Raw genomic sequence first — 111,842 nt, forward strand, 5'->3', positions numbered from 1 at the left:
AGGTGGAGTTTCGCGGCATCATCGCCACGGCGCCCGGCACCAACGGAATCGACTTCGTATCGCGCTTTTTTGGCCCCCGCGTGGGCGTGCCCGAAGACCCGGTAACCGGCTCGGCCCATACCACGCTGGTGCCCTACTGGGCCGAGCAGCTGGGTAAAACCAGCCTTCGCGCCCGCCAGGTATCGGCCCGCGGTGGCGAGCTGTGGTGCGAGCTGCGCGGCGAGCGGGTGCTGATGAGCGGCCACGCCGTCACCTACCTCAAGGGTGAAATAGAGCTGGGGGAGCTAAACTGATGGCCAAATTGCTGCGCTACGGCATTGCGGCCGTGTGGCTGGCCAACGGCCTGCTGTGCAAAGTGCTGCACCTGGTGCCCCGGCACGAGGCCATCGTGGCCCGCATCCTGGGGCCGGCCTATGCCGGCCCGCTCACCCGGCTCATCGGGATGGCCGAAATCGGGCTGGGCTTGTGGGTGCTGACCGGCCGCCGGCCACGCCCCACGGCCGCGCTGCAAATCGGGCTGGTACTGACGATGAACGCGCTGGAGCTCTGGCTGGCCCCCGACCTACTGCTCTGGGGCCCGCTGAACTTCGCGTTTGCCCTGCTGTTCGCGCTGGTGGTTTTTTGGTGGGGGCGGCTGGAGGGGGAAGTGCGAAGTGAGCACAGAGAAGTGAGAGTTGGAAAAAAGAACCTCATTCTGAGCGCAGTCGAAGAATCTCCACCGCTTCGTTGCAACAATTCAGACGAAGCGGTAGAGATTCTTCGACTGCGCTCAGAATGACGTCCTTTCCCTAATTCCTAACCGTATGCTCGCGCACCATCCATTTGCCGTTGCCGCCCAGATCAGCCGCACTACCGTGCTGACGTATGCCGTGCCTGTGGCCGAGTTGCGGGCGCTGGTGCCGGCGTGCCTCCAGCTCGATACGCTGGATGATACGTGGGGCTTTGTGGCCGTGGCGCTGGTACAAACGCGGCAGCTGCGACCCAAGGGTATGCCGGCGTTTCTGGGGCAGGACTTTTTCCTGATTGGCTACCGTGTATTCGTGCGCTACACCACGGCGGCCGGCAAACGGCTGCGCGGGCTCTATATCCTGCGTTCCGAAACTGATAAGCGCCGGATGCAGTGGTTGGGTAACCTGTTCACCGGCTACCACTACCGCACCATCGACATCGTGTACCAGGCTACCGCCAACGGCCTGCGGTTTGCTTCCGAAAAAGCCCGGCTGCGTGTTCAGGTAGAGCTGCCGGCCGGGGGCGAGGCCGAATTGCCGGTCGGTTCGCCGTTTGAAAGCTGGGCCAAGGCGCGGCGGTTTGCCGGGCCGCTGCCCTTCACGTTTTCGGTTGATGAGGCCGGCCAGCAGATGATCATTGTGGAGGGCGTGCGCGAAGACTGGCACCCGCAGTCGGTGCGGGTGCTGGAGGCGCAGGTGGGCCTGCTCGACGAGCTGGGCCTGCCGGGCACGCAACTGGCCAGCGCCTTTACCATGACCAACATTCCGTACAGCTGGAAAAAGGGCCGCGCCGAGCCCTTGCCCGCATGAGCACCGCGGCCACCAGTCCCGAAAACAAGCGCGGGCCGCTGCTGGGCGTGGGCAACATCGTGCGTTTTAATTGGCCCTTTTATGCCCTGGCGGCCAGCGGGGCACTGCTGCTGGGTGCTGCCGCGGTGTGGGGCCCGCCCGCCACCCGGCCCTACGCCGGGCTGGCGCTGCTGGCTGTGCTGCTGCCCGCCACGCTTTCGCTGCTGGCCTCCTGGTACGTGTACGATTGTTCGGCGCTTTACCGCTTTTCCTGGCTGCCGGCCCCGGCCACGCCCTTGCACCGCATCCTCAACATTCATGCGGGCTTCGACGAAACCAGCGCCCTGCTGTGGGTCCGGTTTCCAACGGCCGAGCTACGGATATTCGACTTCTACGACCCGCAGCTGCATACCGAGGCTTCCATCCGGCGGGCGCGGGCGGCCGTGGCCCCTTACCCCGGCACCGTGGCAGTGCAGCCCCTGGCTTTACCGCTGCCCCACGCGGCTATCGACCAGGTGTTTGCGCTGCTGGCGGCCCACGAAATCCGCGACCCGGCGCAGCGGGTGGCATTTCTGGCGGAGCTGAAGCGGGTGCTGGTACCCGGGGGCCGGGCCGTGGTGGTGGAACATCTGCGCGACCCGGCGAATTTTCTGGCTTATACCATCGGATTCCTGCATTTTTACTCCCGCGCCACCTGGCTCGAAGCTTTCCAGGCGGCCGGGCTACGGCTCGAGCAGGAAATCAAGATCACGCCGTTCGTATCAGCCTTTATTCTGGCCGACAATTCTAGAGATAATGGAGCTGATGCCGCTGGAAACGCACCTTAAACTGATCGGGGCCCTGCTAACACCCCTGGCCCTGCTGCACGCTGGTTTTCCGCGTTACTTCAACTGGGCCACCGAGTTCCGGGCCATCAGCCTCATCAACCGGCAGATGATGTACGTGCATACCCTGTTTATTGCCCTGCTGGTACTGCTGATGGGCCTGCTGTGCCTGGGCTACGCGCCGGAGCTGGTGCATTCGCGCCTGGGCCAGGTAGTGTGCCTGGGGCTGGGCCTGTTCTGGCTGGCGCGGCTGGTGGTGCAGTTCGTGGGCTACTCGGCCGAACTGTGGCGGGGCAAGCGCTTCGAAACCACCGTGCACGTGCTGTTCGTGCTGTTCTGGGCCTACCTGAGCGTGGTGTTCCTGGCCGTGTACTGGCTGGGCGACAGTAGCTGATGTAGCCTGCGCCTACTTCAGTACCTCGCGCCCGAAGCCGCCGCGCTCAATAACCTGTTCTATAAAAAGCGCCTTGCCCGGCACCCGCAGCAGCGCCTGATGCAGCTCCTCGGGTACGCCGGTGTAGCACACCAGCCCGCCGTGGCGGTACTCGATTTCCAGCGTTTGCGTGGCCGGGTCGTAGCCCACGGCTTTCAGGGAAGTAGAACGAATGGGGCGACGTTGCATATCCAAGGAAGATTTTACACAGTGAAGAGAGTACGAACTAAGTTGACAAACTGCTTTTTCCCCTTCTATATCTATGCACAGTTATATAAACTCAGGAGGCTTCGTCTTGCTTTTGCTATTCGTTGGTTGCCAGACAGATGATACGTTACCGCAAAAAGAGCAGCGGTTAGTTTACGATTATCGGATTGATGTGGAGGAAACTGCCATGTCGATGCCACAAAGAATACTAAGCGTTCAAACCGGCAGGTCTATCTCGGCATTCTATAGCTATAGAGCATCAGCTTACCTTTTCATCTATTCGAAAATTTATCCGGTAGGACCACAACAAGCAGACTCATTTCGAAGCATACGTCGCGTACCTCAAGACACGCTAACAATCGTTTTAACTCGTCCTCAAACGGATACCATTTATAGCTTGGCCCAACGGATATTCGCGCTTCCACAGCAAGCAGTATTACGTGATAGTCTGCATCCGCCGGTCTTTTCCCAACTACACGACACAGACCCGTATCTTAGCATTAAGCTACGCCTCAATCCCTATCGTGGGCCTGCTTACGAATGTACAGGCTACAGAGAAGAAAATGGCGCTAGCTACAATCTGCATGATTATCTATTGACGCTGCAGCGGAGACACCTAAAATTGCATTAAAGCCGCTATTCTGTTCATAGGTACTCTGAAATATGCCTACGCCGCCGGCTTCTTGCGGGCTGCCGCTACCTTCTTGCCAGCCACCGGGGCGGCCAGCTTGGCGGGGTTGTCGGCCAGGAACTTGCCCCAGCTTTTGCCACCAGCTTTCACGTTGTTGCCCTTTTGGTAGTGGTGGCAGAGGGCCACGCCCAGCGCATCGGTGGCGTCGAGGAATTTGCTGGCTTCGGCGATGGGGGGCAGCGTGAGGGTCTGGCGTAGCATGTGGGCCACTTGCTCCTTGGTGGCGCTGCCCGAGCCGGTTACGGCCTGCTTTACCTTGGTGGGCGCATACTCCACGTACGGAATCTGGCGGGAGAGACAGGCGGCAATGGCCATGCCCTGGGCCCGGCCCAGCTTGAGCATACTCTGCACATTCACGCCAAAAAACGGCGCCTCAATGGCCAGCTCATCGGGCAGGTACTCGTCAATCAGCTCCAGCATCCGCTCGAAAATGCGCTTGAGCTTGAGGGCGTGGTTGGTGCCCAGCTTCTGCATGTCAATCACGTCGTAGCAGAGCACTGTCACCTTCTGGCCCCGCACCTCAATCACGGCGTAGCCCATGATGGACGTGCCGGGGTCGACGCCCATAATCACCTTGGGCAGCAGTTCAGAAGAAGAAGCGAGGGGAAGAATCATGGTTTTGTTAAGCTGCAAGCCTCAAGCTATAGGCTGCAAGCTTTAAATTTGGTAGCCTTTTCGGGGTATTGGGACTGAGCAAAGGGAATAAAGTCGATGCTCTGAAGAAGCTACACCAGGCTTACAGCTTGAAGCTTGCGGCTCTGATAAGCTAACTTGCCGAAATTACGCAACCTGCCGTCATTTTGCCCGCCTCGCCGTCCCAAAGCTACGCCCAAAGCCCCGAACCCCGCATGCCAACCCGCCCTGCTCCGGCACGGGGCGGCGGCTGGGTGGTGGCGGCTAAGCTGGGCATTACGCTGCTTACGTTGGGTTTGCTCTGGCACTCGCTGGTCGATAATGAGGCCACGGCCGCCGCGTGGCGGGGGCTGCTGGCGCGCAGTCTGGGCGGGCAGGGGCGTGGCCCGGTGTTGCTGGCGTTGCTGCTGGTGCCGCTCAACTGGGGCCTCGAAAGCTGGAAATGGTGGCGGCTGGCCCGGCACCTGGAGCCCGTCTCGTTCCGGCGCAGCTTCCGGGCGGTGCTGGTGGGCCTCACGCTGGGCTTCGTCACACCCAACCGCATGGGCGACTACGCCGGCCGCATCATGGAGCTGAAAAGCCGCCGGCTCGATGCGTTGGGAGCTGTGTTTCTGGGGCGCTACTGCCAGCTGGTGGCCACGGTGGCGGCCGGTACGCTGGGCTTGCTCTACTTTGGGCTGCGCTTCTACCTGAACGGCTACCCGGCCGCGCAAATCGGGCTGGTGGTGCTCACGCTGGCAATCAATCTGGCGGTGCTGCTGCCACTCTACCACTCCGAGCTGCTGGTGGCGGCCGTGCGGGCCATTAAGCCGTTGCGGCGCTTCAGCCGCTATCTGGCCGTAATGCCCACCTACCCGGCCCGGCTACTGACCGATGTGCTGCTGATTTCGGGGCTGCGCTACTTGGTATTTGGGGCACAGTTTGGGCTGCTGCTGCTGGCCTACGGGGTGCAGACGGCCGTGGGCCCGGCGGCGGCGGCCGTGGCGGGCACCTTCCTGCTCAAGTCGCTGGTGCCCTCGCTCAATGCGCTGGCCGATGTGGGCGTGCGCGAACTGTCGGCCACCCATTTGTTCGGGCTGCTGGGCCAGCCGCCGCTGCCGGTGCTCAGCGCCAGCCTGAGCTTATGGGTACTCAATATTGCCGTGCCCAGCGCTGTGGGGCTGATATTCGTGCTGCGCCTGAAAGTGCTGCGCAAGCGCCAGGCCACCACGACTAGTGAGGCGGCTCCAGTTTCGGCAGCAGCGCCTGCCACTGCCGAAACTACCCCCACCGCATGAGCAGCGCCTGGAGCCTGTTGCTGCTGGCGTTTCCGGCGCTATACGCGGAGCAGCTGCTGCGTCTGCGCCGCGCCTGGCAGCAGCTGCCGCAACCCGAGTTGCCGCCGCTGCCCGCCGCCGCCGATTCGGTTGCCGCGCCCGCGCCCGCTGCCGTGCCGCGTTTCTCGGTGCTCGTGGCCGCCCGCAACGAGGCCGCCAACCTGCCGCAGTTACTCGCCGATCTGGCCCGCCAGCGCCTGCCGGCCCACGAGTTCGAGGTCATCATTGCCGACGACCACTCGACCGACGACACGGCTGCGCTGCTGGCAGCCGCCGCCACAACGGCCGCTTTTCGACTGCAAATGGTGCGGCTGGCCGAAGTGCCGGGGGCGGGAGTCGGCAAGAAAGCGGCGCTACAGGCAGCCCTGCAGCACGCCCGCGCCCCCTGGATAGTGTGCACCGATGCCGACTGCCGCGTGGGCCCCGACTGGCTGCGGACCTACGCCGCGCTGCTCGATGGGGCCGGGCCAGCGGTGAACTTCGTGAGTGGTCCGGTGCTGCTGACGGGGCCGGATACCCTGCTGCAGCGCCTGTCGGGGCTGGAGTTTGCGGGGCTGGTGGGCACGGGAGGGGCCGGCATTGCGGCCGGCACGCCCACCATGTGCAACGGGGCCAACCTGGCCTACCGCCGCCGCGCCTTTGCGGCCGTGGCCGGCTACGCGGGCAACGCCCACCTGCCCAGCGGCGACGACGAATTCCTGCTCCATAAGCTGCACGCGGCGTTTCCGGGCAGCATTCGGTTTCTGAAACACCCGGCCGCGCTGGTGCGCACGGCCGGGCCGCCCACGCTCTCGGCGCTGTTGCGGCAGCGGGTGCGCTGGGCCAGCAAGTGGCGGCACTACCGGCACCTGCCCTCGCAGCGGCTGGCAGTGCTGGTGCTGCTGGCCAATTTGGCCCCAATGGCCGGGCTGGTGGCCTCGGTCTGGCAGCCCGCGCTGCTGCCCGGGGCCGTAGCCGGCCTGGGCCTCAAGCTGGCCGCCGACTGCTGGTTTCTGGCCCCGGTACTGGGCTTCCTGGGCCGCCGCCGCTGGCTGGCCTACGCGCCGCTGCTGCAGCTGGCCTACGCACCCTACGCGTTGCTGGTGGGCCTGGCGGGCCTGCGCGGCGGCTACGAGTGGAAGGGTAGGAGGGCCGGGTAGAAGCGGGGCGCTATCTGAAGGTCATCAAACCCTAAAAGATGCTTGCTATTGCGGCGTTTGACGACGTACTTTCTGCGGTGTTCCAACCTCTCTGTCAAGATGAATAAGAACCTGCCGGAAATCATGATGCCGGCCAGCCTGGCGGTGGTGGCTTTGTTGATTTGCGGGCTGCTATTGACCGCTACTGGGGTGCTGGACGAATATCTTCCTACTTCTGCTAGCCAAATAGAACAGCCAGGGGGCTGTGCAGTAGTTGATATGCCTTCCTCGCTCAATCGGGTTGCGTTTGACACCTTACATCTGCCAGTTGGTAAGCGAAGGGCGATTCTGGCTGGTGAGTTCCTGTTCAAAGGCAACTGTGCCCAGTGCCACGGCATTGTTGATGTGGTAGTCGGCCCCGCGCTGGCCGGGGTGCGCAAGCGGCGGCCGGAAAAGTGGCTGCACGCCTGGGTGAAGAACTCGAGCAAGCTGATAGCCAGCGGCGACGAGTATGCCGTAAAAGTCTACGAGCAGTACCAGAAGCAGCAGATGCCGAGCTTTCAACTTTCCAACGAGGAAATCAGCCAGATTTTCGACTACCTGCAAGCTGTGGAAAAACAAGGTGCTATGGTAGCGGCCAATTGAACAGTTCTGCGAACCTCCGCGCATCCCTCTGCGTGTCGCTGCCAAAAACCCCGGCCGAACATCTACCTTTGCCTGCTCACAATCTGCCCTTCCTGCCGTGACCGACGCCGAATTTGATGTTCTCGACGAGTTGTACTTCGTCACGCCCTTCGCCGAGCTGCTGAAAAAAACCGGCCTGCCGCGCCCCGAGCTCGTGGACACCCTGCGCCGGCTGATGGACGTGGGCTACGTGCGCAGCTTCTGGCCCGACCCCGACACCGAGCTGGCCTACGAGGAAAGCTCGTTTGGGGCCTTGGTGGGCGACTGCCAGTTTCTGGCTTCCAAAGAGGGCCTGCTGCAACACAACACCCGCTGATGCCTGCCGTTGCCGCTGCTGCTCCGGTTGCCGCGCCGGCCGTGGCCCGCTCGCCGGGCTACTACGTCCGCCAGCGCCTGCTGCGCAATCTGCCGGCCATGCTTGGGCTGGGCTTCATTGTGCTCTGTACGCTGGTGGCCGTGTTGGGCTACTGGGTGCTGCCCGACAACTCGCCCTCGGCCAACAACGGCCTAGTACAGCTGCAAAAAGAAGCCCCCGGTTTCCCGGCCACCATCCTGCGCCTGCCCCGGCCCGCTGCGGTGCGCGACGCGGCCGACAACCTGCTACGCACCTGGTGGCAGGGCCGGACGCCACGCTTCCGCGAGGTGGCCATTGGCGGCTACCAGATTGTGGGCGACTCGCTCATCACCCAGCCCTACCAGAACCACTCGGCCCTGGCCGACCAGCGCCAGGCCTACGCCCTGAGTGCTGTGGCCGGCCGCAGCGGTTCGGCCGCCGAGCTGGCCCCGTTGGCCCGCCGCAATATCATCGAAAGAATGTACTGGCTGGGCACCGACAAGGCCGGCCGCGACGAGCTGAGCCGGCTGCTGCTGGGCACCCGCATCAGCCTGGGAATTGGGCTGGTGGCGGTGCTGATTTCGGTGCTGCTGGGCATGCTGGTGGGCGCCGTGGCCGGCTACGTGGGCGGCTGGCTCGACTCGCTGCTGCTGGGCCTGATGACGGTGGTGTGGAGCATTCCGGGAATTATGCTGGTGATTGCCATTTCGCTGGCCCTCGACAGCAAGGGCGTCTGGACCTCGTTTGTGGCCGTGGGCCTGACGATGTGGGTGGATGTGGCCCGCGTGGTGCGCGGGCAGATGCTGAGTTTGCGCTCGGCTACTTTCGTGGAGGCCGGCCGGGTGCTGGGCCTGCCCCAGCGCCGCCTGATTGCCCACCACTTGCTGCCCAACATGACCGGCCCGCTGATTGTGCTGGCCACAAGTAATTTTGCAGCGGCCATTCTGCTCGAAGCTGGCCTGAGTTTCTTAGGTTTGGGCGTGCAGCCGCCAGCCCCGTCGTGGGGCCTGATGGTAAACGAGGGGTTCCAGCTGCTGGGCACCCGTGCCGGCCTGTGGCTCACGCTGCTGCCCGGCCTGGCCATTAGCCTGCTGGTGCTCAGCTTCAACCTGCTCGGCAACGGCCTGCGCGACGCTTACGACCCCAAAACGCCACTTTAATCAATGAGTGAATGAGTGACTCGGTGAATGAGTGTTGTCATTACGACGTTCGATTATCTCACCGAGTCACTCATTCACCGAGTCACTCATTCGCCCTATGCCCAATACTACACCAGAGAAGAAATTATTCCTGAAAGAGCGGGAGCTGGGGGCGCTGCTGGAAATCACCCAGGCCATCAACCAGGACCATTCCGAGGCCGCGCTCTACCGGATATTTCAGTTTACGCTGCTGGGCCAGCTTAATATCCGGCGGCTGGTGCTTTATGTGAAGGAAGATCGGGAGTGGGCCTGCATGGCCTGTTTTGGCACCGGGCTGGCCGATTTTCGGAACGTGGAGCTGCCCTCGGCCATTACGGACACCTGCACCAGCGTGCCCTGCCGGCTGGGCGAGATGCTGGGGCTGAGTCCGGAGTGGGAAAACCTCGAAGTTGCCATTCCGGTGGTGCAGAACGGGTATGTGCTGGCCTACGTATTTACCGGCAACGTGCACGACGACTACGCCGGCGAGGAGGCTACCAAGTTCCTGCAAACGCTGAGTAATATTCTGGTGGGGGCCATCGAAAACCGACGGCTGGCGCGGCAGCGGGTGGCCTCGGCGGCTATGCGCAAGGAAATCGAAATTGCCCGCGAGGTGCAAACCATGCTGTTTCCGCAGCGGCTGCCCAACGATGCCGCCGTAGCCGTGCACGCCAGCTACGTGCCCCACACCGCCGTGGGCGGCGACTACTACGACGTGGTGGAGCTGGAAGACAACCGGGTGTTGCTGTGCGTGGCCGACGTGTCGGGCAAGGGCGTGGCGGCCTCGCTGCTCATGTCCAACTTTCAGGCCGGCCTGCGCACGCTCATGCGCCAGCAGGTCGATTTGGCCACGGTGGTGCACGAGCTGAATCACCTCATTTTTCGCAACGCCGGCGGCGACAAGTTCATCACCGTGTTTTTCGGCCTCTACGACCGCACTACCCGCGAGCTGCACTACGTGAATGCCGGCCACAACGACCCGCTGCTGCTGCTCGACAGCGGGGCCGCCAGCCAGCCGCTCAAAGAAGGCACCATCATGCTGGGCGTGATGGAGGAGCTGCCCATGCTGAACGTGGGCCACCTCGTGGTGCCGCCCCACAGCCTGCTGCTCACCTACACCGATGGCCTGACCGAAGTGTTCGACGCCAACCAGAACGAGTTTGGCGAGGAGGGCGTGCTGCGGGTACTGCGCCAGAACCGCTACGCCCCGCTGGCCACCGTGCACGCCGAGCTACTGCGCGAAATCACCGCCTTCGACCAGGCCGGCACCGGCTTCGCCGACGACGTAACGATTCTGAGCTGCCGGTTTAAGTAGGGAAGTGTTGGGTTAAAGAGAGGAACGTAATTCTGAGCGAAAGCGCAGCCGCAGTCGAAGAATCTCGCGTGTCAAAATATTTCCTGACGACAGGATTAGTATTGCACGCGAGATTCTTCGACTGCGGCTGCGCCTTCGCTCAGAATGACGTTCCGTGTTTCTAACCTCTTACCTCATCATTCACCCCTTCCTGTCGCACCCAGGTGCCCAGCCGCACCAGCATGGCCAGGTTGATAAAGAAGAACGAGCCGATTTTGTCTACTTCCACCAGCTCGTTGAGTAGCAGGTGGAACACGATGATAACGAAGCTCAGGCCGCAGGCCAGCAGAACGGCGCGGTACTCCGAGCCGGGCGCGGTGCGGTGGTAGAGCGTTTCGATGGTGATAAGCGTGGCCCCGACCAGGGTGATGAACAGCAGCATGCCGGGGAAGCCCTGCTCGGCCAGCAGGAGCAGAAAGTAGTTGTGGGTGGTTGATTTTTCGGGGTTGTCGCTCACGTAGGTGCGGAAGCTGCGCACCGTGTAGCGCTTGTATTCGGGGTAAAACGTGTTGGGGCCGCTGCCCACCAGGGGCTTGTCGGCGGCCATGCGGGCCGCCGCCACCCAGCGGTACACCCGCTCCATGCCCGATACGTCTTCCAGCTTGTAAGTGGCCTCCAAGTGCTTCTCGAAGTTCTCGCCGTTGAACACGGTTTTCTCGAAGTTGGGAGCATAGAGCAGGTAATTGTTCTGGCTCATGAAGTACCCGGCCCCGGCCAGCGCCGCCACCAGTACGCCCGCCAGCAGCAGGCGCGTCTGGCGCAGCCGCACCACCACGTAAAACAGGCCCGCCACCGGCAGGCTCAGCACCGAGGCCCGGGTATAGGAGAGCACCAGGCCCACCAGCAGCAGCCCCAGCGCCGCGCCCCACACCAGCCGCTCTACGCCCTGCCGGCTGCGCCAGCGGTAAAAAATGAAGGGCAGCAGCAGGGCCAGCACCGTGGCATAAATGACGTGGTTGCGGTAGAAATTGTGCACGGCCCACTGCGTCTCGTCAAACGCGAAGCCCCGGCTGGCCTGATTCAGCAGGATAACGACCACCGTAAAAGCAGCCCCGGCCGTGTAGAGCGTTGTTATCCGCCACAGGTCGGTGGGGCGGCGCAGCAGCAGCAGCGTGCCCAGCACGAAGGGCGTCAGGTACCAGCCCTTGGCCAGCAGATACTTGATCGACTTGGTGCTGTCGACCGAGAAAAAGGCCGATACCACCGACCACAGCAGCATAAGGCCCAGAATGATGAGCAGCGGATGCGTGAGTTCGCGCACGGGCAGCCGGTGGCGGCGCATGAGCAGGCTGGCTCCCACGCAGCCGCTGAGCACGAGCATGAGCGGCTCGGAGGGCACATCGAGGCTGAGGCTGCCGCTGAGGGAAATTTCGCGCGAGAAGGGCAGCGTCAGGAAAAACAGCCAGTATACCAGCCGCCAGTCTATCAGCAGCACCAGTAGGCCCACGCCGGCCAAAGCCGGCAGTAGCGGCAGGGGCGAGGCCAGCAGCCCCGCCACCGTCCCGCCCAGCAGCAGCAGCCCCATCAGGCCCGCAAACAGCCGTTGGGCCGGATCCTGGGGCAGCCAGCGGCTCAGTAGGGCCCGCGCCGCGCCGCTCACGAGCCGGCCCCGGTAGCTTGCCCAAACCGGCGCCGGGAGCCACGGCGGCTCCGCTTGTACAGCTCCAGCAGCGTAATAAGCACTATCGAGATGGCCAGCGTCACGACCACCGAGCCCACCACAATCAGCCAGCGCACGGGCTTGCTTTTACGGGTGGCCGGGTAGGCTTTCTGCACAATGTAGAGCGACGAAATCTTGGCGCGCAGCGTCAGGTCGGCCGTTTCGTAGTCGCCGCGGGCTTTCACCAGTCGGCCCTGCAAGTCGGTAAGCCGGGCCACAAACAGGCCCATCGAGTCGGTGCCCTGCACGTAGCGCTCCAGGTTGATGGTGTTGGTGCCGCCAGCCCCGGTAAGGCCCTGCAGCGCCCGGCGGGCGCCGGCAGCCTGGTTGGCGTTGCCGCTGCCTTCGGCCTGGCGCAGCTTGCTTTCCAGCGTGATGATTTCGCGGGCCATGTAGCGGCCCTGCTGCTCGAGGCCGTAGATGCCGTAGCGGCGGCGCGCCTGCACCAACTGCTGACGGCTCTGCTCAAACTCGCTCTGCAGGAACTCGAAGCGCAGCTTGTACAGGCCCAGCACACTGCGGCGGTTTTCCAGCGTAAGCTGCTGGTTGATGGAGTCGATAACCTGCACCAGCCGGTTGGCCAGCCGGGCGGCCAGCTCCTTGTCTTTGTCTTCGAAAGTCAGCTCGATGGCGTCGCGCTCGTTGTGCACAATGCTCAGGTTGGAGCTGAACTCGTAGAGCACGGCATTTTCGACCGCGTCGGTGCCCGGCTCGCCGGCCTTATAGTGCTTGTACAGGCCGAACTCCCGGATCAGCTGCTCGGCTACCGGCTGCGACTGACCAATGGTGATGATGCGGTCCAGGTCTTCCGAGCGCCCGCCCAGCTCTAGCTTACCGCCGTCCACGAGGCGGTCGGGGTCGGTGCTTTCGGGGTTGGTGGGGAAGAAAACGGCCGTCGAGCGGTAGATGTTGGGCAGCAGCAGGGCCACCACTACGCTTAGCACGGCCGCCGCTACCACGGCGGCCAGCACCAGTTTTTTCCACCGATTGATAACGGGCCACAGGCCCAGCAGCGAATAAGAAGATTCCGACATAAAAAACAGCAGGCCGCGCCCCCGGAAAGTGAAGGCAAAGAGGGCTGACGGCGGGCAAAGATAGCGGAAAAAGGCCGCCACCAACTTGCTGCGGTGCCGTGCGAAGCCCACCGGCTTTTGTGTAGTTTTACGCCCCACTGCCTCGCGCCCGGGGCCGGTTGCGGCAAACGGGCGGCCTGTTTTCTTCCCGTTTAGCTCCTTTCGCGCATCAAACGCTTCTTCGGCAATATCGGCTTTGTGGTGCTGCTCAACCTGCTGGTAAAGCCCGGTTGGGTGGTGCTCGAAAACGTGGTGCAGGACCGCATCGGCCACGAGCTGTTCGGCACGTTTACGGCCGTGCTCACGCTGGCCACCATCGTGGCCGCCGTGTCGGATCTGGGCATTACCCAACTCAGCACCAAGCGCCTGGCCGCTTCGGCCAGCTACTTCACCGACTTCTTCCCCACGCTGCTGCCGCTGCGGGCCGGGCTGGGTATCAGCTTTATGGGCCTTACGGTGGGCCTGGGCTGGGTGCTGGGCTACCGCGACCATTGGCTGGTGCTGCTCGGGCTCACGGCGGCCGGGCTGCTGTTTACGCAGTACACCCAGTTTTTAAGGGGCGTGCTGCAGGCCCACCAGCGCTTCAATACCGATGCCGTGCTCTCGGTGCTGGAGCGGGTGCTGCTGCTGGGCCTGGTGCTGGGACTGCTGCCGCTGGGCCTCACGCTCGACCGGTACGTGGCCGTGCGGGTGGTGGCGGGGCTGTTTACGCTGCTGCTGCTGGCGGGCCTCATTCGTCGGCTCTATGGGCGGGTGGTGATGCGCCTGCGCCCGCGCTGGCGGCAGGCCCGGCAGCTGCTGCTGGAAAGCCTGCCGCTAGCCTTCATTACGCTGGTGTACGGCCTCAATGAGCGGATCGACATGCTGATGCTGGAGCGGCTGGTGTCGGCCAGCGAGGCCAGCTACTACGCCGCCGCCTACCGCTGGGTTGATGCCGTGATGATGTACCTGTGGACGGTACTGCCGCTGTTTTTTGCCCGTTTCGCCCGCGCTACCGGCCAGCGCGCCGAGCAGCAGGAGCTGCTCTGGTTCGGGCAGCGGGTGGTAACGGTGCCGCTGCTGCTGGTGGTGGCCTTCGGGCTGTTTCGGGGCGAGCTGCTGTTCTTTCAGTTTGGCAACAGCAGCGCGGCCGAAATAGCGCGCATGACGCAGTGCCTGCAAATCCTGTTTCTCAACGTGCTGGTCCATGCCTTCTTCGCCATCTACAGCACGCTGCTCACCAGCACCGACCACGAAAAACCGGTTTCCTGGCTTGTAACGGCCAGCATTGCGCTCAACGTGGGCCTCAATTTCCTGTTGATGCCGCGCTACGGGGCGCTGGCCGGCGCGGCCAACACCACCCTGTGCGCCGTGTTTGTGTCGGTGGGCTACGTGTGGCTGGTGCCGCGGCGCACCGGGGTGGCCTTGCCGCTGCGCATGCTGGGGCGGCTGGCGCTGGCCTTTGGCGGGCTGTGCGCCGGTTGGTACGGGCTGCGCACCTACGCCGGGCTGCCCTGGTGGCTGGAAACGGCCCTGGCCGCCGCGCTGCTGCTGGCGCTGGTGTTCGCGCTGGGCGTGGTGCGGGTAGCCGAGGTGCGGGCCGCGTTGCAACAAAAAGGGCAGGAGCCCGGCATAGGTGCGTAAGCAACCAACCGCCAGCCCAACTGCGGTCCAGCTGGCCCGTTAACTAACTGCTGCTGCGCAGTTGCCAGTAGCGCGAACTTTGTAGTTCGCGTTCTTGCGCCGTTCAACTGGCTTCCACGGCGCGGAAACGCGAACTACAAAGTTCGCGCTACTGGCAACCGCGCAACAGTCACTAACCACTCTCACTACTCACTGCCGTGCACATTGCCGTCAACGTCCGCTTCCTGCTGCCCGGCGACAAGCTGGAGGGCATTGGGCGGTTTACGCTCGAAACCCTGCGCGAGCTGGTGCGGCAGCACCCGGAGCACACCTTTCATTTTCTGTTCGACAGGCCTTTTGATGCGCGGTATGTGCTGGGGCCCAACGTGGTGCCGCACGTGCTGAAGCCCCCGGCCCGGCACGTACTGCTGTGGCTGGCCTGGTTCGAGGTAGCGGTGGCCCGCTGGCTGGCCCGCCACCGCCCGGCCGTGTTGCTGAGTCCCGACGGCTACACCACGCTGCGCACCCGCGTGCCCCGCGTGACGGTGCTGCACGACCTAGCGTTCGAGCACTTCCCGCAGGACGTAGACCGCCTTTCGCTGGCCTACTACCGCTACTTCACGCCGCGTTTCGCCCGGGCCTCGGCGCGGCTGGTAGCCGTGTCGGAAGCCACCAAGCAAGACGTGGTGGCCCGCTACAACATCGCGCCCGACCGCATCAGCGTGGTGTACAACGCCGTTGATGCGCGTTTTCAGCCCCAGCCCGAAGCCGTGCGTCAGGCTACCCGCGAGCGGTACACGGCCGGCCACCCGTACTACCTGTTTGTGGGCGCGCTGCAGCCGCGCAAAAACCTGCAGAGTCTGTTGCGGGCCTTCGATGCGTTTAAAACGGCTACCGGCTCGGCGGCCCGGCTGCTGGTAGTGGGCCGTACGGCCTGGAAAGCCGGGCCCATTTTCGAGGTGTACCAGGGACTGCGCCACCGCGCCGCCGTGCACCTGACGGGCCGCGTAACTGATGAGGAGCTGGTGCAGCTGTACGCCGCGGCCCGCGCCACCTGCTACGTGCCTTACTTCGAGGGTTTCGGCATTCCCGTTATCGAGGCCCAGGCCTGTGGCTCGCCCGTCATCACGTCCGATTGCAGCTCGCTGCCCGAAGTAGCCGGCCCCGGCGGCGCCTGCCTCGTCGACCCCTACTCGGTCGGCTCCATTACCGGCGGGCTGGCGCGCGTGGAGGAATCGGAGGCGTATCGGCAGCAGCTGATAGCCGCCGGTTTCCGCAACGGGCAGCGGTTTTCGTGGGCCGAAAGCGCCCGGCGGCTGTGGCAGGAAATCGAGCGGGCGGCGGATGGGCGGTGATTTGGTGGTTTGGCGAGCGGGCAAAGATACTGTCATCCTGAGCGGAGCGAAGGACCTTATCACGTTCAAGCAACTACAACGTGATAAGGTCCTTCGCTCCGCTCAGGATGACAGTATCTTTGCCCGCTCATCAAATCACCCCATCACCCAACCAAAACCAACGTGCACTTACACCGAATGCCGGGGCTGGTGCGGCGGCTGTTTCCGGAGTGTATCTGGGAAATGCCCGCCACTGACCCGCCTACGCTTTACCTGACCTTCGACGACGGCCCCATTCCGGAGCAGACGCCCTTTGTGCTGGAGCAGCTGGCGCGCTATGATGCTCGGGCTACGTTTTTCTGCGTGGGCGAAAACCTGGCGCGCCACCCCGATGTGGCCCGGCAGGTGCTGGCCGCCGGCCACCGCCTGGGCAACCACACCCACCGCCACCTTAGCGGCTGGCGCCACCCGCGCCCCGAGTACCTGGCCGACGTGGCCCGCTGCCAGCACCTGCTCGATGCGCTGCAGCCCGCCACCGTTGCCCCCGAGGCCCGGCCGCTGCTGCGCCCGCCCTACGGCCGCATTACCCGGCCCCTGGCCCAGGCGCTGCACCCCCGCCACCAGCTCATCATGTGGGACCTGCTCAGCTGCGACTACGACCCCGACTACGCCCCCGAGGCCTGCCTGCGGGCCAGCATCCGTCTCACCCGCCCCGGCAGCATCGTCGTGTTTCACGACAGCCAGAAAGCCGCCCGCAACCTGCGCTACGTGCTGCCCCGCTACCTCGATTACTGCGCCGAAGCCGGCTACCAGTTTGCGGCGCTGTAAGAACGAGTAGGGGGGGAGAACAGAAACGGCTGTCATCCTGACGAAGGAAGGACCTTATTACGTTTGAACGAGTAGTTGCCACGATTACTCAAGCCTGACAAGATCCTTCCTTCGTCAGGATGACAGCCGTTTCCGTTCGCCACCTCTCACCTCTCACCTCTCACCTCTCACTACCCAACATGCTGTTCACCCTGTACTTTATCGGCTGGTTTGCGCTGCTGGCGGTTTCGGCCTGGGTGCTGGGGCGGCGGCGGGCAGGGGCGCCGGCATTGGGGGAGGGGCGGCCGCGGGTAAGTATCCTGGTAGCCGCCCGGGATGAGCAGGCGGCCATTGCGCGCTGCCTGGAGGCCATTCGGGCGCTGGACTACCCGCCGGAGCTGGTGGAGGTGCTGCTGGGCAATGATGGCAGCACCGATGCCACGGCCGCCGTGGCCGAGGCGGCTATGCAGGGCTACGCAGGCACGTTTCGGGTGCTCGATATCCGGGAAAACCGGGGCTCGGCGCGGGGCAAGGCCAACGTGCTGGCCCAGCTGGCGCGGGCCGCTACTACCGACTTCTTCTTCATTACCGATGCCGATATTGCCGTGCCGCCCACCTGGCTGCAGGGGTTGCTGGCCTGGACTGGCCCGAACGTAGGCATCGTAACGGGCCTGACGCTGGTAACGGGGCCGCGGCTGTTTCACCGCTTGCAGGGGCTCGACTGGCTGCTGTCGCTGGGGCTGGTGCAGGTGGTGACGGATCTGGGCCAGCCCGTGACGGCCATGGGCAACAACATGCTCATCACCCGCGAAGCCTATGAGGCCACCGGCGGCTACGAGGCGCTGCCGTTTTCAGTAACCGAAGATTTCGAGCTGTTTAAGGCGGTGCGGGCGCGGGGCTTCGGCTACCGCAACCTGTTCCGGCCCGAGGTGCTGGCCGAGTCGCTGCCGATGTACAGCTGGCGCGGGCTGCTGCACCAGCGACGGCGCTGGATGCGGGGCGTGGAGCAGTTGCCGGGCTGGCTGCAGGGCTGCCTGGCACTATACGGCTCGTTTTACCTGGTGCTGGCGGCCCTGGCCGTGGTGGCGGGGCCAGGAGTGGCGCTGGCCGTGTGGGTGGCCAAATCGGCCATGCAGGGCGTGCTGGCTACCGTGTGTTTCCGCCGCGTGGGCCGCCGGCCGCCGCTGGCGCTGCTGCCGGTATTCGAGCTCTACACGCTGGCCCTGACGGTGAGTCTGGTGCTGTTCCGGCTGCTGCCACTGCACTTCGAGTGGAAGGGCAGGAGCTACCGCTAGGTTTGCGGTAGCAAACAGGCAAGACGGCTGTCATCCTGAGCTGGCGAAGGACCTTATCACGTTTGCACAACCGTAGCAGCAGCTTATTCGAGCGTGATAAGGTCCTTCGCCAGCTCAGGATGACAGTACCTTTGCCATTACCCCATCATCCCGTTACTTCACCCATGACCTTTTCCGATTCCCACGCCCACGTCTATTCTCCCCAGCTTAAACCCGACCAGGACGAAATGCTGCAGCGGGCCTACGAAAGCGGCGTGGAAACCATTTTCATGCCCAACATCGACCACGAAAGCATTGAGGCCATGCTGGAAGTGGAAGCCAAATACCCCACCCAGTGCTTCGCCCAGATGGGCCTGCACCCCTGCCACGTAACGCGCAACCTGGAGCGCGAGCTGTACGAGGTGGAGGACTGGCTGAGCCGCCGGCCCTTCGCGGCGGTGGGGGAGTGCGGCATCGATTTGTACTGGGATAAAACGCTGCTGGCCGAGCAGCAGGAGGCACTGCGGGTGCAGGTGGCGCTGGCCAAAAAGCACCGGCTGCCCCTGGTGCTGCACACCCGCGAAGCCTTCCGCGAAACCGCCGACATCATTACCGCTGCCCAGGACGGGACGTTGCGGGGCGTGTTCCACTGCTTCTCGGGTACGCCGGCCGAGGCCGAGGAAGTTATCCGGCTGGGCTTCCGGCTGGGCATCGGGGGCGTGGCTACCTTCAAGAATGGTGGGCTGGATAAGGTGCTGCCCGGCGTAGGGCTGGAGCACCTGCTGCTCGAAACCGACTGCCCCTACCTGGCCCCCGTGCCGCACCGCGGCAAGCGCAACGAGCCCGCCTACGTGCCCTTGGTAGCTCGCCGCGTGGCCGAGCTGCTGGGCGTGTCAGTGGAGGAAGTAGCTGCCGCCACCACCCGCAATACGCTGGCGCTGTTTGGCGCTGCTGGTGATGGGGGTGAGCAGGTAATGGACGTGAGGAGGTAAGGAGAGGTGATGACCGCCTCTTTGGCCCCCATCACTCGCTCACTGCATCACTTCCTTTCCCCAAAACCAACTCCCTACCTTAGCGGCTCCATCCCAATCTGTTCCTGCCCGTGGCTGCTACTCCCGAAAGCCCCCAGTCTTCCATCCTCGTCATCTACACCGGCGGCACGGCCGGCATGGCCTACAACAAGCGCGGCGAGCTGGTGCCGATGAACTTTGAGCAAATCCGGCGTAAGATGCCTGAGCTGCGCCAGCTGAACATGCTGGTGGAAGTAGTGAACCTGGGCGAGCCGATTGATTCGAGCAACGTAACCACCGCCGACTGGCTGCGCATGGCCGCCCTCATTGCCGAGAAATACGACCAGTACGACGGCTTCGTGGTGCTGCACGGCACCGATACCATGGCCTACTCGGCGGCGGCGCTCAGCTTCCTGCTCGAAAACCTGGGCAAAACGGTGGTGTTTACCGGGGCGCAAGTGCCCGTGGGCGGCATCCGCACCGATGCGCGGCGCAACCTAGTAACGGCGCTGGAAATGGCCGCCGCCCGCCACCCGATGGCCAAAACGGTGCGCGTGCCCGAGGTGTGCCTGTTTTTCAACGATCTGCTGATTCGGGGCAACCGGGCCAAAAAGGTGGAAAGCCAGCAGTACGACGCTTTTCGCAGCGAAAACTACCCGCCCCTGGCCCAGGCCGGCATCGAGCTGGCCTTCCACGACAGGCACATAAGGCTGCTGCCTGCCGGCAAGCTGTGCGTCCACCAGCGCCTCGACGAGCGGGTGGCCCTCATCCGGCTGTTTCCGGGCCTGAGCGAACGGGTGCTGCGGGCCCAGTTGGAGCTCGACGACCTGCGCGGCTGCGTACTCGAAACCTACGGCTCGGGCAACGCGCCCACCACGCCCTGGTTTCTGCAATGTCTGCGCGAAGCCTCCGACCGGGGCGTGGTGCTGTTCAATGTGAGCCAGTGCGAGGAGGGCCGGGTGCTGCAGGGCCGCTACGAAACCAGCGCCTACCTCTCCGACCTCGGCATTGTGGGCGGCGACGATATTACGGTCGAAGCGGCCATTACCAAGCTCATGTTCGTGCTCGGCCTGGACCTGGGGCCGGCCCAGTCCCGCCGCCTGATGGCCCAGGACCTGCGGGGCGAAATAACGCTGCTGTAGCGACGCGTACTCGCGTATCTGCGGCATTCCTGCGCCGTTCCTGCGCCGTTCCAGCGGCGCTATCTGCCCAGCTAAAGCGGCTGGGGCTTGCGTTTCCGGAAAATCGGGTGTTATTTTGCGCCACCAAACCGCATCACCCAGAGAGGTGTCCGAGTGGTTGAAGGAGCACGCCTGGAAAGTGTGTATGGGTGTGAGCTCATCGTGGGTTCGAATCCCATCCTCTCTGCAAAAAGCCCCGTTTCTAAAGCAGAAACGGGGCTTTCGTGTTTTTGGACTATGTCTTTCGGGCCCTTACTCCACCACCAGGCGGCCGGCGTAGGCGCGGTTTTGCGCATCAACAGCCCGCACCAGGTACAGGCCGGGGGCGAGGCCCTGCACCGAAAACGAGGCATCGGGCGCGAGCGTGGCCGTGCGCACGAGGCGGCCCAGCGGGTCGAATACCTGCACGGGTTGGGCGGCGGGCAGGCCAATAAGGCGCACGCGGCTGGTGGCCGGGTTGGGAGCCAGGGCCAGGGCCAGCGGGCGGGCCGAGTTGGTGCCCAGCACAACGCCGCCCAGCAGGGCCACGAAAGTGCCGTTGGGGGCCGGCGCCGTGAGCACCTGCTGGCCGAAGGTGGCCGGCGCACTATACGACCCCACCAGGTTCAGGGAGCCGTTGAAGCCCAGGCCCAGGTAGGAGCCGTAATCGGGGCCGGGGCCGCCGGCCTGCTGGGCCCAGCGGGGCTGGCCGGTGGGCGAGTAGGCCGCTACCAGCACGTCGCGCTGGCCCGCGCTGGTCAGGCGCTGGGTGCCAATGGTGAGGGTTTGCTCGAACGAGCCGGTGACGTAGGCCGCGCCATTCGGCGTCACGGCCACCGATTGCAGCTGGTCGTTGCCGGGGCTGTTCACTGGTTGGGCCCACTGCACTTCGCCGCTCAGGTCGTATTTGAGCAGGTAGCCATCGGTGCCGCTGTTGTTGGGCAGCGTGAACAGGCCGGCCCGCACCGAGCCCAGCGAATGCCCCACCACGTAGAGGTTGCCGGCCGCGTCGGTAGTGGCCTGGGCCGCCTCGTCGCGCTGGGGGCTGCCCAGCTGCCGGGCCCATTCCAGCTGGCCAGTGGCCGTGTAGGCCAGCACGCCCACATCCAGGTTGCCGGCGCTGCTGAGCGTGTTGCCGCCCGGCAGCAGCAGCCGGCTCTCGAAGTGCGGCAGCAGGTACACTCGGGTGCCGCCCGGGGCCACGGCCAGCAGGGGCGCAAAGTTGCTGCCGGAACCGTAGGAGAAGGCGGCCGTCAGGGCTTCTACCTGACCCGTGGCGGCGCTGAGGCGGGCCAGGTACGCGGTGTTGGAAGTAAAATTATCGGGCAGGTTAAGCACCGAACTGCCCAGCACGAAGAAACCGGTCATGATGCCGGTCAGGTACACGTGGCCGCTGGCATCTACGCCAATACCCGAGCCCTCGGAGTAGTTGAGGTCATTGCTCTGCTGCACCCATTGGGCAACGCCGTTGGGCGAGTAGCGGATGCAGAAGGTTTTCGACTGGGTGGTGCCCCGGTCGTTCAGGGCCAGGCCATTGCCCAGATCAACGGCCCCCACAAACTGGCCCGTCACGTAGGCGTTGCCGGCCGCATCAACCGCCACGCCCCGGCCGGCATCCATGCCGGCCGAGCCCAGCTGCCGGACCCAGAGCACATTGCCTTCCTCTGTGTACCTGGCCACGTAACCATCGGAGCTGCCCTTGGCCACGAGCGGGAAGCCCCCCACGCTGGTCGTGCCGGTGAAGGAGCCCACGGCGTAGAAGGTGCCATCGGCCTGGACGGCGCTGACGTGGGCTCCCGCCTGGGTAAGCAGGTTGGGGCCGGCACTTACCGCCCGCACAAAGGTCCAGGCGGGGGGAGGCGTGGTTTGGGCGGCGGCGGTAGTGGCAGCCAGCAGCAGGCCGGTGAGGGCAGAAGCCAGGTAGTGCGTAAGGGTAGCGGTTTGCATGATAGGAAAGAGTGAGGATGGAATATATAGGGAGTGCTTCGGGCTGACATTTACCTCACCCCCCGGCCCCCTCTCCTCGGGGAAAGGGGGTCGGCCCCGGCGGGGTCCCGTGAGGTGCTACCCCGCGTACGACCCGTCGTCGGTTTCGCGCAGGAAGCTGAGGGTGACCAGGGTGGTGAGCAGGGGCTGCACCTTTTCCGGCTTGGTGCGACGGAAACGGGCAGATACTTGGGCAGCACTGACCGACTGGCCCGCCTGTTGTACGGCATCCCGTACTGCATGAATCTACTCGGCTAGTCCGGTGGGCCAAGTTTGGGGCCGGTGGCCGCCGTTGCTTCGGTTAACAGAGTTAGCGCGGCTTGCTGCTAGCGGGCACGCTCCTGTTCGCCCTTGTCACGCCTGTGGCGCTATCGACTTTCTCGGTATTAGCTACTCCACGGCCACACGGCCTGTATACAGCTGGCCTTGCTGGTCTGTGGCACGCAGCGTGTAAAGGCCCGGCGCCAAGTCCAACACCGACACTTGCGCCGCAGTTGAAACTGTGGTTTCGCGCGCCACGCGGCCCACCGCGTCTAGCAATTGAATGCGAGTTCCCACTGGCAACCCAGGAAGGTGTACGAACGCAACTGCAGGGTTAGGATAGAGTGCCTGAAAAGGCAAGTAAGAAGTTTGGGTGGTTGAAACTGTACCGCCCAAACGGGCCAAATAGGACTCGCCATTAGCGGCATTAGTGCTAAGCGTGAAAGGCCCAAACACGCTGGCGTTGGCGAATAAGCCGCGCACCGAAATCCTGCTAGCATTGTCCAAGCCAAGGTAGTACGCGGCATCGGCGCCGGGGCCGCCCGCTTGCTTCACCCACCGCAGTTGGCCCTGTGCTGTGTAGGCTGCTACTACGGCGTCCGTAGCGCCGGTGCTGCTGAGGGTAGTAGTGCTCACCTGTGACGAAGTGCTGAAGCTGCCGGCCACGTAGGGGGCCCCGGTGGCATCGAGGCTCACACTATTCCAGGTGTCATCGGCAGTACCTCCTAAGGCCTCAGCCCATTGTGCAATTCCTTGGGAAGAATACTTGGCCACGTAGCCATCGGCACCGCCTTGGTAGGGCAGGGTAATGGTGCCAACTACATTTGTGCCGCGTGCTGTGCCGCACACATACACATTGCCTGCCGCATCGACGGTGGCGTCGCTAATGGGGTCGTTACCGGTGCTGCCGATTTGCTGCGCCCATTGGAAGCTACCCAACGCAGTGTATTTGGCTACTAGTGCGTCGGTACCACCGCGGCTAGTGAAGGTGAGTCCATTGGGGCATAGCGGTGCGGGCTGAGAAAAACTAATGGTAATGACAGTCTCACCAGCGGGTCCCACAGCAAGGCGAGGCAAGCCGAAACTGCCCCCAAGTGCAGGATATGCAAAAGCCGTGACCAAGGATTGTACCGCTCCTGTGGCCCACGACAGACGGGCCAAAAACACCGGGCGGTACTGGTTGTTGGGCATGCCAAGAGCAACACCACCCAATGTGAATGGTGCGTTGCAGGTGCCTGTTACATATAGGTTGCCTGCTAGGTCAGTGCCGATGCCAAAGCCAGTGCTGTTGCTCCCTGAAGTGCTTTGTTGAGCCCATTCTGGGGTGCCAAGCGGCGAATAGCGCACTACGAACACTTCAGGGGAGGAGGAGGCGTTGCTGAGCGACAAGTTGTTGCCAAGAGCGACGGGACCGTTAAAACGGCCGGTTACGTAGCTGTTGCCAGCGGCATCAAGCGCTACGTCAAAAATCAAGTCGGCGCCGGGCGAGCCTATTTGCCGCACCCATAGGACCGCACCGCCCGGAGAGTATTTCGCTAGGTAACTATCGACATCGCCCACGCTGGTGAGGGTAGTGGTGCCGACGGTGAGGCTTCCGCGCATGGCGCCTATTACATAGTGGTTGCCGGCCCCATCAACGGCCCCAACTCCTGTGTCAAATGTCTCTTGCCCGATGTTGGTGGCATCTTGCCAAGCAGGTGGCGTATTTTGGGCGCGTGTCCCCATGCTGTGGGCAAACAACGCCAACCCAGTGATGACGCGACGAAAAAAGGCAGGTGTAAAAATGCCCATAAGCCAATGATTATGAAGGTTGATTAGGGTTCAGCAAGTTTCTTGCAAGGTAAAGGAGGCTACCCGTACGGTTGTGTTTCGACTACGCTCAGCCGACCATCCAGTTCCCACCGCTACCCCGCATACAGCCCGTCGTCGGTTTCGCGCAGCAGGCTGAGCGTGACCAGCGTGGCGAGCAGGGGCTGCACTTTGGCGGCGGGCGTGCGGCGGAAGCGGGCCGCGACCTGGGCGGCGCTCAGGGGCTGGCCGGCCTGCTGCACCGTGTCGCGCAGGGCCTGCATCTGCTGGGCCAGCTCGGCGGGCCAGGGCTGGGGGCCGGTGGCGGCGGTGGCGGCCGTGGCGCGGGCGGCGGCAGCGGGCAGTGCCAGGGCCGACTGTTGCAGCTCGGGGGCCTGGTAGGCGGGGCGCAGGTACTGCACGTGGCCGAGGCTTTCCTGTTGGGCGCGGGCGTGGTTGAGGGCCACGAGGCGGGCCAGCAGCTCGGGCTCGGGCAGGGCGGCGGGCCAGCCGTAGGCGGCGGCTACGGCCACGTCGAGCTGCTGGTGCAGGCTGAGCACCACCGAGGCCAGGCCCTGCTGGTTGATGAGCTGCTCTTTGGGCGTGGCCAGGGGCTGGCCGGCGCGCAGCTTCTCCACCACGTTGTAGAGGTCGGTGAGGGTGAGGGTGGGGTGCAGGGCCTGCTGGCGCTTGCGGTGGGCGTCGAGCTGTTCGGCCAGCTCCCGGATGCGCGCCTGCTGCTCCGCCGTGGCCTCGGGGAAGGGGAACGGGTCGAAACAACGGGATTTGTTGTAACGGGGCCGGTCCTCTAAAGTACCGCCTGCTGTCAAAGCCCAAACCCTGTGAATTCTGCTAGATAATACGCCAAGATGAAAAGCATCATCAAGCGCAATAGCTACAACCATATTATCTGGTAGAACAGACGCATCCAAGAATTGAAAAAGGCGATGTTTGGCAGTTTCAACTGTGGCAATATATCTAGGTAAGCCTTTTAATGCAGACCTCATACCGGACCTTGCTTCGCCAAAAATCCACCATCTGTCTCGATAACTCGCCCTATTATTCTGGTCTCTTTCTGGCTTTACTGTTTCAGCAACGTGCTGGTAAATAGCTGGAAATTGTTCAAGTACCTCACTTGATGTCAAGCCAAACAGGTCAATTACCATAACGCCACGTGGCCTGTCTGTTAAGTCACGGCCATTTGAATAAGTGCGGATATAAGCTTTAGAAGCTGGGTTGCTTTCCAATCCTAATTCCAAAGCCCGCTCATGAGAAACAATAAAGCCCGCTCCCATAAGTTGAACACCACGACTTGAGAGCCCATCATTCGATTTTAATCCTCCAGCACTATCCATTGCAGCCCCAATCGACAAATCCGGCAGAATACGGCCTTCCTGAGTGTCAAATGTTACATCAGCCGCTTCGTCACCTTCCGCGGCATCTTCGGTTTTGAGCATCCATAATTGACCGGGCAAAGGCGTGGCCGGGGTGCGTTCGGCGACGGTCATGGCAATGCGCACGGCGGCTCCTTCGGCGGCATCCACCCAGGGGTGGTCGGGCACGGCGAAGGTGAGGGTGAGCGGGGCCGGGTCGCCTTCGAGGAAGGGCTGCATGACCCGGCGGTTGAAGGTTTGTTTGAGGCTGTTGGTGGTGATGAAGCCGAAGCGCTCCGCAGCCCCGCGCTGCACGGTGGCGGCGGCGTTGTACCACCAGTACATCACGAGGTCGGCCGAGTCGGGCACCTTGCCTTTGTAGGCTTTGCGCAGGGCTTCGGTGTAGCCGTCGCCGAGGGCGTCGCGCATGCGGGCCGGCCCCACAAACGGCGGGTTGCCCACGATGAAATCGGCCTGGGGCCACTCGGCGGGGCGGGGGTTGGGGTAATCGAGGACGGGGGTGCGGGCGGTTTCGTCGGGCACGGGCTGGCCGGTGGCGGGGTGCGGGCGGGTGGTGCCGTCCCAGCGCGTTACGGGCTGGCCCTGGGCATCGAGGCGGGGCACGGGCGGGTCGTGCTGGAGGGCGGCATCCTGCTGGCGGATGTTCTGGTACTCATCGAGCAGGGGCTCGCGTAGCTCGGAGGGGCCGTAGGTGCGCAGGTGCCATTGCAGGTATCCTATTCGCAGCACCACGTCGGCAATGGCGGCGGCGCGCGGGTTGAGCTCCAGGCCCAGCAGCTGGTGGGGGCTCACGGTGGTACCGCCGCCCAGCTCCAGCAAACCCGTCTGGCCGTAGCTGTTGATGGCGGCCAGCACCTCGCCCTCCAGGCGCTTGAGATGTTCGAGCGTGACGTACAGAAAATTGCCCGAGCCGCAGGCCGGGTCCAATATGCGCAAACTGGTGAGGCGTTGCAGGAAGCGCACCAGCTCGGCGCGGGCGTCCTTGTCCTGGCCTTCGGCGAGGCGGCGGGCGGCGGCGGCCTGGGCGGCGCTCCACTCGCGGCGCAGCGGCTCGAGCACCGTGGGCAGCACCAGCCGCTCCACGTAGCGGCGGGGCGTGTAGTGGGCGCCCAGGCTGTGCCGCTCCCGGGGGTCGAGGGCGCGTTCAAGCAGCGTGCCGAAAATGGCGGGCTCCACCTCCGTCCAGTCGGCCCGGGCCGATTGCAGCAGCAGCTCGGCCTGGGCCGCGCTCAGCGGCAGCGCGTCGGCCGCATGAAACAGCCGGCCGTTGAAGCGGCGCAACCGGGCCTGCAGGTCGGGCGAGAAGCCGCCGGTGTCCATCGTGCGCCAGAGCGTCTGGAGGGCGTCGGGCAGAAACTCCAGCAGCTCGGGGCGGCCGTAGCGGGTAAGCATGCCGGTAAACGACGTTTTGGGAATCAGGCCGGTATCCTCCGAGAACATGGTAAACAGGCAGCGCATCAGGAACTGGGCCACTACCTCGGGCGCGTGCCCGGCCTGCTCCAGCTGCTCGGAAAGCTTGGCCAGCCGCCCGGCCAGCTCGCGCGTTACGCGGGCGGCGCGGCGGCTGGCGTCCAGCTCGCGGGGGGCCAGCCAGATCTGGCGCAGCATGGCCCGGGTGCTGTCGTCGGCCAGGGCCGTCAGCTTGATGCGGAACTTCGTCTGGTCGGGGAAGGGCACAAACGAGTCGCCGACGCCAGCGAAGTTGCTGTACACATCGAGGCAGTAGCCCACGTCGGCCACCAGCACAAACAGGGGCCGGGGCTCGCTCGGGGGCAAAGCACGCACGTAGCCGAGGGCCTGCTGGCGGGCGGCCTGCATCATTTCGGCCCACTTAGGCGAGTTGCGCACGGCGTGACCCTTGCGGCGCTTACTGGGTTCGAGGCCCAGCTCGGCGCGTTCCTGGCGCTGCTGCTGGTTGGGGGTATCGGTACCCTGCTTGGTTTCGAGCACGAAGCAGCCGCGCTTATACAGGTCGATGCGGCCGGTGCTTTTGCGGGGGCCGTCGGCGAAGGTCACGGCCCGTTCGAGCACGTAGTGGTCGTGGGCGGGGTCGTCGGTGGTGGGGTCGGGGCGGGGCACGCCCAGCAGGTCGCAGAGGTCTTGCAGGAACAGGCCGTAGTTGGCCCGTTCGGCGCCGCCGGAGTGCTGCCAGCGGGCTTCAAATTCGGGGTAGGTCACGAGGGCGGTAGGATAACAGGATAATGGGGCGGGGAAGATAGGGCGCCATGCGTTAACCCTACCCCCTAGCCCTCTCTCCCCAAGGAGAGGGGGAGCCAGACGGCACACCTTGCGGGCAACGGGGCGGCCCGTCGGCCCGGGAGAGGGGGAAGGACGGGGGTGGGGTGGACGTTAGCCCAAAAAAAGCCCCCGCCCGGCTCCTTGCAGAACCAGGCGGGGGCTTCCGGAATGGGCGGGTGCGGCTTACTTCTTCGCGCCCGTCAGGCTGGTGGGCATCAGCACGGCATCAACCGACTGCACAATGCCGTTTTCGGCCACGATGTCGGTGTTGACGACAGTGGCCATGTTGCCCTTGGCGTCCTTGATCAGGATAGAATCGCCCTGGCGCATTACGGTGAGGGTTTCGCCCTGCACGGTGGTCAGCGTCTGGCCGTTTTTGAGGTTGGCCGCCAGGTAGGAGCCGGGCACTACGTGGTAGGAAATGAGCAGGGCCAGCTGGCTTTTGCTGGCGGGCAGCAGCAGGTTGTCGAGCGTGCCGGCGGGCAGCTTGTCGAAGGCGGCGTTGGTGGGGGCGAATACGGTGTACTTGGTGGCGCCGCGGGCCTGCTCATCGAGCCCGGCCGCCGACACGGCTTTCATCAGGGTAGTATGGCTGTTGGAGAGCTTCGACATCTGGAGCAGGTTGCCGTTGGCTTTCTGCGTGAGCGGTGCGCCGGTTTGGGCCGAGGCGGCGGTGCTCAAACCAAACGTGAGCAGACCGGCGAGCATAATAGAAAAGAGTGATTTGCTGCGCATAGTTGAGGGTGTTAGATTAAAGTGTTGTTTGGTAATAAGTTACGCGTTTAAGGTAAATGGGGTTGTACGAAATTGGGGCCAGCTGAGGCGCTGGAAGTGGCAGCGCCCGGGCGGTGCAGCGCCTCAGGTACGCGGCTGATTGCTCGCGCCGTTCGGGCAGCTCGATCCAGCTACAGGGCACAAATAGGCGTCTCTGAGTTGCGTAAGAGGCGTTTGGTAAGCGGCCGCCGCTACGCGTTGCTTCACGCTGGCTCAGGGCTTCGGCGGGGCTGGCCGGTTGGTCCATTCGGCCAGCAGCGCGGGCACCTGGGGGCCGTCATCGGTCAGCCAGTACAGGGCCGTTTCGGGGTCGTCGAAGTACTGCGCGTCGAAGCGGATGGCGGGCTTTATCAGGTCGTGCAGCGCATCGATGGCCAGCTGGTGGTAGGTTTGGTGGCTGCCCACAATGAGTACCAGCCGCTCCAGGGGCAGGGCCACGAGGGCCGGCATAAAGTGGGTGCCCAGCCACAACTCATCGTACACCGACAGCAGCGGCACCGTGCGCATATCAATAAGCAGGCGGCGCACGGCGTATCCGCCGGCCAGCCTGAGCAGAGCCGTCACCTCCTGGCGGCGCAGCACCGATTCGGCTCCCATCTGGTACTGCACCCGCAACAGGCCCGAGCCGGGGTCGGTTTGCAGGCAGAAAGAAGGGATATGCTGGTGGAGCATGCGGCGGGAGGGGGCTTGCGGGCAGCCGGCGGGTGGCGTACAAGGCCGCCAGGACAGGGTGCCTGCCCGTAAAGCTGCATTCGGTTCCGGTGGCAAGCTAACTGCCGGGCCTTATTCTGGGCCGACGAACGCAACATAACGGCCAAAGGCAGGTTTTACCGACTGAACCGTTGGTAGCCGCCGCCATTGGGAACACACATCCGGTGGGTTGCGTATGCCAGTACTACCTGCCCGCCCGGCCCGGTGGCGGGCCATTCTTCTACTCCGTTCCTGCTTTATGTCTGCCCCTACTACCCCCGCCCCGCTTAACCCCGACGGCTCGCGCCGCACCTTCATGAAACAGGCCGGCGGCTTTCTGGGGCTGGCCCTGGCTCCGCCCTTTATCAGCCAGGCCGAGCGCCTGACGGCCCTCTCGAAGAAAGTGGAAGGCGTGTCCACCATCAGCCTGAAAGTAAACGGCGCCGTGCGCGCCATCCGGGCCGAACCCCGCGTAACCCTGCTCGACGCGTTGCGCGAGTACCTCGACCTGACGGGCTCGAAGAAGGGCTGCGACCATGGCCAGTGCGGGGCCTGCACCGTACTCGTGGACGGCAAGCGCGTGAACAGCTGCCTCACGCTGGCTGTGATGACCCAGGGCAAGGAAATTACCACCATCGAGGGCCTGGCCAAAGGGGAGGAGCTGCACCCCATGCAGGCCGCCTTCCTCAAGCACGACGGTTTCCAGTGCGGCTACTGCACCCCCGGCCAGATTATGTCGGCCGTGGCCTGCGTGCAGGAGGGCCACGCGGGCTCGGCCGACGAAGTGCGCGAGTGGATGAGCGGCAACCTGTGCCGGTGCAGCGCCTACCCTAACATCACGGCCGCCATTCTGGAAGCGAAAACGCAGATGGGGTAGGGGGCGTTTGGTTTTAGCAGGCAGAGGAACGTCATGCTGAGCGCAGCCGAAGCAGCTCTACCGCTTCGTTGTGCTGCTACTCATTATACAGGATTACTACTGCGGTAGAGATGCTTCGACTGCGCCTCCGGACACTGGCTTGATGCGCCACACGCTCAGCATGACGTTCTCTTTTCCCCTGCTACCCCTGCCAAACTGCCCTCCCTTCATCTAAGCCTCCTCCTAGCCCCAACTCAACCATGAATAACTTCTCCTATATCCAAGCCGATAAAGCCAAGGAAGCCACCACGGCCAAGCGCGACGATAAATCGGCCGCTTTCATTGCCGGGGGCACCACGCTGCTGGACCTGATGAAGCTGAACGTGGAAAACCACGACCAGCTCATCGACGTGAACATGCTGCCCTTCCGGGGCATCGAGATGACCAAGAACGGCCTGCGCATCGGGGCCCTGGAGCGCATGAGCGACGTGGGCGAGCACCCGCTGGTGGTGCAGAACTTCCCGGCCGTGTCGCAGTCGCTGCTGCTGGCGGCCTCGGCCCAGCTGCGCAACATGGCCAGCATTGGGGGCAACGTGCTGCAACGCACCCGCTGCGGCTATTTCCGCGACACGGCGTTTCCCTGCAACAAGCGCGAGCCCGGCACCGGCTGCCCCGCCATCGAGGGCGACAATCGTAACCTGGCCATCCTCGGCACCAGCGACGCCTGCATTGCCACCAGCTACCCCGGCGACCTGTCGGTGGCCCTCGTTGCCCTCGACGCCGTGCTGACCCTGGAAAATGCCAAGGGCAAGCAGCGCGAGGTGCCCATCACGAAGTTCTATCTGCTGCCCGGCAGCACGCCCCAGAAGGAAACCGTGCTCGAAGACGACGAGCTGATTGTGGCCGTGACCATTCCGCAGACCGCGGCGGCCCAGAAATCCATGTACCTGAAAGTGCGCGAGCGGACTTCCTACGCCTACGCGCTGGCCTCGGCCGCGGTGGGGCTGGAGGTGCAGGGAGGCGTTATCCGGGCGGCCAAAGTGGCCTTAGGTGGCGTGGGTGCCCAGCCCTGGCGCTCGCCCGAAGCCGAGAAAATGCTGGTGGGCAAAGCGCCTTCGGAAGCCGTGTTTCGGGCTGCCGCCGAAGCCGCGTTGCGCGGGGCCAAGCCCCGGGAGCACAACGCCTTCAAGGTAGAAATGGCCCAGAATACGCTGGTGCGGGCCTTGAGTGAAGTGGCCGCCTAACTTATTTCTCGCAGAGGTCCGCAGAGGGATGCGCAGAGGTTAACAAGAAAACCTCCTTTTACCTCCGCGCATCCCTCTGCGGACCTCTGCGAGAAAACAACTACTGAATCAAATGGAAACCAACCAGACAAAGAACGCCCCCACCAACGTAGTCGGCAAACCAATGGACCGGGTGGACGGCCCGGCCAAGGTAACCGGCGCGGCCCGCTACTCGGCCGAAATAAGCGTGCCCGGCACGGTGTACGGCGTGCTCAAGACCAGCACCATCGCCAAGGGGCGCATCACCAGCATCGATACCACGCGGGCGGCCAAGGAGCCGGGCATCCTCAACATCTTCACCCACCAGAACCTGCCCAAGCCGGCCAAAACGCCTAAGCAGGTGGAGAAGTGGCGGGCGGCCCAGAGCTACCTGCCCATGCAGGACGACCAAGTGCAGTACGCCGGTCAGCCGGTAGCCCTGGTGGTAGCGGCTACGCTGGAGGCGGCCACCCAGGCGGCGGCCCTCATCCAGGTAACCTACCAGGCCGAGGCGCCCATCGACTCCTTCCACGACCCCAAGGCGGAGCTCTTCGACCCCCAGAAAATTCAGCAGGGCAAGAAAGACAGCCACGTGGTACGCGGCAACCCCCAGCAGGCCTACGACGGAGCCGCCATCAAGCACGAGGCCACCTACGTGCACGCCATCAACCACCACAGCCCCATGGAGCCCGCCGCCACGCTGGCCGTGTGGGAGGGCGCCGATAAGCTGACGGTGTACGAGTCGAGCCAGAACGTGACCATGCATCAGGGCGCGCTGGCCGATCTGCTGGGTATGCCCCGGGAGCAGATCCGGGTCGTGACCAAGTACATCGGCGGCGGCTTCGGCTGCAAGGGCTCGTTCTGGCCCCACACTATCCTGACGGTGCTGGCCGCCAAGGCCGTGAACCGGCCGGTGAAGCTGGTGCTCACGCGCCAGCAGATGTTCACCGGCGTCGGCCACCGCGAAGACCAGGAGCAGACCCTGAAAATGGGCGCCACGGCCGACGGCAAGCTGGTATCATTGGTGCACACCAAGCGCGCCACGACTTCCCCCTGGGACAACTACACCGAGTCGAACGGCAAGATCCTGGACATGCTCTACGCCTGTCCGAACTACTCCACCACCTACGAGCTGGCCCGGGCCAACGTGATGACCTCGGTGTGGATGCGCGCGCCCGGCGAGGCCCCCGGCTCGTTTGCCCTGGAAAGCTCCCTCGATGACGTGGCCAACCAGCTGGGCATCGACCCGCTCGAAATCCGCCTCCGCAACTACGCCGACCACGATTACAGCAACAACAAGCCCTGGAGCAGCAAGAGCCTCAAGCAGTGCTACACCCGCGGAGCCGAGCTCTTCGGTTGGGATAAGCGCAACGCCAAGCCCGGCCAGAACCGCAAGGGCCGCGTGCTGGTGGGCCACGGCATGGCCACGGCCAGCTACCCGGTGCACAGCTCCCAGGGCACGGCCCGGGTCCGCCTCTTCGCCGACGGCCACGCCGTGGTGGAAGCCGGCGCCACCGACCTGGGCACCGGCACCTACACCGTCATGACTCAGGTTTCGGCCGATGCGCTGGGTTTGCCGCCCGAGAAAATACGCTTCGAGCTCGGCGACACCCGCCTGCCCACGGCCCCCGGTTCGGGCGGCTCGGTGGCGGCCGGCACGGTAGCCTCGTCCATTATGGCCGCCGCTGAAGACGTGTGGGACAAAGTGGTGAAGATGGCGGTGGCCGACAAGAAGTCGCCCCTCTACAAAGCCAAGCCTGCTGATGTGAAGGTGGAGCTGGGCCGCATGTTCCTCATCAAAGACCCCAAGAAGGGCGAAACGCTATTGGCCACCCTCGGCCGCAGCGGCCAGCCTGATATTGAGGGCAGCGGCACCGGCAAGTACGGCGCGGGCTACGAGGAGAAGAACTTCGGCCAGAATGGGGCCGACGAGAACAACGACAAGAAGGAAAAGGTATCGGGCGGCCACTCCATGCACTCCTTTGGGGCGCACTTCTGCGAGGTAGAAGTGGACCCCGATCTGGGCACGGTGCGCATCACCCGCTGGGTGGGCGTGCACGGCGTGGGCACGGTGCTCAACCTGAAAACCGCCACCAGCCAGATGACGGGCGGGGCCATCTACGGCATCGGCGCGGCCCTGATGGAGGACACCTTCCGCGACCCTAACTACGCCCGCTACACCAACGCCGACCTGGCCGGCTACCACGTCCCCGTCAACGCCGACATCCCCGATATTAAAGTGGAGTTCGTGCCCGAAACTGACCCCTACATCAACTATCTGGGGGTGAAGGGCATCGGCGAACTGGGCATGGTAGGCGTGGCCGCAGCCGTGGGCAACGCCATCTTCAACGCCACCGGCCGCCGCATGCGCAGCCTCCCCATCACCCCCGATAAGGTGCTGGAGGCCCTGCGCCAGCCGGCGTAAGGCTTACCCCACCCCCCGGCCCCCTCCCCTCCGGGAGAGGGGGAGCCTAACGGTTTCGTTCAACGATTTTGCGTCTGGCTCCCCCTCTCCCGGAGGGGAGGGGGCCGGGGGGTGGGGTGAACACCAGAACGAAAGCTAACAGCTTTATAAATATGACCGAACTCCAACGTCTTCTCATCGCTTACGACGAGCACCGCGCCGCCGGCCGGGCCTGCGCCCTGGCCTCGGTGGTGGACGTGGCCGGCTCGGCCTACCGCCGCCCCGGCGCCCGCATGCTCGTGACCGATGAAGGCCAGCTCACGGGGGCCATCAGCGGGGGCTGCCTTGAGGGCGACGCCCGCCAGCGCGCCCGCCGCGTAATTCAGCAGGGCCGCCCCACGGTGGTTACCTACGACTCCACCGACCCCGACGACGACCTGCAATTCGGGGCCGCCCTGGGCTGCCAGGGCATCGTCCAGATTCTACTCGAACCCCTCGATTTCCAGGACCCCGACAACCCCGTGGAACTGCTGCGCCGCTGGGCCGGGGGCGTGGAAGCGCCCGCCGTCATCGTGACCATATTCGGCACTACCGGGCCTGAATCGGCGGTGCGGGTAGGGGAGCGGCTGCTGCTGCTGGCCGACGGAACCGTGGAAAGTACCCTGCCCGCCCACGCCGACCTGTACAGCCAGCTACTCACCGATGCCCGCGCCGCTTTGGCGGCCGGTCAGCCCGCCACCCGCCACTACCCTGAAAGTGGCAGCGTGGTGCGGGTGAGCCTGGAAATCCTGCGCCCACCCGTGCGCCTGACCGTGTACGGGGCCGGTAATGATGTACAGCCGTTGGTGCGCCTGGCCGCCGGCCTCGGCTGGCGGGTGCGCGTGGTGGATGGTCGTCCGGCCCAGGCCGCCGTGAACCGCTTCCCCGAAGCCGACGAAGTGCGGGTGCTGCCCCTGGCGCAGGTAGGAGCGGAGCCCCACGATGGCAGCTTCGCCCTGCTGATGACCCACAACTACTACTACGACCTGGCCGTGTTGCGCCACCTGCTGCCCGACCCCACTACCACCTACCTCGGGCTGCTGGGGCCGCGCAAGAAGTACGAGCGCCTGCTCGCAGAGCTCACCCAGGACTTCCCCGACGCGGCCCAGCGCTTGCAGGGCCGCATCCACAGCCCCATCGGCCTGAACCTGGGGGCCGAAACGCCGGAGGAAATTGCCCTGTCGGTAGTGGCCGAAATCCAGGCCGTCCTCACCGGCCGCCCCGCCGGCTTCCTCCGCGACTCGCCCCATCCCATCCACCCGCCCCTGCGCTCCGACGGCCCCCTGGTCCCCGAAGGCCGCGTGGACGTTGCGTGTGCGCTGTAGCGCGAGCCTTTGCTTCGCATATCGTAGAACGGCCGGCCCACGAAACAAACTTTCGTAGTCCGGTCGTTTCGTGTAACAAAGCTTATGACCGCCATCCTCCTGCTCGCCGCCGGCGCTTCCTCCCGCCTCGGCCGCCCCAAACAGCTGCTACCCTACCAGGGCCAAACGCTCCTGCGCCGGGCCGCCGAAACCGCCGTAGCCGCCGCGGCCGGCGCGCCGGTAGTCGTGGTGACCGGGGCGCGTCATGAGGAGCTGCTGCCGGATCTGGCGGGCCTAGCGGTGCGAGTGGTGCGGTGCGCAGAGTGGGAGCGGGGCATGGGCGCGTCGCTCAAAACCGGGCTGGCCGCGCTGGACTCCACTGCGCCATCCGCCGTTACCGTGCTACTCTGCGACCAGCCCCACGTAACGCCCGCGCTGTTGCGGCAACTGGCCGCAACGCACGAAGCCACTGGCCAGCCCATCGTGGCCAGTGCCTACGCCGGTACCCGGGGTGTGCCGGTGCTGTTCGGGGCACAAGTGCTGCCCCTGCTGCGCCAGCTGCCCGATTCGGCCGGGGCTGCCGCTCTGCTGAAACAGTACCCGGAGCTGGTCGCTACGGTGCCGTTTGCGGCCGGGGCGGTGGATGTGGATACGGAGGCCCAGTACGCGGCGCTGGTGGCCGGCCGGCCGGGCGTAGAGGCATCTCCTAAGCATTCCTAGCTTTTTTCGAAATACCAGCTTTGCTTGCCTTGTCCGCCACCCTGCCCATTCCGGCAGGGTGGCTCTTTCTGGGGGAGTTCACTACCATGCTCCTCACGCGGCAAATCCTGCCGCCTGCCCCGATGATAAGCCCGCGCAACGACGAAAAGACCCACCCAGGCGGGCAGATCTTTTCGGGGGGAAGTAGGGAAACGGATGCGGCTGGGGCTACCGGCGCGCTAGCGGCGGGCGAAGGGCGGCCTTCAGCTGGGCCTGGCGGCGGGTGGTGGACTGCAACTGGAGGGTATAGCAATACTGCACCGTCCCGATGCTGACCTCCACCCCGTAGGTCCCGTCGGCCAGTTGGCTTAGGTTCAGCTGCTGGCCGCAGGTGGGCTGCCGGCTGTAGGTTTCGTAAAGCAGCTGGTTGCCGGGGTAGCTGACAAAACGCAGGCGGGTGGCCTGCTGGCGGGGATTACTGATGCGCACCAGGTAGCGCAAGGAGTCGATTTGGCTGAGGTTGACGGCCTGGGCTTCGGCCTCTGCGGCCATCCAACGCGGGCGGGCCGTGGCGGAGCGCGACAGCGCCGAGGCGGCGAGCAGGCCGTAACCGAGCAACAGGGCAAGCAGGTTCTTTTTCATGGCTTAAAGGCTAAGGAAGGATGAAAAATGAAACGGGTATGAACTGAGGACTGGGTGAGGGTGGCCGTTTCCCGACACAAAGGTGGCCGTCCGGGCGCGCCCTGCGGGAAACTCAGCGTGTCCATTTCATCATCAAATCGTAAACCTCATTGCCGGAGTGTAACGCCGCGCTGATTCTCTGCGCTGCTTTCGTCGCCGGTGGGGGCTGCGCCGGCGGCATAGCCTGCGGCAGCCGGCCCATCCTGCGGCAACTGCAGCCGTGAAATCCCGTTATCTTGCCCGCACTACTTCCAACCATCCTCCTCATGCCCGAACCTGCCGCCGCCGTTGCCTCGCCCGAAGCCGGCTTCCACAACATTCCCAAGGACGACAAGCGCATCACCCGGGGCTGGACGTTCTACGACTGGGCCAACTCGGTGTACCCGCTGGTGATAACCAGCTCCATCTTCCCGATTTACTGGGGCTCGGTGGTGAAAGACCTCACGGGCACCGACAGCGGCAAAACGCCCGTCGAGTTTCTGGGCGTGCACATTCCGGGTACTTCGCTGCAGAACTATTCGGTGTCGGCGGCCTTCCTCATCATTGCCCTCATCAGCCCGCTGCTCACGGCCCTGGCCGATTATTCGGGCCGGCGGAAGCTGTTTATGCAGGTGTTCTGCTACCTCGGGGCGGCCTCGTGCGCGGGCCTGTATTTCTTCGACGCCAGCACGTTTACCATGGGCGTGTTCATCTTCATCATGGCCACAGTGGGCTTCTCGGGCTCCATTGTGTTCTACAATTCCTACCTGCCCGATATTTCGTCGGAAGAGCAGTTCGACTCGCTCTCGGCCCGGGGCTTCTCCATGGGCTACATCGGCTCGGTGCTGCTGCTGGTTATGTGCTTGGTGCTCATTCAGGGGCCCACGCTGTCGGGCACGCCGCTGTTTGGGCTGGAAGTGGGCGAGGCCACCCGCCTGAGCTTTTTGCTCACGGGCCTGTGGTGGGCCGGCTTCGCCCAGATTCCTTTCGCCACGCTGCCCGCCGACCCCGGCCGCCCCGCCGGGGCCACCAACGACTCGGGCTGGGTGCTCAACGGCTTCCGCGAGCTGGGTAAGGTGTGGGAGGAAACCAAGCACCAGCCCAACCTCAAGCGGTTTCTGCTGGCCTACTTCACCTACAACATGGGCGTGCAGACGGTGATGTACGTGGCCACGCTGTTCGGTTCGGAGGAGCTGAAGCTGGAAACGTCGGCTCTCATCATGACCATTCTGTTGCTGCAGCTGGTGGGCATACTAGGCGCCTGGCTGTTTGCCAAGCTCTCCGAGCGCATTGGCAACACCCGCGCCCTGAGCTGGGCCGTGTTCATCTGGATGCTGATTTGCGTGGCCGGCTACTTTGTGCAGGCCGGCTGGAGCTTCTACGCACTGGCCTCGGTTATCGGCCTCACGATGGGGGCCGTGCAGAGCCTCTCGCGCTCCACCTACTCCAAAATCATCCCCGAAAATACGCCCAACCCGGCCGCCTACTTCAGCTTCTTCGACGTAACCGAGAAGGTGGGCATCGTTATCGGCCTGCTGGTGTTCGGCGGCATCTCGCAAATCATGGGTGGCAACATGCGCTACAGCATCCTGGCCCTCATCGTGTTCTTCATCCTGGGCCTGTATTTCCTGCTTCAGCTGCGCGGCCGCAAGCTCCGCGAAGATTCCGGCACCGCTCCCGACACCTTCCCCGGCCCTCCACCGGCTTCGGTAGCGGCCGGCACACCGCTGTAGGGTAGAGGAGCAAAATACTACTGTCATCCTGAGCATTCCGCGCATCAAGCGGCGACGAAGGACCTTGTACCACCCACCGTGATGTGGTACAAGGTCCTTCGTCGCCGCTTGATGCGCGGAATGCTCAGGATGACAGGAAATTGATAACTCTTTAATTCAACCAGATGCACACGTCCTCTCTCCAACAGAACATCCTCGCCGAACTCGACCACGAGCTGGTGACCACCCGCAAGCTGCTGGCCCTGGTGCCCTTCGAGCAGGCCGATTACCAGCCGCACCCCAAGAGCATGAAGCTGGGCCAACTGGCCGTGCATATCGTGAACTTGCTGGCTTTTAAGCAGCTGTTCGTGCAGCACCCGAGCCGCGACTTTCTCGACCCCAACGGCCCCAAGCCCGGCCCCGCGCCCACAAGCCACGAGGGGCTGCTGGCCCGCTTCGATGAAGCCAGCGCCAGCCTGCGCGCCGCCCTGCAGGAATCCGACGACGAAAAGCTAACGGACGGCTTCCGCCTCCACCGCGGCGAGCAGACGCTGCTGGAAATGCCCAAAGCCACCGCCATCCGCATCATGGGCCTCAACCACAGCATCCACCACCGCGGCCAGCTCAGCGTGTACCTGCGCCTGCTTGATATCCCGCTGCCCGCCATGTACGGCCCCTCGGCAGACGATAAAATCTGGGGATAAGAGAAGGTAGAAACAGCACGTCATTCAGCGCAAAGCGAAGAATCTCGCGTGCTGACGTTGTAATGGTAATCCTAACGAAGGGCTACTATTACAACGTCAGCACGCGAGATTCTTCGCTTCGCTCTGAATGACGTGCTGTTTCTACTTCACCACAAACACCCGCTCGCCCGCAATCCAGGTTTGCTGCACCTTCGCGCCGCGCAATTGCTCATTGGGCATCTTCAGCAAATCGGTTTTCAGCATGACGAAATCGGCCACCATGCCGGGCTTGATCTGGCCTTTCTGCTTTTCCTCGAAGGCGGCGTGGGCGGCCCAGGTGGTCATGCCGCGCAGGGCCTGCTCGCGGGAAATGGCGTTTTCCATCTGGAAGCCGCCGGCGGGGTAGTTCTTGGCATCCTGCCGGGCCACGGCCGAGTGGAAGCCGAAGAGCGGGTTGATGTCCTCGACCGGGAAATCACTGCCCAGGGCCAGCTGGCCGTACTGCCGGAGCAGCTCGGCGTAGGCGTAGGCCGTTTTCAGGCGCTCGGCCCCGAGCCGCTCGCCGGCCCAGTACATGTCGGAGGTGGCGTGGGTGGGCTGCACCGAGGGCACGATGCCGAACTGCCCGAACTTGCCCATATCGGCTGGCGTGACGACCTGGGCGTGCTCGATGCGCCAGCGGCGGTCTTTCTGGCCTTTCAGCGCCTCACCGTAGATGTTGAGGATGATGCGGTTGGCCGAGTCGCCGATGGCGTGGGTGTTCATCTGGAATTTGCTGGCCGCCAGCAGCTTCGCCAGGTCCCGGAATTCCTTTTCGGTGGAGAGCAGGAAGCCCGTTTCCTTGGGCTTGTCGTGGTAGGGCTCTACCAGGCAGGCGCCCCGGGAGCCCAGGGCGCCGTCGGCGTACACCTTGAAGGAGTTGACGGTGAGCCTGTCCTTGAAGATGGGCCCGTTTTTGAGGTAGAAGTCCTTGTTTTCGGTGGTGGGGGCCAGCATGGCGTAGAGGCGCACCTTGAGCTTGCCGGCTGTCTGGAGCTGGTCGAGGCGGTCGACCTGGGCTTTTTCCAAACCGGCGTCGGCCATGCTGGTCAGGCCCACGGCCAGGCACTGCTGCTGGGCCTGGAGCAGCATCGTTTCGGCTTCGGCAGCCGTCGGCTCCGGAATCTTGCCCGACACCAGGTCCACGGCGTTATCAACCAATAGGCCGGTGAGTTTGCCGTTGCTGTCGCGGGTTATGGTGCCGCCGCTGATGGGCGTGCGGGCCGTGATGCCGGCCAGGTCCAGGGCCTTCTGATTGACGAGGGCCGCGTGCCCATCAACCCGGATGATGAAGACCGGCGTGTTCGGGAATAGGGCGTCGAGGGTATCCTTAGTCGGGAATTCCTTGCGGTTCCAGTCGTTCTGGTCCCAGCCCCGGCCCGTGAGCCAAGCCGCCTGGGGGTACTGCTGCCGCTGCTTCTGGAGCTGCTGAATCACTTCGCCCCAGGAATTGGTGCCCACCAAATCGGCGTCGCGCAGGCCCAGGCCGTAGCGGTAGAAGTGGCAGTGCGCGTCGTAGAAGCCCGGGTAAATGAACTGGCCCTGGGCATCGACTTCCTCCTTGGCCGCAAACTTGCCGCGCAGTTCCTCGGCCGTGCCCACGCCCACAAACTTGCCATCCTGCACGGCAAACGCCTGGGCCTGGCTGAAGGCCGAATCCACGGTGTAGACGGTGGCGTTGTACACGAGTAGGTCGACGGGCTGGCGGTTGCCGGCCGAGTTAGACTGGCAGGCACTGAAGCCGGCCGCAAGCAGGGGCAGGGCCAGCAAAGAGCGGAAACGTGGAAGCATAGGGGCGGGAAAGAGTGGTCGGTAGGGTAGAAAATCCGGGAGCAAGATACCAGCGCAAAAAAGAACGTGTCATCCTGAGCGGAGCGAAGGATCTTATCACGCGTAAACAAGCCGTTGTTACGGTCATTCACGCGTGATAAGATCCTTCGCTCCGCTCAGGATGACACGTTCTTTTGACGGTTAAAAAGCCGTGCTAGTCGAAGCGCATGTGCTTTACCGACTCGCCGGAGTTCTTCAACTCCAGCAGCGACTCGATGCCGATTTTCAGGTGGTTTTTCACGTAGTCGGCGGTTACCTTCTTGTCGCTTTCCGACGTCTTCACGCCCTCGGGCGTCATGGGGTTGTCGCTCACCAGCAGCAGGGCGCCGTGGGGAATGCCGTTCACGAAGCCCACGGTGAAGATGGTGGCCGTTTCCATGTCCACAGCCATGGCCCGGATCTGGCGCAGGTATTCTTTGAAGGCTTCATCGTGCTCCCACACGCGGCGGTTGGTGGTGTACACCGTGCCGGTCCAGTAGTCCAGCTCAAATTTCTTGATGACGCTGCTCACGGCGCGCTGCAAACGGAAGGAGGGCAGGGCCGGAATTTCGGCCGGCAGGTAGTCATCAGACGTACCCTCGCCCCGGATAGCGGCGATGGGCAGGATCAGGTCGCCGAGCTTGGTGTTGCTTTTGAGGCCGCCGCACTTGCCCAGAAACAGGGCCGCCTTGGGCTCAATGGCCGACAGCAGGTCCATGACGGTAGCCGCCATCGGGGAGCCCATGCCGAAGTTGATGATGGTGATGCCGCCGGCCGTGGCCGTCTGCATGGGCTTGTCGAGGCCGCGCACTTCGGTGCCGAACTGCTCGGCAAACATAGTTACATAATTCGCGAAGTTGGTGAGCAGAATATACTGCCCGAATTCCTCTAATTCGACTCCGGTATAGCGTGGGAGCCAGTTTTTAACAATGTCAGCTTTCGTTTTCATACAAAAGGGTTCAGGTTGCAAAGGATAAGGTTACACCGAAACCGGCAGCGGCTGGGGGCAGCGGCCGGCTCAATCAACCGGAAAAGGGTAGGTACAAAAAAGCCGTCGGTGCCCGGAACGGGGAAGCGACGGCACGGAATGAAAAGCGGGAGACATGCCCCGGGGCCGTACCTTTGGAGGTGATGCAAGAGTTGAACCTGCCGCCTTTCGAAGCCAAAGTTACACAAAGCGGCGAAAATCTGCTAATCTGGGATGTACTGCGCCGCCGCCACGTTGCGCTCACGCCCGAGGAGTGGGTGCGCCAGCATTTGGTGCATTACCTCATCAACCATCGTGGCTACCCCAAGGGCCTGCTAAGCCTGGAGCGCGGCCACCAGTACAACAAACGCCAGAAACGCACCGATCTGCTGGCCCTCGACGCCACCGGCCAGCCGCTGCTGCTGGTCGAGTGCAAGCGCCCCACGGTGCCCATCACGCCCGCCGTCGCCCACCAGATTGCCACCTACAACCTCACCATCGGCGCGCCCCTGCTGCTGCTCAGCAACGGCCTGGAGCACTACTGCTGGCGCGTGGACGCCATAAACCGCACCAACGAGCGGCTGAACGAAGTGCCATTTTATAGCTGTTAGCTGAGAGCTATTAGCTGATAGCCTCCGTTCGTTCAGCTAACAGCTAACAGCTAACAGCTAACAGCTAACCCCAGTGCCGCCGCCAGCGCATCGATTTCCGCTTCAGTGTTGAAGGAATGCACAATGAGCCGGAGCCGTTCGGTGCCAGCGGGTACGGTAGGCGCCACAATGGCGCGTACATCGAAGCCGGCGGCCTGGGCGGCGGCGGCCACGGCGCGCACGGCGGCGGGGCCGGGGTTTTGGGTGAAGAAAACCGGGTGGATAACGTGGCTGCTGTCCGGTACGTGCAGGCTGGATACAGCGTTGAGCGTGACTTTCAGGTAGTCGGAAAGCCGGAAAAGCTGCTCGCGGGCTGGCTGTAACCCGGGTAGCAGTTCGTAGGCCGCCGCAAGGCCGGCCACTGTGGTCGGGGGTAATGCCGTGGTATAGATGAAGGGCCGGCTGAAGTTGAGCAGGTAGTCGCGCAGCAGGGCCGAGCCAGCCACAGCCGCGCCCTGGCTGCCGAGGGCCTTACCGAAGGTGAGGATGCGGGCAAATACAGCATCCTGCAGCCCCAGCGCCGCCACCAGCCCTTCGCCCCGCAGGCCGTAAAGGCCGTTGGTATGCGCCTCATCGACCACCAGATACAGGCCCAGGCGCTGGCAGAGGGCGGCCAGCTCGGCCAGCGGAGCTACGTCGCCGTCCATCGAGTACAGCGCCTCTACGGCCACGAAAACGGCGCCGGTGGCGCGGGCAGCCTTGCGTTCCAGGTCGGCCAAATCGTGGTGACGGAAGCTCCAGGCAGTGGCCGGCGTGGCCCGGATGCCGTCCTTGACGGAGGCATGGCTGGCCTCGTCGTAGAGAATGGTGTCGCCGCGCCGGGGCACGGCCCCGAAGAAGCCCAGGTTAGCCGCGTAGCCCGAGTTGAACAGCAGCGCCGCCTCGGCCCCGTGGAAGTGGGCTAGGTGGTTTTCGAGCGCCTCAGCAGCGGCCGAGTTACCAGTGAGCAGGCGCGAGCCGGTGCTGCCGGCCGGCAGTTGGGTGGCCGCCTGTACCGCCGCCTGCACCTGCGGGTGCCGGCTCAGGCCCAGGTAGTCGTTGGAGCTAAAATCGGTGAGGCCGGGTGCGGGCGGGGTGGGCAGGCGGCGGCGGGTACCGGCGGTGTCGCGCCGGGCCAACTCGGCGGCCAGGCGCTGGTGCAGGGAAGAAGGCATAGTCGCGCGGCATGCGCAGGAGGACATAAAATTATCCTTCAAACTGTTTGGCCGATAACCACACGCTGCCATCCTGCCCGAAGGTGCGGGCGTTGATAACCAGCCATTCCGAATCTACTTCCACCCGGTCGCCGACGGCGGGCAATACGCCGTGGCGCTGCATCACCAAACTCAGCGCCGACCCAATTTTGTCTTCCAGCTCCGAAATCAGCTCGTGCGCCTCACGTGCCTCATGTTGCTGGCGGATGCTTTCGGCGTACGTGTAGTCGAGGTTGAGGTCGAAGGGAATTTCCATGGGAAGAGTTGAGGAAGAGAAGTCAGGAAGAAAAAAACAGTGTCATGCCGAGCAGGTGGCGCATGGAGCCACCTGCTCGGCATGACACGTTTTGGGGGCTCAATCCAGTGCCTACGCCTCTACCGGCGCCTTGCCGCGGCCCATCAGCACGGCGCCCTCGGGCACATCCTTGAACGACTTACGGGGCTTGAGGCCGAGCAAAGCGAACATCTGCTGATCGGCGTCGAAGTCGGGGTTGGGGGTGGTCAGCAGCTTTTCACCCGAGAAGATGGAGTTGGCACCCGCCAAAAAGCACAGGGCCTGCTCGGTAACGGGCATTTCCTGGCGGCCGGCCGAGAGGCGCACCATCGTATTCGGCATTAGGATGCGGGCCGTGGCAATCATGCGCAGCATCTCCCAAACGCTCACGCGGGGCTGCTCGGCCAGGGGGGTACCTTCCACGGGTACCAGCGCGTTTACCGGCACACTTTCGGGGTGAGCAACCAGCGTGGCCAGCGTATGCAGCATGGCTATGCGGTCTTCGTCGGTTTCGCCGAGGCCGATAATGCCGCCCGAGCACACCGAAATACCCGCTTTGCGCACGTGCTCCAGCGTGTTCAGCCGGTCGTCATAGGTGCGCGTCGTGATGATGTCGTCGTACTTCTCGCGGCTGGTGTCGAGGTTGTGGTTGTAGGCGTAGAGGCCGGCCGCTTTCAGGCGCTCGGCCTGGTACTCGTTCAGCATGCCCAGGGTGCAGCACACTTCCAACCCGAGGCCGTTTACCTGCTCCACCATGCCCAGCACGCGGTCAAAGTCGCGGTTGTCGCGGATTTCGCGCCAGGCCGCGCCCATGCAGAAGCGGGTGGAGCCGGCGTCGCGGGCGCGCTGGGCCGAGGCTAGTACCTCGGCGTCGGGCAGCAACTTGTGGGCCTGCACGCCCGTGTGGTAGCGGGCGGCCTGGGGGCAGTAGGCGCAGTCTTCGGGGCAGCCGCCGGTTTTCACGCTCAGCAGCGTGCATACCTGCACTTCGCCGGTGGCCTGGGTTTGGGCGTGGATGGCGGCAGCCTGGGTGACGAGTTCCAGCACGGGCTGGTTATAGAGGGCGGTTACTTCGGCAAGGGTCCAGTCGGTGCGGATCATTTTTGAGCTATTAGCGGGTAGCTGATGGCTGTTGGCTTTGGGTGGCGTTGCTGTCAGGGAGTGAGCTAACAGAAAATGGCCAACGGCCAACAGCTTTACTTGTGGGCCGCAAGATACTCAGCGGGGCCAGAGTATCCGCGCTTAGCAGCGGTTGGAGGCAGCCTGAGGGGCGTAGAGACGCAATATTTTGCGTCTCGCCGTTGAATAGGCGTGCGAAACGGTCAATATCAGCAACGATGAGACTTCAACTAGTGCGTCTCTACGCCCTGCTAACGGTCTCAGCAAGCATCTTAAAACAGATTTCAGGAATTATCTGGTTGGCTGAGAAACAGCGAGCGAGTACCCCGAAGCGGGGCTTCAGAATACTCGCTCAAACAAGGGCGTATGTAAGCAGCGGGCTGCTTACTCGGCGTTATAGCGATTCTCCGCAACTGGAGTGTCGCTGCTGCCTTTGTTGTCACGGGTGTTTTTCTGCACGGCAATGGCCGCGAACAAACTCAGCAGAAACGACATACCGTAGAACCCTTTTTCGCTCAGAGTGAGCGTGGCGTTCCACAGACCCACCGTGAGCAAGGCAATGGAGAGGATGGTGGAGAACCAGCTCAGGCCGTAGTAAATGTTGGTTACCGGAATCCCATCGAGTTGGTCGCGTACCGATTTCTGAAGCGAAATGGCCGAAAACAGTCCGTACATAAGGATAGTGAAGTAGTAGCCTTTCTCATTGAGCAGCATCTGCGCATTCCAGAGGCCGACGATGAAGGCGCCCATCCCGGCGAGCAGGGCAAACCACGAGGCGGCCACAAAGGCATTGGAGGTTTTGGCGAGGGGAGCGTTCATGGCAATTGGCGGTAAAAGAGGTGGAGAGAGCACAGCCGGCGGTAACCCGTCCGACATTCCAAACATACGCGGCCTTTCCAGGCCGGTAGCCCCAAGGTTCCGTCATTTCAGACTTTGGCAAGACCGCTTTGTGGAGATGCTGGAAACCAGTGCCTAGCGCGTGAAAAAGGTAATGCAGCGTACAAAGCTAGATTTCATCTGATAGTCCGCTGTATTTCAGCCTGCCTGATAGATCAATAATCCGACTTTTAAAAAGGAGTTTTTAGGTGTAACCAAGCGCGTTGTTGATGTGGATGCGGCCACATATTGGCCGGACTGGTGCTGCCAAGGTAAAAGTTTATTGCGGAGCGGCTATATAGCCCCGTTACCGCCTGCCGAACCAGTGCTAGCAGCGCTACAGCAGCATTGTAAAGGTGCTGCCTATATTGAGCCGCCAATTGCTCTTTGTCCGGTTAGTCGATGCTTCTTACCCTATCCACCACCTACCAGCCCGCCACCGATTTGGGCTATCTGCTGCATAAGAATCCGGCCCGGCTGCAAAGCCTCGAAATAGCCGGGGGCCAGGCGCACATTTTCTATCCCGAAGCCACCGCCGAGCGCTGCACCGCCGCCCTGCTGCTCGAACTCGACCCTGTGGGCCTCGTGCGGGGCAAAGATGGGTCGTCGGGCGAGGGGTTTGCGCTGCAGCAGTACGTGAATGACCGGCCCTACGTGGCCTCCTCGTTCTTCAGCGCCGCACTGAGTAAGGCCTTTAACACGGCCATGAACGGTACCTGCAAAGACAAGCCCGGATTGCCCGAACAGGCCCTGCCGCTGACCGTGAAAGTGGCCGTGGTATCGGCCCCCGGCCCCGACTGGCCGCGCCGCCTGTTTGGGCCCCTGGGCTACGATGTGCAAGTGGAGTCCACGCCACTCGACCCCACGGTGCCCGAGTGGGGCAACAGCCGCTACCACACGCTGCACCTGCACCACGCGGGCTTGCGCCTGCAGGATGTGCTGACCCACCTGTATGTGTTGCTGCCGGTGCTCGACAACGACAAGCACTACTACATTGGGGAAAACGAGGCCGAAAAGCTGCTGCACCGCGGGGCCGGCTGGCTGCCCCAGCACCCCGAGCGCGACTTCATCACGCGGCGCTACCTGCGCAACCTGGCCGCCTACGTGAACCCCACGCTGGAGCGGTTGCTGGCGGGCGAGGAAACCGAAGAAGCTGCCGCTGACCCAGCTCCTCCGGCTACCAACGAAGCGGGCACCACGCCGGCCCCCGAACCAGCGGCCGTGAGGGTTTCGCTCCACGACCAGCGCCTGGAGCAGGTGGCGCAGGAAATCCGGCAGCTGGGCCCCAAGCGGGTGCTCGACCTAGGTTGCGGCGAAGGCAAGCTGCTGCGTCTGCTGCTCAAGCAACCCAAAATCGAGCACATCCTGGGCATGGACGTGTCGCACCAGGCGCTAACCCGCGCCGCCAGCCGCCTGCACCTCGATGAGATGCCCCCGCGCCAACGCGCCCGCCTCGACCTCATCCAGGGCTCATTGCTCTACCGCGACGAGCGCCTCGGCGGCTTCGATGCGGCGGCGCTGGTGGAAGTAATTGAGCACCTCGACGAAAACCGCCTGGCCAGCCTCGAAGCCGTGGTGTTCGGCCAGGCCCGCCCGGCACATGTGTTCGTCACGAGCCCCAACGCCGACTACAACCAGCTCTTCGAGAAGCTCCACGCTGGCGAGTTCCGCCACACCAACCACCGTTTCGAGTGGACCCGCGCCGAGTTTGCCGCCTGGGCCGCCGGCGTGGCCGAGCGCCACGGGTATAAGGTGCGCCTGGAAAGCATGGGCGAGGAAGTGGAAGGCGTGGGCGCCCCGTCGCAGATGGCGGTGTTTGGGGCATAATAATTACCCTGAGTAGGCAACTTGGCGAGTTATCGCCAAGTTGCCGACAGCACCTCGCACTACCTTGTTGGTAGCTCAGGGAGTTGCTCCATTAGCGTCTCGAAGCAAAGGATTAGGTTGACTTTGAGCGCCTTCAATTCTTAACGTAGTATCACCACTACATCTCTCAAATAGCTCATTACGCCATTCTACACTATCAAAATTCGTCAAGTTGTCGACTCTCATACCCTGAAAGAACCTCTGACGTTGGCTGATTATACCAAAGCTTTTACCATTCTTAATTCTGTACAAACCAACAAGCTGTGGTGCCCCACCACACGACTTGTTTTGAATATCTGCTAAAGTATGACAAAAACATTGAAATAGTGCACGACTGGTGTATTTGTTCTCGCTTTCCCAATAAGTCTCATATTTCATCAAAAATTCCTTTGCCCCTGAACCAGTTACAAAAAGCTTATCGGAATATGATTCAAACTTAACGCTCTCGGCTTTCCATTTTTTAGAAGCCTTTGTCCACCTTATTTTTCTGGAAAAGAAGTTACTTGATTCATCTCTACTACAATGTATTACTTCGAGCGCATCTGTTGCAATCCATTTTTGATTCGGATAGCTATTAAACAAAGCGATGAACTTATCAATGAAAGCTTGAGACTTCTGCTCGCAATTCCACTCTGATTGAAAAAGTAGGCCTTGGTCAATGATTTCAACCAGTTGGTTTAAAACAACTGAAGGAAACAGAACGTCACCGCAATAACCGAATACATCAGGATAATTTTTGCAATTGAAAGTTTTCTTGCCATAATCAAAGATAGAGCCGTCAGGCCATGATATTCGACTATCACTAGCAACATAGATTGATGCTGGTTTTCTCGAATCCACACCAAGCCAACTTATTAAGAGCGTCATATACTCGCAATTCAGGTGAGATAGTCTATTTCCCTAAAATACCTTTGACTTCCCAATGCCCCAAGATACCCTAAAAGTCCCCGAACTGGCCCTCATTCTGCTGATTGGCAGCACCGGCGCGGGCAAGTCGACGTTTGCCCGGCGTTTGTTCAAGGCCACCGAAATTGTGTCGTCGGATGCGTGCCGGGGCATGGTAGCCGATGACGAGAACGACCAGTCGGCCAGCCAGGATGCATTTGAGCTGCTGCACTACCTGGTGGCCAAGCGCCTCAAGCGCGGGCTGTTAACGGTGGTGGATGCCACCAACGTGCAGGAAAGCAGCCGCAAGGCGCTGGTGGCCCTGGCCCGGCAGTACCACGTGCTGCCCGTGGCCGTGGTGCTCGACGTGCCCGATGCCGTGGCCCAGCGCCGCAACGACCAGCGCCCCGAGCGCCGCCATCTGGGCCGGCACGTCATTGCCGGCCACCGCCAGCAACTGCGCCGCAGCCTGCGTACCCTCAAGCAGGAAGGCTTCCGGCATATTCACCACCTGCGCGGCGTGGAGGAAATCGACGCCGTGCAAACCGTGTTGCGCGACCGGCTCTACAACAACCGCCAGCAGGAAACCGGCCCCTTCGACATCATCGGCGACGTGCACGGCTGCTACCACGAGCTATGCACGCTGCTGGAGCAACTGGGCTACCAGATAACCGAGGAGCCGATAACCGACGTGCGGGATTTGGGCGTGCGGGTAGTGGCGCCTTTAGTCGATTACCAGACTTCAGAAGGCCTCGATAGGAACCTCGCAACCACCGGCTCGCTTGTTCCGACAACGGCGGTGATAGGGGAGGGCGAGGCGGAAAACGTGCGACGCAAAGCCGTCTTCCTGGGCGACCTCGTGGACCGGGGCCCCGCCTCGCCGCAGGTATTGCGGCTGGTGATGAGCATGGTGCGCGACGGCACGGCGCTGTGCGTGCCGGGCAACCACGACATCAAGCTGCTGCGCCACCTCAACGGCAAAAAGGTAACCGCCAACCACGGGCTGGCCGAAACGCTGGCCCAGCTGGCACCCGAGCCCGAGGCGTTCAAGAGCCAGGTGCGGCAGTTTCTGGATGGGCTGGTAAGCCACTACGTGCTCGACGGCGGCAAGCTGGTGGTGGCCCACGCGGGCCTCACCGAGGACATGCACGGCCGGGGCTCGGGGGCCGTGCGGGCCTTCGCGCTATTTGGCGAAAGCACCGGCGAAATCGATGAGTTTGGCCTGCCCGTGCGCTACGAGTGGGCCCGCGAGTACCGGGGCCGGGCCGTGGTGGCGTTCGGCCACACGCCCGTGCCCGACCCCGAATGGCTCAACAACACCATCGACCTCGACACCGGCTGCGTGTTCGGCGGCCGCCTCACCGCCCTGCGCTACCCCGAGCGCGAGCTGGTCACCGTGCCCGCCGCCCAAGTCTACTGCGAGCCAGTCAGGCCGCTAAATCATAAGCTGTTAGCTGATAGCTCTCAGCTGTTAGCTTCCTCGTCAAAAGACCAGAACGAAAAGCTAACAGCTAACAGCTCTCAGCTAGAAGCTGAATTAGATATTCGCGACGTGACGGGCAAGCAGTTCATCGAAACGCGGCTGATGCGCGGGGTGACCATTCGGGAGGAAAACGCGGTGGCGGCGCTGGAGGTGATGAGTCGGTTTGCGCTGCACCCCAAGTGGCTGCTGTATTTGCCCCCCACCATGTCGCCCACCGAAACCTCGGCGTTGCCCGATTTGCTGGAGCACCCCGCCGAAGCCCTGGACTACTACCGGCGGCTGGGCGTGGAGCGCGTAGTGTGCGAGGAAAAGCACATGGGCAGCCGCGTAGTGGTGGTTTTGGGCAAAGACGAAGCCGCTATAACGCGCCGTCTGGGCCTCACGGGCGAAGGCATCGGCAAGTGCTACACCCGCACCGGCCGCAACTTCTTTACCGACGCGGCCCTCGAAACGGCCTTCATGGCCCGCCTGCGCGACGCCCTGACCACGGCCGGCTTCTGGGAAAAGTTCGATACCGATTGGGTGTGCCTCGATGCCGAGCTGCTGCCCTGGTCGGCCAAGGCCCAGGAGCTGGTGAAAAACCAGTACGCCGCTGTGGCCGCCGCCGCCAACTTCGCTTTGCCCCAGGCCGAAGCCACGCTGGCCGAAGCCGCCGCCCGCGGCCTCACGGGGGCCGCCGAGCTGCTGGCCCGCACCAGTGCCCGCCGCGAAGCCGCCACCGACTACGCCGAGGCCTACCGCCGCTACTGCTGGCCCGTGCAGTCGCTCTCCGACCTCAAGCTGGCCCCGTTCCACCTGCTGGCCACCGAGGGCCGCACCTACTTCGAGCGCGACCACGCCTGGCACATGGAAACCCTGCGCGGCCTCGCTCTGGCCGACCCCGGCCTGCTCCGCGCCACGCCCTACCGCGTGGTGGCCCTGAACAACCCCGCCGAAACCGACGCCGCCATAACTTGGTGGACCGACCTGACCGCCGCCGGGGGCGAAGGCATGGTGGTGAAGCCCTACGATTTCGTGCCCGCCGGCAAGGGCGGCCTGCTCCAACCGGCGCTCAAGTGCCGCGGCCGCGAGTACCTGCGCATCATCTACGGCCCCGATTACCTGCTACCCGGTAACCTCGAACGCCTGCGCCAGCGCAACGTGAAAGCTAAGCGCAACCTCGCCCTGCGCGAATTTGCGCTCGGCGTCGAAGGCCTGGAGCGGTTCGTAGCCCGCGAGCCCCTGCGCCGGGTGCACCAGTGCGTGTTCGGCGTACTAGCCCTGGAAAGCGAAGCCGTTGACCCACGGCTGTAAAAAGGGCAGGAAACGAAAAAGAACGTCATTCTGAGCGAAGCGCAGCGTAGCCGAAGAATCCCTACCGCAATGGTAATTACTGACCACAACGATGTGGTAGAGATTCTTCGACTACGCTGCGCTTCGCTCAGAATGACGTTCTTTTTCGTTTCTCCAAATTACAACGCCCTACCGGCTGCGGCTGGAACCACGGCTGCCGCGGCTGCTGCTTTGGCCCTTAGCGGGGCCGCCACTGCCTTTGGCCGGGCGCTTGGTAGCACCCTTTGGGCCGCCTTTCGGGCCGGCGGATTTACCGGGGCGGGGGCCGGCTTTGTCGGTGGGGCGGCCCGAGCCGGCGGTGCGGCCGGCCGTAACGAGGCGCTTGGGCTTGGCGCCGGGGCGCACGGAATCCTTATCGAGCCAGGCGCCGGCGGGGAGGGTTTTGGCTTTGCGTGGGGCTTCGGCGTCGCCCATGGAGGGGTCGGAGGGGAGGCGCACGATGTCGGGGCGGGCGGTGGCGCGGCGGGCAGTTTTGCGGCCCGGCTGGTCGCCCCACTGCTCGGCCGTCGATACCACTTTGCGGCGGCGCGCGGTGCGGCCGTCGTCGGTGCCGCTGGAGTTCTCAATCATCTCAAACAGCACCTTCAGCTCTTTATCGCGTAGCTCGCGCCACTCGCCGGGCCCGAGGCCCTTGATGCTGATGTTCATCACGCGGATGCGTTCGAGCTGCACCACCTCGTAGCCGAAATGCTCGCACATGCGCCGGATCTGGCGGTTCATGCCCTGCACCAGCGTGAGCCGGAAAATGTAGGGCGTCTCCTTCACCGCCTTGCACTTCTGGGTCATCACCCCCAGAATAGGTACCCCGTTCTGGATGGCCTCAATGAAGTCGTCCTTGATGGGCTTGTCGACCATCACGATGTACTCCTTCTCGTGCTGGTTGCCGGCGCGCAGGATTTTGTTCACGATGTCGCCGTTGCTCGTCATCAGCAGCAGCCCTTGCGACTCCTTGTCGAGCCGGCCGATGGGGAAGATGCGCACCGTATGCTTAATGGCCCGGATAACGTTGTCCTTCACGCCCAAATCGGTGGTCGTGACGATGCCGGGGGGCTTGTTGTAGGCCAGGTACACCGCCTCTTCCTCGGGCCGGGGCTCGATGTGGGCGCCATTCACCACCACCCGGTCGCGACTGGTTACCTGGTCGCCGACGGCGGCGCGCTTGCCATTTACCAGCACGTTGCCCTGCTCGATGTGGCGGTCGGCTTCGCGGCGTGAGCACACGCCGCTTTCGCTGATGTATTTATTGAGTCGGGTTGCCATGTTGATAAAGCTTAATGCTTGGGGCCGAGTGGTTAGGCCGGCAGAAAAAGAGGCTGCCAACCCGCAGTGGGGTCGGCAGCCTGCAAAGGTACGCCGTATTCAGGAGAGGGGGAAACCGGCTGCTACAACCAGTGGCCGGCTTCAGGGACGAACCGGGGCTCAGGCGAAAAACGCAAACAGCGCCGTTTCCAGTTCGGCGGGCAGCGTGGGCGGATTGATGGTGCGCAGCGTCAGCGGCGCGGCCCCATCGGCGGGCGAAAAAGTGCCCCCGGTGGTGTTAAACCGCAGTTGGCCTTGGCTGAATTCGCGCTGGTGCTCGCCGTCTTCGGTACTCATATCCACAAAATCAAGCTGGCTGAGCTGGCGGCTGGCATTATCGAAATACAGCCAGAAGTACAGGTGACCGGGATTTTTACTCTGGATATCGAGGCGCTTTATTTCGAAGATGGTGGCCGTATCGGCTTCAAACAGAAACAGGGAGCGGTAGAGGAAAGCCATAGGAGGAGAAAAAGAACGCCTACAGGGCGTAGATGAGCGAAGCCACAACCGGCGCAGAAATCAGCAGGCAGATAGCCAGGGGCCGCCAGACGCTGCGGGCCGGAAAGTCCCGCTTGTTCGGGATGAACTTGTCGGCGTAGGAGTTGAGGCCGTAGCCGCCGGCCAGCCCGGTGCCCACCGCGTAGGCCCCGTAGGCAGACGAATCGGGTACCAGGGAGATGAGCACCGCCATAACCACCGTATAGGCCACGCTGGCCCACAACGCCTTGCGTGCCTCTTCGGGCCGGCCCACCGCCCGCAGGTTGCTGGCCGTGAGCACACCCCCCGCCACGGCGCTGAATGCCAGCGAAAACAGCCGGATGATGCGCTGGGAATACAGGGGTGGGTTGGTGGTAGTAGCGGAAACGGAAGGGGGCATGGGTTGAGTAAAGGAGGCCGCTTAAAAAACGCTGGATGCAGGTTACGGATTACAATTTTACCGCTTTTTCGCCTTGGTCCACTCCTTTCATCCACTTCATCAGGCCGTGCATGTAGGTTTGCTGGTCGTCGTAGAAACTCATGTGGCTGCCGCGGGGGCAGATGAGGGCGGTGCCGTGCTGCACTTTCTCGGCTACCATGCGCATGTGCTCGGGGTCCATGGTGTCGTATTTGCCACCGATGCTGAGCACGGGCACCGCCAGCTTGGGCAGGTCGGGCACGCGGTTCCAGTTCAACAGCTTGCCCGATACGCCGAACTCGCTCGGTCCCTGCATGGTCACGTACAGCGACTGGTTCATTTTGGCAAACGAGCGGTTCACCGGCTCGGGCCACTGCTCCAGGGGGCGGCGCAGAATGTGCTGGGTGTAGAAGTTGGGCAGGAGCAGCTCCATGTAGCGCGGGTTCTGGAAGTCGTTGCGCGCTTCAATGGCCCGGATTTCCTTGAGCACTTCGGGCTTGAACTGGGGGGCCAGCACCTCCTCGGCATACTTGCCGTAGGCCGGAATGCTCATCATCATATTGCTGATGACGACGCCCTTGAGGTGCTGCTGGTACTTGAGGGCGTACTCGGCGGCCAGAATGCCGCCCCAGCTGTGGCCGAGCAGGTAGAAATTGCTGCTGTCGAGCTGGAGGGCCTGCCGCACCTGCTCCACTTCCTCCACGTAGCGCGGCAGGCTCCACATGGCGGTATCCTTAGGGTTGTCGGAGTTGCCGCAGCCGAGCTGGTCGTAATAGATAAACTCGATGCCTTCGCGGGGCAGAAAGCTCTCCATGCACTCGAAATACTCGTGCGTAGCTCCCGGCCCGCCATTGAGCAGCAGCAGCTTGATGCGCGGGTTGTTACCGAACCGCTTGGTCCAGATGTTGAACGTGCCCTTAGCCGTGGTAATGGGCACCATTTTTACGCCGCCATCTGCCAGCACAGTGGTATCGGGGGCGGAGAAGTAGGTGGTGAGGGCCGGTGCGGTACCCGTTTCGGGCGTGGCGGCAGGGTTCGTGGAGCAGGCAGCGGCCGTAAAGGCCAGCAGGGTGGCGGCAAGAAGACGTTTCAGCATCCGGCAATATATTGAGTTGTTAGTTGTGAACGAGGTAGGGACAGCGAAGCGAAGCCCCGCCCCTACCTCGTTCAATTATTCCGCCAGCCACTGCTGGGTCCGGTACTCGCCGGGCCCGATGAACAGGTGAAGCAGGTCGTTGGTGAGCTGGAGGCCGTTGGCGCTGTTGGTGAAGAAGAGCAGGCTTTCGCGGCGACCTGGCAGCACCAGGAAAAAGCCCTGGAAGTCGTCGTTGTCGCCCCAGTGCCAGAGGGCGGGGCCGGCGCTGGTGGTGGCCAGGCCCAGGCCCACGGCCCAGTCCACGAACGGGTCGGCCGGGCCAGTGGGTCGGCCGCAACGGTTGGCCTCGTTGGCGGAGCTGGTCAGCAACCGGGCGGTGGTTTGCTTGAGGCCGCGGCCGGTGCGCAGGGCCTGCAGAAAGCGGTTGTAGTCGGGGGCGGTGGTGAGCAGGCTGTAGGCCGCGTAGGGCTCAGCGAAGCGGCGCACCTCGGTGGGCAGGCCGGCTTTATCGTGGCCGCAGGCAGCGTTGCCCGCAAAGCCGGCCTGCCACCGGAAGCTGCTGCGGCGCATTTTCAGCGGCCCAAAAACCTCCCGTTGCGCCAGCGTTTCCAACGGTTCGCCGGTGAGCTGCTCCAGCGTTTTCTGCAGCCACACGAACCCTTCGCCCGAGTAGTTCCAGCAGCTGTCGGGTGCAAACCGGAAGGACAGGGGCGAGGTGGCCCAGGTAGGCCCGAGCGGGTTATCGGCCCAATTGGGCAGGCCGGTGCGGTGGGTGAGTACCATGCGGGCCGTTACGCGGGCAGCGCGGGACGCATCCTGCACCCGCGGATACGGCGCGTAGCTGAGCAGCGGCCGGTCGAGGTCGAGCCGGCCCTGGTCGTGGAGACGGAGCGCGAGGTAGGCCAGTACCACCTTGCCCAGCGAGGCGGCCTGAAACACGGTTTCGGCAGTCACGGCCGCCGCCGAATCCTGCCGAAGCCGGCCCAGGTTATAGGTGGTAACCCGGGAGCCCTTGGTATGCACGAGCTGCAGGCCCGGCACGTTCCGTTGGGCCAGCAGCGCCTTTAGTTCGGTTTGCTGGGCGGGGGCACGTAGGCTAAGTAGCAGCAGGACCGGCAGCAGGAGTAGCAGCAGTTTCATGGTAAGTAGGAAAGCCGGTGCGGGGTTGCGGCCGGGGCGGATGTTGCGGCAGATGCGGCGGCAGGCGCAACGGTTGCTTCCAGGGGGCGCTCAGATTGCTTTACGCCGGGCCTTGGGAAAAATCAACGGCGTTTTGGGCCAGTTGAACCAGGTGGCGCTGGCCATCTTTATTGAACGTTGTTCAAATACTTGCAATGAAATCATACCCGTGCTCCGTGCAATAAGCTGGTAGTGCCGCCCACGCGAGGCCTTGGCGTTTTGCCTCCGTCCGGGCCGCCTGCAGAAGCTGCATGTACCGGGCAATAATTAGCTGCTCGCACCAATCGCGCGCGTTTTGCAGGTCATCAGATTCAATTTCAAGCTCCTCAAATGCCTCCTGTAGCGACTCGTAGCCTTCCAGAATCAAAGCGTTTTCACTGGCCGCGCAATAGTCAGGTAACCAGTCCTCCGCGGTTGCCAGGCCGTAATCTGCCGTGTAGGCGAAACCGTCAATAGCCCATTCATCTGTGTTGACATCGAACTCAGTAAGCTCAAAATAAAGTGCTTTTACCGGCTGGTTAACGTCTACGGAGCGGTGAAATTCATCTGCCCAATGGCAAAGCGTATGGGTCTGATCTAGCAAGGACCGCCCGGCTATCTGGTGAAAGGGGGAGAGCGGAATGGCCGCCAACTGGTTTTCAGCCAGTTCAATAGCCTGTGCGATTTCTCCCCGCAACAAATAAGAATTGAGTAGTTTGGCGAATTCGAAGTTCACGTAGCGGCTACTGTATAGTGGTGGTGCAAGTTGCTGCTCAACGCAATGGGCCGCCCAAATTGAGCGGCCCATGATGTTTAGTTACGGTTGATGAGGTTTACCCCAGCGTGTGGTAGACGGCCTGCACGTCGTCGTCTTCCTCGAACTTCTCAATCAGGTTCATCACCTCTTCCAGCTCGTCGCCTTCGAGGTGCACCGTGGTGTTGGGCACGCGCTGCAACTGGGCCGATACCACATTGAACTCCTTTTCTTCCAGCGCCTTCTGCATCTGGCCAAAGTCGGTAAAGGCGGTTTCGACTACGATGAAGTCCGTGGTGTTGCCCTGCTCGTCCTCGTCCTGGTCGGCGTACACGTCTTCGGCGCCGGCATCAATGAGCTCCAGCTCCAGCTCTTCCACGTCCAGGCCTTCGGCGGCCAGCTTGAATACGCCCTTGCGGGTGAAGGTGTAGTCGGAGGAGCCGGCAGTGCCCAGCGCGCCGTTGCCGCGGTTGAAATACATGCGCACGTTGGCTACGGTGCGGGTTGGGTTGTCGGTAGCGGTTTCAATCACCACGGCCACGCCGTGGGGCGCGTAGCCTTCGTACACCACTTCCTGGTAATCCTTCTCCTCGCGCGAGGAAGCCCGCTTAATGGCGGCTTCCACCCGGTCTTTGGGCATGTTCACGCCCTTGCCGTTCTGCATGGCCGTGCGCAGGCGCGAGTTGGTGTCGGGGTTGGGGCCGCCTTCTTTCACGGCCATCACGATTTCGCGGCCAATCCGGGTAAAGTCTTTCGACATCCGGTCCCAGCGCTTCATTTTGCGGCCTTTCCGGAATTCAAACGCGCGTCCCATCTATGGTGAGTTGGTGAAATGGTGAGTAGTAAATTGTCGTGCTGGCGGAAAGCCTGAACGAGTCGCAAGTTAGCAGAAACCCAGCCGGGGCTCAAGGTGAGGGGGTGAAATAGTGAGATGGTGAGTTTGACGTTCGGCAGGACCTAACTGCGCAAGTGGCGTAATTAGCACCATCCAACACTCACTATTTCACCATCTCACTAGCTTGCCTTCAGCCCCAGCCCGCGGGCCAGCAGCCAGTCGAGGGCGCGGGCGGGCAGCAGGCGGGGCACAATGTAGGCCCGGAATACGTCGGCGGCAATAGTGTAGCGCAGTTTGGGGCGGGGCGTTTCCATGATCTGTACCAGCCGGCCGGCCACGTATTCGGGCGTCAGGCCCTGGCTACGGGTTTTGTTGATAAACCCCAGGAAGCGCCGGGCCGGGCCGTGGTAGGGCGTATGCGCGTAAGGGCCAAGGTCGATGCCCTTGTCCCAGATGGGCGTTTGCGTAACGCCAAGACCGATAAGCACCACCGGAATGCCGAACAGCCCCAGCTCGCGCCGCCAGGTAGCTGTAACGCCTTCCAGCGCGTGCTTGCTGCCCACATACGCTCCCAGAAATGGCGAGGCCACCTGCCCGCTCACCGAACCCATGTTCAGCACCCGGCCCGGATGCCCCGCAAAACCGGCCCGGGCCCCGAGCAGCGGCAGGAAAGCCTGCGTTACCTGAATCAGCCCCAGTACATTCACCTCAAAATGCTGCCTGATTACGTCGAGCGGCTGATGTTGTAACGGCCCGCCGAATGCTATGCCCGCGTTGTTAAGCAGGCCCGTCAGCGGCCTGGTACCCAACGCATGGGCTACATCGGTGGCGGCCCGCGCCACGGCTTCGGCATCGGTTACGTCGAAGAGCAGGGGCATGAAATTCGGGCCCAGCTCGGCGCGCAACTGCTCGGCGTCGGCGTCGCGCCTGATGCTGCCGAACACCCGGTAGCCGCGTGCCAGAAAAGCGCGGGCCGCCGCCAGCCCCACGCCGCTCGATACGCCGGTAATGACAACAGACTTGGATGGTTCAGCCATGCGGATAAAAGTGGAAAACAAGCCACGGAGGCCCCGGGCTTATTGGTGACGCAGGGTATAAGTGCTCTGGTTGCCGGCCGGGAAGCCCGCCAGCGTAATTGTCAGCCGGCCTTTGCTGAGCTGGAAAGTACCTTCGTCGGTGCGGGGCCGGCCGCTTTTATCGGGGTAAGTAAAGCTGATGCGGCCGGGCGTGAACGTGAAGCGGCCGTCCTGGTCGAAGCGCATGGGGCCGCCGTTGGCCGTCAGCGTCAGGCGCTTTTGGTAAGTGCCATCGGGGCGGAGCAGCAGGGTGCCGCCCACGCCCTGGGCCGGCAGCGGCTCGGGGCTGGTGCCCTGGTCGAGGATGCTGTAGGCTAGGTAGGCGTAAGTGCCAAAGAAGGAAGTTGGCGCCACCGGCCCCGGTTGTTGGCGCGACTGGGCTGGCAGCGGAAATCCGGGCAGCAGCAGCAGCAACAAGAGTACAGGCAAGAGACGGGAGTACATGTTCATGCCGAAAGATAAGCGCCGCTGGAAGAAGTGCCCGGTCCCCGGGCGGTCCGGCCGGCACTCAGGCGGCAATGCTCAGCACCCAGGTCAGGGCGGCGTCCGTTTCGTCGAATTCGAAGGTTTTAATGGGCAGCACCTGCGCCAGCGAAACGCTGCTGGCCACGGCTTCGCGTGAGGGCCAGTCCATCGCGTTTATCCAGGCTACGGCCCGCACGCCGCGAGCGGCCAGCGCGGGTGCCAGCACCCCGCCAATCCAGTCGCCGGCCTCTGCCCACTCACCAAACGCCTCGCTACTGTCATTAATCATGCGATACACGGGCTGGGTGGCCGGTAGGAGGGCCAGTAGCTGCTCGCACTGCTGCTGAGCCAAAGCGGCATCGAACCGACCACGCCATTGCGCCTCCACCAACTGGTAGCGGCTGCTGTACCGCACCAGCAGCGTAGGCGTGTCAAGCAGGATTTGATCGAAATAAATCATGCTTCGGAAAGTTGGAATGAAAACGGGCCCAGGCCAGCTAGGCAGCCGTCTGTTACAACATACGGAGCCCGGCAGCAAAAAGTAAACGCCGTTTCACCGCATGGGCGGTGGCAAAGTTCGAAGGACCGTTTAAACTGCTGATTCGGTGCTACAAAAAAAGCTGCGGCGCGGGCGCAACCGGCGCGCCACTATATTTCCGCTGCCGGATTGTTACTTTGGGCTATGGCTGATTTCCTGCGTGAGTTGATTCGTCCGGCCGCCGAGCTGCCCGTAGCCGACGTATGCCTGGTAGGGCTGCCCCTTGATTTTGGGACGGTGCTGGAAGGGGGCCGGAGCGGGGCCATGCACGCCCCCAATGCCATCCGGGCCGAGCTGCGGCGCTACCATAAAACCTACAACCTCGAGCACAGCGTCGACCTGCGCCCGCTACGCATAGCCGATGCCGGCAACCTGCCGCTGCGCGCCTCCTGCCACGCCGACAACCACGCGACTATTGCCACCGAGCTGGCCCGGCTGCTGGCGCAGTATCCGCGGGTGGTGGTGCTGGGGGGCTCTCATGATGGCACCTACAGCACCGTGCGGGGCCTGCACGCGGCCACCGGCGGCCAGCCGCTGGGGGGCATCAACCTCGATGCCCACGCCGATGTGAAAGACCGCCCGGGCATACTAAGCAGCGGTACGCCCTTCGGGAAGCTATTGCGCGAGGGTCAGCTCGCCGGGTCCCGCTTCACCGAAATCGGGCTGCACTCCAACCTCAATCTGCAGGCCGATATCGACTTCCTGCACCAGCACCAGGCTTACGTGGTGCCGCTGGCGCAGGTGCAGCAGGAAGGAATGCCGGCCTGCATGCAGCGGGCGCTGACGCGGGCTACCGCGGCCGGCCCCGCCTTTGTGAGCTTCGATATCGACTGCTGTGCCCAGGCCTATGCCCCGGCCGTGAGTGCCCCCAGCGCCGACGGCCTGACGCCCCGCCAGGCCACCGAAGCCGCCTGGCTGGCTGGTCGCGCGGCTGGGGTGCGGTTGTTTGAAGTGGTCGAGCTTAATCCGCTCTTCGACCGCGACCAGCAGACGGCGCGTTTGGCGGCTACCCTTGTGGCGGCGTATCTTACCGGGGTGGCCGCAACGCTTGGCGCTTAGCGCCTGTCGTCGCCCCGCCGTCACTGTCGGTCCTTAGTATGAAAACGAACCTGCTGCTCTCTCTACTCCTGATTACCGGCTCGGTCGCGGCCCAGAATGCCACGACTCCTAAGGCCGCTTCCGTCAAAGCCACCTCTGCCAAAACTGCCGGCCCAGCTCCTGTCTTCTCGCTCGACTGCGCTACCGACCCGCTGCCCGCCGGCCCACTGCAGAAAACGCACTGCGAAATCCGAAACCTGACGTTGCCCGCCCCGCCCGCCAATACTGCCCTGACGGTGGATGCACGGACCAACGGCAGTATTACCGTGCGGGCCTGGGCCGGACCCGATGTGCGGGTGCGGGCCCGCGTAACGGGCCGCGCTGCTACCGCCGAAACTGCCCGCGCCCTGGCCGCAGCCGTGCGCCTGAGCTCCACCGCGCATACGCTGCAGGCCGGGCTGGCCAATGGCTCGGTGGAGGGCTGGGCTGTAAGCTATGAAGTGCTGGTGCCGGCCCAAACCGACCTGACGCTGACGGCCGTGAACGGTGCGCTGGAGCTGGAAAACGTGCGGGGCCAGTTGCACCTGACGACCACCAACGGTCCACTCACGCTTCGTGGCGTGGCCGGCGACGTGCGCGCCCACACCACCAACGGCCGCATCGACCTGAGCCTGAGCGGCGACGCCTGGACTGGCCCGGGGCTCGATGTGAGTACGGTGAACGGCGACATCAGCTGGCAGCTGCCGCCCGAGTATGCGGCCACATTACTGGCGCGCACTACCCGCGGTCGGGTTGAGGCCGCGCTCAATACCAAGCGCCTGAACCTACTGCCCCACAACCTGGCCGCCACGTTGGGTAAGGGCGGGGCGCAACTCAAAGTGAGTACCGTAAATGGCAACGTGCAGGTAAGTCAGCCGCGCCCACCTGCACCGCTACCCGCCGACTCGCTCGACGTGGAATAGTGGCGCCGATGGGCCGTAACGGTATGCTTCGCGGTGTTACACCGAGTCGTTGCCGGCTACTACCTGGGCGTGGTTGAGCACGGCTACCAGCGTAACGCCGCCAATGATGTTGCCCAACAGCGCCGGCACCACAAAGCCGCCCAGCACCTGGCCCCAGCCGGCCAACCCTACGCTGGCCACGCTGAATACCTCCACCGAGCCGGCAATAATGTGGCTGAAATGTGCCAGACCTACCAGGTACGTCATCAGAATAATAACCCATACCCGGGCCGACTCGGCGAAGGGCAGCAGCCACACCATCAGGGCAATAACCCAGCCGGCAAAAATGCCGCGCAGCAGCGTGGTACCGAAGCCAAAATGCATTGCCCGCTGACCCATGCTTATAAATTCGGCCTTCACATCCTCATCAAAAGCCGAGCTGTGCATGGCTACTAGCGCCAGCACCAGCGCCCCAAGCAGGTTGGAAAAAAGCACTACGCCCCACAGCCGCAACACGTTGAGCAGGGTGGGCAGATCTTTCTTGGCCAACAGCGGCAGAATGGGCGTCAGCGTGTTTTCGGTAAACAGCTGCTGGCGGGCCAGAATCACAATCAGAAAGCCGATGCTGTAGCCGAACGTGGCCACCAACGGCCGCCAGGGGGCGTCGGGCAGGTAATGCGTGAGCAGGCCTTCGCCAATCATGGAAAAGCCCATCGAGAGGCCCGCCGCCAGCCCCGACCAGAACAGCGCCGCCGTCGGACGGTTCAGCTCCATTTCGCCCTCCTGCATGGTGGTGCGGTACAACACCTTGCCCGTAGGAGCCTTACGCTCGTTCACTTCGCGCTGCTCGGCCCGCTCCTGCTGGATTTCCTGCTGCTTCACTTTAGGGTCGACTTCTTCTTGCATAGCAGAGCTTAAACGCAGCCATTAAAATTCCGACGAAGAATCGATTAAAAGAAAGCGGGTGTCAGAAAACAAAAATCCGCAACCAGCTGAATAGTTGAGCTAAACAGTGGGTTGCGGATAGTTGTTTTTGATTGGAGGCCTTCCGGTGAGGACTGCCGGTTTTTAGCGCGCTACCTCCTCGGTCCGAAAGCGCTTGGGTTCGCCGGCTTTAGGGCGCGGGTATTCGTTCTGCTTTTTGGCCCGGTACGATTTTACCAGCCAGGCCGCGCCCACAAGTCCTCCAAGGGCCGCGGCAGCCATACCAAACTTCGCCCGAATCGGGTCGTGGGGAGCCGGCGGCAGGTAGGCTACGCCGTTGGCATCGAGGCGGGCGGGGTGCTGCACGTAGCGGCCGTGGGCCGGCACCCGAAACTCATCGGCCAGCCGGCGCAGGCCCGCACTGGCTTCGGGGCCGCGCACGGCCGGGCCATGGCCGCAGCCAATGGCCTCGGGGCGCAGGTCGGCTAGCAGCCGGATGGAGTCGCCCACCTGCTGCCAGTCGTAGTTGAACGGGGCCCCCGCAATGCTGATGTTCTCAACCTGCAGCAGCACGGCCGGCACCGACTGGTGGTTGCAGGTGGCAAACGCATCGGCCCCGAGCAGGGTGCGGTCTTTTTCGCGGAACAGCGCCACCTGGCCGGGGGCGTGGCCGGGCACATGGTGCCACTGCCAGTCGGGTAAAAAGGGTGGGTCGAGGTCGTTGGCAGGCAGCTGCTGCACGTAATCGGAGAGCTGGAACGACTGGGGCGGGAAAAAGCGGGCCGCGGAGGCCAGCGAGCCGCCACCGGCCACTGTTGGGTCGGCGGGCGGGTACACGGCCCGAGCCGTCAGGAAGGGCAGCTCCAGCTGGTGAGCCAGCACCGGCACCTTCCAGTGCTCGGCCAGGGCCTGGGCCGAGCCGGCGTGGTCGAGGTGGCCGTGGGTAAGGATAATGGCCTCGGGGTGGGAGCCGGAGTAGAAAAGTGCGTCGGCTGCCGCCACAATGGCCTGCTCCGAGCCCGGCAGGCCGGTATCAACCAGTACCCACTCGCCGGAGCGGCCGGTTTCAACGAAATATACGTTGACAAAACGCTGAATAGTAAGCTGATGAACGCCAGGGGCTACTTGTTTCATAGGGAAAGCAGTGAAGTAGAAGGATGCAAATTGTACGCACCAGCACCAGATTTTGATTTGTTTCCCTGCACCAGCCCTCAACTTGCACGATGGTTCAGATCAGACAATCTGCTACTTTAGTGCCTTCATCCGGCCGCCAAGCATTTATGCCGCGGCTTCTTTCCCCGGAATTCTGTGGAGACTAGCTCCGCCAAAAGCGCCTTTTTCGACCGAACCCGTCAGCTGCTGCTGCGCCAGGGCTTCCGCATCGACCGCGAAGACCCAGCCCGTCCTTGGGGCGGCTTTTTCGTGCTCGATGAAACCCAGGCCCAGCAGTTTGCCGACCAGTACTTCGACGGCCTGACCGTGGATGAGCTGCGGATTTCGGGCCGGCTGAGCCCTAAAATCCTGCTTGTGGCCCCACTGCAGCGCCTCTCGTGGCAATACCACCACCGCCGGGCCGAAATCTGGCGCGTCGTTAGTGGCCCCGTGGGCATCATCACCAGCGACACCGACGAGGAAGGAGAGCTGAAAACCTACGGACCGGGTGAGCAAATTACGCTCCGCCAAGGCGAGCGGCACCGCCTGATTGGCCTCAGCGACTGGGGCATCATCGCCGAAATCTGGCAGCACACCAACGCACAAAACCCTTCCGATGAGGACGACATTGTGCGCGTGCAGGATGACTTCAACCGCAGATAATGCAGATGAACAGATGTTGCAGATGTTGCAGATGCATACGGAAGCTACTCATTAGCATCAACTCTACAAATGTCGAAGACCAGACTGCTATTTTATGCCAGATAGCCTGAATCTGCACTGTAATGGTTGCCACTAGTGTCCGCCGCTTGTTGTTGCTGTTGCTGTTGCTAACTTGGCGGCCAGCCGCCGCGCAACAAGTCAGCTTTTCGGAGCTGGTTGATTTTTATGAGGGCGGACCAGCGGCAGCACAGCGAATATTGCTGCCACGCGGCTGGTTGTACACGGGAGAAGATACGTTTCAAGACTCGCGGGAGAATTGTGCGGGCAAAAGCATACTGTTTGGCTTGCCGCTGACGCCGCCCGACTCGACTGGCTATGGCCATTGGATAAATGTGGACACCGAAGGCAGTTGCAAGCGTACTGTGGGCTACCAGACGTGGAATAAAGAAGCAATAGCGCTGATGAAGCGCGAACTAAAAGGGCAGTATCGGATGGTATTCGACAATACGTCTACCGCTTGGGAAGGTGGGCATCAGGTTACGCGCTTGATGTACCTCGGACCGAAGTATCGGGCGCAAATAATTGAAACAGAATATAAAACCAGCCAGAGGAAACGGCTTGTGCGGTATGCCCTATATGTAGGAAAACAGCCGTTGCCATAAACCCAAAGAGAATTCGGCTTCCACAGAAAAGCCTCGATCATGATGATCGAGGCTTTTCTGTGGAAGCCGAATCAGTGATTTGATTTAAGCAAGCGCTTGGCGTAGCGCCACTAGCAACTGCTCGGCGCCGGCCTGCTCGCTGCCGGTGCCCAAATGCACGCGCAGGGTGCGGCGGCCATAGTCCTGCAGGGCCTGCAGGTCGCCGGCCGCCTGCGCGTTCTGGAAGGTGCCGAAGGTGTAGGGGCGGCCGGGCAGGGGCAGGTCGGCGGGGTGGTCGGTGGTAAGCTGCAGGAACAGGCCGGTGTCGGGGCCACCCTTGTGGTACTGGCCCGTAGAGTGCAGAAAGCGCGGGCCGTAGCCGGCCGCCGTGGCTAAGTGCAGGCGCTGCTGCACAAGCTGGCGGAGCTCATCAAGCTCGGCGTTGAGGGCCGGCGTTTCCATCAGGTAGGCCTGCACGCAGAGGTAGTCGCCGGGCTTGGCCTGCCCGAAAAAGGCCTTCAGCACGGCTTCGGCGCTGTTGCCGCTTACGCTGGTGTAGTAGTCGAGGCCGTTTTCGGAGGCGGTGGGGGCGCTGGTCTGGGGTAGTTGTCCCTGCTGTTCTACCACTTCCATGAGGCGGTTGGTGGCGGTTTTAGCCGCCTGCACGTTGGGCTGGTCGAAGGGGTTGATGCCCAGCACGGCGCTGGCTACGGCCGTAGCCACTTCCCAGCGGAAAAACTCGGCCCCCAAATCCAGCGCATCGTGCAGCAGAATCGTGATGACGGGGTGGCCGGCGGCCTGCAGGGCGGCTATTTTTTGGCGGTTCTGCTCATCGGGCTGGCTTTCGTAACCCACGTACACGAATACCCGGTCGGAGCCATACACTGCCGGGGTGCTGAGCGGGTCGCCGGCCAACGGCAGAATACCGGTGCCCTGCTTGCCAGTGCTTTCGGCCACGAGCTGCTCCAGCCACAGCCCAAAATCCGACAGGTTTTCGGGTACTACCAGCGTGAGCTTATCGCGGCCCTGCTGGGCCAGCACGCCCAGCGCCGCGCCCAGCTCCAGGCCGGGGTTCTGCTCTGCGGGGCCTTCGGCACCGCAGGCCCGCATCATGGTCTGGGCGCGCTCCAGCAAGGTTTTAATATCGATGCCGAGCAGCGCGGCAGGTACCAGGCCGAAGTAGGAGAGGGCCGAGAAACGGCCACCCACATCGGCGAAGTTGAGGAAGATGCGGCGGTACTTCTGCGCCGTGGCCTGGGTCACGAACTGCGAACCGGGGTCGGTGATGGCCACGAAGTTCTCGCCGGCTTTATCGCCCTTCAGCTTCTGCAGCCGGGCATAGAAGTAGTCGCCAAACGCCAGCGGCTCGGCCGTAGTGCCCGATTTAGAGGCTACCACGAACAGCGTTTCGGCCAGCGGTATGGCCTGCTCAATCTCGCGCACCGAACCCGGGTTAGTAGTGTCGAGCACCGACAGCGGTAGGCCCCCGCTCAGCTGCCCGAAGGCCTGGCGCAGCACAATGGGCGTCATCGAGCTGCCGCCCATGCCCATTACCACCACATGGCGAAAGCCGGCCGCCTGCACTTCCTGCACAAACTGCTCGATTTCGGGCACGGCGGGTAGCATGGCATCTACCACCCGCAGCCAGCCCATGAAGCTGCGAATGCTCTGCTGGCCCTCGGCGTCGGAAACCCAGAGGTCGGCCTGTTTCTGCCACAGTCCGGTGGTGAAGTTCTGGTCGTGAAAGCGAACCAGCTGGGCCTCAACCGCCGGCTGGTAGGTGCCGAGCTGCAGGGTTTGCGAGGGAAGCGGGGTGGAAGAATTCATCGGGAAAGTAGCCATAAAAGGAACTGCAAAGAGATAGGGGCCGGCAATTGGCTCGGCCGGCCAAAGGTAGAAAGACAGGCGCACACGGCCCGTGGGCCCAAGTGGCTGTTCTAGCGAACAGACCTGGTAGCGGCCAAAAAGGTGGGCGTAGGGGTGGCCCGGGCTGCGGCCCACTCTTGCTCGAGGCCGGGCTGGGCAGCTGGGTCGGAGAAGCTCAGCAGCCAATCGAGGGCAACCGCTGGTTTGGAAAAGAACTGTACCTCGTAACGTATGAAGTGGCGGCCCGCCCGATGCAGGGTTTCAATCACCATCTGGTTGTAAAGGCCGTCGGAGGGAATCACGAAAGCCACGTGTCGCACGGCGGGCCCCGACACTCGCGGCAGCCACTGCGCGGCGGTCCATAATTGCTGGTTCATCTGCATCTCGGGTAATTCGTGCAGGTCGATCAACCCCTCGGTCACCACCTGCTGGTCGGCCAGCTGCGCAACGGCCCGCATGCTGCGCTGGAAGTCGGCTAACGTGCGTGAGGGGCGCCGGAACTGGAACCGGAGCAGCGCCTGCGCCGGCGCGTATTGGGCCTGAATATCGTGGAAACGCAGAATCATAGGCAAAAGGAGCGCGCCTGGCTACGGGAGTTCGCAGCCGGGAGCAGGGTTTCGCAGTGGACTATTTTTCAAGATACAGCAACAAAATTTAGACGCCCGCATCCGGCAACGTCGCCTGGCTGCCGGCTGGTCCCGATATTTGCAGTCTATGCAAACAACTTCGCCCGTCTTGAAGCCAGACACCGCCGCTGTCCTGCCGCCCGCACTCCGGCTGCTGCGCCTCAAGTTTCGGCTGCAGGCCGCCCTTTCCACCGAATGGGCGTTCCAGTCGGCCTGGCGGCTGTTCACTACTCCCCGGCGCCTGCCCGAAAAAGCCTGGGAAGCGGCCGTGCTGGCCGACGCCCGCCGGTTTGTAGTGCCCGGCCCGACCGGCCCGCTGGCTGCTTACGAGTGGAACCCGGCCGGCACGCGCACAGTGCTGCTGGTGCATGGCTGGGAGCATCGGGCCAGTTTCTGGGGCGCGCTGGTGCGGGTGCTGGTGGCGGCCGGCTACCGCGTAGTGGCCTTCGATGCGCCCGCCCACGGAGCCTCCGCCGGCCTCCGCCTGACGCTGCCCGCCTACGTGCAGGCGGTGCAGGCCGTGGCCGATACCCTCGGTGCTGGCCTGCACGCCGTGGTGGCCCACTCGCTGGGTGGGGCCACGGTGGTGGGCGGGCCGGTTCGCTTCCATACCGCCGCGGGCGGGGGCCTGTCGCGGCTGGTGCTGCTGGCGGTGCCCGCCAGCACGCCCGCCGTGGCCCTGCGCTTCATCGACCTGTTGGGCCTGCCGCCGGCCGTGGTGGCGCGCATGGCCGCCTACATCCGCGAGCAGCACGGCCGCGACGCCGAAAGCTTCAGCTTGCTGCAGGCAGGCCCGGTTTTTCCGGTTGGCCGGGCCCTGCTGCTGCACGATGAGCACGATGCCAGCATTCCGTTTGCCGAGGCCCGGGAGCTGGCCGCCGCCTGGCCCGAGCTCGAGTTTGGGGCAACCAGCGGCCTGGGCCACAACCGCATTATGCGCGAACCGGCCGTGCTGGCCCGCATTGTGGCGTTTCTGGCCTGAGTTGCTGCGCCCCGCAGCTGCTGGCTTGTGCAAGAAGGGCAGGTGGCAGCGGTGAGGAAAATTTCAGATTCCCGACAGAATTGCCGGCTACCTTGCCCGCCACCATCCCGTGCTGTCTTCAGCCGTTCACTTAGCCGCTTCCCTGCCTTGATCAAGCCATTTTTTCTCCGTCTGACCCTGGCTTTCTCGCTGGGTGGCGCAACGCTGCCGGCCGCCATGGCGCAGGTACCGCTAGCCACCCCGGCTGCTGCTGCCGATACCACTATCAAAAAATACGAAACCCCGGCCGCCGCCGCAAAAAAGGTCTGGTACAAGGGGAAGCTTTTCCGGGCCGTCGCTATTCCGGCTGCGCTTATCACCTACGGGGCCATTACGGCGCAGGGCGACGCAGGCATCAACCACGATGCCCGCACGTTTGTCCGCAAGCAGTTCCGGCCGGTAAGCACGGGCTTTGATAACACGCTCATTATTGCGCCTTATTTCGAGCTGATTGGTGTGGCTATTGCCGGGGTGGAGTCGCGCAACGACCGTATTAACACGCTGCTCGTTATTGCCAAGGGCGAGGCTATTATGCTGGCCAGTACCTTCGCCGTGAAGTACATGGCCAACGAAGCCCGGCCCAATAAGTCCGATAACCTGTCTTTTCCATCAGGGCACACGGCCCAGGCGTTTCTGGCCGCCAGCATCGTGCACACCGAATTCCGCGATAAAAGCCAGTGGTACGGAATAGGGGCGTACACGATTGCTACCAGCGTGGCCGCCCTGCGCATGATCAACGACCGGCACTGGCAAAGCGACGTGGTGGCGGGTGCCGGTTTCGGTATTTTGTCGGCTCACCTGGCCTACCTGACGCACCGCAACCGCTGGGGCCGCCATTCGCGCATGCTGGGTGAAACCAGCTTCTCGCCCACCTACGTGCCCGGCGGCGGCCTGGGCTTGGGGGTGGTGTGGCGGCCCGCCCGGTAGCGGCTGCACCGGTTCCCACGCGCTACCACACGGGCTTTCGGCCGCTACTTTCCCTTGATGCATGAAACAGCGGCTAACGTCTCTTTACCGATTTGCGAAGGAACTGCTGACCGCATTTTACCAGGGCCTGCGCCACGCGCTGCGCGGGCACGGCCACTTGGTGGTGCTGCTGCTGCTGGGCATTGGAGTGCCGTGGCTGATATTTGTGAACGTGGCCGAAGACATCTGGGAAAGCGGCGGCTTCATCGGCGACCAGCCCATTCTGAGGTGGCTGCACGCCCGCCAGAACCCCGGCCTCGACCAGCTAGCGCTGGCATTTACCCAGGCCGGCGGCCCCACCATCATGGCGATTGCGGGCGTGGGTATTGGGGCACTGCTGCTGTGGCAGCGGCGGCAAACGGCGGCGTGGTTTTTTGGGCTGTCGGTGGGCGGGGCAGTCTTGCTCAACGTGGTGGCTAAGCTGCTGTTCGGTCGGCCCCGGCCGGCTCTCTGGGATTCAATTGCCCCGGAAGGCTTCTACAGCTTCCCGAGCGGGCACGCCATGGGTTCGGCGGCATTGGCGGCGGCGCTGGCCTTTTTGGTGTGGCGCACGCCCTGGCGCTGGCCGGCCGTGGTAGCAGGCACCTTGTTCGCGCTGGGCGTGGGCCTCTCGCGCATGTATCTGGGCGTTCATTTTCCGTCCGATGTGCTGGCCGGCTGGTTCTGCTCGGTGGGCTGGGTGGCCAGCCTGCATATTTTTTTCTCGCCCGACCTGGCCCAACTGCGTGCGTGGTGGCGGGAGGCGAAGGGGGCAATTGCAAAATGGTAAGTCTGCCTTTTGGGCGGCGCGACGGGTACCCAGTTCCTAGCCACTAGCTTCCCGATTTCAACTCTATCTTTCCTGAAAGGTGAAGCCAACCGGCGCGTTCAGCTAACAGGTTTGCCAACGCCCGCCGAACACCAAACGCACTGTTTTCCCTGTTCTCTCAGCCATGTGGTGGATTTACGCGCTCCTTTCGGCCCTATTTGCGGCCCTCACGGCGGTGTTGGCTAAAGTCGGCATCAAGGGGGTCGACTCCAACCTAGCTACCGCCGTACGCACGGTTGTGGTGCTGGTGCTGGCCTGGGGAATCGTGTATTTTCGGGGTGGCCTGGAAGGAATCCATGCCCTCACGCGCACCAATTGGCTGTTTCTGGGCCTCTCGGGCGTCGCTACGGGCCTGTCGTGGGTGTTCTATTTCCGGGCTTTGCAGTTGGGCAAAGTGTCGCAGGTGGCACCCGTCGATAAACTAAGCGTGGCGCTGGCTATCGGGCTATCGGTGCTGTTTTTGGGCGAGAAGCTGACGCTGCACACCGGCATTGGCGCCGGCCTGATCATCATCGGCACGCTGGTGCTGATTTGGGGGTAGCGGTGAATGAGTGAGTTGGCGAATGAGTGAGCCGATTGGTTGTTGTGTGGTGCTCTGGGTAGAAGCCGAACAGCTCACTCATTCGCCTACGCACTCATTCGCCTACCAACTCGCCTACCGCATCACCGCTGATAAACCGGGCGACCAGATTGGGCTGGGTGATGGGCAGCATGTGGCCGCCCTCGATCAGCTGCAGGGTGGCACCGGGGATGCTTTCGACCAGCGCCTGGCCGTTGGTGCGCCAGTCGAGCACGGCATCGTGGCGGCCGTAGAGTACGCGCACGGGCAGGCGCAGCTCGGTCAGGCGGGCGGTGAGGGTGGGCAGGTAGGTGGGCAGGGCCTCCAAATCGGCAACAGTGGCCAGGAACTGGGCGGGCTGCAGGCTGAGCATGCCGCCGGCCTTCGTAGCGTAATCGTGGGGTGGCGTTTCGGGCCCGAACAGGGCCTTCATTACTAGGGGGCTGCGACGGATGGAAAGCGGCGTGGCCACCGTCCAGGCAACAACCTGCCGCTTCCAGCGCGACGGAATCAGCAGGCGCTGGAAGATGGCGGGCACCGTTTCGGGTAGCGCCGACAGGGGGGCAACCAGGATCAGCTCGGCTACTTTATCGGGGTGATGGAGGGCCAGCGCCAGCACTACGGCCCCGCCCAGCGAGTGGCCCACTACCAGCGGCCGGCCCAGTTCCAGCTTGTCGATGAGGGCCGCCAGCGCATTGGCCTGGCTGATTAAATCGGCGCTGGCAGGCCGCTGGGAGTATCCCGAGCCCGGCCGGTCGACGACAACCACCCGGAAATTTGCCGCCAGCTGTTCGACCACGCTGTAATTGAACTGGCCCATCTGCCCGCCCAGCCCGTGCACGAGCAGCAGCACCGGCCCGCTGCCCTGTTCGCGCACGTGCAGTCGGCCGCCGGGCAAATCCACAAACGAGCCGCTGGGCGGTAAGGCGGCCCGCACCCTGCGAGCCGTGCGATGCGTAAATAGTACGAGCCCGGCCAGCGTAGCGCCGCTAAGCGCGAGAACCGAGTAAGCAGTGGTTTTCAGGTGCTTCATATATCGAGTTTGCTAAGCTGTAAGCTTTTGCTCAGAAATGCCATTCAGCGTATGCTGCGCTTAGAGCAGCATGCTCCGAATGATGTTCCTTCATTAACCACCCGGCATCTGCCCGGCGGGACCGAACTGTAGCGTGCCGTCGTTGATGCGGGTGTAGCGGATGTTGAGCAGGTCTTTGAGGTAGTTCTGGTGGACGAACCAGGGGCGGCGCGAACCTTGCCGGGGTAGCTCGGCGGTGGCCCGCTGCACGTAGCCCGACGAGAAATCGAGCAGCGGCCGGGCCTGCAGATCGGTGGGGCGGGCGGGTACGGCAATGGCCAGCTGGTGGCGGTCCAGGTAGCGCAGCAGGCGGCAGAAGTAGTTGGCCGTCAGGTCTACTTTCAGCGTCCAGGAGGCGTTGGTGTAGCCAAAAGCCATGATTAGGTTGGGCACGTCGGAGAGCATCATGCCCCGGTAGCTAAGCGTATCGGCCGGATGAATCAGGCGGCCATCAACCGAGAGCGTGATGCCGCCCAGTAGCTTGATTTTGAGTCCGGTAGCCAGCACCACCAAATCTGCAGGCAGCTCCCGACCCGATTTCAGAAGCAGGCCGCTGGGCGTAAACCGCTCAATTTCGTCGGTAACCACGGCGGCCTGGCCCTTGCGGAGGGCGCGGAACAGGTCGCCGTCGGGCACCAGGCACACGCGCTGGTCCCAGGGGTTGTAGCTGGGCGTAAAGTGGGTGGCCACGTCGTAATTGGGGCCGAGCTGGCGGGCGGCCAGGCCCACCAGTTGCCGCTTGGCCTGGGCCGGGCGGCGGCGGGCCAGCGCGTACAGCCCGATTTGCACCAGCACGTTTTTCCAGCGGGTGAGCTGGTGGGCCAGGTGGCCGGGCAGGTGGCGGCGCAGCCAGTTGGCAATTTTGTCTTCGGAAGGCTGGCTGACGATAAACGAAGGCGAGCGTTGCAGCATGGTTACGCGGGCGGCCGATTTCGCCATGGTCGGCACCAGCGTCACGGCCGTGGCTCCGCTGCCCAGCACCACTACCTGCTGGCCGTCGTAGTTCAGGTTTTCGGGCCAGAACTGGGGCTGCACAATGCGCCCCCGGAAGTCGGCCTCGCCGGCGAATTCGGGCCGGTGGGCTTCCTCGTAATTGTAGTAGCCGCTGCACGCATATAAAAACCGGGCCCGTAGCGTCCGGCGCTGGCCGTCGTGTTCAGCCTCTACCGTCCAGCACGCGTCGGCGCTGGCCCAGGCGGCCCTCACCACCTTATGGCCGAAGCGGATGTGTTGGGTGATACCGGCCTCATGGGCCGTTTCGTGCAGGTAATCGAGGATGGCGGGGCCGTCGGCAATGGCCTTGGGGTTGGTCCAGGGCTTGAAGGAGTAGCCCAGCGTATGCATGTCGGAGTCGGAGCGTACGCCGGGGTAGCGGAACAGGTCCCAGGTGCCGCCCAGCGCCTGGCGGCCCTCCAGAATCAGGTAGGTTTTGCCCGGGCAGCGCCGCTGCAGCACATGCGCCGCCCCAATGCCCGACAGGCCCGCACCCACAATCAGCACATCGAGCAACTCGTTTTCTGGATCCATAGCCTTGGTTTTAACCGTGGGAAGGTAGGAAGGTTCGGGCAGCATTTCACGCAGGGTCTCGGGGTGGTCGTTCCCTGCGAGACCCTGCATCACCCCCCCCCGAGACCCTGTGTGAAATGCTGCTTAAACGGCCCGCTGATACGCCAGCCGCAGCAGGCTTGGCAATACCAGCAGCAGTAGCGGCAACGCCAGCAGCAGCCCGCCGATAACGGCAATGGCCAGCGGCTGGTGCAGCTGCGCCCCGGCCCCGATGCCCAGTGCCAGCGGCAGTAGCGCAGCAATGGCGGCCAGGGCCGTCATCAGCTTAGGACGCAGGCGGGCGGCAATGGCGTAGCCGATGGCCTGCTCGATGGGCAACTGCTGGCGGGCTTCCAGAAATTGCTGGAGCGTGAAAATAGCGTTTTCGCCGATGATGCCGACCACCATAATCAGGCCGGTGTAGGAGCCCACGTTGAGCGGTGTGTTGGTGAGAAACAGCGCCAGCGCCCCGCCCGCTGGCCCCAGCACGGCCACCAGCAGCACCAGCCCCGCCGCCCTTAGCTCCCGAAACAGAAACAGCCCCACCGCAAACACCAGCAGGCAGGCCGCCCCCAGAATCGTGAGCAGCTCCTGAAACGACTGCTGCTGCTCGGCGTAGGAGCCGCCGTACTGAATAAAGTAGCCCGGCGGCAGCGGCACTTCGCGGGCCAGCTTCTGCTGAATTTCGCGCATGGCCGTGCCCAGGTCGCGGCCATTGAGGCGGGCGGTTACGGCGGTCAGGGCCTGCAGGTTCTCGCGCTCCAGCTCGGCGTCGCCGGCGTTTACGCGCACCGTGGCCAGCTCGTCGAGGCGGTGCTGCTGGCCGCCGGGTACAAAAATGGGCTGGCCACGCACCTCGGCGAGGCTGGCGCGCTGGCCGCCGGGGTAGCGCAGGCGGATGTTGAGCAGCTGCTCGCCTTCGAGCACTGTGCCGGCTACCACGCCCGCCAGCCGGGTTTGCAGCTGGCTCTGAAAATCGAGGGCCGTGATACCGAACTGGGCCAGTCGGCGGGCATCGGGGCGTACCTCCACAGCGGGGCCCATGCGCACGATGCCGTCGAACACGTCGGCCGTGCCGTGCGTTTTCTCCACCAGGCCGGCCACCTGCCCGGCCAACCGGTAGCGGGTCTGGGTATCGGGCCCGAATACCTTGATGTCGATGGGCTGGACGGTGCTCATCAAATCGCCCAGCATGTCGCCAATCACCTGCCCGAAATCAATAATCAGTGCCGGCTGGGTGGCTTCGATGCGCTGGCGGATGTCGTCGATAACCTCTTCGGTGGTGCGGCTGCGGTCGGTTTTGAGGCGGATGAGGTAGTCGCCACGGTTGGGTTCGGTGATGAAGAAGCCCATTTGGGTGCCGGTGCGGCGCGAGTAGCTGGCCACCTCGGGCACTTGCCCAATCAGCCGTTCGGCCTGGCGCAGCATCTGGTCGGTTTGCTCCACGCTGGTGCCGGGCGGCGAGTTGTAGTCGAGCACAATGGCGCCCTCATCCATCTCCGGCAAAAAACCCGTCGCCAGCCGCGGAATTACGAACCACAGCACGGCCATCAACCCCAGAATGCCGATTATGGAGTAAGCCGGGTGGCGGATAACGGCCCGTACCCACTTTTTTGAGCTATCAGCTGTTAGCTGATGGCTGTTAGCTTTTTGAATCGAGCTATTAGCCGTTAGCTGATAGCTATCAGCTTCGTTCCTGTTATTAGTGCCAGCAGCCTGTTCTTGAACGTCGCTAACAGCTAACAGCTTTAAGCTAGCAGCTCTTCCAGAAAGCAGCAGATACAGCACCGGCAGCCCCAGCCAGGCCACGAAAAAAGAGCACACCAGCGCCACCACCATGGTAGTGGCCAGCACCTTGAAGTAGGCGCCGGCCACGCCGCCGAGCAACGCGAAGGGTAGAAAGATGACGATGGTGCTGAGCGAGGAGCCCACCAGCGCCGGCAGCAGGTGCTGCACCGAACGGTTTACAATTTGGCCGGGCGTGTAATCGGGGTGGTCCTCACCCACGCGGTGCAGCTGCTCCACCATCACCACGGCATCGTCAATCATCAGGCCGATGGCGGCGGCCAGGGCCCCCAGCGTCATGATGTTGAGCGAGTAGCCCAGGCCGAAGTAAAGCACGGCCAGCGTGAGGGCCAGCGCCAGCGGAATGGTGAGTAGAATGGTGAGCGAGGCGCGCCAGGACCGCAGAAACAGTGCCGTCACGACCAGCGCCAGCGCCAGACCAATCCAGAGCGAATCCTGCACCGAGCGTACCACTTCGGCCACGAAATCGGCCTGGTCGTAGTAGGGCTGCAGCGTGATGCCCTTGGGCAGGCCGCTTTGCAGGGCGGCTACCTGGGCGCGCACCCCTTCACTCACCAGCACTACATTGGCATCGGGCTGGCGCAGCACCGAAAGCAGCACGGCGGGGTGGCCGTTGGCATTCACGCGGGTATACTCGGTTTGCTCGCCCAGCTGCACGGTGGCCACGTCGGCCAGGCGCACGATTCGGCGGCCGTCGTTGCGCAGCACCACGTTTTCGAGGTCCTGCCGGCTGCTGACGGTGGCGTCGGTAACCGTGAGGTAAAGGCGGCGGTAGTCGGTGAGGTAGCCGTTGCTCTGCACGAAATTGGTCTGGCCCAGCGCCGCACTCACGTCGGTGGGCGTCAGGCCGAGGGCGGCCAGCTGGTCGGCCTGCAGCTCCACCTGAAACTCCTTGGTGCGCCCGCCCTGTACCTGCACCGTCGACACCCCCTCCACCTGCGACAAAAACGGCTTGATGGTGAACAGCGCCAGCTTGCGCAGCTCCAGCGCCGAGCGGCCCGGCGCTTCCAGCGTATAGCCCATCACGGGCAGAATGGCCGGGTTCATGCGCTCCACCGACAGCTGGGTGCCCGCCGGCAAGTCGGCCCGAATCTGGTTGAGCCGCGACTCAATGGTCTGCTGGCTGCGCACCACATCCACGCCCCAGTCCAGGAAGGCCGAAATCTCGCACGAGCCCCGGCTGGTAGTCGAGCGCAGCAGCTTCAGCCCCGGCACCTGCTTGATGGCGTTTTCCAGCGGCTTGGTCACGGTCACCATCATGCGGTCGACGGGCTGTAAGCCGTTGTCGGCAATCACCTTCACCTTCGGAAACGTGACTTCCGGAAACAGCGCCACATTGATGCGCCGGTACGCCAGCGTGCCCAGGGCCAGCGCCAGGGCCAGCATCACCGCAATCGGAGCTTTATAAGTTTGGAACATGGGAGGAGCTGGGAAATTGAAGGGAACTTCTGTCATCCTGAGCGGAGAGAAGGACCTTGTCACATTTGCGCGAGTCGTTGTTGCGTAATAACGTCCTTTGCTCCGCTCAGGATGACAGGCGGGCTACTCACTCACGACCTCTCTGCTCGATCTGCACCGCTGCCGTATCATCCAGCCCATAATTCCCACTAACCAGAATCCGGTCCTGGGGCGAGAAAACGGGGCGTTTGATTTCAATGCGGCCCTGCTGTTCGAGGCCGGTTTGCACCGGCACGCGCACGGCGGTGGAGTCGTTGAGCAGGCGCATGACCCAGAACTCGGTCTGGGTTTCGTTGGTGAGCACGGCCGGCCGGGGTAGGGTCGCGGCGCGGTAGGGCGCGGTTTTGTCAAGTTGCACGGTTACGGCTATGTTTTCGGGCAGCTGGGGCGCGGGGCCAATGAGGCGCACGGTGTAGCGCTGCACCTGGGTGGCGAGGTCGGCGGCGGGCAGCACCTCGGCCACCCGGCCCGGCAGCACCCGGCCATCGGGCAGCGTAATGCGGCAGCTTTGGCCGGTGCGCACGTAGCGCAGCTGCGTTACGGGCACATCGAGCACGAAACCGAAGCGGGTCTGGTCGTACACCAGGGCCAGCTGCTCGCCATCCTGCACGTAGTCGCCGGCCAGCTTGTCCACGATGGCCAGCACCCCGGCGCGGGGGCTGGCAATGCGGATGATGCCGCTGAACCGCAGCCGCGGGTCGCCGGTAAGCTGGTCGAGGTGCAGGGTGCGGGCTTCCTTGGTTTGCAGCGTGAACACCGTCTGGCCCGCCCGCACCAGCTGCCCCGGCACGGGCACCGGGGCCAGCAGGTAGCCCGTGGTGGTGGCCCGCAGCACGTCCTTGGCCGGGTACGCCGACACGGCCCGCAGCTCCAGCACGTCGGTCAGCGTATCGGTCTGCACCCGCTCCACCGTTACCACGGCCCGGGGCCGCACGGCCGTTTCGTCGGCCGCAGTTTCCTCGGCCGGCGCGGCGGGGTTGCAGGCGGCCAGCAGCAGGAGAGCAGAAAAGGGCAGGAGGGCTCGGTTGGTCATGATTTGAAAATTGTAACAGCACGTCGTGCTTCGACTGCGCGGACGCCAGATGAAGCGCGACGTGCTTTTTACTGGTAACTGGCAACTGGTAACTGACCTCATTCACTCAGATAATCCAGCTGATAGAGCACCCGTAGCCGGTCGGTTTCGGTTTGGGTGAGGCTGAAGCCGAAGTTGCGGGTACTGCCAAGGAGCTGCAGGTAGTCGAGGATGCTGATGTCGCCGGTGGCGAGCTGCTGGTGGCCGGCGGCTACCAGGGCTTCCGCCACGCGGAGCTGCTCGCGCAGCAGACCCAGCAGCTCGGTAGTGGCTTGCAGCTGATTTTGGAGCTGGTCGTAGAGCTGCTGGCGCTGGGCCGACAGAAACGAGCGGTAGCCGTGCCGGATTTGCTCCGCCACTTCCAGCCGGCTGGAAGCCAGTTGGCGCTGGTGGCCATCAAAAATCGGCACCGAAAGCTGCAGGCCCCCGCTGATGCCGAAGCGCCGCTGAATAGCAAGCAGCGAGGCCGACTGCAGGCCGATATCGGCCACGGCCTGCACGCGGGGGCGGTAGCTCAGGGCTATGGCCCGGTGCTGCAACCGTAGGCGCAGGCTGTCGAGCGTGTACTGGCGCTGGGTGATGGAGTGGAGGCCGGCCAGCGGCGCATGGGTAGGCGGCACGGGCGTCTGCAGCGGCCGCAACGCCGTATCGCGCACGCCGCAGAGGTAGCGTAGCGTGCCCAGCTCGCGGCGGTAGGCCAGCCGGTTTTGCTGCACCGTTACTTCCTCGGTGCGCACCGAGAGGTAATACGACAGATACTGGGTTTGCTTGTAAAGGCCACCATTTACGAGCCGGCGCAGTAGCACATCCTGGCGGCGCAGCTGGGCCAGGATTTCCCGGCTAAAGGCCCACTGCTGTTCGGCGGCGTAGGCCGTCAGAAACTGGTCGGTGAGGCTGCGGCGCAGGTCCAGGGCCGAAAGGCGGCCGTTGTTGCGCAGCGTCTGGCCCTGGTTTTCGAGCAGGCGGTAGTCGTTGCGCAGCACGTTGCCGTTGAGCAGCGGCTGGCTTATGCTGGCCACCGTGCCGTAGTTGCCGCCGTTGCTCACGGCCTCGTCGTAGCCAAAGCGGCGGGATACGGGCGCGTACACGGCCACCGCGTTGCCGGCCACGTACGGCCGGTTCTGGGCCGCCCGACGCAGGCTGTCGAGCTGGTTCTGGAGCACCTGCCCGCGCCAGTCGCCCAGCAGCGGGCTGTGCTGGTAGGCTGCGGCCAGAAACTCTTCGAGCCGGTTAGGCGCGGTCGGGGCGGGCCGCGCCGGTGTCGGCTGGGACGCTCCGGGCCGGGCCGCCAGCAGCAGCCCCAGCAATATCGCCCCCGGCAGCCAGCCCCGGCAGGCGGATAATCTCTTGCAGAGCAGGCGAAAAGTTGGTAGAATGGGCACGGGCAGCGGCAGTTAACTGCCGCAAAGCTGCCTGTCAATTCTGAAGTAAATCTGAGGCCGGGCCAGTTGGCAGCCACCTCTCATCCGGCTCCTTCAGGTTTTCTTCAGACCCACCTCCTACGTTCGGGCTCTTTTACTTCGCTCCGGCATCTGCCCATGAAAAAGCTCCCCGAAATCACCCTGCTGTTCTGGATAATGAAAATCTGCGCCACCACGCTCGGCGAAACCGGCGGCGACCTGCTGGCCCAGACCCTGAACGTCGGCTACGCGCTCAGCTCGGTTATTCTGCTCAGCATTTTCCTGGTGATACTGGTGGGCCAGCTGCTGGCCCGGCGCTACGTGCCCGCCCTGTACTGGGCCGTTATTCTGGCCACCAGCACGGCCGGCACCACGTTGTCCGACTACATGGACCGCACGCTGGGGCTGGGCTACGCTACCGGGGCGCTGATTTTAGTGGGCCTGCTGGCCTTGGTGCTGGGCGTGTGGTGGCTCAGCGAAAGGTCGTTGTCGGTTGATAAGGTGCAGTCGCGCAAGGCCGAGCTGTTTTACTGGACCGCCATCCTGGTGTCCAACACGCTGGGCACCGCGCTGGGCGATTACCTGGCCGACGATTCGGGCCTGGGCTTCGGCGGCGGGGCGCTGCTCATTGGCTCGCTGCTGGCACTGGTAGTGCTGGCCCACTACTTCACCCGCATTTCGGCGGTTCTGCTGTTTTGGGCGGCTTTTGTGCTTACCCGCCCGTTTGGGGCCACAATGGGCGATTTGCTTACCAAGGATGTCAGTAAAAATGGCCTTGGTTTCGGCACCATCGGCTCCTCGCTCATTTTGTTCGCGGTGTTGCTCGGCCTCGTGGTTTACACTAGCTGGCAGCTCCGGCGGCCGGCCGCTGAAGCAGACGTGCGGCTGCATTAAGCGAAGTTTCCTCAGAATTACGTCAGATTTGCACCGTTCCTTCGCCAGCAGCGCCCGCACCGTGGCGGCTGCTGCTGGCTTGCCCTATGAAACTGCTCCTCATTGAAGATGAAATAGCGCTGCGCAACACGCTGGTCGAGTACCTGCGCCAAAACGGCTATGTGTGCGAAGTGGCCGGCTCCTTCGAGCAGGCCCTGGAAAAAGTCAAGCTCTACGACTACGATTGCGTGGTGCTGGACCTGACGCTGCCCGGTACCGGCAACGGCCTCGACATCCTGCGCACGCTTAAGGCCGATGGCTCGCGGGCCGGCGTGCTCATCATCTCGGCCCGCGCTTCGCTCGACGACCGCCTCACCGGCCTCGACCTGGGGGCCGACGACTACCTGACCAAGCCCTTCCATCTGGCCGAGCTGAACTCGCGGCTGCGGGCCATCATCCGGCGGCGGCAGTTCCAGGGCCACCACCACATTGCCTTCCGCGACTTGGTGGTGTGGCCCGAGCAGGCCGAGGTGTTCGTGCGCGAGCAGCCCCTCACGCTCACCCGCAAAGAGTATGATCTGTTGCTCTTCCTGCTGACCAACCCCAACCGCGTGCTCACCAAGGAAGCCATTGCCGAGCACCTCTGCGGCGACGCCGTCGATGCGGCCGACTCGTTCGACTTCATCTATACCCACCTGAAAAACCTGCGCAAAAAGCTTCAGGAAAAAGGCGCGGATAACTACATCCGCACCATGTACGGCGTGGGCTATAAGTTGAGCTTTGAGTAAGTTTTTGAGCTGTTAGCTGTTAGCTCCCGTTCCTTCAGCTAACAGCTAACAGCTAACAGCTAACAGCTAACAGCTAACAGCTAACAGCTAACAGCTAACAGCTAACTCAGTCATCAGCTTAAAAAAATGAAGCTGCTCACCAAAACCAACCGCTACTACCTGCTGCTGACGACTGCGCTGTTTGCGCTGGCGGGCGTGGGACTGTATTATGGTCTTTATGCGGCGCTGCGGCACGAGGTGGAGGAGCAGCTCGGCAATGCCCGCCTGCAACTGGAGCGCCGCGCCGCTGCCGGGGAAGCGCTGCCTGCCACGCCCTTCGAGTACCAGCTGAGCGTGAGCCCGCAGCCGCGCCCGCTCGGCTACCGCGACACGCTGCTGCTCGACCCCGTGGAGGGCGAGCTGGTGCCGCACCGGCAGCTCACGTTTCGGTTGCCGGTGCAGGGCCGCCCGGCCTGGGTAACGCTGCGTAAGTCGCTGGTAGAAACCGACGACGTGCTGGGCGTAGTGCTGACGGTGCTGCTGACGGTGCTGGCGCTGCTGCTGCTGAGCGTAGTGCTGCTCAACCGCTGGCTTTCGCAGCGCCTGTGGGCCCCGTTCCGGACGACGCTGGTGGCCCTGCGCCACTACGGGGTGCAGGAGCATCGGGTGCTGGAATTTGCGCCCGTCAGCACTGATGAGTTTGCCGAGCTTAATGGGGTGCTCACCCGCCTTACCCGCCGCCTGGTGGCCGACTACGAGGCGGTGCGCGAGTTCACGGCCAACGCCGCCCACGAAACCCAAACGCCGCTGGCCATTATGCAGGCCCAGCTGGAGCAGCTGCTGCAACTGCCCGAAATGGCGAATCCGCAGCTGGCCGGCCTCGTTACCGACCTTTATCAGGCCACCCGTCGCCTCTCGCGCCTGCATCAGGCCCTCACGCTGCTCAGCCACCTCGAAAACCGGCAGTTTGTCGCTCCCGCTGTTTCGCTTTCGCTGGCCCAGCTGCTGCGCGACAAAACCGAAAAGCTCCAGCCCCTGCTCGAAGCCCGCGACCTGACCCTGCACCTGCACCTGGCCGCCGAGCCCAGCGGCCTGCACCTGCACCCCGGCCTGGCCGATTCGCTGGTACACAACCTGCTCCAGAACGCCATCAAGCACAACCGCCCCGGCGGCTCTATCGAGGTGCGCCTGAGCCCCGAAGCCCTGGAAATCAGCAACCCCGGCCCGGCCGTCAGCGGCGACCCGGCCCGGTTTTTCGAGCGGTTTCAGAAGCACGATGCCGCCTCGGCCTCGCCCGGCCTGGGGTTGTCCATCGTGGAGCAAATCGGCCGCTACTACGGTTTCCGGGTGAGCTATACGTTCGAGCCCAACGGCTCCCGCCACACGTTGCGGGTGGTATTTTGATGCGTTGGTAGCGGAACGTCATTCAGAGCGCAGCGAAGAATCTCGCGTGAATCGTCCAATAACCAAGGCAACGATTACACGCGAGATTCTTCGCTGCGCTCTGAATGACGTTATTGCTCTAACCCCTAACTGAATATCAACCAGAAAACCAACAGATTCGGGCGCTAGGTTTGAATGTAGTTAACCCTCAAACCGCACGCTGTATGAACCACTCCTTTGGATTACTCGCCGCCGCTCTGCTGCTGGCCGGCTCGGCTTCGGCCCAGAAACTAAAAACCGCCCAGGTTCCCGCGGCCGTAGTGGCCGGCTTTACTCAGAAATTTCTCCAGGCCAAGGACGTGAAGTGGGAAAAGGAAAACGACCACTACGAGGCCGGTTTCAAGCAGGGCAAAGCCGAAATGTCGGCCCTGCTGCTTGCCAATGGCGCGCTGGTGGAAACCGAAACGGAAATTAGTGTGGCCCAGCTACCGGCCGAAATACGCGCCACGCTGGCCCGCCAGTATAAGGGGGTAACTATTAAGGAAGCCGCCAAAATTGTGGCGGCCGGCACTGGTGCGGTTACCTACGAAGCCGAAATAGCACAGGGCGGCAAAACCCGCGACGTGCTCTTCAACGCGGACGGTCAGGAAGTAAAGCAGTAGGGGCAAAGCGTCGCCGGGGGCTACACCGTATCGTGACCCTCGGTGGCCAGCTCGCGTAGCAACTGGCGCAGGCCGGCGGGTTCCTGCAGCAGCTGCAGCACCTGGGCCAGGTATTCGGCTTCGGCTTTCAGGTGGCGCTTTAGCTGCCGGATTTCCTGCTCGCGCTTTTTGCCGGTGGTGGCACCGAAGCCATTCTCGCCGTATTGCAGCACCTGAATCCGCTGTTTCAGCTCGGTTTGCTGCTGTTGCAGGGCCTGGGTATAGCGGGCCAGCAGGGTGTCGTCGGTTTGGTTAGCGGGGGCAGTTTCGGCCAGCAGCTGGAGCAGCGTATACAGGTCGTTGGCCTCGTAGGCCTCCGTGATGCGCTGCATAAGCTGGGTGCGCTGCCCGTGGGTGCTTTCGTCGCGGCTCAGGTCGGGATGATGGGCGCGGGCCAGCTGGCGGTACAGGGTTTTGGTGTTGGCCAGCAAGGCCTGCTCCTGGTTTCGTCCGGCCTGAGCCGCCGCTTCTTCGGCCCGCTGCTGCTTGCTTTTGCGCCGGGCCCGGGCCGCCTCGGCCGCCTGCTCGTGCGGCGCCTGCCCGGCCGCCGCTGGCGGTGGGGGCGTGGCCACTGCGGGCACCTTTTCCTCGTCCTCCTCATCGGTATCATCGGTGCGGCGGCGCGGCGCGTACTTGCGCAGCATCTCGGCCGCATCTTCCCCGAACCGGTCCTGCAAGGTGCGGGCGTTGCCCAGCAGCAGGGCCGTAATCTGCTGCTCCTCCAGGCGGCTGAAATAGCCCAGCAGCAGGGCTTCTTCCAGCGGGACAAATAGCGCTTGCCGGGCCTGCACTACCGTGTTGGCGGCTGGACCCACCTGCTGCCAATAGCGGCGGCGCGCCTCGGCCTGGGCCGCCTGTAACTCGCGTAGCCGCTGCCGTAGCCCCTCTACCCGCGCTACGGCCTCGGTAAAGGCCTGCTGGGCCGGCGTCCCGGGGGCAGCAGCTGGGGCAGGAGTCGGCAACGAGTTAGCGGCCGGCAGGTCGGTATAAGGGTTGTGCAGGTGCATAGGAAGGCGCAAGGGCGTAGTAAAAGACAAAAGTACTGTCATCCTGCCCTTCGCTCAGGATGACAGGCTATTTATTAAGCTGCTCCACTAGCCCCACAGCTCAAATGCCGTCCGGAAGGTGTTGCAGTGCGCGTCCACAATGTCGGCGAGGCGCTCGGAGTAGCCGCCGCCCATGCACACGGCTACGGGCAGGCGGTGCTGGTGGCAGAGGCCAAGCACGTACTCGTCGCGGTGGCGGCAGCCGGTTTGGGTGAGGGCGAGCTTGCCCAGCTTGTCGGTGGCCAGCACATCGACGCCCGCCAGGTAGAACACGAAGTCGGGCTGCACCGCGGCCAGCAGGCGGGGTAGCGTTTCGCGCAGGATGCGCAGATACTCCGCGTCGCCGGTACCCAGGTCCAGGGCCACATCCAGGTCCGACTGCTCCTTGCGCAACGGGTAGTTGGCCCCGGCGTGCATTGAGAACGTGAACACGCGCGGCTCGCGGGCAAAAATGCTGGCCGTGCCGTCGCCCTGGTGCACGTCTACATCCACCACCAGCACCTGCCGGGCCAGGCCATGATGCAGCAAATGGGCGGCGGCAATGGCCACGTCGTTGAGCACGCAAAACCCCTCGCCCCGGTCCCGAAACGCGTGGTGGGTGCCGCCGGCCAGGTTTAGCCCCACCCCGTCGCGCAAGGCCCGCTTCGCCGATTCGAGCGTGCCGGCCGAGCTGCTCAACGAACGGCGCGTCAGTTCCGGACTCTGCGGCAGGCCCAGGCGGCGTACCTCGGCCGCGCTCAGCTGCTGGTCGCGGATTTTGTGCCAGTACTCCAGGGAGTGTACCCGCAAAATATCTTCCTCGGGGCAGAAGCCGGGGTCGTAGAAGTCGGGCTCGGTGGCCACGCCCTGCCATAGCAGCTGCTCCCGAATCAGGCCGTACTTAGCAATAGGGAAGCGGTGGCCGGCGGGCAGCGGCAGCGTGTAACGGTCGGACGTAGCGAGGCAGGGCATAAGCAGAGGCACAACGCGGCCCCGGGGCCGTAGGTTTTACTGTTCTTCCCGGCTCAGCCGAAAAGGGTGCTGCTGTAAGGCGAGGTGATGACTGAGGGACATTCTCTCTCCAAATTCGATGCTGAGCACCGCGGGGCTTTTGCTCCAGTAAAGCCTGCTGAATTCGGTTGTGCCTGCCTTTACACCGCTATAGAATAAATTAAATGATTCTAAATAGAATTAATAAACGGTATTTATACTATCAGAGCCCCTTTTCAATAGCAATCGATAAAAATATACACAAAATATAATTGGTAAGCGTTGCAATTGAAAAAATAACTCCGCTATCTTTGTCCCGTTCGGGAGCAACAACTGCCCCGAACTAACACCGCCTCTCTGCCATGCGCCGCCACGTCACTCAATATCAGCCAATGCTCAACTCGCTGGATCGGAAGATTCAGCCGGGGTTCGGCGCGCCAGCTCGCAGATGAGGTCTTAGATCAGCCATCCGCTTACGCAAACGCCCGAATCTACCCAGATTCGGGCGTTTTCTTTTTCATCCACTTTCTATTTATCCCCTGTTATGTTCCTGCTCACCATGAATCTGCACGCTGGGCCGCGGCCCCTTGCCGCCCTCGGGTGGCCTGCCGCCCGCCCGGTGCCCACTGCCTCGCAGTCCTCCTTCCGGAAAGCCAAACGCTTCAGCTAACCAGTCCCTCGCCGGACCACGCGAAGCCCGTAACCCAAGTTGTTTTCTTGTAAAATAATTCGTAAAAAAGATACGAATACGGGAAAATATTGCCTAAAAATTTCGGCCGGATTTACTTGATTATAATCAATTTTGCGATTGAAATAATCGGGCGGGAACAGTGTGTCCGTTCTTTTGAAAAATCATGAAACCAATTCGTCCTACCGGCCCCCGCGGCCTTCCGTTTTTGCCTGCCGTTCCGTTGCAGAGCGGTCCTTTTCAATGTCCAATCGCCATAAAACTCTCTCGGCCCAGGCCCAGGTCGCCCAACGGGCCGTAGCCGTGCTGGCCCACCGTTTCGCGGGCCGCAAATGGCCCCTGGCCCGCCAAATCAAGTACCTGCATACCTGCACCTCGGTGGCCGACGTGCACGCCGTGCTGGAGCCCGGTTCGGTGCCCGCGCTGCTCTATGTGGAATGCCTGCACGGGCACTCCCAAACCGAGCGTAGCCGTTCGCATGCCGCTCTACAAGCACTGCTGGCCTGCCAGACCGACATCCTCAGCCGGCCCGAGCTGGTACCCGCCGTGGCGGCCATCTGCCGACTCTATCACTACCGCCGCCGCGAGCTGAGCGCCTGGCAACCCCAGCGCCGCAACGCTTTCCGGCAGCTCTACAGCCTGGTGCGCTACCTCTTCGATGAGTTCGGCGATGTGCCCGGCTGGGTGGTGGAAGCCTGGGCGACCGGCCAACTCACCCAGCATGGCCTGGATCTGGCCCGCCTGACGGTGCACCTGGGCAGTGGCCAGTCCCTGCGCACCTTCGCGGGGCTGCCGGTGCTGCTCACCCGCCGCCTGGAGCACGCCCTGCGGCAGGCTCCCTGCGAGTACCGCTTCTTGCAGGCCCTGCGCTACGCCCAACTCGCCGACCTCGGGGCCCTAGCGCTGCTGGAGCCGTTGCTGGCCACCCGCCTGGGCCAGGAAACCGGCCCCGATGATGCCTTCTGGCTGACGGTGGTGACCTTCTTTCGGGATGCTCCGATGGTGGACCCCTGGCAGTTCGGGCCGGTGTGCGACTGGATCCATCAGCGGCGCACCGTGGGCACCGACGGCGAGCCGCCCCAGCCGGGCTTCTCGCTCAAGGGCCGCCGGATGGATTCGGTGCTGCGCCTGACCACCAGTTGGCACCGGCGCACCCACCGCGCCCGCACCTACTGGGGCTACGGGCTGTCGTTGACCACCACCTGGGCCGGGCTGCCGATTGCGGATTTCGAAGCCTACGGTACGGTGTGGGTGCTCATTACCCAAGTGCTCGGCTACGGCCAGCTGCTGGAGGAAGGCAGCACCCAGAAGCACTGCGTCTCGTCGTACGCTTATTCCTGCCTGCGGGGGCGTTGCGGCATCTTTTCGCTGCGGCTGCACGGGGCCCGCGCCCTCACTGTGGAAGTCCGGGCCAACCGCCAGATAGTTCAGCTCCGGGGGCGGGAAAACCGGGCGGCCACCGAGCAGGAACGGTACTGGCTCACCCAGTGGGCCACCGAAGCCGGCCTCAGCTTTCTGTCCGGAGCCTGATATGTCACCCGCATCCTCATCCCCAAAGGCAGTCCGATCTAAACCCCGGCCGGCCGATATTCAGGCATTCATCAACTTTCTGCTGCCACTGGCCCCGGTCCCGGCGGCCGGAAACCCGGAAACCCGGAAACCGCCTGCGTCGCGCTTCCTGCAGGTAATCTGTCAACGCTAAATTCTCCCACCTCATGCGCTTTACCTACCCACCAGATCTTACAGAAAGCAGCAACGCCAGCGGCCACTCGTGGACTGGTCCGTTGCCGACCGGCGGGCGTCAGTGCTGGTGCCCGCCAAGGGTTGGCTTTTTCTACCAATAACTACTCCTAAAAAAACCAAGAAAATGGCTTCTCAACTACGCGGCAACGACCTTCGTCAACTGGGCTTCCCAGAAGGTCGGGCCATCGGGCTCGCGCTGGCCCAATTACAGCGCAAACACCTTAAGCGCCTCTCCCAAACCGAGCAGCTGGTGCTGCTACGGGCCTTACTCGACGCGCCCACCAACTTCCTCACCCACCTCGACTGGAGCCATACGGCCGCCGCCCTACTGCCCGCCCCCAGCCGCCACATTACCCTCGCCGAGCGCAAGGACTACGCTGTGTTCGGGGCCGAGCACATCGAGCCGGGGGCCATTCATCAAATGGAAACGGCCATGAAACTGCCCGTGACGGTGGCCGGGGCGCTCATGCCCGATGCCCACCACGGCTACGGCCTGCCCATCGGGGGCGTGCTGGCCACCGACAACGCCGTCATTCCTTATGCCGTGGGCGTGGATATCGGCTGCCGGATGGCGCTGTCGGTGTTTGCGCTGCCGCCTAAGCACCTGGAGCAGCGGGTGCAGGAGCTGCGCAAGCTGCTGCTCGACAACACCCGGTTCGGGGGGCGCGACGTGTTCCGCCGGGGCCAGCACCTCGACCACGCGGTGCTGAGCCGGAGCGAGTTCCAGGACATTCCCTTCCTGCGCAACAAGCTCGACACGGCAGCATCTCAGATTGGCTCCTCGGGCGGCGGCAACCACTTCGTGGAGTGGGGCGTGGTGGACATCACCGACCCCACCAATGAAATGGGCGTGCCGGTGGGCCAGTACCTGGGGCTGCTCTCGCACTCCGGTTCGCGGGGTATGGGCGCGGCTATTGCCAACCATTACACCAAGCTCGCCAAGGATGTCTGCCAGCTGCCCGGCGAGGCCCAGCACCTAGCCTGGCTCGGCCTCGATACCGAAGCCGGCCAGGAATACTGGGCCGCCATGAACCTAGCCGGTGACTACGCCTCAGCCTGCCACCACCAGATTCATCACCGCCTGGCCAAAGCCCTCGGCGAAAAACCCTTGACTAAGGTCGAAAACCATCACAACTTCGCCTGGAAAGAGTTTTTGGCCGACGGTCGGGAAGTGGTGGTGCACCGCAAAGGCGCCACGCCGGCCGGGGCGGGCGTGCTGGGCATTATTCCTGGCTCGATGACGGCCCCCGGCTTCATTGTGCGGGGGCGGGGCGAGGCCCTCTCGCTGAGCTCGGCCTCCCACGGGGCCGGCCGGGCTATGTCGCGCACCCGGGCCAAGGCCGAGCTGGGCGAAGCCGACCTGCGCCGCTACCTGCGCCAGCACCAGGTGGAACTGCTCGGCGGCGGCCTCGACGAAGCTCCCCAGGCCTACAAGGACATCCGGCAGGTGATGCAGAGCCAGACCGAACTGGTAGACGTGCTGGGCTCTTTCACCCCGCGCATCGTGCGGATGGAAGGAGCCGTGTAGGTTCGTATCTCAAAAAGCAGCGGTGGCTTCAAATGGGCCGTCGCTGCTTTATTGGGTTGTTGATAGTTGCAACAAGCTCCATACCGCAACACGCCTTCTCTGCAAGGAATGAATGAGTGACAGCCAAATGCCCGCCTACCAAATTAGCGGTAGGCGGGCATTTGGCTGCCGCAGCTTTTTAAGGCCCTAAGCCGCGCCGGCGGCTACCAGTAGCGAAGCCCTATCATCTTCCTCACCCTGGCTAGCCGAAGCCAGACTGAAATAGAAGTCCGGACGGACTATCGGGGGCAATTGTGCTGATGTCGCCCTGAAGCACATGAGTGCCTTTTTACTTTGTAAACAGATTTCAATAAAAGCTGCCCGGCAGCCCCAGTTTTAAGCACGACTGTATTCAGTGAGCCTGCCTTCCGGCAACGCTCTTCTTCAGCTCGCAGCTACCGGAGCCAGCACCAGTACGCCATCACCAACCCGAATTATTCCGCCCTGAATGATGCGGGCAGTGAGGCCGCCGTGGCCGCGCATGGCATTGTAGCCGCCGGGGCCCAGTTCCTCCTCCATACGCGAGCAGGGGTGGCACTCGCCGGTGATTTCGAGAACAACTTCGTTGCCGATGCGGATGTGCCGGTTTTTAAGGGCCAGCAGATTCAGGCCGCTCACCACCAGGTTACGGCGCAGGCGGGCCGGGTCGAGCGGGGCGGGCAGGCCCAGAAAGCCCGCTACCGCCGCCAGGTGCTCGTGCTGGATGAGCGTGATTTGGCGCTTGCCGCCGGGGCGGGGGCGGGCGTGGTCGCCCAGTAGGTGGCGGTCAGTCTCCGCTTCGGCCTCGGCCACTACCTGCATGGCTTCGCGGCGCACCGGGCGCAGCCCAATCCACTCGATGCGGCCCTGCTGGGGCAGGGTGCCAAGCAACTTGGCAATGGTCGATTTATCGTCGCCGAAAAAAGGGAAAGGCATCTTTTAAGTTTAACAGTTGCGAGGTAGGGGCGGGGGAGGATTTCACTCTGTGACCTAAATCACAAACCTAAAAAATCCCAGCCGGCAATCGATTTGGCTACTAGGTAAGCGGCCCCGGCGGCCAGCGAGCCGACGCCGGCCATTTTAAGCGCCCCCCATAGGGGCGGCTGGCCGGTAAGGCGGCTGCGGAAGTAGCCGAAAACCAGCAAGCATACCAGCGTAATCAGCGCCGACCACACGAGGCCCGCGGTGGGTGTGGCCGTGAAAAAATAGGCGCTCAGCGGAATCAGCCCGCCCACCACGTAGGCCCCGGCAATAGTGAAGGCGCTTTTAGGCGCCTGGCGCGGATCGGGCTTTTCGAGGCCCAGCTCGTATTTCATCATGAAGCGCACCCACTGGTCGGGGTCGGCAGTCAGCTCGCGCACGGCCAGGGCGCGGGTGCTGGCCGACAGGCCGATTTCGGCCAGTAACTCATCTACCTCGGCGCGCTCAACGTCGGGCACATTAGCTACTTCCTCGTATTCGCGCTTCAACTCGGCATCGTAGTGCTCCACCTCGGTGCGGCCAGCCAGGTAGCCACCCAGCCCCATGGCAATGGAGCCGGCTACAATTTCGGCCAGGCCCGCCGTGATGATGAGGCCCGAGGAGGCCACGGCCCCACTCAGGCCGGCGGCCAGCGCAAAAGGCACCGTCAGGCCGTCGGCTAGGCCGATAACAATATCCTGCAGCACGGCCGAGCTGCTCAGGTGGGTTTCGTCGTGCGGATGCGAGTGCGCCATATAAAACGGTTGGGGGAGTGGCTAAAACATCAGCCGGATTGCTAACCTACGCTACTGTCCTACGTATGTTAAACCAACCGGGCGGATTCGTGCCGGCTTTATTTTCTGACTTTTACTGACCTTCTATTATGGCCAAATCCAGCGCCAACGCCCCCGACAAAAAAACTAAGAATAACGATCAATCGGGCTCTGGCTCGACGCCCAGCGTCCAGCCGGTACTCAACCAGCAGTTCGACGCGCCCAAGCCGCTCCAGAAATATGGCACGGTATCGCAGCGCCTGCCCATCGGCCTCGATGAGAAAACCCGCCAGCAGAGCGTGACCAACCTCAACCAGATGTTGGCCGATACTATGACGCTGCGCGACATGTATAAGAAGCATCATTGGCAAGTGGTAGGCCCCACGTTTTACCAGCTGCACCTGCTCTACGATAAGCATTACGAGGAGCAAAGTGGGTTGGTCGACACTATTGCGGAGCGCATCCAGATTCTGGGCGGTGTGGCAGTAGCCATGGCCCATGATGTAGCCGAGCTGACATCCATTCCGCGCACGCCCCGCGACCGGGAGGAGGCACCCATCCAAGTGTCGCGCCTACTCGAAGCACACCAGATTATTCTCAAAAACAGCCATGAGTATGCCAAGCAGGCCGATGACGCCGGCGACGACGGTACCAACGATGTGGTGGTAAGCGACGTGATGCGCACCAACGAGTTGCAGGTGTGGTTCGTGTCGGAGCACGTAGTGGATACGCCCTTGGCTCGCGCCGAGTAAGTCCAGCCACGCACGATAGATTAGAAGAAAGGCTTCTTCCCGCAACGGGAAGAAGCCTTTTTTATGCGGTTGGTGGCGTGGGCAGGCCGCCCCGATGCCGGCGGTGGCGGCGGCGCTTCTGCTGGTGGTTTTCCTCGGCTTCCTCTACTGAATGCGTCCGGCCCAGGTCGTGGTCTTTGCGGGCCTTTTCGGCCAGCAGGCAGAAATACTTGTGAAGCATGTTGATTTCCTCCTCCGAAAAATCCTGCGCGTTGATGAGGCGGTTACTGGCCCCTCTATGGGCCGCCAGCAGCTCGTTAAGCTTGAGGTGGAGCACCAGCGAATCCTTATTCTGGGCCCGCTGAATGAGAAACACCATCAAAAAGGTAACGATAGTAGTGCTGGTGTTGATGACCAGCTGCCAGGTTTCGGAGTAGTTGAACAGCGGCCCCGTGGCGGCCCAGGCCAGCACCGTGCCCAGCGCCAGGCAAAATGCCGCCGTGCTGCCCGACCAAGCCGTAACCCCTGCGGCAAACCGGGCGAATAAGTGCGTTGTGCCCGCCGGAGCTACGGAAGAAGGAGGGAGCATGCGAGCAGAAAAGGGCAGGAGTAGCTATAAAAACGGTGGCAACTATTAAATATAGCCCTATTAAGCGAATGCAAAACGAAATTTTTAGTCCTGACAATGAGCACTGAGCGGTATCCTGCGGTATTATCTGACGTAAAAAAATGCCCCGCACTTGCACCCTGACTTCCGACCCCCTACTTTTGTCATCGATTCGCCGCCTCAACGAATCCAGAGGCTTCGGCTTTTGAAAAAGAAAGAGTGCTTGCCAACAACTGCGCACGTGGTGAAACTGGTAGACACGCCATCTTGAGGGGGTGGTGCCTTCGGGTGTGGGAGTTCGAATCTCCCCGCGCGCACTCTAATAAAAACCCCGCTTCGGCTTGCGCCGGAGCGGGGTTTTTGTTTCCGGCGGGAGCAAGTAGCGCAAGTCATTCTTGGGCAGAGTGTCTCTTCCTTCTGACCTTATCAAGGGCAGATAAACCGCAAAGCCCCTGACGCCAACACGGGCATCAGAGGCTTTGTGCTTACTCCAAATTCGTCATATCGGAAAGAGCAGACTGCTTCGCTCCACTCATCACGACAAAACGGTTTGCTTATTTATCAACTCGCCTCTATTCCCACTCAATCGTGGCCGGTGGCTTCGAGCTGATGTCGTACACCACGCGGTTGATGCCGCGCACCTGGTTGATGATGCGGTTACTGACTTCGGCCAGAAAGTCGTAGGGCAGATGGGCCCAGTCGGCCGTCATGCCATCCACGCTGGTCACGGCGCGCAGGGCCACTACCTGCTCGTAGGTGCGCTCGTCGCCCATTACACCCACGCTCTGGATGGGCAGCAGCATTACGCCGGCCTGCCACACCTCGCTGTAGAGGTTGTGCTCCTTGAGGCCGTTGATGAAAATGGCGTCGGCGCGCTGCAAAAGGTCCACTTTGTGGGGGGTGATGTCGCCGAGAATGCGGATGCCCAGGCCGGGGCCGGGGAAGGGGTGGCGGTGCAGAATGTTGACCGGCAGCCCCAGCGCCGCGCCCACCTCCCGTACCTCATCCTTGAACAAGGCCCGCAGTGGCTCCACAATCTTGAGGTTCATCTTCTCGGGCAGGCCGCCCACGTTGTGGTGGCTCTTGATGGTCACGGCCGGCCCATTTACCGACACCGACTCAATCACATCGGGGTAAATCGTGCCCTGGGCCAGCCAGCGGGCGCCTTCTACTTTCTGCGCCTCCTGGTCGAACACCTCGATGAAGGTACGGCCGATGGCCTTGCGCTTCTGCTCGGGGTCGGTGAGGCCTTCGAGGGCCTTATAAAACTCGGCGCTGGCGTCCACGCCACGCACGTTCAGGCCCAGGCCGCGGTACGATTCGAGCACCTCCTCGTACTCATCCTTGCGCAGCAGCCCGTTGTTCACGAAAATACCGTGCAGCCGCTCGCCAATGGCGCGGTGCAGCAGCAGCGCCGCCACGCTCGAATCGACCCCGCCCGACAGACCCAGAATCACCTGGTCCTGCTCGCCAATGGTGGTTTGCAGCGTGCTTACCATGCTGTCTACGAAGTGCTCAGGCGTCCAATCCTGGGCGCAGCCACACACGTCCACCACAAAGTTGCGCATCAGCTGCTTGCCGTCGGTCGAGTGCGTTACTTCGGGATGGAACTGGATGCCGTAGGTCGGCTGACCCTCAATTTCGTAGGCTGCTACGGCCACATCGGGCGTGCCGGCAATGGCCAGAAAGCCTGCCGGCAGCTCTTTAATTGTGTCGCCGTGCGACATCCAGACCTGCGAGCCGGGCTGTAGGCCGTGCAGCAGCGGGTGGTGCTGGTTGATGTGGGTGAGGCGCGCGCGGCCATACTCACGAATGGTGGCCGGCAGTACTTCGCCGCCCTGCTGGTGGGCCAGCAGCTGCGCTCCGTAGCAAACGCCCAGCACCGGCACGTTGCCCAGGTAGGCGCTCAGGTCGGGGTTGGGCGCGGTAGCGTCGCGTACCGAGCAGGGCGAGCCCGAAAGCACAACGCCCCGGATATCCTCAGTGAGGTCCGGGGCGTGCGTAAACGGGTGGATTTCGCAGTAAACATTCAGCTCCCTAATGCGCCGGGCAATGAGCTGGGTGTATTGCGAACCGAAATCGAGGATGAGAATTTGTTCAGGCATAGGCAAAAGTAGCGCACCATTTCCAGACCCGCCGCACCTGCGCCTCCTTTTTTAGTCGTCGCCCCGCCCCGCGCGGCGGACTTGCCGCCGGGCAACACGGCCCGCCAGCGTAGCCCGGCAGGTTAGTTGAGAAGAGCGAAAGCGTCCAAATAAACCCAGGAAAGAAGGCTATGGCAAGTGCCGGCTAAAATGAAGGTGCCTGATTTTCTTGCTGATACCTGATCAAATAGTAAAATTGCGGTTGCAACCGCATAATCCGGCAAAACTGTGCCTACCTTTGCATCGGCGAGTCAGAACGACCAGCTCCTACTAAATTCCCCCAGGACCGGAAGGTAGCAAGGGTAGGTGGTTGAGCGGTGCGATTTTGGCTCGCTTTTTTTTGGCCCACGGATTAGCGCGGATTTTTTCGGATTGCACGGATTTTGTAGCCGGACCGATCTGCCCGTCGCTGACCTAAGTACATAGTTTCAGGAAAACATAAAAGGCGGCCTGTTTGGGCCGCCTTTTTGTTTTTGCGTACTTTGCGCCGCCGGCCGTTGCCGGCTTCCGGAGGCAGAGCGGCTCGTTCCTGAAATCCGTGAAATCCGTTAAAATCTGCGCTAACTCGTAATCTGATGAAGTTTTTTATCGACACCGCTAACCTCAAGGAGATTCAGGAAGCCGTAGAGCTGGGCGTGCTGGATGGCGTAACCACCAACCCCTCGCTGATGGCCAAAGAGGGCATCCGGGGCACCGATGCGGTGATGAGCCACTACAAGCAGATCTGCGAAATCGTGGACGGTGATGTATCGGCCGAGGTAATTGCGACCGACTACGAAGGCATGATCCGCGAGGGCGAGGCCCTGGCCGAACTGCACCCCAACATCGTGGTGAAAGTGCCCATGATTAGGGAGGGCGTGAAGGCCATTCGCTACTTCTCCGACAAAGGCATCAAAACCAACTGCACGCTGATTTTTTCGGCCGGGCAGGCCCTGCTGGCCGCCAAAGCCGGTGCTACGTACGTGTCGCCCTTCGTGGGCCGCCTCGATGATATCGGCCACGACGGCCTGCAACTGGTGCAACAGATTGTGGATATTTTCAGCAACTACGGCTACCCTACCCAGGTGCTGGCTGCCTCGGTGCGCCACGTACCCCACCTGCTTCAGTGCGCCGAACTGGGTGCCGACGTGGTTACCTGCCCGCTGAACGTTATCACGGGTCTGCTCAACCACCCGCTCACCGACAAAGGCCTGGCTACTTTCCTGGCCGACCACAAAAAGGTGAACGGGTAATTGGGGGTTAAAAGTGAAAAATTAAAAATGGTACGTCAGCATGGGTTGCGTGAACAGCAATTGAAGCTGTTTACAAAGTCTGGGGGCGCTCATGCGGAGCTTACCGAAGTATCGCTACTGCTTCGTCGGACGACTGCGACGAAGCGGTAGCGATACTTCGGCAGGCTCCGCATACCAATGCCTTTGCTGCTAGCGACCTGATCAACAGCTTCATTTTTAATTTTTCACTTTTAATTTTTAATTCAAGAAATGTACATCATCAAAGTAAAGGGCAAGGCCAAAATTCCGGACTACATCCAACTCCGGGACCAGGATTTTGTGCTCATTGCCTACTTCCGGGCCGACCGACCGCTGAAGGATTTGCACCGTTACGGCCTCGAAGGCAAGGAAACCGAGCTGGCGGGTGTTATCAGCGGCCTTGAATTCGGCCGGCTGCAGAAGCTGGAAATCTAGGCTTTAGATAGTAGGCGAGGTTTTTTAAAACCTCTTTCCCAGACTCAGACTCCCAGACTATGACCGTTATTGAGCTGCACGACGCCTACATTATGCAGGACGTAAACACGGTACTGCAAAAAGTGACGTTTGCGCTGGAAAAGGGTGAGTTTGCCTACCTGGTAGGCCGCACGGGCTCGGGTAAAAGCTCGCTGCTGAAGACATTGTACGCCGACTTGCCGCTGCCCGCTGGTACCGGCTCGGTGGTGGGCTTCGGGTTGCCCCGTAGCATGGGCAGCAGCGGCAGCGACAAAGTACCGTATCTGCGGCGCAAGCTGGGCATCATCTTTCAGGACTTCCAGCTGCTTTTCGACCGTTCGGTGGCCGATAACCTGCTGTTTGTGCTCAATGCCACTGGCTGGAAAGGCAAGGCGCGCAAGCAGCAGCGCATTTCCGAAGTGCTCATGCGGGTGGGACTGGCCAGCGTGGCCGGCAAAATGCCCCACCAACTGTCGGGGGGCGAGCAGCAGCGCGTAGTAATTGCCCGAGCCCTGCTCAACGAGCCGTTGCTGCTGCTGGCCGACGAGCCCACCGGTAACCTCGACCCCGATGTGTCGGACAGCATTATGAAGCTGTTCGTGGAAATCAACAATGCTGGCACGGCCGTACTCATGGCTACGCACAATTACCAGCTCATCGAGCAGTACCCGCACCGGGTACTGAAATGCGAGCAGGGCCAACTAATTGACTCGGCTGTTACACCATTTGCCCTGAGCTAATCCTGTTCGGCCCCAAAAAACCGCTGGTACTGACAACCAATTGGCCCGCCCGGGCCTCCAGGGGTAGGCGGCCGGTTTGCCGGCCCACCACTTTCCCACCCGCAAGCCCCTACACAGCCAGCGCATGATTGGGCTCTCCGTGCTGATTCCGGTGTTTAACAACGACGTGCGGCCACTGGTGCGCGCGTTGCTGGCGCAGGTTGCCGACTGGCACGGCCCGGTCGAAATCCGCTGCCTCGACGACGGCTCGCACCCCACGTACCGGGCGCTGAACCGCGAGCTGGCCAAATTGCCCGGCGTGGTGTACGCCGAGCTGGAGCACAATGTAGGTCGGGCCGCCATCCGCAACCAACTGGCCGCTACCGCCCGCTACGCCTGGCTGCTGCTGCTCGACAACGACAGCCGCTTACCCGACGACCAGTTTCTGGCCCGCTACCGGGCGGCCCGCTATGTGGCCCCGGTGCTGGCGGGCGGCACCTGCTACGAAACTGCCCCGCCGCCCGATACGGCGCTGCACCTGCGCTGGCTGTACGGCTGCCGGCGCGAAGCCCGCCCGGCCGCCGTGCGCCAGCGCGCTCCGCATGGGCAGCTCACGCTCAATAATCTGCTCATTCAGACGGGTATCTTCCGGGAGTTGGGCCTCGATGAAAGCCTCACGCGCTACGGCCACGAAGACACTAAATTCGGCTGGCTGCTGCGCCGCTCCGGCATAGCAGTGCAGCACCTCGACAACCCCGTGCTGCACGACGGTTTGGAAGCAGCTCCGGTGTTCCTGCAAAAGAGTCACGATGCCGTGCGCAACCTCGTGCAGCTTTACCGCGCCGAGGGCCTGGGCGCCGAAACCCGCCTGCTGAAGGCCGCGTTGCGCCTGCAGCGCTGGGGTCTGAGTGAGGCCGTGCGTACCACCTTCAGCCTGCGCCAGATTCAGGTGCAGCGCAACTTGCTCTCGGCCCGACCCAGCCTGCGCCAACTCGACGCCCTCAAGCTTTACTGGCTGCTGACGGAACTGCGCTGAACAGAATAGGCGGTGGAGTGGCCTGCAACTTGGCGACAACCACGTAAAAGCGCCGGTTCTTCTAAAAGAAGAACCGGCGCTTTTACGTTTTCTCAGGCTAACGGAGGGTTAGTCGTTGTCGGTATTTTTTACTTCCGACTTCACTTCCTTGTAAGCGCCTTTTACGGCTCCGCCTACTTTCTTGCCCACGTTGGCAGCTCCCTGGCCTACATCTTTGCCCACTTCCTTCACGTCGGAGGCCGTGTTGCTAACGGCCTGACCTACGGCCGAGCGTTCATCCTTGGTGTCGTTGGCTACGTCCTTGGCTTCGCCGGTTACGGCATCAACGGCCTGTCCGCCACGGATACCCGCTTTATCAGCCGACTTGAAGGCAGCGTACTTAAGCTTCTCTTTCTGAATCTCGGCCAAGTCGTTGGTCGGAATATTGCCCTTTACCTTGTCGTAGGCCTCATCGAGGGCGCGCCACTCGGCGTTGATGTTGCGCCAGTCGTTGATATCGTAGTTGTTCTCGTTGCGCTTCACCTCGTTTACGAAGTCCTCGTACACTTGGCGGGCGTTGGCGGCCGTTACGCGGGTTGCCGGCGCGGTGGGCTTATAGTACTTGCCCATCGTCATTTCGCCTGCCGGGGCCATTCCCGAACGGTTGGTCCAAGAAGCCTCACGCTTGTCGTAAGCCGTGGTGTAGCGGTTGCGTAGCTGCTCGATTTCCTGGCGGCGGGTGTCGTCGTACTGATCGGCATACTTATCCACAGCAGCCACTCTGCTGTCGAAATCAGACTTCATCTGGGCAGTTTCGCGGTTGTAGTCGTCTTCCGTGGCGCTAGCGGCGGCATCAGCTCTGGCTTCGGCATCCGAAACAAAGGTCTGAAAATCGTTGTAGGCCTGGTCCTTATCGGCGGCCATTTCGGTTTGTTGCGTATTGGTGCAGCTGGTTTGCGTGAACATACCGCCGGCCAGCAGCAGGGCCGAAAGAGCCGGAATGGTGAGGGTCTTGCGAAGCATAGTAGTTGGTTTTAAAGGAGAAAGGGAATTGCCGGAGAGAGCAAAATTGGCCGAAGCCTTCCCGGTTTAACGCAGATTTCCGGCCTGCGGTTGCGGCGGCCTGGGGCGTAGGCATCCGGGGCGCGACCCGTTGTGGCGTGCTGTATCTTTACACCTCCGGTTGCTTTTCCCCGATTTTCCCGTGCTCGTTCCGTCTCTGCCTGTCGCGCCGTCTGCCGCCATCCAACTACTTGATTTACCGGCTCAACATGCTCCGCTGCAAACCGAGCTGACGGCCGCCGCCGCCGCTTGCCTGCACGAGGCCGCTTATATCCAGGGGCCGGCCGTAGCACAGTTCGCCCAAGAGCTCAGCCAGTACCTGGGCGGCCCTCGGGTGGTAACCTGCGCCAACGGCACCGATGCGCTGCAACTGGCTCTGATGAGCCTGGACCTGCCCGCCGGGACCGAGGTGATTGTGCCGGCCTTTACCTACGTGGCTACGCTGGAGGCCGCCGCCGTGCTGGGCCTGCGCCCCGTGCCGGTTGATGTTCTGGCGGACACCTTCAACCTCGACCCGGCAGCCGTAGCCGCCGCCCTCACGCCCCGTACCGGCGCTATTGTGGCCGTGCACCTGTTCGGGCAGTGCGCCGACTTAGCGGCGTTGCGCCAGCTGGCCGACCAGTGCGCAGTGGCCCTCATCGAGGATAATGCCCAGGCCATCGGGGCCACATTTCAAGCCGGAAACGGAGTTAGTTGGGTGGCCGGGACGGTGGGGGAGGTGGGCACTACCTCGTTTTTCCCGAGTAAGAACCTGGGCGGCTTCGGCGACGGCGGGGCGCTATTCACCCGCGACGAAAACCGGGCCGCCTACCTGCGCCAGCTCGCCAACCACGGCCAGACCCGCAAGTATTATCACCAGCACATTGGCCTCAATTCGCGCCTCGATACGTTGCAGGCGGCTTTACTGCGCGTGAAGCTGCCCCACCTGCCCGCCTGGACGGCCGCCCGCCAGCGCGTAGCCGCCCGCTACGACACGCTGCTCGGCAGTGTGCCCGGCTTGGCAGTGCCAGCCCGTGACCCGCGCAGCAGCCATGTGTTTCACCAGTACACCATCACCCTAAGCGAGCAGGAGCCCGGCCGTCGCGACGCGTTGCAGGCGTTTCTGGCGGCCCGCGGTGTACCGAGCGCCGTGTACTACCCGCTGCCCAACCACCTGCAGCCTGCTTACGCCTACCTGGGGTACCGCGCCGGGCAGTTTCCGGTGGCCGAGCGCCTGGGCCGCACGGTGCTGTCGTTGCCTATTCATCCTACCTTAACCGACGAGCAGGTGGCATATGTGGCGGCCATGGTGCGAGCGGGTTTGGCCTGACGGGTGCGGATTGGCCCGGTTTTTTCTTTTCGCCCCCATAATTCCAGTTTATCTCTTCTGATTTTTTTCGCCCATGCGCTTTTCTTTTCTGACCCTCGCACTGCCCCTGACCGGGGTGGCCGCTCTTACCACCGCCGCCATTACCAAGCCTGCTCAGGGCTTCAACATATTTTCGGTACAGCAGGACATTGAGCTGGGCGCCCAGGTGGCCCAGCAGACCGACTCGCTTTACCGGGCCAAGGGCCAGCTGCTGAGCCGCAGCGGCAACGCCCGGGCCTATCAACTGCTCGACGGCGTAGTGAAACGCGTGCTCGACAACGGCCAACTCAAGTACCGCACCCAGTTCCCATGGGACGTGCAGATCATCAAAGACGATAAGACGCAAAACGCCTTTGCCACGCCCGGCGGCCATATCTATGTGTTTTCGGGCCTGATTAAGTACCTCGACAACGAGAACGAGCTGGCCGGGGTACTGGGCCACGAAATTGCTCACGCCGACCGCCGCCACAGCACCCAGACCATGCAGAAGCAGTATGGCACCAGCATGTTGCTGGGGCTGCTGCTGGGCAGCCGCTCCAACAGCCAGCTCGTGCAGATTGCCGCCGGCCTGGGCCAGCTCAAGTTCAGCCGCGCCTACGAAACCGAGGCCGACAAGTACTCCACCATCTACCTCAACGGCACCCGCTACTACGCCTGCGACGGTGCGGCGGGCTTCTTTATCAAGGCCGAAAAAGAGGGGAGCAGCGGCACGCCCGAGTTTATGAGCACCCATCCCAACCCCGGCTCCCGCGTCCAGAACATCCAGCGTAGCGCCCAACAGCTGGGCTGCACCGGCAAAACGGTGAGCAACACCAATTTCAACGAGCTAAAGCGGATTCTTTAGCCAGCTGTCCGGGCTCTGCCTGGCCACATGCCAGCTGGCAGTAGCGCAAAGCGCCGGTTTGGCGTATCGTTGCACGAACCCATTCGGGAGTCAGCAACGATACGCCAAACCGGCGCTCTGCGCTACACTTGCGTGGCCCCTAGCTGGACTGCGGGCGGATGAAATCGGTGATTAGCTGGGCAATTTCGGGCCCTTTTTCCTCGGGGAAGAAGTGCTTGGACGCGAGCTTATGCACGGTGGGCAGATGGGCAGCATCTTGCACCAGCTTACCGAAATGCTCGAAGTCCAGGGCCGGGTCCTCGGCCCCCCAGATGGCCTGCACCGGGTAGGGCGGGTGGTCGACGGCCCGCTGCATCAGGTCCTGCAGTTCCTGCGAATGGTCGAACTGGCGCATGATTTTCAGAAACGCCTTACCGCCATCGTCGCGCTTGAGCAGGTCGACGTAGGCGTACACTTCCTCTTTGGCTAGCTCGCTGATGTTGCTGACGCCCATGCCCTTGAACAGCAAATACCAGGTGGGGTGCTGAATGCTCAGCAGCTCGGCCTCGCCCAATACCGGCATTTCGAAGGGGCGCATGGGCAGCGGTTTCTGGAAGTTGACCACATCATAGAACATGTTGAGGATGGTGAGCGACTTAATGCGCTCGGGGTGCTCGGCGGCTAGGGCCAGCCCAATGGCACCGCCGATATCGTGCACTACCAGATGGTAGCTGTCGAGGCCCAGGGCTTCGGTAGCCTGGTGCAGAAACCGGGCAAACCCCCGGAACGTGTAGTCGAAATCCGCGGGCCGGTCCGACAGGCCCAGCCCCGGCATATCTACCGAAATACCGCGCAGGCCCTGGTCGGCCAGGCTGCGCAGCATTTTGCGGAACAGGTACGACGACGTGGGCACGCCATGAACGCAGAAAACGGGCTCGCCCTGGCCATAATCCAGCGCAAACGTGCGGACGCCCGCTACATCGAAATAGCGGCCAGAAGTTTCATGGGCCTGCATGATCTGCTCTACGGTGCGGTTGCTCATATCTAAGGTGATAGATTGTTGACAGGGAAGGAAGACGGCAGTAGCCGCTGGGGCAGCGCAAGGCTTGGGCCCGGCGGCGGCTTACACCTTAGTACGGGCGCAGCGCCAAATAGATAAGCCCGACCACGGGCCGGGGCGGGTCGGCTGATCGGGGGCAAACCTGTACTTTTACCCGCGTCTTACCTCTTCTGATTCCCTTGCTTATGGCTACCCCACTCGTAACTCCGCTTGCCCCCGATGCTAACCCTGAAGTGGCGGAGCTGGCTGCCTTCTTCAACGAAACCCTGGGTTTCTGCCCCAACAGCGTGCTCACTATGCAGCACCGTCCGGCCATTGCCACGGCCTTCATCCAGCTCAATAAAGCCGTAATGGCCAACCAGGGCCGCGTAACCAGCGCCCTGAAACGCCTCGTTGGCTACGTCAGCAGCCACGCCGCCGGCTGCCAGTACTGCCAGGCGCACACTATTCTGGCCGCCGAGCGCTACGGGGCCGAGCAGCAGCAGCTCGACCACATCTGGGAGTATGCCACGCACCCGGCTTTTTCGGCGGCCGAGCGGGCGGCGCTTGACTTTGCCGTGGCCGCCTCGGCCGTGCCCAACGCCATGAGCGAAGCTATCAGCCAGGCCCTGCACCAGCACTGGACGGAGGGTGAAATCGTGGAAATTCTGGGCGTTATCAGCCTGTTTGGCTACCTCAACCGCTGGAACGACTCGATGGGCACCCACCTGGAAGAGGGCGCGGTAGCCGCCGGCCAGGAGCACCTGGCGGGCCGCGGCTGGAACCCTGGCAAGCACGCCTAAGCCGTTAGCATGAGGGGCCGCTAATCTGCGTCGGGCGCGGCGGTGGGGGCCAGCAGCACCCGGTTGAGCTCGGCGCGGTGGGTGCGCCAGTCGGGCATGAACTGGTCCATAAGGCCCCAGAAACGGGCGTTGTGCAGGCGCTCGTGCAGGTGGGTCAGCTCGTGTACCAGCACGTATTCGAGGCAGGGCAGGGGCCGCTTGATGAGCTCCAGGTTCAGCCAGACGCGGCGGGCCCCGATGTTGCAGGTGCCCCAGCGGGTGCGCATCTGCTTCACCCCCCAATCCGCGGCTGCCCGGCCCACCACCGGCTCCCACTGGGCAAAAAGCGCCGGCAGCAATTGCTTGATTTGCTGCCGGTACCAAGCCGTAAGCAGGGCTTCGCGTTGCGCGGCGGTGCTGCCTGCGGGCACGGACAGGCGCAGCTGGCGGGATTCGGGCCGCAACAGCACACCGGCCCGGCCGGCTGCCGGGCTTACCAGCAGCTCGTAGTCCTGGCCCAGATAGGGTACTGTTTCGCCCGATTCGTAGCGCAACTGCGGGGCTGGCTCGCGGGCGGCAAAGCGCTGCTGCTGTTGCTCAATCCAGCCCCGGCGGGCCTGCACGAATGCCTCAATGGTCGCTACGGGTGTTTGCAGCGGCACCGACACCCGGATGCGCCCCCCAGCGTACACCGTCAGGCGCAGGCTGCGCATGCGCTGGCGCACGAGGTCAATTGGCAGGCCGGCAATCTGGACGAGGGGCATGGGAGGCTAGGGGTGAAGCGGAGTGCAAAGTTGGGTCTGCCGGCCCGTTTTTGCGGTATTCTTTGGGCATAAAAACCAGTTCCGCGTTAAAACGCCCGTTTTTTCGCAGCTTGCGGGCCGCTTTCTTTTCCTTTCTTATCCCCGTTTCCGTGGCTGATTCGCTTCCGGCAGTTCGTTTTGTTATCTGCGGAGTGGGCCACATCGGGCGCCGCCATACCGCGCTGGTGGCCGCCCACCCGGCGGCCCAGGTGGTGGCGCTGGTCGATATCCGGCCCGAGCTGGCCCCGGCGCTGGCCGCCGAATTTCCCGGCGTCCCGTTCTTCGCCTGCCTCGACGACTACCTCAGCCACGGCCCCGCCGCCGATGTGCTGACGGTGGCCACGCCCAACGGCCTGCACGCCAGCCAGGCCATCCGGGGTCTGCGGGCGGGCCTGCACGTGGTAGTCGAAAAGCCGCTGGCCCTGCACAAATCCGACGCCGAAGACATCGTGCACACGGCCCTGCAAACCGGCCGCTTCGTGTTCGGGGTGATGCAGAACCGCTACTCGCCGCCCGCCGCCTGGCTCAAGCAGGTAGTGCAGGAAGGCCGGCTGGGGCAGGTGTTTCTCGTGCAGCTCAACTGCTTCTGGAACCGCGACGAGCGGTACTACACGCCCGGCAGCTGGCACGGCACCCGCGCCGCCGATGGCGGTACGCTCTTCACCCAGTTCAGCCACTTCGTGGATCTGCTCTACTGGGTGTTCGGCGACATCACCAACATCTCGGCCCGCTTTCGCGACTTCACCCACGAGCACCTCACCGAGTTCGAGGACTCGGGCCTGGTGACCTTCGATTTGGTGCGCGGCGGTAGCGGCACGCTCCAGTACAGCACCGCCGTCTGGGACCGGAACCTGGAAAGCTCCCTCACGGTGGTGGCCGAGCGCGGCAGCCTGCGCCTGGGCGGCCAGTACATGGACAAAGTAGAGTACTGCCACCTGCAGGATTACACGCTGCCCGCGCTGCCGCCCACCAACCCCGCCAACCAGTACGGTCCCTACCAGGGCTCAGCCGCCAACCACGTCCACGTCATCGACAACGTGGTAGAAACCATCCAGCAGCGCGGCGTGGCGACTACCAACGCGCTGGAAGGTTTGAAAGTAGTGGAGATGATTGAGCGGATTTACGCGCTGCGGTAAATAGTGCTTGCGCCGCAGAACGGTATATTTACCTCTGATGCTCCTTCCCGACCCCCACGACCAGCAAGCCCTGACTGACCTGCGCGCCTGGCAGCAGCGGATGCAACGCAAGCCCACGCTGCTCAACCGTTTCACGCGGCTGGTGCAGGCCCGGCTCAACGCCCTGCTGCCCGAAAAGCTGCACCGCATCCTCACGGCTACCATCCAGAAAATGGTGGAGGGCGTGCTGTTCGGCTCGCAGCATACCACCCGCCAGCCGGTGTCGGAAGGAAGTTTAGCTGAGCGCGAGGCGCGGGTACGGGCCCGCATCCGCAACTACCGCAACGCCGCAACCGTGGAGGGCGGGGCCACCGGGGCCGCGGGCTTCCTGTTGGGCCTGGCCGATTTTCCGCTGCTGCTCGGCATCAAGCTCAAGCTGCTCTTCGACATTGCCGCCCTCTACGGCCACGATGTGCGCCAGCTTTCCGAGCGGCTCTACCTGCTGCACATCTTCCAGCTGGCCTTCAGCAGCCAGCACACCCGCCGCGAAACCTACCGCCAACTGGCCGACTGGCCCGCCACCGAGGCCACTGCCACTGCCGAAACCTTCGACTGGCGCACCTTCCAGCAGGAATACCGCGACTACATCGACCTGGCCAAAATGGCCCAGTTGCTGCCCGTGGTGGGGGCGGCCGTGGGCGCGGTGGCTAACTACCGCCTGCTGGCCCAGCTCGGCGAAACGGCCATTATGGCCTACCGCCTGCGCTGGTTTGCCGGGGCCCGCGAACTGCCGCCAGCCCCACCCGTAGTACTGCCTGAATAATTATGATTTGCTGAGTAACAGAAACCAAAATGCCCCGACGGTAATCGTCGGGGCATTTTGCAATATGGCTAAGTGTTGGGCCTACTGTGCTGCTGAAACTAGCCTTTGGCTTGGCGCTTTGCCTGATGCTTGGCTTTCTTATCGACCTGCATTTGCGCGTACTTGGTGTACTGGTCGGCGCTCAGGATTTGCTTGAGTTGGGCGTCGTACTGGGTCCGCTGGCCCTTCATGGCTTGGTGGCGGGCCTTTCTGTCGGCCTTGGCAACCGTGCCCGGCTGGACCTTGCGGGCCTGCTGCTGCTGGATGCGGGCCAAGTGCAACTGGCGCACCTGCTGGCTCTGGGCGGCCGAGAGGCTGAGGCTCTTGGTGAGTTTCTGAGCGGCCCGGTCGGCGCGCTGTTCGGGGGTGAGGTCTTTGTTATGGGCCTTCTGGTGCTGGCCGCGGGCGGCTTTTACCGGAGCAGTCTGGGCTGAGGCGGCGGCAGAAATCGAAAAGGCGGCGAGCAGAATGAGGAGCTTTTTCATGGCGTATGAAAGGGGTAATTATTTATGAAGGTGATGGCTGACACCCAGCCTGACTGGCTTTGGGGTTCTGATGGAGTATTTGCAACTCCGGTGCCAGTTTGCGCCAATACAGGTCAAAAACCGCCTTTGAAAAATTTAAATTTTCTCATTAAACCTACCGCCAATTTTTCTATCGTTAAAGTTAATTGTTTTATATTCAGTAATATATGAACATGTTTGCAGCCCATTTATCTAGCCGAATTACTATTCTACCAGCAGCAGATTGCGGCGACGGATATAGGCCTCGCCTTCCTGCCAACGCACCCGGTACCAGAGATCCTGCCGACCCAGCACCTCAAACCGGTCGCCGGCGGCCGCCGTGGTCAGCCAAGTGGCGCCGGCGCCGGGGCCAGCCATCAGCGGGGCCCGGGCGCGCGCTATTAGGCCTACCCGGCCGGGAGCCAGCACATTCAAGGCCAGGCCCACGCTTAGCAGGTAACTGCCGTATACGGCCCACCAGGCCCGATCGGCGGTGCGGCGGCGCAGCAGCAGCGCCGTGCCAGCCAATACGGCCAGCAGCAGCAAGCCCTGCAACAGGCGGTAATAGTAGCGCTGCAGCGCAATAAACAGGTTTTGCCGCCAGGTATCGGGGTAGCCCGTGAGGCGGTGCTCCTGGGCCAGGATCACCATTTTCTGCCAGGTGGCGTAGCGCGGCTCCAGGCTCTGAGCCACGGCCAGATAGTAAAGCGCGGCCGGGTAGTGGCCCAGCGCCTCCTGGGTGTAGGCCATGCGCAGCGCCTGCCGGCCCGATTGCAGGCCGTCTTGGTCGCGGGCCTGCCGGTACCAGGGGTACGCTTCGGCCACTTGTCCGGCGCCAAACAACGAATCGGCTTTTTGGAGCGCCGGACTAACTTTTTGGGCCTGAATCGATTGGCCGAAAGTCAGGAACAACAGGAAAAAAAGGGGGGCTTTTTTAAGCAAAACAGTTGCACAGTTAAATCCGAGACTCTACTTTTGTGCCACAATCAGCCACACGGGCTGCTTGCCAGTGCAAAGAAACTGATTCTGTAGCTCAGCTGGTAGAGCAATACACTTTTAATGTATGGGTCCTGGGTTCGAATCCCAGCGGGATCACCAAAAGCCTTCCTACGCTTCGTAGGAAGGCTTTTTTTATGACCAACAAAGCAAAAGTGAAACGATGACCAATACTACACCGGCCCGCATGAAGGCAGGCCGCCTCAGGCTTACCGCTGACGGACCATTTCTTCCGGGCAGATGAACTCCAGTTGGATGCCGTTGCGCTCCAGCGGTTCCCGGTGATGATGCCAGTCGGTGTCGGTGGCATTTACGATAACCGGCCGGCCGGGGTGGGTAAGGGCCGTTGCTACGAACTTACGGTCGGAGGGGTCGAAGTCGGCCAGTTCGGGGTCGTCGGGAAAGGCTGCGAATCCTCTTTCTGCGTCGGGTTGCAATTGCACGGATTCACAGTGCTGTGGATTTGCGCGGTTGCGCAATACCCATTGCAGGAAGGCGTCGCCCACGCCGGGCTGGCCGCTGGGGCTAAGCTTGCGGTGGTATTCCTGAAGAATGAGAAACGAATCGTCCAGCACCAGAATCTCGTGCTGCTGAAGTTGCCGAAGCCGCTCCACGGCTGCCAGTACGCACCTGGGACCGGCGGCTGAAGCGCCGTTGGCGACGAGCGGGACGTTGGTGTCGATCAGAAAATGCATTGGCCGCTCAGGATTGCATTTTGCGCTTCATCTCGGCTTCCATCATGGCTGCGGCCTCGCCCATCGTGTCGCCGAAGAAGTTTTTGGGCCAGTTGCGGATGTTGCCGTATTCATCCAGGTCGAGCGGGGTGAGGGTGGAGGCGGCCCCCACAAAATCGGTGAAATAAAGCTTGACCTGATCGGTTGGCAGTGCTTCTTCCGCCAGCCGCCGCTGCAAGCGCTGCAACAGATGCTCGCTGTGGCTTTCCAGAATAATCTGCACGTTGCGGCGCTTGATGGCATCGATAAACACGTCGGCCAGCCCCGCCTGCACGGCCGGGTGCAAATGAATCTCGGGCTGCTCCAGAATAATAGTCGAGCCCTCCGGCACGTAGAACAGCAGCACCAGCACCGGCAGCAGCTGCGAAACGCCAAAGCCCACATCCGTCAGGAATACCTCAGCCGATTCGGCAGTGCGCTTAATGCGGACCTCGTACTCCTTGCGGTTAGGCGCAATCGGGCGGACCTCAAAGGAGTGAATCAGGCCGAGCTCTTTGAGCCAGTAGGCTACGTGTTGTTCGAGGGTATGCATGGGCTGTCCGCTGCCCATGTTGATATTAGGTTTTGTGTTTTTTGATGACAGAATAGCTGCAACTGCTCCAGCTCCTCTATTCCCTATATTCCCTGGCTTCTCTCCTCCCCATATATATAACCTGCTAGGATACTCTCGGAGAGGGCCCAAATAAAATGTTTCTATAAACGAATGCTCGAAAAAACGTTCGAGCTCAGGCATAGCCCACACGAGCTTGTTGTTATTAGATAGGATGTTATGAGGAAATCCGTAGAACTTTATTGGGTCTCCGATACTGTTATTTATTAGTTTTTCTACTCCATTGACAATTAAATAATACTTGTTATAATTATTTTTATTCTCTTTATATTTTTTAGATAATCTGATTCCGGCTGACATGTTTCTCGAAGAATATTTAAATTCTTCGAGAATGTTTATTACGGAATTCTTTATCCTAGCTGAGAATTCAATATTTTTTACAGGAATGTCAGTGTCACTGCCGAATAGCATTACTTCATTGATAGCTGATGGCAATTTAAATGATAGAGTAAATTGAACAACCTCTGAAATGTTATGATTATATATAATATCATGCATCGTCCCTAACTCCACATAGGACCGCTCATCCCCCAAGTTCAATACCTGCGCCCTATCCGACGACTCCACGGTCTGCTTGAGCATCAGCAGGAATTGCAGAATGCTGGTTTTGCCGGAGGAGTTGGTGCCGAAGAAGCCGGTGATGCTACCGAACTGAATGTCGCCGGTATCCTGCCAGGATTTGAAGTTCTGAATGCGAAGCGAGTTGAGCATAGCGGAGCGCGTGAAGACTAAGCGAAGGTAAGCGAACCGGCCAAGTAAGCCGCCGCGTTCCGTTCCTCATTCCTGCCGCGACCTTTTCCCGGCCTATCTTTGTTGATTCCCCGCCGACTACCAAATCAGCGAAATCACGATTAATCAGCGTAAATCAGCGATGATTGTTTGCATTGCCGAAAAGCCCAGCGTAGCCCGTGAAATTGCCCAGGTCCTCGGGGCCGACCGCCGCATGGACGGCTACTACGAGGGCAACGGCTACCAGGTCACCTGGACGTTCGGGCACTTCTGCCAACTGCGCGAGCCCGAGGACTACCGCCCCGAGTGGAAGCGCTGGAGCATCCACGATTTGCCCATGCTGCCCGAGCAGTTCGGCATCAAGCTCATGCTGCGCGACGATGGGGTGGTGCGTCAGTTTGGCGTAATTAAGCGCCTGCTGGCCGCCGCCGATGAGGTGGTGAACTGCGGCGACGCGGGCCAGGAAGGGGAGGTGATTCAGCGCTGGGTGCTGATGGAGGCCAAGTACCGCAAGTCCACCAAGCGCCTCTGGATTTCCTCGCTCACCGAGGAAGCCATCCGCCAGGGCTTCCAGAACCTGCGCGAGGGCTCGGAGTTCGACTCGCTCTACCAGGCCGGCAAGAGCCGGGCCGTGGGCGACTGGCTGCTGGGCCTGAACGCCACCCGCCTGTTCACGCTCAAATACGCCCCCGGCCAGCGCCAGGTGCTCAGCATCGGGCGTGTGCAAACGCCCACGCTGGCTTTGCTGGTCGACCGTTACCACGAAATCCAGAACTTCCGGCCCGAGCCCTACTGGGTGCTGCGGGCCGAGTACCGCAGCACCATGTTCAGCCACGTGGCAGTGGTGAAACCGGGCAAGGACGACGACGAGCCCGACGAAAAGGCCCGCCTCAAGGCCCGCGGCTACTTCGTGACCCAGGAAGACGCCGATTCCGCCCTGGCCCGCGTGACCGGTCAGCCCCTGACGGTGCGCGACGTCATCATCAAGAAGGCCCTGGAGAGTCCGCCCGCGCTGTTCGACCTGACCTCTTTGCAGGTGCAGTGCAACAACCAGCTGGGCCTCTCGGCCGAGGACACGCTCAAGACCGTGCAGGGCCTCTACGAGAAGAAAGTGGTCAGCTACCCCCGCGTGGACACTACCTTCCTGCCCGACGACCAGTACCCCAAAATTGCCGGCATTCTGCGCGGCCTGGGCGGCTACGCGGCCCTCACGGCCCCGCTGCTGGCGGCCCCCAAAATCCGCAAGAGCGCCAAGGTCTTCAACAACAACAAAGTCACCGACCACCACGCCATCATTCCGACCGGGGCCAGCGCGGGCGGCCTGGGCGGCAACGAGCAGCGGGTCTACGACATAATAGTGCGCCGCTTCCTGGCCGCGTTTTACCCCGACTGCGAAGTATCGAACACGACCGTGACGGCCGACGTGGCGGGCCTCACGTTCCGCGTCCGGGGCCGGCAGATTCTGAGTCCCGGCTGGCGCGAAGTGTACGGCGACCCCGAAAAGCAGCTGGTGGCCAACGAACGGCGCAGCAGTAGCAGCAGCGACGATGACGACGTGGTGGGCACCGTGCTGCCGGCCTTCGTGAAGGACGAAAACGGGCCGCACAAACCCCGCCTCGATGCCAAGCAGACCCAGCCCCCGCGCGACTACACCGAGGCCATGCTGCTGCGCGGCATGGAAACGGCCGGCCGCAACGTGGATGATGACGAGCTGCGCCTGGCCATGAAGGAAAACGGCATCGGCCGCCCTTCTACCCGCGCCGCCATCATCGAAACGCTGTTTAAGCGCGGCTACATCATCCGCGACAAAAAGAAAATCGTGCCCACGCCCACCGGCGTCGAGCTCATCGGCCTCATCCGCAACCCCACCCTGAAATCGGCGGAGCTCACCGGCCAGTGGGAAAAGAAGCTGCGCCAGATTGAGGGCGGCGAGCTGGACCAGGAGCAGTTTCTGGGCGAGCTCAAGCAGCTGGTGCGCGAAATGGTGCAGGAAGTGAAGCAGGACGGCTCGGGTAGGGCCATCAGCACGGTGGCCGGCACCTCACCCCCCAGACCCCTCTCCTCGGGGAGAGGGGGAGCCACGGCGGGCAAGGCCAGTCGTCAGGCTTCCACAAGTCGTCAGGCTCCCCCTCTCCCGGAGGGGAGGGGGCCGGGGGGTGGGGTGCTGGGCCTGGGCCCGTGTCCGGTTTGCAGCTCCGGGCACGTGTTGCGGGGCAAGGCGGCGTTTGGCTGCTCGCGCTGGAAGGAAGGCTGCCAGTTCCGGCTGCCCACCGAGTTTGAGGGCAAGAAGCTGACCGACAAGCAGGCCGGCGACCTACTCAAAAAAGGTCGCACCCAGGTGATGAAAGGCTTTCTGGACGACGACGGCCACAAGTTCGACGCGGCTGTGCTGCTCACGCCCGCCCGCACCCTGGAGCTGGTGCGCGCCGCCGAAAGCAAGCCCACTACCGCCCAGGACCCCGGCCAGATTCCCTGCCCGGTGTGCCGGTTGGGCCAGATGCTGCGCGGCAACAGCGCCTGGGGCTGCTCCCGCTTCCGCGAGGACTGCCAGTTCCGCGTGCCCTTCGCCTGGGGCGGCAAAACCCTCACCTACACCCAGATGGACCAGCTCCTGCGCAAGGGCAAAACCTGCGTCATCCGCGGCTTCGTATCCAGCAAAACCGGCAACCGCTACGAGGCCGTCCTGCAAATCGGGGCCGAGGGGCGGATTGAGCCGGTGTTTGATAATAAAGGGTAGTGTAAGACGGTTAAGACGCGGAAAGACAACCCGGTGTAGGTTTAACGCTATGCTTTCTAGACCTTGGTGAGAGGATTTCTCATCATCACTACTGTTTCCTATATGTCCTCGCGTACGCCCTTTATTCTCAATTTTTTGCTAACAGTACCTGTAATAGGGCTATCCATACTCTTCGATGATAGATGGGGTGCACTGCTTGGAGTGA

General features: G+C 62.8%; 104 protein-coding genes, 3 tRNA genes, 1 other RNA gene and 1 pseudogene (2 of these 109 only partly in view). 58 read left to right on the top strand and 51 right to left on the bottom strand.

Annotated features, from left to right (window positions below; genetic code table 11):
• The 5 genes in view from BLW21_RS00655 to BLW21_RS00675 are tightly spaced (at most 25 nt apart) and all read left to right on the top strand, a layout consistent with a single transcriptional unit that may run on beyond the window.
• Positions 1–293, top strand: the end of a protein-coding gene (locus tag BLW21_RS00655; protein ID WP_092736836.1) for a PhzF family phenazine biosynthesis protein. 517 nt of this gene lie to the left of the window's left edge; only the last 293 of its 810 coding nucleotides appear in the window; the start codon falls outside the window, past its left edge; the stop codon is at positions 291–293.
• Positions 293–778, top strand: coding sequence for a DoxX-like family protein (locus BLW21_RS00660; RefSeq protein ID WP_092736838.1), 486 nt, complete (start codon positions 293–295; stop codon positions 776–778). Before BLW21_RS00655 ends, BLW21_RS00660 begins: the two co-directional genes overlap by 1 nt.
• A 25-nt stretch (positions 779–803) precedes the next feature.
• Positions 804–1,538, top strand: coding sequence for a DUF2071 domain-containing protein (locus BLW21_RS00665; RefSeq protein ID WP_092736840.1), 735 nt, complete (start codon positions 804–806; stop codon positions 1,536–1,538).
• Positions 1,535–2,344 carry a class I SAM-dependent methyltransferase gene (locus BLW21_RS00670; protein WP_092736842.1) on the top strand — a complete coding sequence of 270 codons (810 nt, stop codon included), beginning with the start codon at positions 1,535–1,537 and terminating at the stop codon, positions 2,342–2,344. The genes BLW21_RS00665 and BLW21_RS00670 overlap by 4 nt, the downstream gene beginning before the upstream one ends.
• Entirely contained in the window at positions 2,313–2,735 is a 423-nt protein-coding gene (locus BLW21_RS00675) for a hypothetical protein (protein WP_245711768.1), read from the top strand. The genes BLW21_RS00670 and BLW21_RS00675 overlap by 32 nt, the downstream gene beginning before the upstream one ends.
• Positions 2,736–2,747: 12 nt before the next feature.
• Here BLW21_RS00675 and BLW21_RS00680 read toward each other — a convergent pair whose 3' ends face one another.
• Entirely contained in the window at positions 2,748–2,963 is a 216-nt protein-coding gene (locus BLW21_RS00680) for a KTSC domain-containing protein (RefSeq protein WP_092736844.1), read from the bottom strand.
• Between the two features lie 685 nt (positions 2,964–3,648).
• Positions 3,649–4,287: a crossover junction endodeoxyribonuclease RuvC gene (gene ruvC / locus BLW21_RS00685; RefSeq protein WP_092737548.1), complete on the bottom strand. Its 639-nt coding sequence runs from the start codon at positions 4,285–4,287 to the stop codon at positions 3,649–3,651.
• A 185-nt stretch (positions 4,288–4,472) separates the two neighbouring features.
• Between ruvC and BLW21_RS00690 the strand changes: the two genes are divergently transcribed.
• The 6 genes from BLW21_RS00690 (at position 4,473) to BLW21_RS00715 (ending at position 10,250) form a co-directional block, all read left to right on the top strand.
• Positions 4,473–5,582 (top strand): lysylphosphatidylglycerol synthase transmembrane domain-containing protein, encoded by a 1,110-nt coding sequence (locus tag BLW21_RS00690; RefSeq protein ID WP_092736846.1) that lies wholly within the window; start codon positions 4,473–4,475, stop codon positions 5,580–5,582.
• Positions 5,579–6,760: a glycosyltransferase gene (locus tag BLW21_RS00695; protein WP_092736848.1), complete on the top strand. Its 1,182-nt coding sequence runs from the start codon at positions 5,579–5,581 to the stop codon at positions 6,758–6,760. The genes BLW21_RS00690 and BLW21_RS00695 overlap by 4 nt, the downstream gene beginning before the upstream one ends.
• A gap of 99 nt (positions 6,761–6,859) precedes the next feature.
• Positions 6,860–7,384: a c-type cytochrome gene (locus tag BLW21_RS00700; protein WP_245711769.1), complete on the top strand. Its 525-nt coding sequence runs from the start codon at positions 6,860–6,862 to the stop codon at positions 7,382–7,384.
• 97 nt (positions 7,385–7,481) lie between these two features.
• Positions 7,482–7,739, top strand: coding sequence for a MarR family transcriptional regulator (locus BLW21_RS00705; RefSeq protein ID WP_092736850.1), 258 nt, complete (start codon positions 7,482–7,484; stop codon positions 7,737–7,739).
• A complete protein-coding gene (locus tag BLW21_RS00710; protein ID WP_092736852.1) occupies positions 7,739–8,917 on the top strand; it encodes an ABC transporter permease in 1,179 nt (392 codons plus the stop codon). Before BLW21_RS00705 ends, BLW21_RS00710 begins: the two co-directional genes overlap by 1 nt.
• A 97-nt stretch (positions 8,918–9,014) precedes the next feature.
• On the top strand, positions 9,015–10,250 hold the full coding sequence (locus BLW21_RS00715) for a PP2C family protein-serine/threonine phosphatase (RefSeq protein ID WP_092736854.1): 1,236 nt from the start codon (positions 9,015–9,017) through the stop codon (positions 10,248–10,250).
• 160 nt (positions 10,251–10,410) lie between these two features.
• On the opposite strand, the gene BLW21_RS00720 is transcribed toward BLW21_RS00715, so the two are convergent.
• The gene (locus tag BLW21_RS00720) at positions 10,411–11,889 is read right to left on the bottom strand and encodes an O-antigen ligase family protein (RefSeq protein WP_092736856.1); all 1,479 of its coding nucleotides are present in this window, start codon (positions 11,887–11,889) and stop codon (positions 10,411–10,413) included.
• A complete protein-coding gene (locus BLW21_RS00725) occupies positions 11,886–12,983 on the bottom strand; it encodes a Wzz/FepE/Etk N-terminal domain-containing protein (protein ID WP_139255031.1) in 1,098 nt (365 codons plus the stop codon). Before BLW21_RS00725 ends, BLW21_RS00720 begins: the two co-directional genes overlap by 4 nt.
• A 237-nt stretch (positions 12,984–13,220) precedes the next feature.
• Between BLW21_RS00725 and BLW21_RS00730 the strand changes: the two genes are divergently transcribed.
• The 7 genes from BLW21_RS00730 (at position 13,221) to BLW21_RS00760 (ending at position 20,417) form a co-directional block, all read left to right on the top strand.
• The gene (locus BLW21_RS00730) at positions 13,221–14,645 is read left to right on the top strand and encodes an oligosaccharide flippase family protein (protein ID WP_092736860.1); all 1,425 of its coding nucleotides are present in this window, start codon (positions 13,221–13,223) and stop codon (positions 14,643–14,645) included.
• Between the two features lie 197 nt (positions 14,646–14,842).
• Positions 14,843–15,979 carry a glycosyltransferase family 4 protein gene (locus BLW21_RS00735; protein WP_092736862.1) on the top strand — a complete coding sequence of 379 codons (1,137 nt, stop codon included), beginning with the start codon at positions 14,843–14,845 and terminating at the stop codon, positions 15,977–15,979.
• A gap of 162 nt (positions 15,980–16,141) precedes the next feature.
• Complete coding sequence (locus tag BLW21_RS00740) at positions 16,142–16,786, top strand: polysaccharide deacetylase family protein (protein ID WP_317040212.1); 645 nt, start codon at positions 16,142–16,144, stop codon at positions 16,784–16,786.
• A 119-nt stretch (positions 16,787–16,905) separates the two neighbouring features.
• Positions 16,906–18,060 carry a glycosyltransferase gene (locus tag BLW21_RS00745; RefSeq protein WP_092736866.1) on the top strand — a complete coding sequence of 385 codons (1,155 nt, stop codon included), beginning with the start codon at positions 16,906–16,908 and terminating at the stop codon, positions 18,058–18,060.
• A gap of 164 nt (positions 18,061–18,224) precedes the next feature.
• Complete coding sequence (locus BLW21_RS00750) at positions 18,225–19,031, top strand: TatD family hydrolase (RefSeq protein WP_092736868.1); 807 nt, start codon at positions 18,225–18,227, stop codon at positions 19,029–19,031.
• A gap of 110 nt (positions 19,032–19,141) precedes the next feature.
• Complete coding sequence (locus BLW21_RS00755; RefSeq protein WP_245711770.1) at positions 19,142–20,191, top strand: asparaginase; 1,050 nt, start codon at positions 19,142–19,144, stop codon at positions 20,189–20,191.
• 139 nt (positions 20,192–20,330) lie between these two features.
• Positions 20,331–20,417, top strand: a tRNA-Ser gene (locus BLW21_RS00760).
• A gap of 65 nt (positions 20,418–20,482) precedes the next feature.
• Here the strand turns inward: BLW21_RS00760 and BLW21_RS00765 are convergent.
• The 6 genes from BLW21_RS00765 to BLW21_RS00790 all read right to left on the bottom strand — a co-directional run bounded on the left by BLW21_RS00765 (position 20,483) and on the right by BLW21_RS00790 (position 29,322).
• The gene (locus BLW21_RS00765; protein WP_092736872.1) at positions 20,483–22,156 is read right to left on the bottom strand and encodes an SBBP repeat-containing protein; all 1,674 of its coding nucleotides are present in this window, start codon (positions 22,154–22,156) and stop codon (positions 20,483–20,485) included.
• 117 nt (positions 22,157–22,273) lie between these two features.
• Positions 22,274–22,441: a methyltransferase family protein gene (locus BLW21_RS22195; RefSeq protein ID WP_449404340.1), complete on the bottom strand. Its 168-nt coding sequence runs from the start codon at positions 22,439–22,441 to the stop codon at positions 22,274–22,276.
• A 144-nt stretch (positions 22,442–22,585) separates the two neighbouring features.
• A complete protein-coding gene (locus BLW21_RS00775) occupies positions 22,586–24,247 on the bottom strand; it encodes an SBBP repeat-containing protein (RefSeq protein WP_092736876.1) in 1,662 nt (553 codons plus the stop codon).
• Between the two features lie 113 nt (positions 24,248–24,360).
• Positions 24,361–27,816, bottom strand: a complete 3,456-nt coding sequence (locus BLW21_RS00780) for a class I SAM-dependent DNA methyltransferase (RefSeq protein WP_092736879.1) — start codon at positions 27,814–27,816, stop codon at positions 24,361–24,363.
• A gap of 243 nt (positions 27,817–28,059) precedes the next feature.
• Positions 28,060–28,584 (bottom strand): fasciclin domain-containing protein, encoded by a 525-nt coding sequence (locus BLW21_RS00785; protein WP_245711771.1) that lies wholly within the window; start codon positions 28,582–28,584, stop codon positions 28,060–28,062.
• 279 nt (positions 28,585–28,863) lie between these two features.
• Positions 28,864–29,322: a hypothetical protein gene (locus tag BLW21_RS00790; protein ID WP_092736883.1), complete on the bottom strand. Its 459-nt coding sequence runs from the start codon at positions 29,320–29,322 to the stop codon at positions 28,864–28,866.
• 277 nt (positions 29,323–29,599) lie between these two features.
• Here BLW21_RS00790 and BLW21_RS00795 point away from each other — a divergent pair, with 277 nt between their 5' ends.
• From BLW21_RS00795 to BLW21_RS00815, 5 genes are all read left to right on the top strand, one after another.
• Positions 29,600–30,217 (top strand): (2Fe-2S)-binding protein, encoded by a 618-nt coding sequence (locus tag BLW21_RS00795; RefSeq protein WP_092736885.1) that lies wholly within the window; start codon positions 29,600–29,602, stop codon positions 30,215–30,217.
• A gap of 239 nt (positions 30,218–30,456) precedes the next feature.
• Positions 30,457–31,440 carry an FAD binding domain-containing protein gene (locus BLW21_RS00800; RefSeq protein ID WP_092736887.1) on the top strand — a complete coding sequence of 328 codons (984 nt, stop codon included), beginning with the start codon at positions 30,457–30,459 and terminating at the stop codon, positions 31,438–31,440.
• A 112-nt stretch (positions 31,441–31,552) separates the two neighbouring features.
• Positions 31,553–33,883 (top strand): xanthine dehydrogenase family protein molybdopterin-binding subunit, encoded by a 2,331-nt coding sequence (locus BLW21_RS00805; RefSeq protein WP_092736890.1) that lies wholly within the window; start codon positions 31,553–31,555, stop codon positions 33,881–33,883.
• 152 nt (positions 33,884–34,035) lie between these two features.
• Positions 34,036–35,226, top strand: coding sequence for an XdhC family protein (locus BLW21_RS00810; RefSeq protein WP_092736892.1), 1,191 nt, complete (start codon positions 34,036–34,038; stop codon positions 35,224–35,226).
• Between the two features lie 84 nt (positions 35,227–35,310).
• Positions 35,311–35,925: a nucleotidyltransferase family protein gene (locus BLW21_RS00815; protein ID WP_092736894.1), complete on the top strand. Its 615-nt coding sequence runs from the start codon at positions 35,311–35,313 to the stop codon at positions 35,923–35,925.
• Positions 35,926–36,132: 207 nt separating this feature from the next.
• Here the strand turns inward: BLW21_RS00815 and BLW21_RS00820 are convergent, their stop codons facing one another.
• Positions 36,133–36,546, bottom strand: a complete 414-nt coding sequence (locus tag BLW21_RS00820) for a hypothetical protein (RefSeq protein ID WP_092736896.1) — start codon at positions 36,544–36,546, stop codon at positions 36,133–36,135.
• Between the two features lie 305 nt (positions 36,547–36,851).
• Between BLW21_RS00820 and BLW21_RS00825 the strand changes: the two genes are divergently transcribed.
• Both BLW21_RS00825 and BLW21_RS00830 read left to right on the top strand, forming a co-directional pair.
• Positions 36,852–38,297 (top strand): MFS transporter, encoded by a 1,446-nt coding sequence (locus BLW21_RS00825; RefSeq protein ID WP_092736899.1) that lies wholly within the window; start codon positions 36,852–36,854, stop codon positions 38,295–38,297.
• Positions 38,298–38,461: 164 nt separating this feature from the next.
• Complete coding sequence (locus tag BLW21_RS00830; protein WP_092736901.1) at positions 38,462–38,980, top strand: DinB family protein; 519 nt, start codon at positions 38,462–38,464, stop codon at positions 38,978–38,980.
• A 141-nt stretch (positions 38,981–39,121) separates the two neighbouring features.
• On the opposite strand, the gene BLW21_RS00835 is transcribed toward BLW21_RS00830, so the two are convergent.
• Positions 39,122–40,789: an amidohydrolase gene (locus tag BLW21_RS00835; protein WP_092736903.1), complete on the bottom strand. Its 1,668-nt coding sequence runs from the start codon at positions 40,787–40,789 to the stop codon at positions 39,122–39,124.
• 193 nt (positions 40,790–40,982) lie between these two features.
• Complete coding sequence (locus BLW21_RS00840) at positions 40,983–41,756, bottom strand: AMP nucleosidase (protein ID WP_092736906.1); 774 nt, start codon at positions 41,754–41,756, stop codon at positions 40,983–40,985.
• A 182-nt stretch (positions 41,757–41,938) separates the two neighbouring features.
• Between BLW21_RS00840 and BLW21_RS00845 the strand changes: the two genes are divergently transcribed.
• Entirely contained in the window at positions 41,939–42,385 is a 447-nt protein-coding gene (locus BLW21_RS00845) for a type I restriction enzyme HsdR N-terminal domain-containing protein (RefSeq protein WP_092736908.1), read from the top strand.
• 50 nt (positions 42,386–42,435) lie between these two features.
• Here BLW21_RS00845 and BLW21_RS00850 read toward each other — a convergent pair whose 3' ends face one another.
• From BLW21_RS00850 to yiaA, 4 genes are all read right to left on the bottom strand, one after another.
• Positions 42,436–43,578 carry an aminotransferase class I/II-fold pyridoxal phosphate-dependent enzyme gene (locus tag BLW21_RS00850; protein ID WP_092736910.1) on the bottom strand — a complete coding sequence of 381 codons (1,143 nt, stop codon included), beginning with the start codon at positions 43,576–43,578 and terminating at the stop codon, positions 42,436–42,438.
• 31 nt (positions 43,579–43,609) lie between these two features.
• On the bottom strand, positions 43,610–43,873 hold the full coding sequence (locus tag BLW21_RS00855) for a hypothetical protein (RefSeq protein WP_092736912.1): 264 nt from the start codon (positions 43,871–43,873) through the stop codon (positions 43,610–43,612).
• Between the two features lie 111 nt (positions 43,874–43,984).
• Complete coding sequence (bioB, locus tag BLW21_RS00860) at positions 43,985–44,992, bottom strand: biotin synthase BioB (RefSeq protein WP_092736914.1); 1,008 nt, start codon at positions 44,990–44,992, stop codon at positions 43,985–43,987.
• A 402-nt stretch (positions 44,993–45,394) separates the two neighbouring features.
• A complete protein-coding gene (gene yiaA / locus BLW21_RS00865) occupies positions 45,395–45,829 on the bottom strand; it encodes an inner membrane protein YiaA (protein WP_092736916.1) in 435 nt (144 codons plus the stop codon).
• 459 nt (positions 45,830–46,288) lie between these two features.
• Here yiaA and BLW21_RS00870 point away from each other — a divergent pair, with 459 nt between their 5' ends.
• Entirely contained in the window at positions 46,289–47,713 is a 1,425-nt protein-coding gene (locus BLW21_RS00870; protein ID WP_092736918.1) for a 3' terminal RNA ribose 2'-O-methyltransferase Hen1, read from the top strand.
• 75 nt (positions 47,714–47,788) lie between these two features.
• Here BLW21_RS00870 and BLW21_RS20995 read toward each other — a convergent pair whose 3' ends face one another.
• Positions 47,789–48,619 (bottom strand): hypothetical protein, encoded by an 831-nt coding sequence (locus tag BLW21_RS20995; RefSeq protein WP_139255033.1) that lies wholly within the window; start codon positions 48,617–48,619, stop codon positions 47,789–47,791.
• Between the two features lie 55 nt (positions 48,620–48,674).
• Here BLW21_RS20995 and BLW21_RS00875 point away from each other — a divergent pair, with 55 nt between their 5' ends.
• The gene (locus BLW21_RS00875; protein ID WP_092736920.1) at positions 48,675–51,413 is read left to right on the top strand and encodes a polynucleotide kinase-phosphatase; all 2,739 of its coding nucleotides are present in this window, start codon (positions 48,675–48,677) and stop codon (positions 51,411–51,413) included.
• A gap of 168 nt (positions 51,414–51,581) precedes the next feature.
• On the opposite strand, the gene rluF is transcribed toward BLW21_RS00875, so the two are convergent.
• From rluF to BLW21_RS00925, 10 genes are all read right to left on the bottom strand, one after another.
• A complete protein-coding gene (rluF, locus tag BLW21_RS00880; protein ID WP_092736922.1) occupies positions 51,582–52,712 on the bottom strand; it encodes a 23S rRNA pseudouridine(2604) synthase RluF in 1,131 nt (376 codons plus the stop codon).
• A 159-nt stretch (positions 52,713–52,871) separates the two neighbouring features.
• Positions 52,872–53,210 carry a hypothetical protein gene (locus BLW21_RS00885; RefSeq protein WP_092736924.1) on the bottom strand — a complete coding sequence of 113 codons (339 nt, stop codon included), beginning with the start codon at positions 53,208–53,210 and terminating at the stop codon, positions 52,872–52,874.
• 19 nt (positions 53,211–53,229) lie between these two features.
• Positions 53,230–53,628 carry a hypothetical protein gene (locus BLW21_RS00890; RefSeq protein ID WP_092736926.1) on the bottom strand — a complete coding sequence of 133 codons (399 nt, stop codon included), beginning with the start codon at positions 53,626–53,628 and terminating at the stop codon, positions 53,230–53,232.
• 49 nt (positions 53,629–53,677) lie between these two features.
• Positions 53,678–54,742 carry a proline iminopeptidase-family hydrolase gene (locus tag BLW21_RS00895; protein WP_092736928.1) on the bottom strand — a complete coding sequence of 355 codons (1,065 nt, stop codon included), beginning with the start codon at positions 54,740–54,742 and terminating at the stop codon, positions 53,678–53,680.
• Positions 54,743–54,817: 75 nt separating this feature from the next.
• Entirely contained in the window at positions 54,818–55,882 is a 1,065-nt protein-coding gene (locus tag BLW21_RS00900) for a serine hydrolase domain-containing protein (protein WP_092736930.1), read from the bottom strand.
• 181 nt (positions 55,883–56,063) lie between these two features.
• Positions 56,064–56,708: a hypothetical protein gene (locus BLW21_RS00905; RefSeq protein WP_092736932.1), complete on the bottom strand. Its 645-nt coding sequence runs from the start codon at positions 56,706–56,708 to the stop codon at positions 56,064–56,066.
• 25 nt (positions 56,709–56,733) lie between these two features.
• Positions 56,734–57,468 (bottom strand): YebC/PmpR family DNA-binding transcriptional regulator, encoded by a 735-nt coding sequence (locus tag BLW21_RS00910; RefSeq protein WP_092736934.1) that lies wholly within the window; start codon positions 57,466–57,468, stop codon positions 56,734–56,736.
• Between the two features lie 200 nt (positions 57,469–57,668).
• Entirely contained in the window at positions 57,669–58,526 is an 858-nt protein-coding gene (locus BLW21_RS00915) for an SDR family NAD(P)-dependent oxidoreductase (protein WP_092736936.1), read from the bottom strand.
• A 39-nt stretch (positions 58,527–58,565) separates the two neighbouring features.
• Positions 58,566–59,009 carry a hypothetical protein gene (locus BLW21_RS00920; RefSeq protein WP_139255034.1) on the bottom strand — a complete coding sequence of 148 codons (444 nt, stop codon included), beginning with the start codon at positions 59,007–59,009 and terminating at the stop codon, positions 58,566–58,568.
• A gap of 64 nt (positions 59,010–59,073) precedes the next feature.
• On the bottom strand, positions 59,074–59,490 hold the full coding sequence (locus BLW21_RS00925) for a SpoIIAA family protein (RefSeq protein WP_092736940.1): 417 nt from the start codon (positions 59,488–59,490) through the stop codon (positions 59,074–59,076).
• 222 nt (positions 59,491–59,712) lie between these two features.
• On the opposite strand from BLW21_RS00925, the gene BLW21_RS00930 reads away from it, so the two are divergent.
• Both BLW21_RS00930 and BLW21_RS00935 read left to right on the top strand, forming a co-directional pair.
• A complete protein-coding gene (locus tag BLW21_RS00930) occupies positions 59,713–60,627 on the top strand; it encodes an arginase family protein (RefSeq protein WP_092736942.1) in 915 nt (304 codons plus the stop codon).
• Positions 60,628–60,665: 38 nt separating this feature from the next.
• Positions 60,666–61,568 carry a DUF4097 family beta strand repeat-containing protein gene (locus tag BLW21_RS00935; protein ID WP_092736944.1) on the top strand — a complete coding sequence of 301 codons (903 nt, stop codon included), beginning with the start codon at positions 60,666–60,668 and terminating at the stop codon, positions 61,566–61,568.
• A 36-nt stretch (positions 61,569–61,604) separates the two neighbouring features.
• Here BLW21_RS00935 and BLW21_RS00940 read toward each other — a convergent pair whose 3' ends face one another.
• Both BLW21_RS00940 and BLW21_RS00945 read right to left on the bottom strand, forming a co-directional pair.
• On the bottom strand, positions 61,605–62,453 hold the full coding sequence (locus tag BLW21_RS00940) for a formate/nitrite transporter family protein (protein ID WP_092736946.1): 849 nt from the start codon (positions 62,451–62,453) through the stop codon (positions 61,605–61,607).
• 162 nt (positions 62,454–62,615) lie between these two features.
• Entirely contained in the window at positions 62,616–63,605 is a 990-nt protein-coding gene (locus BLW21_RS00945) for an MBL fold metallo-hydrolase (RefSeq protein ID WP_092736948.1), read from the bottom strand.
• A gap of 174 nt (positions 63,606–63,779) precedes the next feature.
• Here BLW21_RS00945 and BLW21_RS00950 point away from each other — a divergent pair, with 174 nt between their 5' ends.
• Both BLW21_RS00950 and BLW21_RS00955 read left to right on the top strand, forming a co-directional pair.
• On the top strand, positions 63,780–64,286 hold the full coding sequence (locus BLW21_RS00950; RefSeq protein ID WP_092736950.1) for a cupin domain-containing protein: 507 nt from the start codon (positions 63,780–63,782) through the stop codon (positions 64,284–64,286).
• A 122-nt stretch (positions 64,287–64,408) separates the two neighbouring features.
• Positions 64,409–64,948, top strand: a complete 540-nt coding sequence (locus tag BLW21_RS00955) for a hypothetical protein (protein WP_092736952.1) — start codon at positions 64,409–64,411, stop codon at positions 64,946–64,948.
• Positions 64,949–65,032: 84 nt separating this feature from the next.
• Here the strand turns inward: BLW21_RS00955 and BLW21_RS00960 are convergent, their stop codons facing one another.
• Complete coding sequence (locus BLW21_RS00960; protein ID WP_175470805.1) at positions 65,033–66,754, bottom strand: glucose-6-phosphate isomerase; 1,722 nt, start codon at positions 66,752–66,754, stop codon at positions 65,033–65,035.
• A gap of 110 nt (positions 66,755–66,864) precedes the next feature.
• Positions 66,865–67,359, bottom strand: coding sequence for a hypothetical protein (locus tag BLW21_RS00965; RefSeq protein WP_092736957.1), 495 nt, complete (start codon positions 67,357–67,359; stop codon positions 66,865–66,867).
• Between the two features lie 169 nt (positions 67,360–67,528).
• Here BLW21_RS00965 and BLW21_RS00970 point away from each other — a divergent pair, with 169 nt between their 5' ends.
• From BLW21_RS00970 to BLW21_RS00985, 4 genes are all read left to right on the top strand, one after another.
• Complete coding sequence (locus BLW21_RS00970; RefSeq protein ID WP_175470806.1) at positions 67,529–68,401, top strand: alpha/beta hydrolase; 873 nt, start codon at positions 67,529–67,531, stop codon at positions 68,399–68,401.
• A 147-nt stretch (positions 68,402–68,548) separates the two neighbouring features.
• Positions 68,549–69,367, top strand: coding sequence for a phosphatase PAP2 family protein (locus BLW21_RS00975; protein ID WP_092736962.1), 819 nt, complete (start codon positions 68,549–68,551; stop codon positions 69,365–69,367).
• A gap of 61 nt (positions 69,368–69,428) precedes the next feature.
• A complete protein-coding gene (locus BLW21_RS00980) occupies positions 69,429–70,175 on the top strand; it encodes a phosphatase PAP2 family protein (protein ID WP_092736964.1) in 747 nt (248 codons plus the stop codon).
• Positions 70,176–70,338: 163 nt separating this feature from the next.
• Positions 70,339–70,755, top strand: a complete 417-nt coding sequence (locus BLW21_RS00985) for an EamA family transporter (RefSeq protein ID WP_092736966.1) — start codon at positions 70,339–70,341, stop codon at positions 70,753–70,755.
• A 94-nt stretch (positions 70,756–70,849) separates the two neighbouring features.
• Here the strand turns inward: BLW21_RS00985 and BLW21_RS00990 are convergent, their stop codons facing one another.
• The 5 genes from BLW21_RS00990 to BLW21_RS01010 all read right to left on the bottom strand — a co-directional run bounded on the left by BLW21_RS00990 (position 70,850) and on the right by BLW21_RS01010 (position 79,108).
• Complete coding sequence (locus tag BLW21_RS00990; RefSeq protein ID WP_092736968.1) at positions 70,850–71,806, bottom strand: alpha/beta fold hydrolase; 957 nt, start codon at positions 71,804–71,806, stop codon at positions 70,850–70,852.
• A 93-nt stretch (positions 71,807–71,899) separates the two neighbouring features.
• Complete coding sequence (locus BLW21_RS00995; RefSeq protein ID WP_092737552.1) at positions 71,900–73,372, bottom strand: flavin-containing monooxygenase; 1,473 nt, start codon at positions 73,370–73,372, stop codon at positions 71,900–71,902.
• A 123-nt stretch (positions 73,373–73,495) separates the two neighbouring features.
• Positions 73,496–76,615 (bottom strand): efflux RND transporter permease subunit, encoded by a 3,120-nt coding sequence (locus BLW21_RS01000; RefSeq protein WP_092736970.1) that lies wholly within the window; start codon positions 76,613–76,615, stop codon positions 73,496–73,498.
• A 127-nt stretch (positions 76,616–76,742) separates the two neighbouring features.
• The gene (locus BLW21_RS01005; RefSeq protein WP_092736972.1) at positions 76,743–77,687 is read right to left on the bottom strand and encodes an efflux RND transporter periplasmic adaptor subunit; all 945 of its coding nucleotides are present in this window, start codon (positions 77,685–77,687) and stop codon (positions 76,743–76,745) included.
• Between the two features lie 98 nt (positions 77,688–77,785).
• Positions 77,786–79,108, bottom strand: a complete 1,323-nt coding sequence (locus tag BLW21_RS01010; protein WP_139255035.1) for a TolC family protein — start codon at positions 79,106–79,108, stop codon at positions 77,786–77,788.
• A 156-nt stretch (positions 79,109–79,264) separates the two neighbouring features.
• Here BLW21_RS01010 and BLW21_RS01015 point away from each other — a divergent pair, with 156 nt between their 5' ends.
• The 4 genes from BLW21_RS01015 to BLW21_RS01030 all read left to right on the top strand — a co-directional run bounded on the left by BLW21_RS01015 (position 79,265) and on the right by BLW21_RS01030 (position 82,811).
• Entirely contained in the window at positions 79,265–80,020 is a 756-nt protein-coding gene (locus BLW21_RS01015; protein WP_092736976.1) for a COG4705 family protein, read from the top strand.
• A gap of 86 nt (positions 80,021–80,106) precedes the next feature.
• On the top strand, positions 80,107–80,787 hold the full coding sequence (locus BLW21_RS01020; protein ID WP_092736978.1) for a response regulator transcription factor: 681 nt from the start codon (positions 80,107–80,109) through the stop codon (positions 80,785–80,787).
• Between the two features lie 126 nt (positions 80,788–80,913).
• Positions 80,914–82,170: a sensor histidine kinase gene (locus tag BLW21_RS01025; protein ID WP_092736980.1), complete on the top strand. Its 1,257-nt coding sequence runs from the start codon at positions 80,914–80,916 to the stop codon at positions 82,168–82,170.
• A gap of 203 nt (positions 82,171–82,373) precedes the next feature.
• Positions 82,374–82,811 (top strand): PepSY-like domain-containing protein, encoded by a 438-nt coding sequence (locus tag BLW21_RS01030; RefSeq protein WP_092736982.1) that lies wholly within the window; start codon positions 82,374–82,376, stop codon positions 82,809–82,811.
• A gap of 20 nt (positions 82,812–82,831) precedes the next feature.
• On the opposite strand, the gene BLW21_RS01035 is transcribed toward BLW21_RS01030, so the two are convergent.
• The gene (locus BLW21_RS01035; protein WP_139255036.1) at positions 82,832–83,869 is read right to left on the bottom strand and encodes a J domain-containing protein; all 1,038 of its coding nucleotides are present in this window, start codon (positions 83,867–83,869) and stop codon (positions 82,832–82,834) included.
• A 75-nt stretch (positions 83,870–83,944) separates the two neighbouring features.
• Positions 83,945–84,847: a histone deacetylase family protein gene (locus BLW21_RS01040; protein ID WP_092736986.1), complete on the bottom strand. Its 903-nt coding sequence runs from the start codon at positions 84,845–84,847 to the stop codon at positions 83,945–83,947.
• Positions 84,848–85,796: 949 nt separating this feature from the next.
• On the opposite strand from BLW21_RS01040, the gene BLW21_RS01045 reads away from it, so the two are divergent.
• Positions 85,797–87,083, top strand: a complete 1,287-nt coding sequence (locus BLW21_RS01045; RefSeq protein WP_092736988.1) for a PcfJ domain-containing protein — start codon at positions 85,797–85,799, stop codon at positions 87,081–87,083.
• Between the two features lie 337 nt (positions 87,084–87,420).
• Positions 87,421–88,824 (top strand): RtcB family protein, encoded by a 1,404-nt coding sequence (locus tag BLW21_RS01050; RefSeq protein ID WP_092736990.1) that lies wholly within the window; start codon positions 87,421–87,423, stop codon positions 88,822–88,824.
• A gap of 423 nt (positions 88,825–89,247) precedes the next feature.
• Here the strand turns inward: BLW21_RS01050 and BLW21_RS01055 are convergent, their stop codons facing one another.
• Positions 89,248–89,778: an MOSC domain-containing protein gene (locus tag BLW21_RS01055; RefSeq protein ID WP_092736992.1), complete on the bottom strand. Its 531-nt coding sequence runs from the start codon at positions 89,776–89,778 to the stop codon at positions 89,248–89,250.
• 59 nt (positions 89,779–89,837) lie between these two features.
• On the bottom strand, positions 89,838–90,557 hold the full coding sequence (locus BLW21_RS01060; RefSeq protein ID WP_092736994.1) for a VIT1/CCC1 transporter family protein: 720 nt from the start codon (positions 90,555–90,557) through the stop codon (positions 89,838–89,840).
• Between the two features lie 128 nt (positions 90,558–90,685).
• Between BLW21_RS01060 and BLW21_RS01065 the strand changes: the two genes are divergently transcribed.
• Positions 90,686–91,327, top strand: a complete 642-nt coding sequence (locus BLW21_RS01065; RefSeq protein WP_092736996.1) for a Dps family protein — start codon at positions 90,686–90,688, stop codon at positions 91,325–91,327.
• 61 nt (positions 91,328–91,388) lie between these two features.
• Here BLW21_RS01065 and BLW21_RS01070 read toward each other — a convergent pair whose 3' ends face one another.
• On the bottom strand, positions 91,389–91,895 hold the full coding sequence (locus BLW21_RS01070; protein ID WP_092736998.1) for a low affinity iron permease family protein: 507 nt from the start codon (positions 91,893–91,895) through the stop codon (positions 91,389–91,391).
• 253 nt (positions 91,896–92,148) lie between these two features.
• Between BLW21_RS01070 and BLW21_RS01075 the strand changes: the two genes are divergently transcribed.
• Positions 92,149–92,230, top strand: a tRNA-Leu gene (locus BLW21_RS01075).
• 255 nt (positions 92,231–92,485) lie between these two features.
• On the opposite strand, the gene guaA is transcribed toward BLW21_RS01075, so the two are convergent.
• Positions 92,486–94,018: a glutamine-hydrolyzing GMP synthase gene (gene guaA, locus BLW21_RS01080; RefSeq protein WP_092737000.1), complete on the bottom strand. Its 1,533-nt coding sequence runs from the start codon at positions 94,016–94,018 to the stop codon at positions 92,486–92,488.
• 282 nt (positions 94,019–94,300) lie between these two features.
• Here guaA and ffs point away from each other — a divergent pair.
• The 5 genes from ffs to BLW21_RS01105 all read left to right on the top strand — a co-directional run bounded on the left by ffs (position 94,301) and on the right by BLW21_RS01105 (position 97,515).
• Positions 94,301–94,397: signal recognition particle sRNA small type (gene ffs / locus BLW21_RS01085), an RNA gene on the top strand.
• 235 nt (positions 94,398–94,632) lie between these two features.
• Positions 94,633–95,289, top strand: coding sequence for a fructose-6-phosphate aldolase (fsa, locus tag BLW21_RS01090; RefSeq protein WP_092737002.1), 657 nt, complete (start codon positions 94,633–94,635; stop codon positions 95,287–95,289).
• A 249-nt stretch (positions 95,290–95,538) separates the two neighbouring features.
• Positions 95,539–95,742, top strand: coding sequence for a fructose-6-phosphate aldolase (locus BLW21_RS01095; RefSeq protein WP_092737004.1), 204 nt, complete (start codon positions 95,539–95,541; stop codon positions 95,740–95,742).
• 59 nt (positions 95,743–95,801) lie between these two features.
• Positions 95,802–96,500 carry a cell division ATP-binding protein FtsE gene (locus BLW21_RS01100; protein WP_092737006.1) on the top strand — a complete coding sequence of 233 codons (699 nt, stop codon included), beginning with the start codon at positions 95,802–95,804 and terminating at the stop codon, positions 96,498–96,500.
• Positions 96,501–96,624: 124 nt separating this feature from the next.
• Entirely contained in the window at positions 96,625–97,515 is an 891-nt protein-coding gene (locus BLW21_RS01105) for a glycosyltransferase family 2 protein (protein ID WP_092737008.1), read from the top strand.
• Positions 97,516–97,623: 108 nt separating this feature from the next.
• Here BLW21_RS01105 and BLW21_RS01110 read toward each other — a convergent pair whose 3' ends face one another.
• Positions 97,624–98,517 carry a DUF6565 domain-containing protein gene (locus BLW21_RS01110; RefSeq protein ID WP_092737011.1) on the bottom strand — a complete coding sequence of 298 codons (894 nt, stop codon included), beginning with the start codon at positions 98,515–98,517 and terminating at the stop codon, positions 97,624–97,626.
• A 181-nt stretch (positions 98,518–98,698) separates the two neighbouring features.
• Between BLW21_RS01110 and BLW21_RS01115 the strand changes: the two genes are divergently transcribed.
• A complete protein-coding gene (locus tag BLW21_RS01115) occupies positions 98,699–99,865 on the top strand; it encodes a DegT/DnrJ/EryC1/StrS family aminotransferase (protein ID WP_245711772.1) in 1,167 nt (388 codons plus the stop codon).
• A gap of 73 nt (positions 99,866–99,938) precedes the next feature.
• Positions 99,939–100,748, top strand: coding sequence for a M48 family metalloprotease (locus BLW21_RS01120; RefSeq protein ID WP_092737015.1), 810 nt, complete (start codon positions 99,939–99,941; stop codon positions 100,746–100,748).
• A gap of 139 nt (positions 100,749–100,887) precedes the next feature.
• Here the strand turns inward: BLW21_RS01120 and BLW21_RS01125 are convergent, their stop codons facing one another.
• Entirely contained in the window at positions 100,888–101,769 is an 882-nt protein-coding gene (locus tag BLW21_RS01125) for an alpha/beta fold hydrolase (RefSeq protein WP_092737017.1), read from the bottom strand.
• Positions 101,770–101,972: 203 nt separating this feature from the next.
• Between BLW21_RS01125 and BLW21_RS01130 the strand changes: the two genes are divergently transcribed.
• A complete protein-coding gene (locus tag BLW21_RS01130; protein ID WP_092737019.1) occupies positions 101,973–102,569 on the top strand; it encodes a carboxymuconolactone decarboxylase family protein in 597 nt (198 codons plus the stop codon).
• 20 nt (positions 102,570–102,589) lie between these two features.
• Here the strand turns inward: BLW21_RS01130 and BLW21_RS01135 are convergent, their stop codons facing one another.
• A complete protein-coding gene (locus tag BLW21_RS01135; protein ID WP_092737021.1) occupies positions 102,590–103,312 on the bottom strand; it encodes a M48 family metallopeptidase in 723 nt (240 codons plus the stop codon).
• 149 nt (positions 103,313–103,461) lie between these two features.
• Here BLW21_RS01135 and BLW21_RS01140 point away from each other — a divergent pair, with 149 nt between their 5' ends.
• Both BLW21_RS01140 and BLW21_RS01145 read left to right on the top strand, forming a co-directional pair.
• Positions 103,462–104,487: a Gfo/Idh/MocA family protein gene (locus tag BLW21_RS01140; RefSeq protein WP_092737554.1), complete on the top strand. Its 1,026-nt coding sequence runs from the start codon at positions 103,462–103,464 to the stop codon at positions 104,485–104,487.
• Between the two features lie 37 nt (positions 104,488–104,524).
• Positions 104,525–105,289, top strand: coding sequence for an EcsC family protein (locus BLW21_RS01145; protein WP_092737023.1), 765 nt, complete (start codon positions 104,525–104,527; stop codon positions 105,287–105,289).
• 98 nt (positions 105,290–105,387) lie between these two features.
• Here the strand turns inward: BLW21_RS01145 and BLW21_RS01150 are convergent, their stop codons facing one another.
• Positions 105,388–105,813, bottom strand: a complete 426-nt coding sequence (locus BLW21_RS01150) for a DUF4890 domain-containing protein (RefSeq protein WP_092737025.1) — start codon at positions 105,811–105,813, stop codon at positions 105,388–105,390.
• A 33-nt stretch (positions 105,814–105,846) separates the two neighbouring features.
• Between BLW21_RS01150 and BLW21_RS21425 the strand changes: the two genes are divergently transcribed.
• Positions 105,847–106,023: a hypothetical protein gene (locus BLW21_RS21425; protein WP_175470807.1), complete on the top strand. Its 177-nt coding sequence runs from the start codon at positions 105,847–105,849 to the stop codon at positions 106,021–106,023.
• Positions 106,024–106,056: 33 nt separating this feature from the next.
• Here BLW21_RS21425 and BLW21_RS01155 read toward each other — a convergent pair whose 3' ends face one another.
• Entirely contained in the window at positions 106,057–106,773 is a 717-nt protein-coding gene (locus tag BLW21_RS01155) for an SH3 domain-containing protein (RefSeq protein ID WP_092737027.1), read from the bottom strand.
• 80 nt (positions 106,774–106,853) lie between these two features.
• On the opposite strand from BLW21_RS01155, the gene BLW21_RS01160 reads away from it, so the two are divergent.
• A tRNA-Lys gene (locus tag BLW21_RS01160) sits at positions 106,854–106,929 on the top strand.
• Between the two features lie 107 nt (positions 106,930–107,036).
• Here the strand turns inward: BLW21_RS01160 and BLW21_RS01165 are convergent.
• The 3 genes and pseudogenes from BLW21_RS01165 to BLW21_RS22110 all read right to left on the bottom strand — a co-directional run.
• A complete protein-coding gene (locus tag BLW21_RS01165; RefSeq protein WP_175470808.1) occupies positions 107,037–107,522 on the bottom strand; it encodes a hypothetical protein in 486 nt (161 codons plus the stop codon).
• A gap of 7 nt (positions 107,523–107,529) precedes the next feature.
• Positions 107,530–108,093 (bottom strand): AAA family ATPase, encoded by a 564-nt coding sequence (locus tag BLW21_RS22105; protein ID WP_394331640.1) that lies wholly within the window; start codon positions 108,091–108,093, stop codon positions 107,530–107,532.
• Between the two features lie 309 nt (positions 108,094–108,402).
• Positions 108,403–108,882 (bottom strand): annotated as a pseudogene (locus BLW21_RS22110) (AAA family ATPase); the annotation flags it as partial.
• 160 nt (positions 108,883–109,042) lie between these two features.
• On the opposite strand from BLW21_RS22110, the gene BLW21_RS01175 reads away from it, so the two are divergent.
• Both BLW21_RS01175 and BLW21_RS21000 read left to right on the top strand, forming a co-directional pair.
• Entirely contained in the window at positions 109,043–111,637 is a 2,595-nt protein-coding gene (locus BLW21_RS01175; protein WP_092737031.1) for a type IA DNA topoisomerase, read from the top strand.
• 102 nt (positions 111,638–111,739) lie between these two features.
• A protein-coding gene (locus BLW21_RS21000; protein WP_139255038.1) for a hypothetical protein crosses the window boundary here: on the top strand, positions 111,740–111,842 show its beginning. The gene runs 155 nt beyond the window's last position; only the first 103 of its 258 coding nucleotides appear in the window; the start codon lies at positions 111,740–111,742; its stop codon lies off the right edge, out of view.

Source organism: Hymenobacter psychrophilus (assembly GCF_900107135.1).
Lineage (GTDB): Bacteria > Bacteroidota > Bacteroidia > Cytophagales > Hymenobacteraceae > Hymenobacter > Hymenobacter psychrophilus.

Coding starts and splice junctions, on each gene's coding strand:
- BLW21_RS00660 (WP_092736838.1), top strand. CDS start 293: ATGGCCAAATTGCTGCGCTACGGCATTGCGGCCGTGTGGCTGGCCAAC.
- BLW21_RS00665 (WP_092736840.1), top strand. CDS start 804: ATGCTCGCGCACCATCCATTTGCCGTTGCCGCCCAGATCAGCCGCACT.
- BLW21_RS00670 (WP_092736842.1), top strand. CDS start 1,535: ATGAGCACCGCGGCCACCAGTCCCGAAAACAAGCGCGGGCCGCTGCTG.
- BLW21_RS00675 (WP_245711768.1), top strand. CDS start 2,313: ATGGAGCTGATGCCGCTGGAAACGCACCTTAAACTGATCGGGGCCCTG.
- BLW21_RS00680 (WP_092736844.1), bottom strand. CDS start 2,963: ATGCAACGTCGCCCCATTCGTTCTACTTCCCTGAAAGCCGTGGGCTAC.
- ruvC (WP_092737548.1), bottom strand. CDS start 4,287: ATGATTCTTCCCCTCGCTTCTTCTTCTGAACTGCTGCCCAAGGTGATT.
- BLW21_RS00695 (WP_092736848.1), top strand. CDS start 5,579: ATGAGCAGCGCCTGGAGCCTGTTGCTGCTGGCGTTTCCGGCGCTATAC.
- BLW21_RS00700 (WP_245711769.1), top strand. CDS start 6,860: ATGAATAAGAACCTGCCGGAAATCATGATGCCGGCCAGCCTGGCGGTG.
- BLW21_RS00710 (WP_092736852.1), top strand. CDS start 7,739: ATGCCTGCCGTTGCCGCTGCTGCTCCGGTTGCCGCGCCGGCCGTGGCC.
- BLW21_RS00715 (WP_092736854.1), top strand. CDS start 9,015: ATGCCCAATACTACACCAGAGAAGAAATTATTCCTGAAAGAGCGGGAG.
- BLW21_RS00725 (WP_139255031.1), bottom strand. CDS start 12,983: ATGTCGGAATCTTCTTATTCGCTGCTGGGCCTGTGGCCCGTTATCAAT.
- BLW21_RS00745 (WP_092736866.1), top strand. CDS start 16,906: ATGACAGCCGTTTCCGTTCGCCACCTCTCACCTCTCACCTCTCACCTC.
- BLW21_RS00750 (WP_092736868.1), top strand. CDS start 18,225: ATGACCTTTTCCGATTCCCACGCCCACGTCTATTCTCCCCAGCTTAAA.
- BLW21_RS00765 (WP_092736872.1), bottom strand. CDS start 22,156: ATGCAAACCGCTACCCTTACGCACTACCTGGCTTCTGCCCTCACCGGC.
- BLW21_RS00775 (WP_092736876.1), bottom strand. CDS start 24,247: ATGGGCATTTTTACACCTGCCTTTTTTCGTCGCGTCATCACTGGGTTG.
- BLW21_RS00785 (WP_245711771.1), bottom strand. CDS start 28,584: ATGCTCGCCGGTCTGCTCACGTTTGGTTTGAGCACCGCCGCCTCGGCC.
- BLW21_RS00790 (WP_092736883.1), bottom strand. CDS start 29,322: ATGCTCCACCAGCATATCCCTTCTTTCTGCCTGCAAACCGACCCCGGC.
- BLW21_RS00795 (WP_092736885.1), top strand. CDS start 29,600: ATGTCTGCCCCTACTACCCCCGCCCCGCTTAACCCCGACGGCTCGCGC.
- BLW21_RS00800 (WP_092736887.1), top strand. CDS start 30,457: ATGAATAACTTCTCCTATATCCAAGCCGATAAAGCCAAGGAAGCCACC.
- BLW21_RS00805 (WP_092736890.1), top strand. CDS start 31,553: ATGGAAACCAACCAGACAAAGAACGCCCCCACCAACGTAGTCGGCAAA.
- BLW21_RS00810 (WP_092736892.1), top strand. CDS start 34,036: ATGACCGAACTCCAACGTCTTCTCATCGCTTACGACGAGCACCGCGCC.
- BLW21_RS00815 (WP_092736894.1), top strand. CDS start 35,311: ATGACCGCCATCCTCCTGCTCGCCGCCGGCGCTTCCTCCCGCCTCGGC.
- BLW21_RS00820 (WP_092736896.1), bottom strand. CDS start 36,546: ATGAAAAAGAACCTGCTTGCCCTGTTGCTCGGTTACGGCCTGCTCGCC.
- BLW21_RS00825 (WP_092736899.1), top strand. CDS start 36,852: ATGCCCGAACCTGCCGCCGCCGTTGCCTCGCCCGAAGCCGGCTTCCAC.
- BLW21_RS00830 (WP_092736901.1), top strand. CDS start 38,462: ATGCACACGTCCTCTCTCCAACAGAACATCCTCGCCGAACTCGACCAC.
- BLW21_RS00835 (WP_092736903.1), bottom strand. CDS start 40,789: ATGCTTCCACGTTTCCGCTCTTTGCTGGCCCTGCCCCTGCTTGCGGCC.
- BLW21_RS00840 (WP_092736906.1), bottom strand. CDS start 41,756: ATGAAAACGAAAGCTGACATTGTTAAAAACTGGCTCCCACGCTATACC.
- BLW21_RS00845 (WP_092736908.1), top strand. CDS start 41,939: ATGCAAGAGTTGAACCTGCCGCCTTTCGAAGCCAAAGTTACACAAAGC.
- BLW21_RS00850 (WP_092736910.1), bottom strand. CDS start 43,578: ATGCCTTCTTCCCTGCACCAGCGCCTGGCCGCCGAGTTGGCCCGGCGC.
- BLW21_RS00855 (WP_092736912.1), bottom strand. CDS start 43,873: ATGGAAATTCCCTTCGACCTCAACCTCGACTACACGTACGCCGAAAGC.
- bioB (WP_092736914.1), bottom strand. CDS start 44,992: ATGATCCGCACCGACTGGACCCTTGCCGAAGTAACCGCCCTCTATAAC.
- yiaA (WP_092736916.1), bottom strand. CDS start 45,829: ATGAACGCTCCCCTCGCCAAAACCTCCAATGCCTTTGTGGCCGCCTCG.
- BLW21_RS00870 (WP_092736918.1), top strand. CDS start 46,289: ATGCTTCTTACCCTATCCACCACCTACCAGCCCGCCACCGATTTGGGC.
- BLW21_RS20995 (WP_139255033.1), bottom strand. CDS start 48,619: ATGACGCTCTTAATAAGTTGGCTTGGTGTGGATTCGAGAAAACCAGCA.
- BLW21_RS00875 (WP_092736920.1), top strand. CDS start 48,675: ATGCCCCAAGATACCCTAAAAGTCCCCGAACTGGCCCTCATTCTGCTG.
- rluF (WP_092736922.1), bottom strand. CDS start 52,712: ATGGCAACCCGACTCAATAAATACATCAGCGAAAGCGGCGTGTGCTCA.
- BLW21_RS00885 (WP_092736924.1), bottom strand. CDS start 53,210: ATGGCTTTCCTCTACCGCTCCCTGTTTCTGTTTGAAGCCGATACGGCC.
- BLW21_RS00890 (WP_092736926.1), bottom strand. CDS start 53,628: ATGCCCCCTTCCGTTTCCGCTACTACCACCAACCCACCCCTGTATTCC.
- BLW21_RS00895 (WP_092736928.1), bottom strand. CDS start 54,742: ATGCTGAAACGTCTTCTTGCCGCCACCCTGCTGGCCTTTACGGCCGCT.
- BLW21_RS00900 (WP_092736930.1), bottom strand. CDS start 55,882: ATGAAACTGCTGCTACTCCTGCTGCCGGTCCTGCTGCTACTTAGCCTA.
- BLW21_RS00905 (WP_092736932.1), bottom strand. CDS start 56,708: ATGGGCCGCTCAATTTGGGCGGCCCATTGCGTTGAGCAGCAACTTGCA.
- BLW21_RS00910 (WP_092736934.1), bottom strand. CDS start 57,468: ATGGGACGCGCGTTTGAATTCCGGAAAGGCCGCAAAATGAAGCGCTGG.
- BLW21_RS00915 (WP_092736936.1), bottom strand. CDS start 58,526: ATGGCTGAACCATCCAAGTCTGTTGTCATTACCGGCGTATCGAGCGGC.
- BLW21_RS00920 (WP_139255034.1), bottom strand. CDS start 59,009: ATGTACTCCCGTCTCTTGCCTGTACTCTTGTTGCTGCTGCTGCTGCCC.
- BLW21_RS00925 (WP_092736940.1), bottom strand. CDS start 59,490: ATGATTTATTTCGATCAAATCCTGCTTGACACGCCTACGCTGCTGGTG.
- BLW21_RS00930 (WP_092736942.1), top strand. CDS start 59,713: ATGGCTGATTTCCTGCGTGAGTTGATTCGTCCGGCCGCCGAGCTGCCC.
- BLW21_RS00935 (WP_092736944.1), top strand. CDS start 60,666: ATGAAAACGAACCTGCTGCTCTCTCTACTCCTGATTACCGGCTCGGTC.
- BLW21_RS00940 (WP_092736946.1), bottom strand. CDS start 62,453: ATGCAAGAAGAAGTCGACCCTAAAGTGAAGCAGCAGGAAATCCAGCAG.
- BLW21_RS00945 (WP_092736948.1), bottom strand. CDS start 63,605: ATGAAACAAGTAGCCCCTGGCGTTCATCAGCTTACTATTCAGCGTTTT.
- BLW21_RS00955 (WP_092736952.1), top strand. CDS start 64,409: ATGGTTGCCACTAGTGTCCGCCGCTTGTTGTTGCTGTTGCTGTTGCTA.
- BLW21_RS00960 (WP_175470805.1), bottom strand. CDS start 66,754: ATGAATTCTTCCACCCCGCTTCCCTCGCAAACCCTGCAGCTCGGCACC.
- BLW21_RS00965 (WP_092736957.1), bottom strand. CDS start 67,359: ATGATTCTGCGTTTCCACGATATTCAGGCCCAATACGCGCCGGCGCAG.
- BLW21_RS00980 (WP_092736964.1), top strand. CDS start 69,429: ATGAAACAGCGGCTAACGTCTCTTTACCGATTTGCGAAGGAACTGCTG.
- BLW21_RS00985 (WP_092736966.1), top strand. CDS start 70,339: ATGTGGTGGATTTACGCGCTCCTTTCGGCCCTATTTGCGGCCCTCACG.
- BLW21_RS00990 (WP_092736968.1), bottom strand. CDS start 71,806: ATGAAGCACCTGAAAACCACTGCTTACTCGGTTCTCGCGCTTAGCGGC.
- BLW21_RS00995 (WP_092737552.1), bottom strand. CDS start 73,372: ATGGATCCAGAAAACGAGTTGCTCGATGTGCTGATTGTGGGTGCGGGC.
- BLW21_RS01000 (WP_092736970.1), bottom strand. CDS start 76,615: ATGTTCCAAACTTATAAAGCTCCGATTGCGGTGATGCTGGCCCTGGCG.
- BLW21_RS01005 (WP_092736972.1), bottom strand. CDS start 77,687: ATGACCAACCGAGCCCTCCTGCCCTTTTCTGCTCTCCTGCTGCTGGCC.
- BLW21_RS01015 (WP_092736976.1), top strand. CDS start 79,265: ATGAAAAAGCTCCCCGAAATCACCCTGCTGTTCTGGATAATGAAAATC.
- BLW21_RS01020 (WP_092736978.1), top strand. CDS start 80,107: ATGAAACTGCTCCTCATTGAAGATGAAATAGCGCTGCGCAACACGCTG.
- BLW21_RS01025 (WP_092736980.1), top strand. CDS start 80,914: ATGAAGCTGCTCACCAAAACCAACCGCTACTACCTGCTGCTGACGACT.
- BLW21_RS01030 (WP_092736982.1), top strand. CDS start 82,374: ATGAACCACTCCTTTGGATTACTCGCCGCCGCTCTGCTGCTGGCCGGC.
- BLW21_RS01040 (WP_092736986.1), bottom strand. CDS start 84,847: ATGCCCTGCCTCGCTACGTCCGACCGTTACACGCTGCCGCTGCCCGCC.
- BLW21_RS01045 (WP_092736988.1), top strand. CDS start 85,797: ATGTCCAATCGCCATAAAACTCTCTCGGCCCAGGCCCAGGTCGCCCAA.
- BLW21_RS01050 (WP_092736990.1), top strand. CDS start 87,421: ATGGCTTCTCAACTACGCGGCAACGACCTTCGTCAACTGGGCTTCCCA.
- BLW21_RS01055 (WP_092736992.1), bottom strand. CDS start 89,778: ATGCCTTTCCCTTTTTTCGGCGACGATAAATCGACCATTGCCAAGTTG.
- BLW21_RS01060 (WP_092736994.1), bottom strand. CDS start 90,557: ATGGCGCACTCGCATCCGCACGACGAAACCCACCTGAGCAGCTCGGCC.
- BLW21_RS01065 (WP_092736996.1), top strand. CDS start 90,686: ATGGCCAAATCCAGCGCCAACGCCCCCGACAAAAAAACTAAGAATAAC.
- BLW21_RS01070 (WP_092736998.1), bottom strand. CDS start 91,895: ATGCTCCCTCCTTCTTCCGTAGCTCCGGCGGGCACAACGCACTTATTC.
- guaA (WP_092737000.1), bottom strand. CDS start 94,018: ATGCCTGAACAAATTCTCATCCTCGATTTCGGTTCGCAATACACCCAG.
- fsa (WP_092737002.1), top strand. CDS start 94,633: ATGAAGTTTTTTATCGACACCGCTAACCTCAAGGAGATTCAGGAAGCC.
- BLW21_RS01095 (WP_092737004.1), top strand. CDS start 95,539: ATGTACATCATCAAAGTAAAGGGCAAGGCCAAAATTCCGGACTACATC.
- BLW21_RS01100 (WP_092737006.1), top strand. CDS start 95,802: ATGACCGTTATTGAGCTGCACGACGCCTACATTATGCAGGACGTAAAC.
- BLW21_RS01105 (WP_092737008.1), top strand. CDS start 96,625: ATGATTGGGCTCTCCGTGCTGATTCCGGTGTTTAACAACGACGTGCGG.
- BLW21_RS01110 (WP_092737011.1), bottom strand. CDS start 98,517: ATGCTTCGCAAGACCCTCACCATTCCGGCTCTTTCGGCCCTGCTGCTG.
- BLW21_RS01120 (WP_092737015.1), top strand. CDS start 99,939: ATGCGCTTTTCTTTTCTGACCCTCGCACTGCCCCTGACCGGGGTGGCC.
- BLW21_RS01125 (WP_092737017.1), bottom strand. CDS start 101,769: ATGAGCAACCGCACCGTAGAGCAGATCATGCAGGCCCATGAAACTTCT.
- BLW21_RS01130 (WP_092737019.1), top strand. CDS start 101,973: ATGGCTACCCCACTCGTAACTCCGCTTGCCCCCGATGCTAACCCTGAA.
- BLW21_RS01135 (WP_092737021.1), bottom strand. CDS start 103,312: ATGCCCCTCGTCCAGATTGCCGGCCTGCCAATTGACCTCGTGCGCCAG.
- BLW21_RS01145 (WP_092737023.1), top strand. CDS start 104,525: ATGCTCCTTCCCGACCCCCACGACCAGCAAGCCCTGACTGACCTGCGC.
- BLW21_RS01150 (WP_092737025.1), bottom strand. CDS start 105,813: ATGAAAAAGCTCCTCATTCTGCTCGCCGCCTTTTCGATTTCTGCCGCC.
- BLW21_RS21425 (WP_175470807.1), top strand. CDS start 105,847: ATGGCTGACACCCAGCCTGACTGGCTTTGGGGTTCTGATGGAGTATTT.
- BLW21_RS01165 (WP_175470808.1), bottom strand. CDS start 107,522: ATGCATTTTCTGATCGACACCAACGTCCCGCTCGTCGCCAACGGCGCT.
- BLW21_RS22105 (WP_394331640.1), bottom strand. CDS start 108,093: ATGCATACCCTCGAACAACACGTAGCCTACTGGCTCAAAGAGCTCGGC.
- BLW21_RS01175 (WP_092737031.1), top strand. CDS start 109,043: ATGATTGTTTGCATTGCCGAAAAGCCCAGCGTAGCCCGTGAAATTGCC.